The organism is Streptomyces sp. Root1304 (assembly GCF_001426405.1).
GTDB lineage: Bacteria > Actinomycetota > Actinomycetes > Streptomycetales > Streptomycetaceae > Streptomyces.
On the sequence record NZ_LMEP01000001.1, the window covers coordinates 1 to 114698 of the forward strand.

Annotated in this window: 99 protein-coding genes, 1 tRNA gene and 2 pseudogenes (1 of these 102 running past the window's edge); 32 read left to right on the forward strand and 70 right to left on the reverse strand. The window is 72.5% G+C overall.

All coding sequences use genetic code 11. The annotated features are described in order from the left end of the window. From ASD33_RS00005 to ASD33_RS00030, 6 genes are all read right to left on the reverse strand, one after another. Positions 1 to 1154: NF041680 family putative transposase (locus tag ASD33_RS00005; protein ID WP_056553647.1), on the reverse strand; the 1154-nt coding region annotated here is incomplete at its 3' end. 543 nt (positions 1155 to 1697) lie between these two features. Further along, positions 1698 to 2573: an IS5 family transposase gene (locus ASD33_RS00010; protein ID WP_056551355.1), complete on the reverse strand. Its 876-nt coding sequence runs from the start codon at positions 2571 to 2573 to the stop codon at positions 1698 to 1700. A 116-nt stretch (positions 2574 to 2689) separates the two neighbouring features. Beyond that, the gene (locus tag ASD33_RS00015) at positions 2690 to 3445 is read right to left on the reverse strand and encodes an AIM24 family protein (protein WP_056551357.1); all 756 of its coding nucleotides are present in this window, start codon (positions 3443 to 3445) and stop codon (positions 2690 to 2692) included. A 19-nt stretch (positions 3446 to 3464) separates the two neighbouring features. Continuing rightward, on the reverse strand, positions 3465 to 4145 hold the full coding sequence (locus ASD33_RS00020) for an AIM24 family protein (protein ID WP_056551359.1): 681 nt from the start codon (positions 4143 to 4145) through the stop codon (positions 3465 to 3467). A gap of 14 nt (positions 4146 to 4159) precedes the next feature. Further along, positions 4160 to 5791 (reverse strand): TerD family protein, encoded by a 1632-nt coding sequence (locus ASD33_RS00025; protein WP_056551361.1) that lies wholly within the window; start codon positions 5789 to 5791, stop codon positions 4160 to 4162. Positions 5792 to 5921: 130 nt separating this feature from the next. Next, a complete protein-coding gene (locus tag ASD33_RS00030; RefSeq protein ID WP_056551363.1) occupies positions 5922 to 6497 on the reverse strand; it encodes a M48 family metallopeptidase in 576 nt (191 codons plus the stop codon). Positions 6498 to 6728: 231 nt separating this feature from the next. Between ASD33_RS00030 and ASD33_RS00035 the strand changes: the two genes are divergently transcribed. Beyond that, positions 6729 to 7898, forward strand: a complete 1170-nt coding sequence (locus ASD33_RS00035) for a ThiF family adenylyltransferase (protein ID WP_056551365.1) — start codon at positions 6729 to 6731, stop codon at positions 7896 to 7898. Positions 7899 to 7939: 41 nt separating this feature from the next. Then, entirely contained in the window at positions 7940 to 9313 is a 1374-nt protein-coding gene (locus ASD33_RS00040) for an AarF/ABC1/UbiB kinase family protein (protein WP_056551367.1), read from the forward strand. A gap of 33 nt (positions 9314 to 9346) precedes the next feature. Here the strand turns inward: ASD33_RS00040 and ASD33_RS00045 are convergent, their stop codons facing one another. From ASD33_RS00045 to ASD33_RS00065, 5 genes are all read right to left on the reverse strand, one after another. After that, entirely contained in the window at positions 9347 to 9529 is a 183-nt protein-coding gene (locus ASD33_RS00045; protein WP_056551368.1) for a hypothetical protein, read from the reverse strand. A gap of 126 nt (positions 9530 to 9655) precedes the next feature. Beyond that, positions 9656 to 9979 (reverse strand): hypothetical protein, encoded by a 324-nt coding sequence (locus tag ASD33_RS00050; RefSeq protein WP_056551371.1) that lies wholly within the window; start codon positions 9977 to 9979, stop codon positions 9656 to 9658. Further along, positions 9976 to 10347 (reverse strand): WhiB family transcriptional regulator, encoded by a 372-nt coding sequence (locus ASD33_RS00055; RefSeq protein WP_056551373.1) that lies wholly within the window; start codon positions 10345 to 10347, stop codon positions 9976 to 9978. The genes ASD33_RS00050 and ASD33_RS00055 overlap by 4 nt, the downstream gene beginning before the upstream one ends. A gap of 172 nt (positions 10348 to 10519) precedes the next feature. Continuing rightward, the gene (locus tag ASD33_RS00060; RefSeq protein ID WP_107103599.1) at positions 10520 to 10876 is read right to left on the reverse strand and encodes a hypothetical protein; all 357 of its coding nucleotides are present in this window, start codon (positions 10874 to 10876) and stop codon (positions 10520 to 10522) included. A 173-nt stretch (positions 10877 to 11049) separates the two neighbouring features. Further along, positions 11050 to 13230, reverse strand: a complete 2181-nt coding sequence (locus ASD33_RS00065) for an ATP-dependent DNA helicase UvrD2 (protein ID WP_199863416.1) — start codon at positions 13228 to 13230, stop codon at positions 11050 to 11052. Positions 13231 to 13377: 147 nt separating this feature from the next. Here ASD33_RS00065 and ASD33_RS00070 point away from each other — a divergent pair, with 147 nt between their 5' ends. Further along, entirely contained in the window at positions 13378 to 13632 is a 255-nt protein-coding gene (locus tag ASD33_RS00070) for a mycoredoxin (protein ID WP_056553652.1), read from the forward strand. 89 nt (positions 13633 to 13721) lie between these two features. Here the strand turns inward: ASD33_RS00070 and nudC are convergent, their stop codons facing one another. From nudC to ASD33_RS00105, 7 genes are all read right to left on the reverse strand, one after another. Beyond that, on the reverse strand, positions 13722 to 14687 hold the full coding sequence (gene nudC / locus ASD33_RS00075; protein WP_199863417.1) for an NAD(+) diphosphatase: 966 nt from the start codon (positions 14685 to 14687) through the stop codon (positions 13722 to 13724). 35 nt (positions 14688 to 14722) lie between these two features. Further along, positions 14723 to 16141: a dipeptidase gene (locus tag ASD33_RS00080; RefSeq protein ID WP_056551377.1), complete on the reverse strand. Its 1419-nt coding sequence runs from the start codon at positions 16139 to 16141 to the stop codon at positions 14723 to 14725. 9 nt (positions 16142 to 16150) lie between these two features. Further along, positions 16151 to 19672, reverse strand: a complete 3522-nt coding sequence (locus tag ASD33_RS00085; RefSeq protein WP_056551379.1) for an ATP-dependent DNA helicase — start codon at positions 19670 to 19672, stop codon at positions 16151 to 16153. A 140-nt stretch (positions 19673 to 19812) separates the two neighbouring features. Continuing rightward, positions 19813 to 20622: a hypothetical protein gene (locus tag ASD33_RS00090; RefSeq protein ID WP_056551381.1), complete on the reverse strand. Its 810-nt coding sequence runs from the start codon at positions 20620 to 20622 to the stop codon at positions 19813 to 19815. A gap of 81 nt (positions 20623 to 20703) precedes the next feature. After that, positions 20704 to 21480: a hypothetical protein gene (locus tag ASD33_RS35660; protein ID WP_056551382.1), complete on the reverse strand. Its 777-nt coding sequence runs from the start codon at positions 21478 to 21480 to the stop codon at positions 20704 to 20706. Positions 21481 to 21620: 140 nt separating this feature from the next. Then, entirely contained in the window at positions 21621 to 25088 is a 3468-nt protein-coding gene (locus ASD33_RS00100) for an ATP-dependent DNA helicase (protein ID WP_056551384.1), read from the reverse strand. A 224-nt stretch (positions 25089 to 25312) separates the two neighbouring features. After that, on the reverse strand, positions 25313 to 25678 hold the full coding sequence (locus ASD33_RS00105) for an MGMT family protein (protein ID WP_056551386.1): 366 nt from the start codon (positions 25676 to 25678) through the stop codon (positions 25313 to 25315). 186 nt (positions 25679 to 25864) lie between these two features. Between ASD33_RS00105 and ASD33_RS00110 the strand changes: the two genes are divergently transcribed. The 3 genes from ASD33_RS00110 to ASD33_RS00120 all read left to right on the forward strand — a co-directional run bounded on the left by ASD33_RS00110 (position 25865) and on the right by ASD33_RS00120 (position 31790). After that, positions 25865 to 28501, forward strand: a complete 2637-nt coding sequence (locus ASD33_RS00110) for a lysylphosphatidylglycerol synthase transmembrane domain-containing protein (RefSeq protein WP_242426792.1) — start codon at positions 25865 to 25867, stop codon at positions 28499 to 28501. Positions 28502 to 28584: 83 nt separating this feature from the next. After that, positions 28585 to 30156: an alpha/beta hydrolase gene (locus ASD33_RS00115; protein ID WP_056551391.1), complete on the forward strand. Its 1572-nt coding sequence runs from the start codon at positions 28585 to 28587 to the stop codon at positions 30154 to 30156. 74 nt (positions 30157 to 30230) lie between these two features. Next, on the forward strand, positions 30231 to 31790 hold the full coding sequence (locus tag ASD33_RS00120; RefSeq protein ID WP_056551392.1) for an alpha/beta hydrolase: 1560 nt from the start codon (positions 30231 to 30233) through the stop codon (positions 31788 to 31790). A 65-nt stretch (positions 31791 to 31855) separates the two neighbouring features. Here the strand turns inward: ASD33_RS00120 and moeZ are convergent, their stop codons facing one another. The 7 genes from moeZ to ASD33_RS00155 all read right to left on the reverse strand — a co-directional run bounded on the left by moeZ (position 31856) and on the right by ASD33_RS00155 (position 40754). Next, positions 31856 to 33034 (reverse strand): adenylyltransferase/sulfurtransferase MoeZ, encoded by a 1179-nt coding sequence (moeZ, locus tag ASD33_RS00125; RefSeq protein ID WP_056551395.1) that lies wholly within the window; start codon positions 33032 to 33034, stop codon positions 31856 to 31858. Between the two features lie 63 nt (positions 33035 to 33097). Next, positions 33098 to 33835, reverse strand: a complete 738-nt coding sequence (locus ASD33_RS00130) for a spherulation-specific family 4 protein (RefSeq protein ID WP_056551397.1) — start codon at positions 33833 to 33835, stop codon at positions 33098 to 33100. Beyond that, on the reverse strand, positions 33823 to 34794 hold the full coding sequence (locus tag ASD33_RS00135) for an NAD-dependent epimerase/dehydratase family protein (protein ID WP_056551399.1): 972 nt from the start codon (positions 34792 to 34794) through the stop codon (positions 33823 to 33825). The genes ASD33_RS00130 and ASD33_RS00135 overlap by 13 nt, the downstream gene beginning before the upstream one ends. 141 nt (positions 34795 to 34935) lie before the next feature. Beyond that, entirely contained in the window at positions 34936 to 36426 is a 1491-nt protein-coding gene (locus ASD33_RS00140) for a hypothetical protein (RefSeq protein ID WP_199863418.1), read from the reverse strand. A 13-nt stretch (positions 36427 to 36439) separates the two neighbouring features. Then, positions 36440 to 38080, reverse strand: a complete 1641-nt coding sequence (locus ASD33_RS00145; RefSeq protein ID WP_056551402.1) for a glycosyltransferase — start codon at positions 38078 to 38080, stop codon at positions 36440 to 36442. Positions 38081 to 38307: 227 nt separating this feature from the next. Next, entirely contained in the window at positions 38308 to 39777 is a 1470-nt protein-coding gene (locus ASD33_RS00150) for a DUF3152 domain-containing protein (RefSeq protein ID WP_056551403.1), read from the reverse strand. Between the two features lie 8 nt (positions 39778 to 39785). Then, positions 39786 to 40754 carry an alpha/beta hydrolase gene (locus ASD33_RS00155; RefSeq protein ID WP_056551405.1) on the reverse strand — a complete coding sequence of 323 codons (969 nt, stop codon included), beginning with the start codon at positions 40752 to 40754 and terminating at the stop codon, positions 39786 to 39788. Positions 40755 to 40892: 138 nt separating this feature from the next. Here ASD33_RS00155 and ASD33_RS00160 point away from each other — a divergent pair, with 138 nt between their 5' ends. The 4 genes from ASD33_RS00160 (at position 40893) to ASD33_RS00175 (ending at position 42795) form a co-directional block, all read left to right on the forward strand. After that, positions 40893 to 41108, forward strand: a complete 216-nt coding sequence (locus ASD33_RS00160; protein WP_056551407.1) for a hypothetical protein — start codon at positions 40893 to 40895, stop codon at positions 41106 to 41108. 165 nt (positions 41109 to 41273) lie between these two features. Next, positions 41274 to 41933 (forward strand): TetR/AcrR family transcriptional regulator, encoded by a 660-nt coding sequence (locus ASD33_RS00165; RefSeq protein WP_056551409.1) that lies wholly within the window; start codon positions 41274 to 41276, stop codon positions 41931 to 41933. A gap of 140 nt (positions 41934 to 42073) precedes the next feature. Then, complete coding sequence (locus tag ASD33_RS00170) at positions 42074 to 42301, forward strand: DUF3107 domain-containing protein (RefSeq protein ID WP_030207540.1); 228 nt, start codon at positions 42074 to 42076, stop codon at positions 42299 to 42301. A 224-nt stretch (positions 42302 to 42525) separates the two neighbouring features. Beyond that, the gene (locus ASD33_RS00175; protein ID WP_056551411.1) at positions 42526 to 42795 is read left to right on the forward strand and encodes a hypothetical protein; all 270 of its coding nucleotides are present in this window, start codon (positions 42526 to 42528) and stop codon (positions 42793 to 42795) included. A gap of 95 nt (positions 42796 to 42890) precedes the next feature. Here the strand turns inward: ASD33_RS00175 and ASD33_RS00180 are convergent, their stop codons facing one another. After that, a complete protein-coding gene (locus ASD33_RS00180; protein WP_056551413.1) occupies positions 42891 to 43613 on the reverse strand; it encodes a ferritin-like fold-containing protein in 723 nt (240 codons plus the stop codon). Between the two features lie 486 nt (positions 43614 to 44099). Between ASD33_RS00180 and ASD33_RS00185 the strand changes: the two genes are divergently transcribed. Together ASD33_RS00185 and ASD33_RS00190 are read left to right on the forward strand one after the other, a co-directional pair. Then, positions 44100 to 46688, forward strand: a complete 2589-nt coding sequence (locus tag ASD33_RS00185) for a DEAD/DEAH box helicase (RefSeq protein WP_056551415.1) — start codon at positions 44100 to 44102, stop codon at positions 46686 to 46688. Positions 46689 to 46791: 103 nt separating this feature from the next. Continuing rightward, positions 46792 to 47706 (forward strand): alpha/beta hydrolase, encoded by a 915-nt coding sequence (locus ASD33_RS00190; RefSeq protein WP_056551417.1) that lies wholly within the window; start codon positions 46792 to 46794, stop codon positions 47704 to 47706. On the opposite strand, the gene ASD33_RS00195 is transcribed toward ASD33_RS00190, so the two are convergent. Continuing rightward, positions 47650 to 48579 carry an NYN domain-containing protein gene (locus ASD33_RS00195; protein ID WP_199863419.1) on the reverse strand — a complete coding sequence of 310 codons (930 nt, stop codon included), beginning with the start codon at positions 48577 to 48579 and terminating at the stop codon, positions 47650 to 47652. The genes ASD33_RS00190 and ASD33_RS00195 overlap by 57 nt on opposite strands. A 175-nt stretch (positions 48580 to 48754) precedes the next feature. Between ASD33_RS00195 and ASD33_RS34740 the strand changes: the two genes are divergently transcribed. Further along, positions 48755 to 48907, forward strand: a complete 153-nt coding sequence (locus ASD33_RS34740; protein ID WP_086024648.1) for a hypothetical protein — start codon at positions 48755 to 48757, stop codon at positions 48905 to 48907. Positions 48908 to 49008: 101 nt separating this feature from the next. On the opposite strand, the gene ASD33_RS00200 is transcribed toward ASD33_RS34740, so the two are convergent. The 3 genes from ASD33_RS00200 to ASD33_RS00210 all read right to left on the reverse strand — a co-directional run bounded on the left by ASD33_RS00200 (position 49009) and on the right by ASD33_RS00210 (position 51610). Next, on the reverse strand, positions 49009 to 49614 hold the full coding sequence (locus tag ASD33_RS00200) for a MarC family protein (protein WP_056551420.1): 606 nt from the start codon (positions 49612 to 49614) through the stop codon (positions 49009 to 49011). 330 nt (positions 49615 to 49944) lie between these two features. Further along, positions 49945 to 50808, reverse strand: coding sequence for a PHP domain-containing protein (locus ASD33_RS00205; RefSeq protein ID WP_056551423.1), 864 nt, complete (start codon positions 50806 to 50808; stop codon positions 49945 to 49947). A gap of 163 nt (positions 50809 to 50971) precedes the next feature. After that, positions 50972 to 51610 carry a DUF6758 family protein gene (locus ASD33_RS00210; protein WP_056551425.1) on the reverse strand — a complete coding sequence of 213 codons (639 nt, stop codon included), beginning with the start codon at positions 51608 to 51610 and terminating at the stop codon, positions 50972 to 50974. A gap of 211 nt (positions 51611 to 51821) precedes the next feature. Here ASD33_RS00210 and ASD33_RS00215 point away from each other — a divergent pair, with 211 nt between their 5' ends. Then, positions 51822 to 53063, forward strand: coding sequence for an MFS transporter (locus ASD33_RS00215; protein WP_056551427.1), 1242 nt, complete (start codon positions 51822 to 51824; stop codon positions 53061 to 53063). Between the two features lie 93 nt (positions 53064 to 53156). Here the strand turns inward: ASD33_RS00215 and ASD33_RS00220 are convergent, their stop codons facing one another. After that, a complete protein-coding gene (locus ASD33_RS00220) occupies positions 53157 to 53741 on the reverse strand; it encodes a suppressor of fused domain protein (protein WP_056551429.1) in 585 nt (194 codons plus the stop codon). Positions 53742 to 54162: 421 nt separating this feature from the next. On the opposite strand from ASD33_RS00220, the gene ASD33_RS00225 reads away from it, so the two are divergent. Both ASD33_RS00225 and ASD33_RS00230 read left to right on the forward strand, forming a co-directional pair. After that, positions 54163 to 55290 (forward strand): magnesium and cobalt transport protein CorA, encoded by a 1128-nt coding sequence (locus ASD33_RS00225; protein ID WP_056551431.1) that lies wholly within the window; start codon positions 54163 to 54165, stop codon positions 55288 to 55290. Between the two features lie 13 nt (positions 55291 to 55303). Then, the gene (locus tag ASD33_RS00230) at positions 55304 to 55807 is read left to right on the forward strand and encodes a hypothetical protein (RefSeq protein ID WP_056551433.1); all 504 of its coding nucleotides are present in this window, start codon (positions 55304 to 55306) and stop codon (positions 55805 to 55807) included. 22 nt (positions 55808 to 55829) lie between these two features. On the opposite strand, the gene ASD33_RS00235 is transcribed toward ASD33_RS00230, so the two are convergent. Next, positions 55830 to 56588 (reverse strand): hypothetical protein, encoded by a 759-nt coding sequence (locus ASD33_RS00235; protein ID WP_056551435.1) that lies wholly within the window; start codon positions 56586 to 56588, stop codon positions 55830 to 55832. A 276-nt stretch (positions 56589 to 56864) separates the two neighbouring features. Here ASD33_RS00235 and ASD33_RS00240 point away from each other — a divergent pair, with 276 nt between their 5' ends. Genes ASD33_RS00240 through ASD33_RS00250 form a run of 3 tightly spaced genes read left to right on the forward strand, consistent with a single transcriptional unit; the run spans position 56865 to position 59879 of the window. After that, complete coding sequence (locus tag ASD33_RS00240; protein WP_056551437.1) at positions 56865 to 58148, forward strand: CBS domain-containing protein; 1284 nt, start codon at positions 56865 to 56867, stop codon at positions 58146 to 58148. After that, positions 58138 to 58701, forward strand: coding sequence for a DUF1003 domain-containing protein (locus ASD33_RS00245; RefSeq protein WP_056551439.1), 564 nt, complete (start codon positions 58138 to 58140; stop codon positions 58699 to 58701). Before ASD33_RS00240 ends, ASD33_RS00245 begins: the two co-directional genes overlap by 11 nt. A 44-nt stretch (positions 58702 to 58745) precedes the next feature. Then, positions 58746 to 59879 carry an Mrp/NBP35 family ATP-binding protein gene (locus ASD33_RS00250; RefSeq protein ID WP_056551441.1) on the forward strand — a complete coding sequence of 378 codons (1134 nt, stop codon included), beginning with the start codon at positions 58746 to 58748 and terminating at the stop codon, positions 59877 to 59879. A 93-nt stretch (positions 59880 to 59972) separates the two neighbouring features. Here ASD33_RS00250 and ASD33_RS00255 read toward each other — a convergent pair whose 3' ends face one another. The 5 genes from ASD33_RS00255 to sigE form a co-directional block, all read right to left on the reverse strand. Then, a complete protein-coding gene (locus tag ASD33_RS00255; RefSeq protein ID WP_056551443.1) occupies positions 59973 to 60599 on the reverse strand; it encodes a hypothetical protein in 627 nt (208 codons plus the stop codon). 74 nt (positions 60600 to 60673) lie between these two features. After that, entirely contained in the window at positions 60674 to 61147 is a 474-nt protein-coding gene (locus tag ASD33_RS00260; protein ID WP_056551445.1) for a sec-independent translocase, read from the reverse strand. A 91-nt stretch (positions 61148 to 61238) separates the two neighbouring features. Next, complete coding sequence (locus tag ASD33_RS00265) at positions 61239 to 63083, reverse strand: trypsin-like peptidase domain-containing protein (RefSeq protein WP_056551447.1); 1845 nt, start codon at positions 63081 to 63083, stop codon at positions 61239 to 61241. 76 nt (positions 63084 to 63159) lie between these two features. Continuing rightward, positions 63160 to 64179 carry an anti-sigma factor gene (locus ASD33_RS00270; RefSeq protein WP_199863420.1) on the reverse strand — a complete coding sequence of 340 codons (1020 nt, stop codon included), beginning with the start codon at positions 64177 to 64179 and terminating at the stop codon, positions 63160 to 63162. Next, a complete protein-coding gene (sigE, locus tag ASD33_RS00275; RefSeq protein WP_079044462.1) occupies positions 64176 to 64934 on the reverse strand; it encodes an RNA polymerase sigma factor SigE in 759 nt (252 codons plus the stop codon). Before sigE ends, ASD33_RS00270 begins: the two co-directional genes overlap by 4 nt. A 142-nt stretch (positions 64935 to 65076) precedes the next feature. On the opposite strand from sigE, the gene ASD33_RS00280 reads away from it, so the two are divergent. Next, positions 65077 to 65742 (forward strand): O-methyltransferase, encoded by a 666-nt coding sequence (locus ASD33_RS00280; RefSeq protein ID WP_079044463.1) that lies wholly within the window; start codon positions 65077 to 65079, stop codon positions 65740 to 65742. Between the two features lie 198 nt (positions 65743 to 65940). On the opposite strand, the gene ASD33_RS33730 is transcribed toward ASD33_RS00280, so the two are convergent. After that, positions 65941 to 66108 (reverse strand): DUF3117 domain-containing protein, encoded by a 168-nt coding sequence (locus ASD33_RS33730; protein ID WP_009997451.1) that lies wholly within the window; start codon positions 66106 to 66108, stop codon positions 65941 to 65943. A gap of 312 nt (positions 66109 to 66420) precedes the next feature. Between ASD33_RS33730 and ASD33_RS00285 the strand changes: the two genes are divergently transcribed. Continuing rightward, on the forward strand, positions 66421 to 67224 hold the full coding sequence (locus ASD33_RS00285; RefSeq protein WP_056551454.1) for an enoyl-CoA hydratase-related protein: 804 nt from the start codon (positions 66421 to 66423) through the stop codon (positions 67222 to 67224). Positions 67225 to 67330: 106 nt separating this feature from the next. Here ASD33_RS00285 and ASD33_RS00290 read toward each other — a convergent pair whose 3' ends face one another. Together ASD33_RS00290 and ASD33_RS00295 are read right to left on the reverse strand one after the other, a co-directional pair. Then, positions 67331 to 67948: a DNA-3-methyladenine glycosylase I gene (locus ASD33_RS00290; RefSeq protein WP_056551456.1), complete on the reverse strand. Its 618-nt coding sequence runs from the start codon at positions 67946 to 67948 to the stop codon at positions 67331 to 67333. Then, complete coding sequence (locus tag ASD33_RS00295; protein WP_056551458.1) at positions 67945 to 68268, reverse strand: hypothetical protein; 324 nt, start codon at positions 68266 to 68268, stop codon at positions 67945 to 67947. Before ASD33_RS00295 ends, ASD33_RS00290 begins: the two co-directional genes overlap by 4 nt. Before the next feature lie 103 nt (positions 68269 to 68371). Here ASD33_RS00295 and folP point away from each other — a divergent pair, with 103 nt between their 5' ends. After that, complete coding sequence (folP, locus tag ASD33_RS00300; protein WP_056551460.1) at positions 68372 to 69232, forward strand: dihydropteroate synthase; 861 nt, start codon at positions 68372 to 68374, stop codon at positions 69230 to 69232. Between the two features lie 1001 nt (positions 69233 to 70233). Next, on the forward strand, positions 70234 to 72432 hold the full coding sequence (locus ASD33_RS00305) for a M9 family metallopeptidase (RefSeq protein ID WP_079044542.1): 2199 nt from the start codon (positions 70234 to 70236) through the stop codon (positions 72430 to 72432). Positions 72433 to 72519: 87 nt separating this feature from the next. On the opposite strand, the gene ASD33_RS00310 is transcribed toward ASD33_RS00305, so the two are convergent. Further along, complete coding sequence (locus ASD33_RS00310) at positions 72520 to 73269, reverse strand: TIGR00730 family Rossman fold protein (protein WP_056551464.1); 750 nt, start codon at positions 73267 to 73269, stop codon at positions 72520 to 72522. A 168-nt stretch (positions 73270 to 73437) separates the two neighbouring features. Then, positions 73438 to 74532, reverse strand: coding sequence for a succinyl-diaminopimelate desuccinylase (gene dapE, locus ASD33_RS00315; RefSeq protein ID WP_056551466.1), 1095 nt, complete (start codon positions 74530 to 74532; stop codon positions 73438 to 73440). A 29-nt stretch (positions 74533 to 74561) separates the two neighbouring features. On the opposite strand from dapE, the gene ASD33_RS00320 reads away from it, so the two are divergent. Both ASD33_RS00320 and ASD33_RS00325 read left to right on the forward strand, forming a co-directional pair. Then, positions 74562 to 75509 (forward strand): hypothetical protein, encoded by a 948-nt coding sequence (locus tag ASD33_RS00320; protein ID WP_056551468.1) that lies wholly within the window; start codon positions 74562 to 74564, stop codon positions 75507 to 75509. 446 nt (positions 75510 to 75955) lie between these two features. Beyond that, a complete protein-coding gene (locus tag ASD33_RS00325; protein WP_056551470.1) occupies positions 75956 to 76432 on the forward strand; it encodes a hypothetical protein in 477 nt (158 codons plus the stop codon). A gap of 122 nt (positions 76433 to 76554) precedes the next feature. Here ASD33_RS00325 and dapC read toward each other — a convergent pair whose 3' ends face one another. Together dapC and fdxA are read right to left on the reverse strand one after the other, a co-directional pair. Then, the gene (gene dapC / locus ASD33_RS00330) at positions 76555 to 77652 is read right to left on the reverse strand and encodes a succinyldiaminopimelate transaminase (protein WP_056551472.1); all 1098 of its coding nucleotides are present in this window, start codon (positions 77650 to 77652) and stop codon (positions 76555 to 76557) included. A gap of 107 nt (positions 77653 to 77759) precedes the next feature. Continuing rightward, complete coding sequence (gene fdxA, locus ASD33_RS00335) at positions 77760 to 78080, reverse strand: ferredoxin (protein WP_015035968.1); 321 nt, start codon at positions 78078 to 78080, stop codon at positions 77760 to 77762. A gap of 112 nt (positions 78081 to 78192) precedes the next feature. Between fdxA and ASD33_RS00340 the strand changes: the two genes are divergently transcribed. Then, positions 78193 to 79296, forward strand: coding sequence for a GNAT family N-acetyltransferase (locus ASD33_RS00340; protein ID WP_056551474.1), 1104 nt, complete (start codon positions 78193 to 78195; stop codon positions 79294 to 79296). After that, the gene (locus tag ASD33_RS00345; protein WP_242426793.1) at positions 79293 to 80354 is read left to right on the forward strand and encodes a transglutaminase-like domain-containing protein; all 1062 of its coding nucleotides are present in this window, start codon (positions 79293 to 79295) and stop codon (positions 80352 to 80354) included. Before ASD33_RS00340 ends, ASD33_RS00345 begins: the two co-directional genes overlap by 4 nt. A 20-nt stretch (positions 80355 to 80374) precedes the next feature. On the opposite strand, the gene ASD33_RS00350 is transcribed toward ASD33_RS00345, so the two are convergent. Beyond that, a tRNA-Asp gene (locus ASD33_RS00350) sits at positions 80375 to 80454 on the reverse strand. 139 nt (positions 80455 to 80593) lie between these two features. Here ASD33_RS00350 and ASD33_RS00355 point away from each other — a divergent pair. Next, entirely contained in the window at positions 80594 to 81178 is a 585-nt protein-coding gene (locus ASD33_RS00355) for an SMI1/KNR4 family protein (protein WP_056551476.1), read from the forward strand. A gap of 106 nt (positions 81179 to 81284) precedes the next feature. Here the strand turns inward: ASD33_RS00355 and ASD33_RS00360 are convergent, their stop codons facing one another. From ASD33_RS00360 to ASD33_RS00375, 4 genes are all read right to left on the reverse strand, one after another. Next, positions 81285 to 82799 (reverse strand): hypothetical protein, encoded by a 1515-nt coding sequence (locus tag ASD33_RS00360; RefSeq protein ID WP_079044543.1) that lies wholly within the window; start codon positions 82797 to 82799, stop codon positions 81285 to 81287. Positions 82800 to 83649: 850 nt separating this feature from the next. Next, entirely contained in the window at positions 83650 to 84030 is a 381-nt protein-coding gene (locus ASD33_RS00365; RefSeq protein WP_056551480.1) for a DUF6113 family protein, read from the reverse strand. Continuing rightward, positions 84027 to 84917 carry an N-acetyl-1-D-myo-inositol-2-amino-2-deoxy-alpha-D-glucopyranoside deacetylase gene (mshB, locus tag ASD33_RS00370; protein ID WP_056551482.1) on the reverse strand — a complete coding sequence of 297 codons (891 nt, stop codon included), beginning with the start codon at positions 84915 to 84917 and terminating at the stop codon, positions 84027 to 84029. The genes ASD33_RS00365 and mshB overlap by 4 nt, the downstream gene beginning before the upstream one ends. A 51-nt stretch (positions 84918 to 84968) precedes the next feature. Then, a complete protein-coding gene (locus ASD33_RS00375) occupies positions 84969 to 85163 on the reverse strand; it encodes a hypothetical protein (protein WP_015035959.1) in 195 nt (64 codons plus the stop codon). A gap of 182 nt (positions 85164 to 85345) precedes the next feature. Here ASD33_RS00375 and ASD33_RS00380 point away from each other — a divergent pair, with 182 nt between their 5' ends. Continuing rightward, a complete protein-coding gene (locus ASD33_RS00380) occupies positions 85346 to 87565 on the forward strand; it encodes a prolyl oligopeptidase family serine peptidase (protein WP_056551484.1) in 2220 nt (739 codons plus the stop codon). Position 87566: 1 nt separating this feature from the next. On the opposite strand, the gene ASD33_RS00385 is transcribed toward ASD33_RS00380, so the two are convergent. The 21 genes and pseudogenes from ASD33_RS00385 to ASD33_RS00480 form a co-directional block, all read right to left on the reverse strand. Continuing rightward, positions 87567 to 88511: a hypothetical protein gene (locus ASD33_RS00385; RefSeq protein WP_056553662.1), complete on the reverse strand. Its 945-nt coding sequence runs from the start codon at positions 88509 to 88511 to the stop codon at positions 87567 to 87569. A gap of 178 nt (positions 88512 to 88689) precedes the next feature. Then, complete coding sequence (locus ASD33_RS00390; protein ID WP_056551486.1) at positions 88690 to 89853, reverse strand: dipeptide ABC transporter ATP-binding protein; 1164 nt, start codon at positions 89851 to 89853, stop codon at positions 88690 to 88692. Continuing rightward, positions 89846 to 90829 (reverse strand): ABC transporter ATP-binding protein, encoded by a 984-nt coding sequence (locus ASD33_RS00395; protein ID WP_056551488.1) that lies wholly within the window; start codon positions 90827 to 90829, stop codon positions 89846 to 89848. The genes ASD33_RS00390 and ASD33_RS00395 overlap by 8 nt, the downstream gene beginning before the upstream one ends. A 6-nt stretch (positions 90830 to 90835) precedes the next feature. Beyond that, a complete protein-coding gene (locus ASD33_RS00400) occupies positions 90836 to 91834 on the reverse strand; it encodes an ABC transporter permease (RefSeq protein ID WP_056551489.1) in 999 nt (332 codons plus the stop codon). Then, the gene (locus tag ASD33_RS00405; RefSeq protein WP_056551491.1) at positions 91827 to 92750 is read right to left on the reverse strand and encodes an ABC transporter permease; all 924 of its coding nucleotides are present in this window, start codon (positions 92748 to 92750) and stop codon (positions 91827 to 91829) included. The genes ASD33_RS00400 and ASD33_RS00405 overlap by 8 nt, the downstream gene beginning before the upstream one ends. A 126-nt stretch (positions 92751 to 92876) precedes the next feature. After that, positions 92877 to 94505 carry an ABC transporter substrate-binding protein gene (locus ASD33_RS00410; protein WP_056551493.1) on the reverse strand — a complete coding sequence of 543 codons (1629 nt, stop codon included), beginning with the start codon at positions 94503 to 94505 and terminating at the stop codon, positions 92877 to 92879. Positions 94506 to 94614: 109 nt separating this feature from the next. Beyond that, the gene (locus tag ASD33_RS36685; protein WP_056551495.1) at positions 94615 to 95727 is read right to left on the reverse strand and encodes an XRE family transcriptional regulator; all 1113 of its coding nucleotides are present in this window, start codon (positions 95725 to 95727) and stop codon (positions 94615 to 94617) included. 140 nt (positions 95728 to 95867) lie between these two features. After that, positions 95868 to 96257: pseudogene (locus ASD33_RS36880) on the reverse strand (hypothetical protein); the annotation flags it as partial. Positions 96258 to 96359: 102 nt separating this feature from the next. Continuing rightward, positions 96360 to 96791 (reverse strand): annotated as a pseudogene (locus ASD33_RS36885) (peptidoglycan-binding domain-containing protein); the annotation flags it as partial. A gap of 23 nt (positions 96792 to 96814) precedes the next feature. Beyond that, complete coding sequence (locus ASD33_RS00425) at positions 96815 to 97819, reverse strand: peptidoglycan-binding protein (protein WP_056551496.1); 1005 nt, start codon at positions 97817 to 97819, stop codon at positions 96815 to 96817. A gap of 49 nt (positions 97820 to 97868) precedes the next feature. Continuing rightward, positions 97869 to 98942 carry an N-acetylmuramoyl-L-alanine amidase gene (locus tag ASD33_RS00430; protein WP_056551499.1) on the reverse strand — a complete coding sequence of 358 codons (1074 nt, stop codon included), beginning with the start codon at positions 98940 to 98942 and terminating at the stop codon, positions 97869 to 97871. A gap of 18 nt (positions 98943 to 98960) precedes the next feature. Next, positions 98961 to 99383 carry a DUF2690 domain-containing protein gene (locus tag ASD33_RS00435; protein WP_056551501.1) on the reverse strand — a complete coding sequence of 141 codons (423 nt, stop codon included), beginning with the start codon at positions 99381 to 99383 and terminating at the stop codon, positions 98961 to 98963. Between the two features lie 58 nt (positions 99384 to 99441). Beyond that, positions 99442 to 99858: a DUF2690 domain-containing protein gene (locus tag ASD33_RS00440; protein WP_242426794.1), complete on the reverse strand. Its 417-nt coding sequence runs from the start codon at positions 99856 to 99858 to the stop codon at positions 99442 to 99444. After that, positions 99855 to 100274 (reverse strand): DUF2690 domain-containing protein, encoded by a 420-nt coding sequence (locus ASD33_RS00445; RefSeq protein WP_056551506.1) that lies wholly within the window; start codon positions 100272 to 100274, stop codon positions 99855 to 99857. The genes ASD33_RS00440 and ASD33_RS00445 overlap by 4 nt, the downstream gene beginning before the upstream one ends. Before the next feature lie 421 nt (positions 100275 to 100695). After that, positions 100696 to 101781 carry a dipeptide ABC transporter ATP-binding protein gene (locus ASD33_RS00450; RefSeq protein WP_056551508.1) on the reverse strand — a complete coding sequence of 362 codons (1086 nt, stop codon included), beginning with the start codon at positions 101779 to 101781 and terminating at the stop codon, positions 100696 to 100698. Continuing rightward, entirely contained in the window at positions 101774 to 102832 is a 1059-nt protein-coding gene (locus ASD33_RS00455) for an ABC transporter ATP-binding protein (RefSeq protein WP_056551510.1), read from the reverse strand. Before ASD33_RS00455 ends, ASD33_RS00450 begins: the two co-directional genes overlap by 8 nt. 14 nt (positions 102833 to 102846) lie before the next feature. Beyond that, positions 102847 to 103800, reverse strand: coding sequence for an ABC transporter permease (locus ASD33_RS00460; protein ID WP_056551512.1), 954 nt, complete (start codon positions 103798 to 103800; stop codon positions 102847 to 102849). Beyond that, on the reverse strand, positions 103793 to 104725 hold the full coding sequence (locus tag ASD33_RS00465; protein ID WP_056551514.1) for an ABC transporter permease: 933 nt from the start codon (positions 104723 to 104725) through the stop codon (positions 103793 to 103795). Before ASD33_RS00465 ends, ASD33_RS00460 begins: the two co-directional genes overlap by 8 nt. Before the next feature lie 180 nt (positions 104726 to 104905). After that, a complete protein-coding gene (locus tag ASD33_RS00470) occupies positions 104906 to 106546 on the reverse strand; it encodes an ABC transporter substrate-binding protein (RefSeq protein ID WP_056551516.1) in 1641 nt (546 codons plus the stop codon). Positions 106547 to 107031: 485 nt separating this feature from the next. After that, positions 107032 to 108933, reverse strand: coding sequence for a translational GTPase TypA (gene typA / locus ASD33_RS00475; RefSeq protein ID WP_056551518.1), 1902 nt, complete (start codon positions 108931 to 108933; stop codon positions 107032 to 107034). Positions 108934 to 109222: 289 nt separating this feature from the next. Further along, positions 109223 to 111640 (reverse strand): ABC transporter family substrate-binding protein, encoded by a 2418-nt coding sequence (locus ASD33_RS00480; protein ID WP_056551520.1) that lies wholly within the window; start codon positions 111638 to 111640, stop codon positions 109223 to 109225. Positions 111641 to 111840: 200 nt separating this feature from the next. Here ASD33_RS00480 and ASD33_RS00485 point away from each other — a divergent pair, with 200 nt between their 5' ends. The 3 genes in view from ASD33_RS00485 to ASD33_RS00495 are tightly spaced (at most 41 nt apart) and all read left to right on the forward strand, a layout consistent with a single transcriptional unit that may run on beyond the window. Next, positions 111841 to 112065 carry a hypothetical protein gene (locus ASD33_RS00485; protein WP_056551523.1) on the forward strand — a complete coding sequence of 75 codons (225 nt, stop codon included), beginning with the start codon at positions 111841 to 111843 and terminating at the stop codon, positions 112063 to 112065. A gap of 41 nt (positions 112066 to 112106) precedes the next feature. Then, positions 112107 to 112928 carry a hypothetical protein gene (locus ASD33_RS00490; RefSeq protein ID WP_056551525.1) on the forward strand — a complete coding sequence of 274 codons (822 nt, stop codon included), beginning with the start codon at positions 112107 to 112109 and terminating at the stop codon, positions 112926 to 112928. A 1-nt stretch (position 112929) separates the two neighbouring features. After that, on the forward strand, positions 112930 to 114698 hold the 5' portion of the coding sequence (locus tag ASD33_RS00495) for a fumarate reductase/succinate dehydrogenase flavoprotein subunit (protein ID WP_056551527.1). It continues 199 nt past the right edge of the window; only the first 1769 of its 1968 coding nucleotides appear in the window; the start codon lies at positions 112930 to 112932; its stop codon lies beyond the right edge, outside the window.

The window sequence follows — 114698 nt, forward strand, 5'->3', positions numbered from 1 at the left end:
GCGAGGATCAGCCAGGTCCAACGGTCGGCCGCCTCGGGGGTGCGGATCTTCGGGCGGGTCCAGCCGAGGGTCTGCTTGAACAGGCGGAAGGTGTGCTCGATGTCGAAGCGCCGCAGGTATGCCTGCCAGAGCCGGTCGGTATCCGCTGCGGTGGCGTCGGTGCCTGACCACCACAGCCAGACCGGCTTCGGGGTGGCTCCGCTGGGCAGGTGCTCGATGTCCAGGCGAATCACGGGCCCCTCGACGATGGGGAGGGTGCCGTCGGCCGCGGCCCAGGACGAGCGGTGGGTGAGCTTGGGGTGGAGCCGGTCCCAGGACCGGGCCAGGGCGGTGCCGTAGAGGCGGGTGTCGGTGACGGTGCGGGTGTCCGGGGTGCCCCAGGTGTCGGGCTGTCCGAAGACGAACTCGCCGCCGTGCCGGGGCGGCCGGCCCCTGGTGTGAGGCTCCCGCGGCGGGGCCGGCCTGCGCAGGACGCGGTCCGACCGCATCCGGGCCAGGACCTGCACCGGCAGATCCCTCAGAATGTGGGCCAGGCGGGGTGCGTCGTATCCGGCGTCCGCGATGACGAGGACATCAGGGTCACCCGCCTGCCACTGACCTGCGGCGATCAGCCGCTCGACCAGGTCGCGCAGCTGCCGGGCGGTGACAGTGGCGGTGTCGTCCCCGGGCGCCAGACGCARSGCGTCCAGCGGCGCGGCCCACGAACTGCGGCCCGGCTCCAGCGCGCAGACGATCGAGTAGGGCCAGCCGGGAACGGGAATGTGCTGGTCCTTGCCCCGGCCGTAGGTGTGACACAGGATCCGCTGCGGTGAGGTGTGAGCGTCCGGCCKSAGCCAGCAGGTGACGTCGACGGCCAGGACCAGCCGGCCGTCCGCCGACCGGGGCAGCGGCACCGAGGCCAGGGCCCGCCGCAGCCGGTCCGTGTCGATCCTTCCACGTGCGACCGCCGCGTAGAGCCCTCCATGCCCGCGGCGGTGTTCTCCCACCAGCGACAGCTCGACCAGCGATCTCACCGGCCCGTCTCCGCACAGAACCGCGTCCGCCAGCTCGAACAGAGCATCCGAACGAGCGGTCAGACAGGAGTAGAACTCGCCCCGGAAGCGTGACAGTTCCGCCAACGRCTCTCGCCGGGCATCGTGATGCAGCAGACTCATCCCCACGGCCTTCGCGCTGAACGTGTGTGTTCCTTGGTCGGAGCACATGTTCAGACGAAGGCCGCTTCTACGTCCGGCGGATACCNGCAGCAGACTCATCCCCACGGCCTTCGCGCTGAACGTGTGTGTTCCTTGGTCGGAGCACATGTTCAGACGAAGGCCGCTTCTACGTCCGGCGGATACCACACCGAGTGATCAAGTACGACGCACCGTTCGACAGCGCACGTTAAAGATCAAGCTAGGCCGTGTATCGAAAGCCTCGGATCTTGTCGCAGTCCGACGATGCATTCGGGGAACGCGCACTTGGGAGTCCACCTCGCCCTGCGGCAACCGCGCAACCTTCTGGGCCGTAGCGGAGTCTGAAGGGGAAATACGGTCATCGAAAGAGGGATGCTGGTGGACGAGGTCCTGGTGAAGGCGGTGAAGTGGGCTGCTCGCGGTGTGGCACTCGCTCTCGACTACCTCAACCTACGCGCTGGCTTCGAGCAGTTCCGACGAGACGTTCGAAAGAGCCGTCGCTAGTGTCCAGCGCGGAGAACCTGGTCAGAGCCACTCGTTGAGGGCTGCGACCAACACTGTGGCTTCGTAGCGGACGGCGAGTTTGTCGTACCTGGTAGCGACGGCACGGTGGCGCTTGAGCCGGTTGATCCCGCACTCGACCGCGTGCCGCTGCTTGTAGTCGTCTCTGTCGAACTTCGGCGGCCGGCCGCCCCGCGACCCGCGTTTGAGGCGGTTGCGGGCCCGGTCCGCAGGAACCGGAATCGTGGCCTTGATCCCGCGTCTGCGCAGGTAGGACCGGTTGCTGCGGGAGTCGTACGCCTTGTCCGCGCGGACACGATCCGGGCGGACGCGTGGCCGGCCCGGGCCGAGGCGGGGCACGCGAACCTTGTCCAGTACGGGCTCGAACTGCGGCGAGTCACCGCGCTGTCCCGCCGTCACCACGATCGACAATGGCTTCTGGCCCTGCTCGACGGCCAGGTGGAGCTTGGTGGTGAACCCGCCGCGCGACCTTCCCAGGCCATGGTCACGGGGCTCGGTGAAGATGCCACCGGGTGGTTCCTTCTGCAGGTCGCCCTGCCTGCGGGCCCCGGCCGCGTGCTGATGGGCGCGGCACACCGTGGAGTCGACGCTCAGGTCCCAGACGATCGCACCTTTCACATCGGCCAGGGACTGGAGCCGGGTGAGGATCCGGTGCCAGGTCCCGTTTCGCTGCCAGCGGCGGAACAGGTCATAGACCCGGCCCCACGGCCCGTACTCGACGGGCACATCCCGCCACGGAACACCGGTCCGGACCCGGAACCGTATGCCGTCGATCAGCCGCCGCCGAGACCAGACGGGCGGCCGCCCCGCCCTAGCCCCTTTCGGCAACAACGGCTTCAGCACTGCCCACTGCTCGTCCGTGAGATCTCCCCGCCCCATGAACCGTGATCATCAACGCCCCAAGATCACTTTCGATACACGGCCTAGTCGCAGGGCGTGCACCGTGGGCATGGCTGAGGGGGCGGTCGCCGTGGCGGCCGCCCCCTCACGCGCGCTCAGTTCCAGGCGTTGTTCTGGTTCTGGCCGTGCGCGCCGTGCTGTCCCGCGCCGTACTGGGCGGCGATGCCCTGGCCGATGGCCGCGTGCTGCGGCGGCATGACCTCGCTGGGCTGGACGAGCGCGAAGCCCTGGCCGAGGAAGCTCAGCTCCCAGCCCTCGCCCGTGTTGCCGCGGCGGCGGCGGACGCTGGAGTTGGTCGTCTGGGCCTGCATCTGGACGCGCAGCCCGGTGGACCAGGCGACGATGGCGTCCGCGTCGACGTTGACGTACTTGTCGGGCGTGACGTGCATCATCAGCGGCTGCCCGGAGGTCATCAGGGCGACCTTGCCGCGGCCGGAGACGTTGAGCTGGTACTTGCCGGAGCCGGAGACGCCGTACTGGCTGTCGACGGCGATGACCTCGGTGTGGAGGGTCGAGTCGAGCGCCAGTACGTAGGAGCTGTCGACGGTCAGGCCCTCCTGCTCGACCTCCACGATGTGGACGTACTGGGCGAGGTTGGCGAAGTAGACCGTGCCCTGGCCTGAGCAGCGCATCAGGTCCAGGCCCTCACCGGTGCGGGCGCGGGCCCGCCGCTGGTTCGGGGTCTGGTACTCGCCGTCGAAGTCGACGAGTCCCTGATAGGCGACCATGGCGCCCTTGCGGGCGAGGATGTCGTCCTGCCCGGTGAGGCTGACCCGCAGGAGCTGCGGGTTCTGGATGACGTACCGCTCCTGGCTCTGCTGCTCGGCGTGGTTGAAAAGCGGGCTCTGCATGATGTGTTCTCGCTCTCCCTCAGCCCCGGGCCCGCAGGCGGTCGGTGCTGTCCTCGCTCGGCTGGACGACGACGATGCCCTGGCCGGAGAAGGCCATCTGGTACGCCTCGCCGCTGCCCCGCCCGATGAGCGAGGAGGCCTTGAAGCTGCGCTTGCCCTTGACCTTGAGCGACGGCGACCAGGCGACGAGCGCGTCGGGGTCGACGTACGTCTCGTCCTCGCCGCGGCCGCAGTCGACGACGATCGGTGTGCCGCGCGAGGTCAGCGCGACCCAGCCGGTACCGGCGATCTCCACGTTGAACAGGCCCTGGCCGGCGAACTTGGCGAGGCCCTTGACCCGCTCGACGCCCCACTGGAGGTGGGCGTCGAAGGCGAGGAGGTTGGTGCCGTTGACCGAGAGGGAGTCGTTCTGGAGGTTGATCACGACCACGTCGGCGCCGTAGTCGGCGAGGTAGAGCAGTCCGTCGCCGGTGCACTTCATGACCGGCGCGCCCTCGCCGGTGACCCACTGCTGGGCCACCTGGCGGACGGCGGGCGGGTTGGGCTCGTAGGTGATGAAGCCCTCGTAGGCGACCATCGAGCCGGCCCGGGCGTAGAGGTCCTGGCCGGATGCCATGGCCACCTTGAGCATGGTGCGGCCGTGGTTCTCCATCCGGGCCGCGACGGGGGTCGGGGCGTAGCCCGCGAGTTGCTGGTTCATGACTTCGGGCTCCCTCAGACCTCGTAGGGCTGGACGACGATGAAGTTGCCGGGGGCGCCCCGGAACTGGAGGTTCACAGTCTCTCCGCTGTGGCCGGGGTAGGCGTTGCGGCGGAGCCTCACCTGGCTGGAGAGGATGACCTGGGACGCGGACGACCAGGCGACGACGGCGTTGCAGTCGGCGAAGGTGGTCGGCGTGACGGGCAGCACCACGGGGATGCCGCGGGTCTTGACGACGACGGTGCCGGTGCCGTGGAACTGCATGGTGAACAGGGCGCCGCCGGGGATGCCGTGGCCCTCGATGCGGCGCACCTCGTACTGGAGGGTCTCGTCGAACGCGAGGACGTTCTCGGCGGAGACGCAGATGCCGTCGCCCTGGAGCTCGATCGGGTGCAGATGGGCGCCCTCCTCCGCGAGGAAGACCTGTCCGCGGCCGCTGCAGCGCATCAGCTGCATCTCCTGCCCGGTGGCGTTGCCGACGATCCGGCCGGCGAAGCCCGCGCCCTTGTACCCGAAGTCGACCTTGCCCTGGTACATGACCATCGAGCCCTGCCGGGCGAGGACGGGTACGCCGCCCATGGCGAGGTCGACCCGCATGAGCTGCTGGTTCTGCGGGGTCCAGCGGGCGCCGGTGGCGGTCTCCTTGTACGGGGCGAGCGCGGCGGCGAGCCCCGCGCCTCCCGCCGGGACACCCTGCGGGACGCCGGGCTGCTGCCCGTACGCCGGAGGCTGCTGCCCGTACGGGGCGGGCGCGGCCTGCCCGTACGGGGGCTGGCCCTGCGGCGGGTACGGGCCGGGGGCCTGACCCGGGACCTGCCCGGGGAACTGGCCCGGGACCTGACCGTACTGCGGCGGCTGCTGCCCGTAGGGGGTGGGGGCCGGAGCGGGCGGCGGGACCGGCCCGGGGGCCAGCGGTGCCACCATCGTGGGCGCGGTGTGGACCGGCTGCACGGGCGCGGGCGGCGCCGGCGGCACGGGGGCGTGCGGTGCCTGCGGTGCGCCGAAGGCGGGCGCGGGCGCCGGGGCCGGGGGCGCGCCGAAGGCCGGCGGGGCCGCCGACTGCGGCGGCGGGGCGAAGCCCGGGGCCGGGGCCTGCTGCTGCGGGGCGGCGGGCTCCTCCTCGGCGACCTCGCCGCCGAAGTTGCGCAGGAGCGCGTCGAGACCGCCGTCGAAGCCCTGGCCGACGGCGGCGAAGCGCCACACGTCCTTGAGGTAGAAGTCGCCCAGCATCACCGCGCGCTCGGTGGAGAACTCGGCGCCGGTGAAGGCGTACCGCGCGACCTCCTCGCCGCCGGCGACGATCCGCAGGTGGCCGGGGCCGACCTGGGACATCTGGCCGGCGCCGTCGATGGTCGCGGTGAACGACAGCTTGTGGATGTTCGCGGGGATGCGGTCGAGAGTGACGCGGAAGGACTCGGTGTCGCCGGACTGGGCGCCCAGCAGCTGTACGGACTCCTCGGGTGTCTTCGGCTGGTTGAAGAAGACGAAGTAGCGGTCGTCGGAGAGCCGCTCCTCGGCGTCGAGACCGAAACAACTGATGTCGAAGGTCAGTCCGGGAGCCGCGATCTGCACACCCACGTACAGATCCGTCCCTGCGGTCAGATCACTGATCTTGGCCTTGTGGCCGCGTTGGAATTCCCTGGCCATGCGTAACGACCGTCCCCCATCCCGAATGGCGAATGCTCGCGCAAGGCTAACCGCTGTATGCGACATTGAGACAGGCCAGGTCGTTTTCGGTACGGAATCGGGAAATCCACTCCCGCGCGTGCCTGCGGCGTCACTCCTCGCGAGCGGCGGGCAGGTGCGGCAGCCGTTCGGCGGCCACCACGCCCTCCAGGTAGCCGCGCGCCCGCTCGGTGCGGGGGTACCCGTCCAGGAGCCGCCAGAACCTCGGGCCGTGCCCGGGGACCAGCAGGTGGGCCAGCTCGTGCAGGAGGACGTAGTCGACGACGTACTCGGGCATGCCCTGGAGCCGGTGGGAGAGGCGGATGCTGCCCTCGGAGGGGGTGCAGGAGCCCCAGCGGGTGTTCTGGTTGGTGACCCAGCGCACGGAGGTGGGGCGGGCCCGGCCCTCGAAGTACTGCTCCGAGAGGTGCAGTGACCGCTCGGTCAGCTCGCGGTCCCCGAGGACGCTCCGGCTCTCCTGGGCGGCCAGTTTGTCCAGCATGACCCCGACCCAGCGGCGCTCCTCCGCCTCGGACATCCGGGCCGGGATGAGCACCACGGTCCGGTCGCCCTCGCGATAGGCGGAGACGGTTCTGCTCCGCCGTGGGCTTCTGCGGACCTCGACCGCACTCGTCCCGGCACCGCGGTGCGGCTGGTCGGTCACGCTGCGCTGTGGGTCGGCGGGCACGGCCCCGACGTTACCCGCTGTCAGCGGGGGAAGTCCCGCCTCCGGAGTGGTTTCGGGAACGATCCGACCCGACCGCGCACCATTTGAATGACTATTCCCCTCGCCTGTGGACAACTTTCGGCGCCCGTCACGACGACGGGGCATTCTCACCGAGGCGGCGAAAGAGCCGTTGTCGATCATGCGTCTTTCGATCATGAATGCGCGGTACGGGACGAGGACGGGGGCGGGCGAATGCATCCGATGGTGAAACCGGCGCTGCGGCGGGCCTGGCGGGGGCTGCGCTGCGTCCAGTTCGGGGTCACCCCCGCGCACGCGGTGGTGCTCGACCCCGTCGACCCGGGGACGGGGTCGGTACTGGGACTCCTGGACGGCACCCGGGGCGTGGACCTGCTGCGGGCCGAGGCCCGGGCGCGCGGCCTGCCGGAGGGACACCTCGACGCGCTCCTCGGCCGGCTGGAGTCGGCCGGGCTGCTGGCCGACGCGGCGACCGGGCGGCCCGGCAGGCCGGGTCCGGCGGCCGGGGCGCGGGACTCCGCCCTCGATCCGCTCCGGGCCGACCTGGCCTCCCTGTCGGTGGTCCACCCCGAGCCGGACCGGGCGGCGCGCACGCTGGCGGCCCGGCGGGCGCTGCGCGTCCAGGTCCGGGGCGCCGGGCGGGTGGGCACGATGGTCGCGGCCCTGCTGTCGGCGGCCGGCGTGGGCACGGTCGAGGTGCTGGACTCGGGCCGGGTCGAGCCCTGGGAGACGTCCCCGGGCGGACTTCCGCCGGAGTCCGTGGGCGAGCGGCGGGCGACGGCGGCGCGGCGCCTCGTCGGCAGCTGGCGGAGGGGCCGGGGCGCGGCGGTGCGGCCGGGCGCGGCGGCGGCCGGCCGGGGACCGGGTGAACGGGGCGGTGGGACCGGACTCTCACTCGTCGTGGTGACACCGAGGGACGGTCTCGGGGCGTACGTCCCCGACCCCCTCCCGGCCGGCGGGTGGGTCGCCACCGGCACCCCCCATCTGTACGCGGGGGTCCTGGAGGCGACGGGAACGGTCGGGCCGCTCGTCCTGCCCGGCGGCACGGCCTGCGCGCGCTGTCTCCAGGAGGCGCGGACGGACGGGGAGCCGGTCTGGCCCCGGCTGCTCGCCCAGTGGCGCTCGGGCGCGCCGCATCCCCTGCCCGCCTGTGACCTGGGGCTCGCGACGGCGGTGGCGGGGCTGGCCGCCGCGCACGCGCTGGTGTTCCTGGACGGCGATCTCCCGGCGAGCACCGGTACGCGCTGGGAGGCGTCGCTGCCGCTGTTGGAGTGGCGGGCGGAGCGGCTGAGACCCCATCCGGCCTGCCCCTGCGGGGCGGCGCGCGCGGGAGAGGGGGAGCGTGCCTCGGCAGCCGGAGGCGCGCAGGACACAATGGCGGGGTAACGGCCCTGCGCGGCACGGCAGTCTGGGTTTTGGAGGGGCGTATGTCTGATCTTCCCCGGAAGGCGGTCACTCGGACCGCCAAGTTGGCCGCGTTGCCCCTGGGCTTCGCGGGCCGGGCCACCTGGGGCCTGGGCAAGCGGATCGGTGGGAGATCGGCCGAGCTCGTCGCCCGCGAGCTCCAGCAGCGCACGGCCGAGCAGTTGTTCAAGGTCCTCGGCGAGCTGAAGGGAGGGGCGATGAAGTTCGGGCAGGCGCTGTCCGTCTTCGAGTCCGCCCTTCCCGAGGAGGTGGCCGGGCCGTACCGGGCGGCGCTGACGAAGCTTCAGGACGCGGCGCCGCCGATGCCGACGCGGACGGTCCACGCGGTCCTGGAGGAGCGGCTGGGCGCGGAGTGGCGGGAGTTGTTCCTGGAGTTCGAGGACAAGCCCGCGGCGGCCGCCTCGATCGGCCAGGTCCACCGGGCGGTGTGGCACGACGGGCGCGAGGTCGCGGTCAAGGTGCAGTACCCGGGCGCCGGGGAGGCGCTGCTCTCGGACCTGACGCAGCTGAGCCGTTTCGCCCGGCTGCTCGGTCCGCTGATCCCGGGCATGGACATCAAGCCGCTGATCGCGGAGATGCGGGACCGGGTCTCCGAGGAGCTGGACTACGGCCTGGAGGCGGCGGCGCAGCAGCGGCACGCGGAGGAGTTCGCGGACGATCCCGATGTGCGGGTGCCGGCGGTGGTGCACCGGACGGACCAGGTGCTCGTGACCGAGTGGATGGACGGCATCCCGCTGGCGGAGGTGATCGCGGACGGCACACAGGAGCAGCGGGACCGGGCGGGTCAGCTCCTGGCGAGGTTCCTCTTCTCGGGTCCGGCGCGCACGGGGCTGCTGCACGCCGATCCGCACCCGGGGAACTTCCGGCTGCTGCCCGGTGCCGACGAGGACGAGGGGCCGGAGGGCTGGCGGCTCGGGGTCCTCGACTTCGGGACGGTGGACCGGCTGCCGGGCGGGCTGCCGGAGACGATCGGGACCTGTCTGCGGATGGCGCTCGCCGGTGACGCCGAGGGTGTCTACGGGGCGCTGCGCGCGGAGGGCTTCGTCAAGGAGTCGGTCGCGCTCGACCCGGACGCGGTCCTGGAGTACCTGCTGCCGATCATCGAACCGGCGGAGGCGGAGTCCTTCGTCTTCACCCGCGGCTGGATGCGGACCCAGGCGGCGCGGATCGCGGACCCCCGCTCCCCCGCCCACCAGCTGGGCAAGCAGCTCAACCTGCCGCCCGCGTATCTGCTGATACACCGGGTGACGCTGAGCACGATCGGGGTGCTGTGCCAGCTCAACGCCTCGGTACGGCTGCGGGACGAGCTGACGGAGTGGCTGCCGGGCTTCGCGGAAGCGGCTGTCGAGGAGGAGGACGGGGAGGAGACGGCTTAGGCCGGCCCCCGGGGGCCGGTGGCGGGGCCGTCCTCACCACCAGGAGGAGTCGAGGCGGCCCTCGATCGAGCGGATGTTGGCGCGGGCGCACTCCTCGCAGAAGTAGCTGCGCCGGCCGTTCTCCACCGAACAGGTCCAGGTCAGCGGCAGGGTCTCGGAGGTCCTGCCGCAGCGCGCGCAGGCGAAGGGGCCCTCGGGGGTACGGGGGTCGTTCACCCTTGTGACGATAACCCGACAAGGCCCGGGCGACCCGACAACGCACCGCGGGGGCCGGTCCGTTCGGACCGGCCCCCGCGGGGGCGCCCCTGGGGGCGCGGGATATCGAGGAGTCCGGGTACGGACTCAGTGCATGACGGCCATGGCGAGCGCGCGGCGGGCGCGGAGCGAGACACGCTCGGCGCGGCGCTGCATGCGCCGGGCGGCGACCAGGCGCACGGCCTGGCGTTCCGCGTCGGCCTCACGGTGTCGCTCGTGCATATGAGCACGGGCCAGGGCTTCTGGGGCGAGTTGCATTTCACGGGTCCTGTTCTGACGCGCGACGGGCGCGGCGGAGGGGGAGAAGACTGAGGTCGCGAAGCCGGCGGGTTCGCTGGTGGAAGAGGTCATCGGGGCCTGCTTCTGGGGATCGTGCGTGAGGGGGCGGTCGATGGTTCCGGTGGCGCTCATGCCGCGACGACCGGGTTCTTGCGCGGACGGCCACGGGGCCGCTTGCGGGCGACGACGACGCCCTGGACGAAGAGCTCGCCACCCCAGACGCCCCACGGCTCGCGACGCTCCTTGGCGCCGGCGAGGCAGGCGGCCACGAGCGGGCAGGTCTGGCAGAGGGACTTCGCGTACTCGACGTCGGCCGGGGACTCCGCGAAGAAGACCTCCGGGTCGTAGGCGCGACAGGGAACGGGCACGCCGAGGTTCTCGATGGCGTCGTCGAGCGCGGTGAGCGCGGTGAGGGGGATCAAAGCGGGGTCCTCCGTGAGGCCGGGCAGGGGGAGCGAGTCGGAAGGCGGTACGGACGGGGCGTGCGCTTCGAGTTGCACGGTGGTTTTTCCTCGTCTGGTCGTTTCCGGCCTGTTGACCGGGTTTTCGGCTGGTACCGGGTGGTGCTGTCCCGAGGCGCCTTCGTGTCCTGTCCCCGTTCGGGGACAAACAGAAGGGCCGCGGATCCCGGGTGGGGTTCCGCGGCCCTGAAGGCGCCGGTCTGATCATGGATCAGACTGGATCACTCCAGGGTTCGAGCCCACGGAAGGCCCACATCATGTGGTGGTGCGTCGTCGTCTGCTGCTTGCCGGCACCGGTCGCCGCAAAGCCATAGACCGTGGCCTTGCCTGCTGCTACTGCTTCCAGTGCCTTGGTCGGTCGCTCATTGCGCAGCTTCCGGGCAGCAGCCTCACCGAGACCGGAAATGCCGGAGACGGGCAGACCGGAGACGGGCAGACCGGTGCCAAGGAGCGCAGCGGCGGAGAAGCCGAGCGTGCAGGCGGAGGCGGCCGAGCGATCGGTCATTTTGGCGGTGCTGACGAAGCTGACGGTGCTGGCGGTGCTGGTCTGAATCGTGTTGCTGATCACGTGGAATCGCCTCCTCTCGGCGTCTCGGAGGGCTCGGGTGCGAGCCGGACCCTCATGTTTATTTGGACAAGTACAGCACGAAGACAGGGCTTCGAAGAAGCCGCTGTTGTCGTGGTTAAGAACCTATGGGGCTTGACGGGGCAGGCGCAAACTATTTTTCCGACGAGTTTTCCTCAGTCCTCGTCGTCTCCTGCCCCACTGTCCTCACCTGCGCAGATGGCCAGGACATCGGCGCCGAAGCGGTCCAGCTTGCGGGCGCCGACGCCGGAGATCATGGAGAGCTCCCCGCCGGTGGTGGGGATCCGCTCGGCGATGGCCATCAGCGTCTTGTCGGTGAACACGCAATAGCCCGGCTGGCCGAGTTCCCTGGCCTGTTCCGTGCGCCACTCGCGGAGCCGCTCGTAGAGGCCCTCGTCCATGTCCGAGGGGCAGTCCTCGCAGCGCATCAGCTTCATGGCGCCCGCCTCGGTGAGGGTCGTCCCGCAGACCCGGCACAGGGCGGGGCCGCGCGGCTTGCGCCGGCCGGCCGTGCCGGAGCCCCGCCCGAAGGAGCCGGCCCCGCCGGAGGCGACGGTGCCGAGGGACCCGGAGCCGGGCCGCAGCCCCTTGAGGAAGCGGCTGGGCCGCCGGGAGGCCCGGCCGCCCGGGGAGCGCGCGAGCGCCCAGGAGAGCGTGAGGTGGAGCCGGGCGCGGGTGACGCCGACGTACAGCAGGCGCCGCTCCTCCTCGACCTGCTCGTCGGTCTTGGCGTAGGTGATCGGCAGCATGCCCTCGGTGAGGCCGACCAGGAAGACGGCGTCCCATTCGAGGCCCTTGGCGGCGTGCAGCGAGGCGAGGGTGACGCCCTGGACGGTCGGGGCGTGCTGGGCGGCGGCCCGCTCGTCGAGCTCGGCGACCAGGTCGGAGAGGGTGGCGCCCCGCTTGGCGCGGGCGAAGTCCTCGGCGAGCCGGACGAGAGCGGCGAGGGACTCCCAGCGGTCGCGGACGGCGCCGGAGCCCGCGGGCGGCCTCGTCGACCATCCCTTGGTGGAGAGGACCGCCCTGACCTGCGCGGGGAGGTCCTCGGCGTCGTCGAGGAGGGAGTCGTTGCCACCGGCGCGGGCGGCGCCGCGCAGGGCGATGCCCGCCTCCCGTACCTCCTGGCGCTCGAAGAAGCGCTCGGCGCCGCGCAGCTGGTAGGGGACCCCGGCGTCGGCGAGGGCCTGCTCGTAGACCTCGGACTGGGCGTTGATCCGGTAGAGGACGGCGATCTCGCCGGCCGGGACGCCGGCGGCGATGAGGTCGCGGATGCGGCGGGCGGTGCCCTCGGCCTCGGTCGGCTCGTCGGCGTACTCCGTGTAGACCGGCTCGGGGCCCGGGTCGCGCTGGGAGATCAGCTCCAGGCGGTGGTCGGCGGCCCGGCCGCGGGCCTGGCTCAGCAGCCCGTTGGCGAGGTGGACGACCTGCGGGGTGGAGCGGTAGTCGCGGACGAGCTTGACCATGGTGGCGCCCGGGTGGCGGGTGCGGAAGTTCAGCAGGTGGTCGGGGGTGGCGCCGGTGAACGAGTAGATGGTCTGGCTGGCGTCGCCGACGACACAGAGGTTGTCGCGGTCGCCGAGCCACAGGTCGAGCAGCCGCTGCTGGAGCGGGGAGACGTCCTGGTACTCGTCCACCACGAAGTGCTGGTACTGGCTGCGGATCTGGTCGGCGATGTCGTGCCGGTCCTGGAGGATGCCGACGGTGAGCAGCAGCACGTCCTCGAAGTCGATCACCGAGCGGTCGCGCTTCAGCTGCTCGTACATGGCGTAGATCTGGCTGATCTCGGCCGGGTCGCGGGGGGCGTCCCTGAGGGACTTGGCGACGACGGCCGGGTAGTCGGCGGGGACGGTCTGGGTGACCTTGGCCCACTCGATCTCGCCGGTGACGTCCCTGAGCTCGTTCCGGTCGAGCCGGACCCGGCAGCGGGCGGCCGCGTCGGCGACCAGCTGGATCTTCCGCTCCAGGAGCCGGGGCAGATCGCCGCCGACGGCTTTCGGCCAGAAGAACTGGAGCTGGCGGAGGGCCGCAGCGTGGAACGTACGGGCCTGGACGCCGCCCGCACCGAGCTGCCGGAGCCGGCCGCGCATCTCGCCCGCGGCGCGGTTGGTGAACGTGACGGCCAGCACGCTGGCGGGCTGGAGTCTTCCCGACCGGACCCCGTAGGCGATGCGGTGGGTGATCGCCCGCGTCTTGCCCGTGCCGGCTCCCGCCAGCACGCACACCGGGCCGGTCAGGGCCAGGGCGACCTCGCGCTGCTCGGGGTCGAGCCCGTCGAGCACCGCGTCGGCCGTCTCCGGGACCTGAGGGAAGAGAGTGGAGTGCGTTGCTGCTGTCACCCCCCAATGCTGCCAGGTCGGACGGACTCGTCGCGGAGGCTTGTCCACAGGGGGGCGTCGCCGGTCATACGAATTCCGGGAATGGGACGGAAGGAGCGTACGTTCTCCTTCTCGGCACCCGTCAGCGAAGAAGAGGAGCGCCTGGCCATGCAGGGCACTGTGACGATGTACAGCACCACGTGGTGCGGCTACTGCCGTCGGCTGAAGAGCCAGATGGACCGCGAGGGCATCGCGTACACCGAGATCAACATCGAGCAGGACCCCGAGTCGGCGGCCTTCGTCGAGAAGGCCAACGGCGGCAACCAGACCGTTCCCACCCTGCTGGTGGTGGCCCCCACGGGTACCGAGTCGGTCATGACCAACCCGTCGCTGGCCCAGGTCAAGCAGGCGCTGACCGCCTGAGCCCCGCGAGCGGTACGACGAAGCCCCCGGCCGGGTACGGCCGGGGGCTTCGTCACATCGGAACCGATGCCGGTGCCGGTACCCGTCGATCAGACCACGTCGCCCGGCTTGGGGAGCGGCTTGCCGTACCAGCGCTCGATCAGGCGGGAGGCGATCGAGATGCCGTACGGGGGCAGCACCTCGCCCGATTCGAAGGCGGCGGCCAGGTCCTCGCGGGAGAACCAGCGGGCCTCGTGTATCTCCTCGCCGTCCACGTCGATCTCCGAGGACGTGGCCCGGGCGAAGAAGCCCAGCATCAGGCTGGACGGGAACGGCCAGGGCTGGCTGGCGATGTACTCGACCTCGCCGACCGTGACACCGGCCTCCTCGAAGACCTCGCGGGCGACCGACTGCTCTATGGACTCCCCCGGCTCGACGAAGCCCGCGAGGGTCGAGAAGCGGCCCTCCGGCCAGTGCACCTGGCGGCCGAGCAGCGCCCGGTCCTCGTCGTCGGTGACCAGCATGATCACCGCCGGGTCGGTCCGCGGGTAGTGCTCTGCGCCGCAGGCCTGGCAGCGGCGGATGTGGCCGGCCGCGGCGATGACCGTGCGCTCGCCGCAGCGCGAGCAGAAGCGGTGGAGGCGCTGCCAGTTCTCCAGGGCCACCGCGTGGACCATCAGGCCCGCGTCGCGGTCGGAGAGCAGCAGGCCGGCCTCGCGGAGCCCGGCGGGCCGCGCGGACTGGTCCATGCGGCCGGGCAGCGAGTCCTTCTGGAGCGCGAAGTAGGAGACGCCGTCGGCGTCCGTGCCGAGGAAGTAGCGGTGGGTCTCGGTGACCGGCGCCTCGAACGCCGGGGTCATGACGAGTTCGGTGCTGCCGTCCGGCAGGTCGTCGATCAGCACCTGCCCGGCGGAGACCACGAAGACCCGGGTGGTGGGGTGGCTCCAGGCGGCCGCGAGCCACGCCTCGTCGAGGCGGTGGTGCGCGGCGCGGTCGACGCCGCTCGGGGCGGTGAGCGGGATCGGGCGGTCCGCCGCGTGGTTCGGGCTGCTCGGCGCGTTCTTCAGGGTGCTCACAGGTGCTTCCAACTCCCCCGGATCGGTGTGTGGGTTCAGCGCTCGGCGACGAGGAGGGCGGCGGGCAGGTCGCCCCACAGGTGCGCGGTCGTCTCGACGCCCTTCATGAGGAGATCGAGTTCGATCTTCTCGTTGGGGGCGTGCCAGCCGTCGGACGGGACGGAGATGCCGAGGAAGAGCACGGGCGCCCCCAGGACGTCCTGGAGGTCGGCGGCCGGTCCCGAGCCGCCCTCGCGGGTGTAGCGGACCTTGGCGCCGTCGAAGGCCCGGCTCATGGCCCCGGCGACCGCCTTGAGCGCGGGGTGGCCGAGGGGGGTGAGGCAGGGGCGGGTCGGGGCGCCGAAGACGATCTCGTACCGGATGCCGGCGGGGACGAGGGCGGCGAGCCAGTCCCGTACGGCCAGTTCGATCTTGGCCGGGTCCTGGCCGGCGACCAGCCGGAAGGACAGCTTGAGCTGGGCGGAGGCGGGGACGATCGTCTTGCCGCCGGGGCCCTGGTAGCCGCCGCCGATGCCGTTGACCTCGGCGGTGGGGCGGGCCCAGACGCGCTCCAGGGTGGAGAAGCCGGCCTCGCCGAGGGTGCCGTGCGACTTCGCCGTGCGCAGCCAGGCCTCCTCGTCGAAGGGCAGCTCGGCGACGAGGGCGCGCTCGGCCTCGGTGAGTTCGGTCACGCCCTCGTAGAAGCCTGGGATCGCGACGTGCTCGTCGGCGTCGTGGAGGGCGGCGACGATCCGGCCGGCGACGGTGGCCGGGTTCGGCACGGCGCCGCCGAAGGACCCGGAGTGGATGTCCTGGTCGGGGCCGTACAGCTCGATCTCGCAGTCGGCGACCCCGCGCATGCCGGTGCACACGGTGGGAGTGGTCTCGGACCACATGCCGGTGTCGGAGACGATCACGGCGTCGGCGGCGAGCCGCCCGGCGCGGGTCTCGACGAGCTCGCGGAAGTGCGGGGAGCCGGACTCCTCCTCGCCCTCGACGATCAGCTTGAGGTGGACGGCGGGCGCGGTGCGGCCGGTGGCGGCGAGGTGGGCGCGGACGCCGAGGGTGTGGAAGAACACCTGGCCCTTGTCGTCGGCCGCCCCGCGCGCGTACATCCGGCCGTCGACGACCGTCGGCTCGAACGGGTCCGTGTGCCAGCCGTCCTCGCGGGCCGCGGGCTGCACGTCGTGGTGCCCGTAGACGAGGACGGTCGGGGCGTCCGGGTCGTCGGAGGGCCACTCGGCGAAGACGGCGGGAGCGCCGTCGGTCTCCCAGACCTCGACGGTGGGGAAGCCGGTCTCCGTCAGCTTGGCGGCGAGCCACTCGGCACTGCGCCGTACGTCCCCGGCCCGGTCCGGCTGCGCGGAGACGGAGGGGATGCGCAGCCACTCGGCGAGGTCGCCGAGAAAGGCGGCACGGTGCTGCTCGATGTACGTGCGTACGGCGTGGACGGCGCTGTCCGGGGTCTCGCTCATGCCCCGAGCCTATCCGGCGTCCCGGGGTGCCCCTCCCAGCAGGAGGGCCTCCAGCTCGGTGCGGCCGGGCAGCCGGGCGGGACGGGCCACCTCACCCGTTCGGACGTACACGAAGGCGGCGGCGACCTCCTCGGGCGGGAGGCCGTGCTGCTCGGCCCAGGCGAGCCGGTAGAGGGCGAGCTGGAGGGGGTCGGCGGTGCGGTGCCTGCTGGTCTTCCAGTCGACGATCTCGTACGCCCCGGAGTCCGGGTCCCGGTAGACGGCGTCGATCCGGCCCCGGACGACCCGGCCGCCGAGCGAGAGGTGTACGGGGACCTCGACGCGGTACGGGGTGCGGTGGGCGTACGGGGTGCGGGCGAAGGCCTCCTTGAGTTCGTCGAGGTCCCGCTCGTCGAGGATCTCCGGCTCCCCCGCGAAGTCCTCGCCGCCGGGCAGCTCCTCGGGGCCGAGGAACGGCAGCGGCAGCTCCTCGAACCGGGACTCCACCCAGGCGTGGAAGCGGGTGCCCCGGCGGGCGGCCGGCTGCGGCGCCTGGGGCATGGGCCGGGCCAGCTCCTGGGCGAAGCCGTCGGGGTCGGCGGCGAGCCGCAGGACCTGGGAGGCGGAGAGGTACGCGGGGAGCAGGACGTCCCGGGTGGTGGCGCGGGCGCGGCGGAGCTCGGTGGTGAGGGCGGTGAGGTCGCGGTCCCAGGAGGCGACGGTGCGGGCGTCCTCGGGGGTGAGTCCGCCGTGCGGCTCCGGGTGGGGGATCCCGGGGTCCCCGGGCGCCGGGTCCGCGGGCGCCGGGTCCCTGGGTGCCTCCCTGGGTGCCGGGTCCCTGGGTGCCGGTACGGCGTCCGCGTGGGTGTCCTCGGGGAGGGCCTCCTCGTCCCAGAGGGGTTCCTCCTCCTCGGGCCAGGGGTCCTCGGGGTGCGGGTCGGTCGGGTGCGGGTCGGCCGGGTGCGGGTGCGCCGGGTGCGGGGCCCGGGAGTGCCCGGTCTCCCGGTTCCCGGGCTCGGCGTGCGCGCCCTCGGGTCCGGGTGCCGTGCCGAGGGACCACAGTGCCGCCTTGACCTCCTCCGCCGCCCTCCTCCGGAACGCCAGCGCGTCCGCGTCCAGCGGCAGGGGCCAGGCCCGGTCCGCGTCGTCCTCCGCAAGCGTCGGGTTCTTCGCGTCCGGTGCGGGTTCCGCCGCCCACTCCTCGATGTCGCCGTGGCCCGCCGCGCAGTGCTCGTACAGGGCCTGGAGGAAGTCCGAGGGCCCCCGGGGCTTCTTCTGCGAGGGGCCCCACCAGTGGGCGGAGCCCAGCAGCAGGGAGCGGGGGCGGGTGAAGGTGACGTACCCGAGGCGCAGTTCCTCGGTGTGCTGGTGGTCCTTCATGTCGTTCTTGAAGGCCGAGAGGGACTTGGCCTCCCAGGTGTCGATGCGGGGCAGGGTGGGCGCGTCGCCGCGCAGGGCGTGCGGGAGGACCTGCGGCTGGGAGGTCCAGGACTCGCGGGCGCGGGCGCTGGGGAACTGCCCGGTGACCAGGCCGGGGACGGCGACGACGTCCCACTCCAGGCCCTTGGACTTGTGGGCGGTGAGGACCTTGACGGTGTTCTCGCCGCCGGGGAGGGCGTTGTCGAGGCCCTTCTCGTACTGGACGGCCGTCCGCAGGAAGCCGAGGAAGGCGAGCAGGCTCGCCTCGCCGTCGAGGGAGGCGAAGCCGGCGGCGATGTCGAGGAAGTGCCCGAGGGTCTCGCGGCGGCGGGCGGCCAGCGCGTGCGGGGACGCGGACAGCTCGACCTCCAGGCCGGTCGCGGAGAGCACCCGGTGCAGGACGTCCATGAGGGGGTCGGCGAGCGAGCCGCGCAGGGAGCGCAGTTCGGCGGCGAGGCGGGCGAAGCGGACCCGGGCCTCGGCGGAGAACGCCAGGCCGTCGTCGGCGGCGCCGCCGGAGTCGAGGAAGGTGTCGAGCGCGTCGGCGAGGGAGACGACCTCGGCCGGGTCGACGCCCTCGACGGCGGCGGCGAGCCGCTGCTCGGGGTCCGGAGCGTCGCCGCCACGGTGGACCAGGAGGCGGGCCCGGCGGCCGAGGAGGGCCAGGTCGCGGGGGCCGATGCGCCAGCGGGGGCCGGTGAGGAGGCGGACCAGGGCGGCGTTGGCGCCGGGGTCCTGGAGGACCTCGCAGACGGCGACGAGGTCGGCGATCTCGGGCAGGTGGAGGAGGCCGGAGAGGCCGACGACCTCGACGGGCACGTCCCGGGCGACGAGGGCCGCGTGGAGGGCGGGGAAGTCGGTGGCGGTGCGGCACAGGACGGCGATCTCGCCGGGCTCGCGGCCGGTGCGGACGAGGTGGGCGAGGGAGTCGGCGAGCCAGTCGATCTCCTCGGCGTGGGTGGGGAGGAGGGCGATGCGGACGCTGCCGTCCTCCTCGGCGCCGGGCGCGGGCCGCAGCGCCTCCACGCCCGCGTGCATGGCGCGCAGGGGGGTGGCGAGCCGGTTGGCGAGGTCGAGGAGACGGCCGCCGCTGCGCCGGTTCTCGGAGAGCGAGTAGCGCGCGGCGGGGCTGCCGTCCGCGTGCGGGAAGTGCTCGGGGAAGTCGTCGAGGTTGGCGACGGAGGCGCCGCGCCAGCCGTAGATGGCCTGGCAGGGGTCGCCGACGGCGGTCACGGCGTGGCCGGTGGCCGGGCCGTCGGCGCTCCGGCCGAAGAGGCCGGAGAGCAGCAGCCGCTGGGCGACGGAGGTGTCCTGGTACTCGTCGAGGAGGACGACCCGGAACTCCTGGCGGAGGATCTCGCCGACCTCGGGCCGGGTGGTGGCCAGCTCGGCGGATCGGGCGATCTGGTCGCCGAAGTCGAGCAGGTCGCGGGAGCGTTTGGCGGCGCGGTAGCGGACGACGAGGTCGAGGAGTTCGCGGCGGGCGGCGGCGGCCTCGGGGATCTTGCGCAGCTCGGCGTTGCTGAGCCGGGCGTCGGCGAGGGCGTCGAGCAGCCCGGAGTCGTACGCCCGGAGCGTCTCCGGCGCTACGAGGTGTTCGGCCAGCTCCGCGTCGAGGGCGAGGAGGTCGGTGACGAGCGTCGGGAACGAGCGGGTGAGGGCCGGGTACGGGCCGGGGGCCTCGCGCAGGACGCGCGCGGCGAGCTGGTAGCGGGTGGCGTCGGCGAGGAGCCGTGAGGTGGGTTCCAGGCCGATGCGGAGGCCGTGGTCGGTGAGGAGCTGGCCGGCGAACGCGTGGTACGTCGAGATGCGGGGCTCGCCGGCGGGTTCGTCGGGGTCGATGACGTCGGGGTCGGTGACCCCGGCGCGGACGAGGGCGGTGCGGACGCGCTCCGCGAGTTCACCGGCGGCCTTGTTGGTGAAGGTGAGGCCGAGGACCTGCTCGGGGGCGACCTGGCCCGTGCCGACCAGCCACACCACGCGGGCGGCCATCACCGTCGTCTTGCCGGAGCCGGCTCCGGCCACGACGACGTGCGGGGCGAGCGGCGCGGTGATGCAGGCCGTCTGCTCCGGGGTGAAGGGGATGCCGAGCAGCTGCTTGAGCTGCTCGGGGTCGGTGATGCGTGCGGTCACCCCAAAGAGGCTAACGGGACCGACCGACATTCCGGGCCGGTACGGCTCCGACCTGCGGAATCACGCGGTACGGGTCGGGGGCACGCGGTACGGGTCGAGGGCACGCGGAGTCGCGCGGGGTCGCGCCGTACGGGACGGGGTCAGGCGGGCTGCCCCTGGTCCAGCTTCGACAGGTCCACGGTCTCCGAGGCGGGCGGGATCTCCACCTTGACGGGCTTGTCGTAGTCGGAGAGCACCAGGGCGCCGGGCTCGTCGCCGCCCTTCTTGACCATCTTCAGGATGTACGGCTTGCCCTCCTGGGAGACGGACACGCTGGTGGTCTCCCCGTCGGCCTTCTTCTTGACCAGGGTCGCGACGGGGGTGCCGTCGACCTCGGCGTCCGGGCCCCTGGTGAGGCCGCGGCGCTCGCCCTTGTCCTTGTCGAGGTCGGAGAGGAGGGCCTTCAGGTCGCAGACTCCGCCGAGGTCGGCGCTGCCCGCCTGCCCCGGGCCGATCTTCAGCCAGCGGCCCTTGACCAGCTCGATCGTGGCGTCGATCTGCGCGGGGGGCATGCCCTGGGAGGTCATGGAGGCGCGCCAGAAGGCCTCGTCGCCCTTCAGATAGGTGATTCCGCCGACCTTGCGGAGTTCGGCGGTGCCGCCCTTGATCTTCATCACGCCGGTGCACTCGTCGTGGTCGTTGACGGCGAAGTCGATGGCGAGCGGCCGGCCGTCCGCGGTGAGCCTGCCGGTCATGCGGAGGGAGGTCGCGGACCGCGTGGCGGCGACCGCCTTGTCCCCGATCTCGTCGGCGGTGAGTCCGGAGAACGGATCGGGTGACGGGGTCGTCAGCGCCGGCGCGGCGGCCGGGGCACCGGCCGTCGCCGCCCAGGCCGCCGCGGGTGCGGGACCCGCCACGACGGCGACGGCGCAGACGACGGCCGCGGCACGGAGCTTTCGGTGGGACGCCATGCGAGCCTCCTCGCGGTTTCCCCGAGCCCTGTCCACCAGGGTCGCCCCGCACGCGCGTGGCCGCTACTCCACCCGGGTGGGTCAGGAGCCGCCGAGCTTGGCCAGCTCCGCCATGTCGACGATCTGGTCGGCCGGGGGCGCGGCGACCGTGAGGGGCTTGTCGAACTCGCTGAACGTGACGGTGCCGGGCTCCTTGCCGCCGGCGCCGACGACACGGAGGACGTACGGCTTGCCCTCCTTGGCGACGTAGAAGGTGGTGGTCTCGGCGCCCTTCTTCTTGGTGAGGGTGACGGCGGCGGTGCCGTCGACGTCGGCGTCCTCGCCCCGGGTCAGCCCCGTGCGGTCGCCCTTGTTCTCCTCGTCCATCTCCTTGATCATGGTCTTGAGGTCGCAGAGCGAGCCGAGGTCGTTGTCGTCACCCTCGGACGGCATCTTCATCCAGCGGCCCTTGAGGAGCGCGGACATGGCGCCGGCCTCGTCGGCCGAGGCGCCCTCCTCGCCGCTGGAGGAGCGCCAGAAGGCGTCGTCGCCCTTCATGTACGTGAAGCCGCCGGTCCGCAGGATCTCGGCCTTGCCCTCGCCGCCCGCGCCCGAGGACATGCTGCCCTTGCAGGAGCCCTTGCTGTCGAGGGTGAAGTCGGTGGTCATGTCCTGGCCGTCGGTCTTGCCGGTGCCGTTCATGCGCAGGGACGTCGCCGTCTTGGTGGTCGCGACGGCCTTCTCGGCGATGGCATCGGCGGTGAGCCCGGCGAAGGGGTCGGCGGCGGCCTTGTCCTTGTCCTGGGAACAGCCCGTGACGCCGGCGACCAGGGCCACACAGATCGTCGCCGTCGCCCAGAGCTTCCTGTTGGCCCTCATGCCTGTACTCCTCACAGCGGTCCTTCACAACGTGTCTTCACGCCGTCCTCACGGGACGCCGCGAGAAGAGTGACCTGCGAGGAAGTGCGAAGGATGTACGGAGCGGGTACGTGATGCTCCGCACAGCGGGCGCACAGGCGTCAGTCGACGACGTGACGCCCCTCGGGGCGGGCGCTGCACGAGGCGCGGAACGAGCAGGTCGTGCAGTGCTGGCCGGTGGTGGGCGTGAACCGCTCGTCGAGGACCCGGCCGGCGGCGGTGGCGAGCAGTTCGCCGACCCACTCCCCGGTGAGGGCCTCCTGCGCCTGGACCTTCGGCAGGGCGTCGCCGCCCTCCTTCTTCGCGGCGCCCTGGCGGAGCTGGACGAGTTCGGCGCCGCCGGGTTCCGGCCGCCGGCCGTCGAAGACCTCGTCGAGGGCGCCCTCGCGGACGGCGAGCTGGTAGACGGCGAGCTGCGGGTGGTGGTCGACCTCGTCGCGGGTCGGCGCGGACTTGCCGGTCTTGAAGTCGACGACGTACGCGCGGCCCTCCGCGTCGGTCTCGACGCGGTCCATGGAGCCGCGGATGCGGACCTCGTACTCCCCCGCCGCGAGCGTCACGTCGAAGTCCTGCTCCGAGGCGGCCGGGGTGCGTCCGCCCCGGTCCATGACGTGCCAGCTCAGGAAGCGTTCCAGGGCCACGCGCGCGTGGGCCTTCTCCTGGGCCGACTTCCAGGGGGCGTCGAAGGCGAGGGCGTCCCAGACGGAGTCCAGGCGGGCCATGAGGACGTCGAGGTCGGCCGGGGTGCGGCCGGAGGCCACCTCGTCGGCGAGGACGTGGACGACGTTGCCGAAGCCCTGGGCGGCGGTGGCGGGGGCCGCCGCCTTGACCTCGCGGCCCAGGAACCACTGGAGGGAGCAGGTGGTGACCAGGTTCTCCAGGGAGCTGGGCGACAGGGCGACGGGCCGGTCGCGGTCGCGCAGCGGCGCCGCGCCCCGGGTCGGCTCGAAGAGGCCCCACCAGCGGTCCGGGTGGGCGGCGGGGACCAGGGGCTGGCCGTCCTCGTCGGTCAGCGCGGCCAGTTCCGCGAGCCGGTGGGCGGCGGCCTCGCGGAGCGCGGGCGTGGCCGCCGGGTCGACGGTGGTGGCGCGCAGCTCGGCGACCAGGGCGGAGACGGCGAGGGGGCGGCGGGGGCGGCCGGGGACGTCCTTCGGCTCGGCGCCGAACTCGGTGAGGAAGCGGGACGGCTGGTCGCCGTCCTCGGCTGCGGCCTTCACCGCGGTGACGACGAGCCGGTCACGCGCGCGCGTGGTGGCCACGTAGAAGAGCCGTCGTTCCTCGGCGAGGAGGGCGCCGGGGGTGAGGGGTTCGGCGAGGCCGTCGCGGCCGATGCGGTCGGCCTCCAGGAGGGAGCCGCGGCGGCGCAGGTCGGGCCAGAGTCCCTCCTGGACCCCGGCGACGACGACGAAGCTCCACTCCAGGCCCTTGGAGCGGTGGGCGGTCATGAGGCGGACGGCGTCCGGGCGGGTGTGCCGGCGGGTGAGGGTGTCGGCGGCGATGTCCTGGGCGTCGAGTTCCTCGAGGAAGTTGAGGACGCCCCGGCCGCCGACGCGTTCCTCGGCGCGGGCGGCGGTCTCGAAGAGGGCGCAGACGGCGTCGAGGTCACGGTCGGCGTTGCGCCCGGCGGGCCCGCCGCGGAGGGCGGCGCGCTCCAGGCGGCCGGGCCAGGGGGTGCCGCTCCAGAGCACCCAGAGGGCCTCCTCGGCGGTGCCGCCGTCGGCGAGCAGGGTGCGGGTGTCCCGGAGCAGGTCGCCGAGCCGCTTCGCACCGCGCGCGTACGCGGGGTCGTGCGCGACCAGCCGCTCGGGCTCGGCGAGGGCGCGGGCGAGGAGTACGTCGGAGGGCGGCGGGACCTTGTTGCCCGCGTCGCGCTCCTCGTCGCGGAGGGCGCGGCCCAGACGGCGGAGGTCGGCGGGGTCGACGCCGGCGAGGGGGGAGGCGAGGAGTTCGAGGGCGGTTTCGACGGGGAGCCAGGGGGCGTCGGGTGCGGGCCGGCTCGTCGCGGGCCCTGCGTCCTGCTGCTCGGCGTCCTGCCGCTCGGCGTCTTGTGCCGGCGCGTCCTGTGCCTGCGCCGCGTCCTGCCGCCCGGCCTCCTGCGCCTCCGCGTCCGGCGCCTCCGCGTCCTGGACGGGTGCCGCGCCGTCGTGGGTCGTGCCCACCCGTTCCGCCCCTGCGGATCGCCTGCCCCCCACCGCTGCCACCGCCCGCAGCGCCAGCAGCAGGGGCGCCACCGCCGGTTCGTGGCGCAACGGTGTGTCCGCCGCGTCCGTCTCCACCGGGACGCCCGCCGAGGTGAGGGCGCGGCGGAGCGACGGGAGGGCGGCGGCGGCGCGGGTGAGGACGGCCATGTCCTGCCAGGGGACGCCGTCCTCCAGGTGGGCGCGGCGCAGCAGGTCGGCGATGTTCTCGGCCTCCGCCGAGGCCGTGGGGTAGGTGTACGCCTCCGCCCGGCCGCCGTCCCGCGTCGCCGTGAGGTCCCGGTGGGCGCGGACCCGGTCGGCGGGGAGCCGGGGCATCGGCATCCGCCGGGCGAGCTCCCGGGTCGCCCCGAGGAGTCCGGCGCCCGAGCGGCGGGCGGTGCGCAGCACGCGGACGTCGGCGCCGCCGAAGGCCTCGGGGAAGTCGAGGATGCCGTTCACGTCGGCGCCCCGGAAGGCGTAGATCGACTGGTCGGGGTCGCCCAGGGCGACGACCGTGCTCCGGCCGCGGCCCGCGAGCGCGTGCAGCAGCCGGACCTGCGCCGGGTCGGTGTCCTGGTACTCGTCGACGTACACCGCGTCGTACCCGGGCAGGGTCGCCTCCCCGGCGAGCAGGACCGCCCGGTGGACCAGCTCCGTGTAGTCGAGGACGCCCTGGAGGTCGAGGACGTCGAGGTACTCCGCGAGGAAGCCCGCCGCCGCCTTCCAGTCGGGGCGGCCGACCCGGTCCGCGAAGCGGGCGAGGGCGTCCGGTTCGAGGCCCAGCTCGCGGGAGCGGGCGAGGACCGCCCGGACCTCGTCGGCAAAGCCCCGGGTGGTGAGGCAGGCGCGCAGTTCGTCGGGCCAGCGGATGCTGCCGAGGCCCTCCTTCTCCAGGTCGACGTGGCCGGCGAGCAGCTCGCGCACGGCGAGGTCCTGCTCGGGTCCGGAGAGCAGCCGGAGGGGTTCGGCGAAGAGTTCGGCGTCCTGGTGGGCGCGGACGAGGGCGTAGCAGTACGAGTGGAAGGTGGTGGCCTGCGGCGGGCGTCGGCCGCCGAGCCGGGCGGCCATGCGGTCGCGGAGCTCGACGGCGGCCTTGCGGCTGAAGGTGAGGACGAGGAGGCGCTCGGGGTCGGCGCCGCGCTCCATGCGGGCGGCGACGGCCTCGACCAGCGTCGTCGTCTTGCCGGTGCCGGGTCCGGCGAGGACGAGAAGTGGTCCGCCCGCGTGGTCAACCACTTCCCGTTGCGCTGCGTCCAGCTGAGGGGGATCCATCGGGGCCGGCGTGGTACGCACCAGTCGGTACGCGCCCGGGGTCCGCTGCCGTCCCGGACCCGGGTACGGCTGTCCCTGGTGCGGCGGCGTACGCCGGGTGGTCGAGGAGGTACTCACGTGGGTCGCCGGTCCTGGTGGGAGTGGTGGTGCGGGTGAGGCGGGCGTCGGCCGCGGCCGGCCGGCGGGCCCGGGGGCCCTCCGTCGCTCCGGGAGACGCGAACGTCGACGTTACGCGAAACGGCCCGCCGCCGAGCCGTACTCCGCGCCCCTCCGCCGCACGCCCGGGACCGTCCCGGCGGCGGGCGCGCGCCGCCCGCCAGGTGCTCCCCCGGCGGAGGTGCTCAGGTGTGAGATCCGTCCCAGCGGGCCCGCCGCATGTCGATCCTCGGTACGTGCCCCTCGGCGGCCGGGCCCGCCTCCCGCAGCGGGGTGCCCTCCTCGCGGTAGTGGCCGAGGGCCCGCAGCTCGTGCCCGGGGAGCAGGGTGCCGTCCGCGCGGACCACCCGCCACCAGGGCGCCGTCCCGCCGTACAGGGCCATGACCCGGCCCACTTGGCGGGGTCCGCCCTCGCCCAGCCATTCGGCGACGTCCCCGTAGGTCATCACCCGGCCGGGAGGGATGCCGTCGGCGACGTCGAGCACCCGTTCCGCGTACTCCGGCAGTTCTCCGGTCTCCCCCACGGGCTCCTCCATGCTCATCCGCCCCATCCTGCCTCACCCCACCGACATGGCCCTGATGCCTCCGCGCGGCGGCTCTTCGTGCCACCATCGTCCGGGCGGTGACTGGTGATACGAGATCAAGAGCGACACGTACGAGAACGAGAACAAGAACACGAGCAGGAACAACAGCGAGAACGAGAACGACACGACGCACATGCAGAGACGGACATGGTGATGGCCCCGGACACCCAGCCCCCCGAGGAGGGCAAGGCCGACGTGCCCGAGCGGGTCTCCGGCGACGAGCCGCTGCTCGCCGCCCGTGTCCACCGGCCCTCCGACCTGATGCGGCTGCTCGCCGGCCTGCTCGCGATCGGGCTCGTCATCGCCGTCGCCGCGTTCGCCCACGCGACGACCTCGGGCCTGGAGGAGGACATCAACAAGGGTGCGGTCGGCGCACCCGACGTCTTCGTCAAGATCGCCGGTCTCGTCTCCTCCATCGCCGTCCTGCTGGTCCCGGTCGCCTTCGCCATCGAGCGGCTGATCAAACGGGACGGGCTGCGGATCGCGGACGGCGTCCTCGCCGCCGTCCTCGCGCACGGCGTCACCCTCGCCACCGACCTCTGGGTCGCCCAGGCCGCGCCCGGCACCATCCAGGACGCGCTGACCCAGCCGCAGTCCGGCGGCGGGCTCACCGACCCGGTGCACAACTACCTGGCCCCGGTGATCGCGTACATGACCGCCGTCGGCATGGCCCGCAGGCCCCGCTGGCGGGTGTCGCTGTGGGCGGTGCTGCTGCTCGACGCGTTCACGATGCTGGTGGCCGGCTACACCACGGCGCTCTCGATCATCCTGACCGTGCTGATCGGCTGGACGGTGGCGTACGGCACGCTCTACGCGGTCGGCTCCCCCAACGTCCGGCCGACCGGCCAGACCCTTCTCGCCGGTCTGCGCCGGGTCGGCTTCAAACCGGTGACCGCGCTGCGCGCCGAGGGCGTCCCGGACTCCGCGGACAGCGGTGACCGGGGCCGCCGGTACATCGTGACCCTGGAGGACGGGCCGCCCCTCGACGTCACCGTCGTCGACCGGGAGCAGCAGGCGCACGGCTTCTTCTACCGGGTGTGGCGGCGGATCACCCTCCGTACGATCACCACCCGCCGCTCGATCGTCTCGCTGCGGCAGGCCCTGGAGCAGGAGGCGCTCCTCGCGTACGCGGCCATCGCCGCCGGGGCGAACGCGCCGAAGCTGATCGCCACCTCCGAGCTCGGCCCGGACGCCGTGATGCTCGTCTACGAGCACATCGGCGGCCGCAGTCTGGACTCGCTCGACGACTCCGAGATCACCGACGAGCTGGTCCGCAGCGCCTTCCGGCAGGTGCGGGCGCTGCAGTCGCGCCGTATCGCCCACCGCAGGCTGACCGGCGACGCGATCCTGGTGGATCGTTCCGGCAGGGTGATCCTCACCGATCTGCGGGGCGGCGAGATCGCGGCCGGCGACCTGATCCTGCGGATGGACGTCGCCCAGCTGCTCACCACCCTCGGCCTGCGGGTCGGGGCCGAGCGGGCGGTCGCCGCCGCCGTCGAGGTCCTGGGCCCCGACACCGTCGCCGACTGTCTGCCGCTGCTCCAGCCGATCGCGCTGAGCCGCTCCACGCGCGCGACGCTGCGGAAGCAGGCCAGGGAGCGGTCGGCACGCGAGCGCGAGGCCGTGCTCGCCGCCTCGGAGGCGGCCAAGCACGAGCGGGAGCTCACGAAGGCGGCGGCACACGGCGGTCCCGAGACCGTGCAGACGGAGACGAAGGCCGAGAAGAAGGCGGACAAGAAGGCCGAGAAGCGGGCGCTCGACACGGCCCTCGACGAGGCCCGCGAGGAGGACCTGCTCTCCCAGATCCGGCAGCAGGTGCTGCTGATCCGCCCGCAGGCGCCGGTGGAGCCGGTCCGTCTGGAGCGGATCAAGCCGCGGACCCTGGTCAGTCTGATCGCGGGCGCGGTCGCCGCGTACTTCCTGCTGTCACAGATCGCCCGTACGCCGCTGTCGACGGTCAGCCAGGCGGACTGGCGGTGGGTGGCGACCGCCGTGGTGTTCTCGGCGCTCAGCTATGTGGCGGCGGCGATGAGCCTGCTGGGCTTCGTGCCGGAGCGGGTGGGGTTCTGGCGGACGGTGGTGGCGCAGGTCGCCGGCTCGTTCGTGAAGATCGTCGCCCCGGCGGCCGTCGGCGGCGTCGCCCTGAACACCCGCTTCCTCCAGCGCGCGGGCGTGCGCCCGGGGCTCGCGGTGGCGAGCGTCGGCGCCTCGCAGCTCTTCGGACTCGGGGCGCACATCCTGCTGCTGCTGTCCTTCGGCTATCTGACGGGTACGGAGAAGTCGCAGTCCTTCACCCCGTCGAGGACGGTCATCGCGGGCCTGCTCACGGTCGCGGTCCTGGTCCTGGTCGCGACGGCGATCCCGTTCATGCGGAAGTTCGTCTCGACCCGGCTGCGGTCCCTGTTCGCCGGGGTCGTGCCGCGCATGCTGGACGTGCTCCAGCGGCCGATGAAGCTGGTCACCGGCATCGGCGGCATGCTGCTCCTGACCGCCGCGTTCGTGTTCTGCCTCGACGCCTCGATCCGGGCGTTCGGGCACGGGACCGCGACGGTCAGCTACGCGAGCGTGGCCGTCGTCTTCCTCGCGGGCAACGCGCTCGGCTCGGCGGCGCCGACGCCGGGCGGTGTCGGCGCGGTCGAGGGCGCGCTCACCCTCGGTCTGGTGGCGGTGGGGCTGCCCATCGAGGTCGCGACCCCGGCGGTGCTCCTGTACCGCCTGCTCACGCTCTGGGTCCCGGTGCTGCCGGGCTGGATCTGCTTCAACTGGCTGACGAAACGCGGAGCGCTGTAGACCGCGAAGCGCCGCAGGCCGCCCGCCACCCGCATGGACCTCCGTCCCGCGCGGGTGCGCGGGCGGCGGCACACCATGGGCCTATGCCGATCTCCGCCGCCCAGCGCGCCGCCCTCTTCACCGCCACCACCGTGCTGCTCGCCGCCGGGTGCTCGGACGGGGGAGACGACGCGGCGGACGTGCCGGCCCCGAGCGGCTCGGGCATGTCGGCGCTGACGGCGCAGAAGCTGTCCTGGGCCCCCTGCCCGGCTCCGTCGGCCGCCGAGGGGGGCGGGCCCGCGCCCTCCCCGCTGCCCGGCGGCGCGATCTGGGAGTGCTCCTTCCTGCAGGCGCCGCTGGACTGGTCGGTGCCGGAGGGCGAGACGATCGAGCTGGCCCTCATCCGGGCCCGGGCCCGCGACAAGGAGCGCCGGATCGGTTCGCTCGTCTTCAACTTCGGCGGCCCCGGCGGCTCCGGCATCACCGGTCTGCCCGGCTTCGCCACCGACTACGAGACCCTGCGCGGCCGCTACGACCTGGTGTCCTTCGACCCGCGCGGGGTGGGCCGCAGCGACCCGGTGGAGTGCGCGAGCGACAAGGAGCTCGACGCCTACTACGCCCTGGACTTCACGCCCGACGACGAGGCGGAGGAGCGGACGCTGTCGGACGCGCAGAAGAAGTACGCGACCGGCTGCGAGCGGGACGCCGGACCGGCCCTGCCGCACGTCGGCACGGAGAACGCCGCCCGGGACGTGGACCTGATGCGCCAGGTCCTCGGCGACGAGAAGCTCCACTACTTCGGCATCTCGTACGGCACCGAACTCGGCGGCGTCTACGCCCACCTGTTCCCGAAGAACGTCGGCCGGGCCGTCTTCGACGCCGTCGTCGACCCGGACGCCGGGGTCGAGGACGGCGCGCTCGGCCAGGCGAAGGGCTTCCAGCTCGCCCTGGACAACTTCGCCCGCGACTGCGTCGACCGGGGCGACGAGTGCACCCTGCCCGGTTCGACCGTCGCCGAGGTCGAGACCTTCGTGACGGACCTCCTCGCGTCCCTCGACAAGAAGCCGATCCCCGGCATCGGGGACCGGAAGCTGACCCAGACGCAGGCCACCAACGGCATCGCGCAGTCCCTGTACTCCAAGGAGTACTGGACCTATCTGGAACAGGGCCTCGACGCGGCGGACGGCGGCGACGGGGCGCTGCTGCTCTCGCTCTCGGACGCGATGAACGGACGCGGCGAGAACGGCTCGTACAGCAACATCCAGGCCGCCAACGCCGCCATCAACTGCGTGGACTTCAAGGAGCGCTACACCCTCGGCCAGGCGAAGGAGCGGCTCGGCCGGTTCCGCGAGGCTTCCCCCGTCTTCGGCGACTTCATGGGCTGGGCGCTGGCCAGTTGCGCGCAGTGGCCGGTGCCGGGGCTCTGGGAGCACCCGGACGTCTCCGCCCCGGGCTCGGCTCCGATCCTGGTCGTCGGCAACACCGGTGACCCGGCCACCCCGTACGAGGGCGCCCGCTCGATGGTGGAGGCGCTCGGCCAGGGCGTCGGCGTGGAGCTGACATACGAGGGCGAGGGCCACGGCGCCTACAACAGCGGCAACGCGTGCGTGAAGAAGGCCGTGGACGCCTACCTCCTGGACGGCAAGGTCCCCGCCTCGGGAAGCGTCTGCAAGTAGCCCCGCCCCGGGCGCCCGGCCCCGTCGGTGGGACCGCCTAGGATGACCGCCTTGCCGGGATCCTGGGGGAACACATGTCCGTACGGATACGCATGACGGTTCTGGCCGTGGCGGGGGTACTGCTCGCGGGCTGCACCAGCACGAGCGGCGGGGCCCCCGGTCCCGCCTCCACCGCGCCGACGGCCACCGGCGCCGGACCGTCGGCCACCGCAGCCGCTCCACCGCCCGCCTTCCCCGCGCTCCCCGGCGCCCTCACCGGCCAGCGCCTCGACTGGCAGCGCTGCCGTGCCGCGGAGGGCGGACAGCGGCCCGGCGCCGAGTGGCGCTGCGCCACGGTGACGGTGCCGCGCGACTACCGGAAGCCGGAGGGCGCCACCCTGCCCGTCGCGCTGATCCGCAAGCGGGCCACCGACGAACGCGGCCGCATCGGCTCGCTGCTCTTCAACTTCGGCGGCCCCGGCGCCTCCGGGGTCGACATCCTGCCGAGGGCGGCCGAGGAGTACGGGTCCCTGAACGCGCGCTACGACCTGGTCGGCTTCGACCCGCGCGGCGTGAGCCGCAGTGCGGGCGTGGTCTGCCGGACGGACGCCGAACAGGCCGCCGCCGAGGCCACCGTCGACCTCACCCCCGACTCGGGCGCCGAGGAGGCCGCGTTCCTGAAGGACAACACCGGCTTCGCCGCCGGCTGCGCCGAGCGCTCCGCCGCGCTCCTCGCGCACACCACGACCAGCGCCACCGCCCGGGACCTGGACCTGGTCCGGCAGGTCCTCGGGGACGAGAAGCTCCACTACTTCGGCATCTCGTACGGCACCCAGCTCGGCGGCACGTACGCCCACCTCTTCCCGGGGAACGTGGGCCGGCTCGTCCTCGACGCCGTCGTCGACCCGACCGCCGACACGTTCGGGCACGCCCGCCACCAGACGGTCGGCTTCCAGCGGGCCCTGGACAACTACCTGAAGAGCACCGGCGAGGACCCGAAGGCCGGGACCGAGCGGATCGCACGCCTGCTCCGGAAGCTGGACCGCGCCCCGCTGACGGTCGGAGAGCGCCGGCTCACCGAGAGCCTCGCGCTCACGGGCATCGCGGTGACCCTGTACGGGAAGGCCAACTGGCCCCTCCTGACCCAGGGCCTCAAGGAGGCCGAGGCCGGTCGCGGCGGCGCCCTGCTCGCGCTCGCCGACGCCTACAACGACCGTGACGCGAGCGGCCACTACTCCACCCAGTCGCACTCCCAGCGGGCGATCTCCTGCGCCGACTCCAGCACCCGGCCGACCGCCGCGCAGGCGAAGGCGCTGCTGTCCGAATTCCGCCGCCTCTCCCCCGTGTTCGGCGCGTTCCTCGCCTGGGACACGGCCGGCTGGTGCGCCGGATGGCCGGTCGAGGGCGAGCGGGCGACCCCGGAGGCGAGCGCCCCGGGCGCGGCCCCGGTCCTGGTCGTGGGGACGACGGGCGACCCGGCGACCCCGTACGAGGGCGCGGAGCGGATGGCGAAGGAACTCGGGGACGGCGTCGGCGTCCTGGTCACCAACCGGGGTGAGGGGCACGGCGCCTACGGCACCTCGCGGTGCGTGACGGAGAAGATCGACGCGTACTTCCTGAAGGGCACGGTCCCGAAGTACGGCACGACCTGCTGACCGCGCGCGCTCGACGAAGGGCCCGGACCTCCCCGCGGGGAGGTCCGGGCCCTTCGTCGAGTCGTCTAGTAGACCGGCTTCTCGGGCTCGATCTGGTGGACCCAGCCGATCACGCCGCCGCCGACGTGCACCGCGTCCGCGAAGCCCGCGGACTTGAGCACGGCGAGGACTTCCGCACTGCGGACACCCGTCTTGCAGTGCAGGACGATCCGCTTGTCCTGCGGGAGGTCCTGGAGGGCGGCGCCCATCAGGAACTCGTTCTTCGGGATCAGACGCGCGCCCGGGATCGAGACGATCTCGTACTCGTTCGGCTCGCGGACGTCGATGATGTCGATGTTCTCGCCCTCGTCGATCCACTCCTTGAGCTGCTTCGGAGTGATCGTGGAGCCGAGCGCCGCCTCCTGGGCCTCCTCGGACACGACGCCGCAGAAGGCCTCGTAGTCGATGAGCTCGGTGACGGTCGGGTTCTCGCCGCAGACCGCGCAGTTCGGGTCCTTGCGGACCTTGACCTGGCGGTACTGCATCTCCAGGGCGTCGTAGATCATCAGGCGGCCGACCAGCGGGTCGCCCACGCCGGCCAGGACCTTGATGGCCTCGGTGACCTGGATGGATCCGATGGACGCGCACAGCACGCCCAGGACGCCGCCCTCGGCGCAGGACGGGACCATGCCCGGCGGCGGGGGCTCCGGGTAGAGGCAGCGGTAGCAGGGACCGTACTCGGACCAGAACACGGACGCCTGGCCGTCGAAGCGGTAGATCGAACCCCAGACGTACGGCTTGTTCAGCAGCACGCAGGCGTCGTTCACCAGGTAGCGCGTGGCGAAGTTGTCCGTGCCGTCGACGATCAGGTCGTACTGGCTGAAGATGTCCATCACGTTCTCGGCCTCGAGCCGCTCTTCGTGGAGGATCACGTTCACGTACGGGTTGATGCCGAGCACGCTGTCGCGCGCCGAGGCGGCCTTGGACCGGCCGATGTCGGCCTGGCTGTGGATGATCTGGCGCTGGAGGTTCGACTCGTCGACCTCGTCGAACTCCACGATGCCGAGCGTGCCCACGCCGGCGGCGGCCAGGTACATCAGCGCCGGCGAGCCGAGGCCGCCGGCGCCGACGCACAGCACCTTCGCGTTCTTCAGCCGCTTCTGCCCGTCCATCCCGACGTCCGGGATGATCAGGTGGCGGGAGTACCTGCGGACCTCGTCTACGGTGAGCTCGGCAGCCGGCTCGACCAGGGGTGGCAGCGACACGGGGACTCCGGTTGTCGGTATGTCAGTACGGTTGTTCTCCCCGTAACACTGCCACGCCTCTTCTCATTCCGAGACACCCGGTCCGATCCGCGAGACGATTTCGTCCCAGTAGCCGGGCAGCGAGTGAAATGCGGCGGTCTGTCCCGGGACCCCTGTCCGGTCGGTGAAGAAGATCGTCCCGGCCCCCTGCCAGCGGGCGATCCGCAGCGCCTCCTCCAGGTGGGTGCGCGGGATGCCGTGGACGAGGTGGACGAACTTCGCCTCCGTGTACTCGGCCGTCCACTCGGCCACCTGCGACCAGCGGTAGTCCGCCCACGGTCCCGAGAAGGTCACCAGCTGGTCGGCGGTCTCGGCGTACCCCGGGTGGGGGTGGGTGCCGTGGCCGAGGACGAGGTGCGCCTCGCCGCCGAGGACCGCCTCCAGGGTCGCGGTGACCCGCCGCACCCCGGCCAGGTCGGCCCGGTCGGCGGGGCAGCGGTCGAGGTAGAAGCCGTCCACCCGGTACCAGTCGAGGAAGCGGTGGGCGTCCGAGACCAGCTCGCCGAACGGCCGGGAGCCGTAGGCGGCGTCCAGGTGCCCGAGGACCCGGACCCCGGCGTTGCGGAGCCGGCCCGCCGCCTCCAGACAGTGCGGGTCCGGGCGGCTGCCGGGCCCGTCCGCCACGTTGAGCACCGCCCAGTGCAGCGGGGTCCCCGGGCGGGTCAGCTCGCCCCACTCGACGGGGGCGAGCAGCGGGTGGGCGTAGCCGGGCACGCCCACCCCGAGCGCCTGGACGGCTCCGGTCGCCGTCAGATGCGACACGCCGCCTCCATCCAGATGTCGGCGAGCGACTCCTCCAGGTTGATCCGGGGCCGCCAGCCGAGCCGGTCGCGGGCGGTGCGCACGTCGGCCTGCTGCCAGGGTCCGCAGCCGTCGGGGTACGGGTAGGGCGCCGAGGCCAGCTGGTCGGCGATGGTCCCCTCGGTGCGGGGGGCGCCGATCATCGGGCGCTGCGGCATGCCGTGCGGGGCGTCCAGTTCGTGCAGGTTGCCGGAGTAGCCGGCGACGCGGGCGAGGACGGCGGCGGCGTCGCGGAGGCGGACCGCGCGGCCGGTGCCGATGTTGACGACGCCCTGCGCGGCGGAGAGCGAGGCGGCGTGCACGGCCCGCGCCACGTCCCGGACGTCGACGAAGTCCCGCTGGACCCCGAGTCCGCTGAGCTTCAGCTCGCCGTCCCCGGCCTGCATGGCCCGGCGCATGGCCTCGGCGAGACGGCCGAGCGGCGAACCGGCGGGCGTGCCCGGTCCCACGGGCGAGAACACCCGGAGGACCACGGCGTCGAGCCCGGAGCCGAGGACGAGTTCGGTCGCCGCCAGCTTCGACACCCCGTACGGGCCGCCGGGGCGGGGCACGGCGTCCTCGGCGGTGGAGGAGCCGGGCTGGCTGGGCCCGTACTCCGAGGCGCAGCCGACCTGGACGAGCCGGGCGCCGCAGCCGCTGCGGCGCAGGGCCTCGCAGACGGTGGCGACGGCGACGGTGTTGTGCCGGGTCAGCTCGCGGGCGCCGCCTCGGGTGGCGCCCGCGCAGTTGACGACGACCCCGGGGTGGACGGCGTCGAGGAAGCGGGTCAGCGCGCCCGGGCTGCCGGAGGCGAGGTCGAACCGCACGTCGGCGTCGTCGCCCCGGCCGAGCGCGGTGAGGTGCACGGCCGGGTCGGCGAGCAGGCGGTCGGCGACGAAGCGGCCGATGAAGCCGTTGGCTCCGAGCAGTAGCACCCTCATCGCGCGGCCCCTTCGTGCCGACCGGCCGGTCCTTGGGATCGAGGGGTCATGGTCTTCGGTCTCCTTGCGGGGTGATGAGAGGGGTGACGGGGCGCGCCCGCGGCGTCGGCTCCGCGGGTGCGCGGGGTCTTCATGGAGCTTTCACGGGGTGGCGTGGGCGGAGGCCCGGACGAGGGCGCCGGTCGCGTGGGCCAGCAGGCCGAGCGCGGCGGCGCCGCAGACGAGGGTGGGTACGGCCCCGGGGCCCCAGGTGTCGACGAGGGTGCGCACCGGGGCGGCGAGCGCGTCGAAGCCGGGGACGGGGACGCGGGAGGCGAGGACGCTCGCGAGGGCGAGCGCCTCGGCGGCGCAGGCGGCGGCGAGGGCGGCGGTGGCCGTCTCGGGGAAGCCGTGGACGGTGAGGAGCCGGGCGAACAGCAGGAGCGCGCCGAGGGCCAGGGCCCCGGAGCTGAACCCGGTGAGTTCGAGGAGGCCGGTGAGGGCGAGGAGCTGGAGGGTGACGGTGGCGAGGAGCGCCGGGCGGACGCCGGCGGCGAAGTCGGCGAGGCCCCGGCTGTCGGCGATCCGGCGGCGGGCCCGGTTCGCGAAGAGGCGGGCGCACCAGGCGACGGGGGCGACGGCGAGCGCGAGGCCGAGGAGCGGTCCGGTGGTCAGGTCCCAGGGTCCGTCGGGGCCGCCGCTGAGCACCTGGCCGAGGAGTCCGTCGCCGCCGACCGCGTACGCGAGGAGCCAGAGGGTCCAGAGCCGGGCGGCGGGCACGCTCCTGCCTTCGGGGACCCGGAGCGGGCCGCGCCGGACGGCGAACAGCAGGGCCCCGGCCAGGAGGACGGCGCCGCTCGCGCCGACGGCGGCCCGCACGGGGCCGTGGGTGAGGGCGAGCCCGATGCCGGTGAGCGCGGCGGCGGCGCCGGGCGTGAGGACGGCGAGCACCCAGGCGTCGGTGTCCCGCTCGGGCGGCGCGGGGGCCGGGGCCGGTTCGTCACCCCGGGGCACGCGCGCGTAGAGCTCCTCGGCGAGCGAGAACACGTCCCGGTGCCGGAAGCGGGCGGCGGTGCGGTCGGTGAATCCCTGCGCTTCGAGTCCGGCGGCGATCTCCAGCGGGTCGACGGCCCGCGCGCAGAGCTCCCGGTGGCGGTGCATGAGCACTTTGACGGGGTCGGCGTGGCCGCGCCGGGGGCGGGGTGCGGCGGTCGTGCGGGCGGCGGGACCGGCCGTGCCGGGGGCCGCGACCGGCGGGGCCGACGCGGTGGGCGCGCTCGCGCCGGCGGACGTACGGGCGGGGGGGCGCGCCGGGTCGGTGTCGTCCGGCGCGGTGTCGTCCGGCGTGCTGCCCGGCCTCGCGCTGCCCTCCGGCGCCGAGTCCTCCGGCTCCGTGTCGTCCCATCCGGGGTCCCCCGGCTTCGGGGGGATCTCGGCGGCCTCCCCCTGGGCCGGGCCTATCCCGGAGGAGGGTCTGCCGAGGGGGTCGGCGGGGTCCGGCCGGCCGGCGCCGTCCACCGGTTCGGCCGGGTCGTCCGGGCCGCGGAGGTCGAGCGTCCCGCCGGTGGGCGGGGTGAGGGCGGGGGCGCCGAGGAGGGCCTCGGAGCGGGCGTCCCAGGCTCCGGGGCTCGTCGGGGCGGCGGAGCCGCGCATGGGGGTGCCTCCTTCAGGCATCGGGGGCTCCCGTCCCGGCGATCACGGTCTGGTTCGCCCAGCTGCCCCGTACATGGGCCTCGGCGGGGTGGGCGAAGGGCACGCCGTCCCCGGGGCGGTGGCGCACCGGCGCGTGGGAGAGGAGCTCCAGGTAGATGCCGCGGAACGCGGCGAGGTTCTGTTCGACGGTGAAGAGTTCGAGGGCGCGGGCGCGGGCGGCGGCGCCGAGCCGGTAGCGGCGCTCGGGGTCGCGGAGCAGCGCGAGACAGGCGTCGGCGAGCGCCCGGGGGTTGCGCGGGGGGACGACGAGACCGGTGCCGCCGATGATCTCGACGACGGCGCCGACATCGGTCGAGACGGTGGCGCGCGCGCAGAACATCGCCTCGACGAGGGTGGCGGGGAAGCCCTCGACGACGCTGGACAGGACGACGACCGCGCCGGAGGCGTAGGTGTCCTCCAGGGTGGGCGCCTCGGGGCCGCCGAGTTCCTCGAAGGTGACCGGGTTCTCGCCGACGGCGTGCGCCCCGGCGGCCTCGTCGGGGAAGAGCTGGGCGGCGAGGCCCTTGCAATGGGTGAGGTACGCGCCCGCGCCGGGCTCCCGTACGGGCACGGCGACGATCCGCAGCCGGGCGTCGGGCTGCCGCGAGCGGATCTCCGCGAAGGCGTGCAGCAGGGCGATGAGGTCCTTGGCGGGTTCGACGCGGCCGACCCAGACGAGGGTGGCCGGGTCTCCGCTCTCCTCGTCCTCGCCGACCTCGGCGAAGCGGTCCGCCGCCATGCCGGGGTGGACGGCGCGGATGCGGGTCCGGTCGGCGCCGCACTTCTCCTGCCAGCGGCGGGTGTGCGCGTTGCCGGGGGTGAGGAGCGCGGCCTGCCCGTAGACCTCGGCGGCGAGCCGGCCGTGGAGGGCGGCGAGCAGGGTGCGCAGCGGGGCGGAGCGGTCGGCACCGGCGGCGGAGAGGTAGTGGGAGCGGAGCGGTGCGCCGTACTCGGTGACGAGCAGCGGGGTGCCGAAGAAGCGTTTGGCCAGGAGGCCGGGGAGTGCGGTGGTGCCGCCGGCGGTGGCGTGGCAGAGGTCGGCCGCGCCGAGGGCGTCCTCCTCGTACCAGTCGAGGGAGAGCGGGCGCAGGGTGCGCTCGACGTGCTCGACGAAGGCGAGGTGGTCGCGGAGCCCGGCGGCGGCCGCGCCCCGGCTCGCGCCGGGTGCGCGGCAGGCGGCTTCGAGGGCGCGGACGGCGTCGTCGGAGCGGAGCGCGCCGGGGAGTCCGCCGCGCTCGCGGGCGAGATCGGCCAGCGCGTGGAGGCCGGCGGCGAAGGCCTCGTGGTCCTCGGCGCAGAGCCCGGCCGTCAGCGCGTGGAAGGCCTCGGTGAAGCGGTGGCGGTCGCGGCGGCCGTAGGCGCGGCGGGCGGCGCGGGCGCCGAAGGCGGTCCGTTCGAGGAGGTTCCCGGCGGCCGGGGCCGCGTCGGAGGCCCCCAGGTCGACGGTGCGGACGACGCGGGAGTTCGGCGGGAGCGGCGCCGCGGTGCCGGAGCCGCCGAGGGAGTACAGGTCGAACTGGTGCTGCCCGAGCCCGCGTACGAGCCGCTCGCACCAGCGTCCGGATTCACCGGTGGCGTACGGGTACCCACCCTCGGTGAGCAGTCCGATCCGCACGAGTGCACCCCCGTTCTCCCTTGACGGCGGCCACCGTTGGTCCGGTGACTCGCAGCGGGAAGAACGTAAGCGGAGAAACCGGTGGTGCGACGGACGGTTGTCCGTCGCACCACCGGAAGGGGTGAATGCACGTAACTTTCCCGCCCCCGTCGCGTTCTGTCGCGCTAGGCGTCAGATCCGTCACGGAGAGTCAGGCCGGGGCCAGCCCCTGGCGGAGCGCCCGGCGCTCAACCCGTCGGGTACACCCAGGGGTTGGGGCGGCACTTGATCCCGCCGATGTTCAGCGACTTCGTCTGCTGCTGCATCACCGGGGCGAGCGCGCCGGGGGTGCTGCAGCGCACGTGGCCGTGCCCGAGCCGGTGGCCGACCTCGTGGTTGATGAGCATCTGCCGGTAGGCGTACATCGCCTTGGGGCCGAAGGTCTCCGAACCCTGCGCCCAGCGGAAGGCGTTGATCATCACGCGCTCGGTGGAGGCGGAGTCGCAGGACACGTTGTCGACGGTCGTGTCGAGGCCGGACTTCGCGCACCAGGCGCCCGTCGTGCCGGGGCTGGCCAGCGTGATCACGAACCGGGCCTCGCCGCTGGAGACCCGCTCGAAGGTCATCGCCCCCTGCCCGGCCCAGCTGCGCGGGTCGTTCAGGGTCTTGTGCACGGCGTCGGCGAAGAGCGCGGGGTCGAGTCCGATCCCCTTCTCGACGTCGATCCGGTAGCGGATCAACTGCCCCTTCCCGGGCGCCTTCTGGAAGCCCGGCACGGTCGCGAAGTCGCCGGAGCCCTTCAGCTTCGGGTCGATCGGGAACTGCCGGGTCATCAGCTGCTCATAGGTGGGCGGCTCGGCAGTGACCGCCGGGGCAGGGGCCTTCGGGGTGGCCCGCTCGTCGGAACGGGAGGCGGAGGCGTCGTCGGCGGCCCGCTCGGCCGGCTGCTCGGCGGCGTGCACGGTGACCGGGGCGTCCTCCCGGCCGGTCACCTGCCCGGCGACGACGACGGCGAGGACGGTGGCGACGGCGGCCGCCGCGACGCCGGTGAGGGTGCGGCCGAGGCCGCCCCGGACGACCGGGGCCCCGGTCTCCTCGGGCACCGGCGCGGGCGCGTCCTCACGTCGGGGTCCGGGGACGAACGGCGCCCGGGCGGCGTCCTGTTCGTGCTCCTCGGTACGGGGCGAGCCGTGCCGGGCCCGGTACGGCCGGGGCTGCGGCGCGGAGCCCTCGTCGTGCTGCGGGTGGCCGCCCCGTACGGGGGTCCGGTAGGCGGGGACGCCGTGCGCGGGGGTACCGGGCGTTCCGTGCGCGGGGGTGTCGAAGACCGAGGGGGTGTACCCGGAGGCGCCGTAGGAGGGGGTGCCGCGCGGCGGGGTCACGGGGGCCGGCGCGGCCTGCGCCGGATTGCGGTGCGCGGGTCCGCCGCGCCCGGTGCCGTGCGCGGGCGTGCCCTGCGCCGGAGTGCCGTACGCGGGGTTCCCGTAGGCCGGATTCCCGTACGCGGGGCCCCCGTACCCCGGCGGTGTCCCCTGTCCCTGCGGCCGTCCCTGCACGGTCTGGCCCTCGCCGGGCGCCCTGCGTCGGCGGCCCGTGCCCTGGGCGCGCTCGGCGGGCGCTCCCGGCGGCTTTGCCGCCCCCGTCGTCCGTCCGGGGGCCGTCTGCTGACCGGTGTCGGCCACCGGGGGCGCGGAGCCCTTGCGACTATGTCGTCCCACGCCCCGGATCAGCTCCCGCCGTTGTCGGCGATCAGGTCCCGGACGGCCTGGGCGACCGTCTCGGGGTACTCCATCATCGCCACGTGCCCCGCCTCGGGGAGGGTCAGCAGGCGCGAGCCGCGGAAGGCGGCGGCCGCCTTGCGGGCCATCCGGTACGAGACGAGCTGGTCGCGCCCGCCGTAGACGAGCAGCGTGGGGGCGAGGACGCGTTCGGCCTGCCGCCACAGTCCGTGCTGCCCGCCGAGCGTGTACGCGTCGACGATGCCGCGCGAGGAGCGTGCCATGGCGTCCCAGAAGTAGGGAAGCTCCAGGCGCCGTTCCATCTCCTCGACGGCGTGCAGGAGGCCCTCGTCGGTGACCCGGCCGGGGTCTCCGTAACAGAGGGAGAGGACGCCCCGGACGCGCTGCTCGGCCGTCCAGTCCTTGCTGAGCTTCGCGAAGGCCGAGGCCACGCCGGGCACCGCGAGCAGGACCGTGGGCCAGGCGGTGCGCTGGGCGCGCAGCTCGGGCAGGGCCGGGGAGATCAGGGTGAGGGTGCGGACCAGGTCGGGCCGGGCCGCGGCGACCCGGGTGGCGACGGCGCCGCCCAGCGAGTTGCCGAGGAGGTGCACCGGCCCGCGGCCCGCGGAGTCCAGGAGGCGGATGACGGCGCGGGCGTGCCCGGTGACCGAGTAGTTGCCGTCGTCGGGCGGCGGGGAGTCGCCGAAGCCGGGGAGGTCGACGGCCTCGCCGTCGACGAGGTCCGCGAGCAGCGGCATCAGGGCGGACCAGTTCTGCGAGGAACCGCCGAGGCCGTGGACGTACAGCGCGGGCGGCAGGCCGGGCTCGGCGCCGGGCCGGGCGCGCACCGTGAGGGTGAGTCCGGGCAGCGACACGGAGCGGAGCTCCTCGCCGTCGGCGACCCGTACGGCGCGGGTGGTGCGCGACGCGGGTGGCGCGGCGGCGGTCCGGGTTTCCGGCAGCTCGGTCGACGACATGGCCGCAATATTACGAGACGATCACGCGGCGCCGTGTGTGGGTGCCGTCACAGGTGCGTGTGCGGCGGGGCGCGGGTGCTCCTAGGCTCGAAGAGAGGCCCTGCGGAGAGGACCGCGACCCCATGCCGGAGGAATCGCATGACTGTCGATCCGACCGACCCGGACACATTCGCCGAGGAAGAGGACACCGTGCTGGAGCAGGAGATCCCGGAGGCCGACGCGGCGGAGCAGCACACGGACCTGCAGCAGCGCGAGGACGAGCAGGTCACCCACGTCGAGCGCGACTCGGCGAACGAGGCCGACTCCTCCGAGCAGACCCGTGTCGTCGCCCTGGACGAGGACGACTACCGCTGAGCCGGGACGACTCCCGCTGATTTGTTCGGTTTAATATTGAATCGACTGTCGACCCGGGCGTCCGGTCCGTGAAATTCTGCGTTCGCACCGCGCACAGCCGGGTTACCCAAAAGTACGATGGCGGCGCGTGCGACAGCGCGCATGGATCGATTCTTGGGAGGCCGCGTGAGCGCCATCGAGCAGACAGAGGCAGCACGCCCTCGGGGCACGCGCCTGCCGCGACGTGCCCGACGGAACCAGCTCCTCGGCGCTGCCCAGGAGGTGTTCGTCGCCCAGGGGTACCACTCGGCCGCGATGGACGACATCGCCGAGCGCGCGGGCGTCAGCAAGCCGGTGCTCTACCAGCACTTCCCCGGGAAGCTGGAGCTCTACCTCGCCCTGCTCGACCAGCACTGCGAGTCCCTCCTCCTCTCGGTGCGGACGGCCCTGGCCTCCACCACCGACAACAAGCTGAGGGTCGCGGCCACGATGGACGCGTACTTCGCCTACGTCGAGGACGAGGGCGGCGCCTTCCGGCTCGTCTTCGAGTCCGACCTCACCAACGAACCGGCCGTACGCGAGCGCGTGGACCGGGTGAGCCTCCAGTGCGCCGAGGCGATCTCGGACGTCATCGCCGAGGACACCGGCCTGTCCAAGGACGAGTCGATGCTGCTCGCCGTCGCCCTCGGCGGCGTCTCCCAGGTCGTCGCGCGCTACTGGCTGTCGAGCGGGTCCGCCATCCCGCGCGACAAGGCGGTCGGTCTGCTGACCTCGCTCGCCTGGCGCGGCATCGCGGGTTTCCCGCTGCACGCGGTGGAGGGCCAGCTCAGCGCCGAGGGCCACTGACGGCCGGAGGCACCTCCGGTCCCGCGCGTGTTCGCTCCTGGCGTGTGTGAGTGAACCGTGCGCGTCCCCTCACCGGGCTAATGTGTGCAGCGTACGGCGCGGGTATTCGCGCAACGCTGACCGTTCGGAGGGACATAGCCGTGGAGGTCAAGATCGGCGTGCAGCACGCACCCCGGGAGATCGTTCTGGAGAGCGGGCAGTCCGCCGAGGAGGTGGAGCGCGCCGTCGCCGACGCGCTGGCCGGCAAGGCGCAGCTGCTCAGCCTCTCGGACGAGAAGGGCCGCAAGATCCTCATCCCGGCCGAGAAGATCGCGTACGTGGAGCTCGGCGAGCCCGCCGTGCGCCGCGTGGGCTTCGGCGCGCTCTGAGCCCAGGATCTACGGGAAGGGCCCGGTGGACCGTCACGGTCCACCGGGCCTTTCGCATGCCGGGCGGCCGGGCCCTCCCGTCGGCGCGGCGCGGCGCGGCCGGCGCCGTTCATATGCCCGTATGGCCACGTCAGGGCGTACGGAAGGATTGCGCTCCGGGCGCCGGGGGTAGGAGGGATCTCGACCGCACCACCCGCCCCGCACCCCTCGCGAGGTGATCCGCAGTGTTCCTGGAAGTCCTCGGTTCCGCCCTGCTCGGTTTCGCCCTGGCCTGGGCCGCCGCGCACCGGCTGCCCGACCGTCTCCCCGTCCGGGTGATCGTTCTCGTCACCGGCACGCTGGGCGGTGTGTTCGGCGCGCTCGTCACCCACGGAGCCCTGGGCCCCGGCCACTTCCTCGCCACCCTGATCGGCGCGGTGGCGGTGGCGGCCGTCCTGCTCTCCCTGCTGGTCAGGCCGGCGTCCCGCCGTCTGCGCCGATCAGCCGCGATGTGAACGGCCCCGCCACCCGCTCCGCACGGAGAACCCCCGTACGGATGCCGTGACCCCGGCCTCCGTACGACAGATACGACAGATACGACAGAGAAGAACTAGGCGGCCAGGCCCAGCGCCGCCATGCGCTTGGTGTGCGCCTCGGTGATCCGGGAGAACATCCGGCCGACCTCCGCGAGGTCGAAGCCGTCCGCCACCCCGCCGACCAGCATCGTCGAGAGCGCGTCGCGCTCGGCGACCACGCGCTGGGCCTGCGAGAGCGCCTCGCCCATCAGCCGGCGGGCCCACAGCGCGAGCCGGCCGCCGACGCGCGGATCGGCGTCGATCGCGGCGCGGACCTTCTCCACGGCGAAGTTGCCGTGGCCCGTGTCGTCGAGCACGGACAGCACGAGCCCGCGCGTGTCGGAGTCGAGGCGGGCCGCGACCTCCCGGTAGAAGTCACTGGCGATCGAGTCGCCGACGTAGGCCTTGACCAGGCCCTCCAGCCAGTCCGAGGGCGCGGTCAGCCGGTGGAAGTCGTCGAGCGCCTTGGCGAAGGGCTCCATGGCCGCGGTCGGCTCGGCGTCCACCTCGGCGAGGCGGCCCCGCAGCCGCTCGAAGTGGTGGAACTCGGCGGAGGCCATCTTCGCCAGCTCCGCCTTGTCGCCGAGGGTCGGCGCCAGCTTGGCGTCCTCGGCGAGCCGCTCGAAGGCCGCGAGCTCTCCGTAGGCGAGGGCGCCGAGGAGGTCGATCACGGCGGCGCGGTACTGCGGCTCCTCGGCTGCCGTCGCCCAGTCCTTGGCGGCGATCCCGGTGGGTGTGGCGTTGTCAGGCGTCTCCATGGAGCGCACAATAGCCCGCTCGCGCACCAGGGGAAGGCGCTGGTCAGTCAGTGTGACCGTGCCCTCATCACCATTTCTCCCAACACACATGCGCGATTCCGGGGTACAGTGGTAAGGCGCCTGCTGAGTATGCGGACATGCTTTCGCACGTTCGGACGTATTCGGTGGGCCGACTCATGAATGAGGATGCCCGGTCGGTGGCCCGATCGGCTCCGGCCCGACAGCCCTTCCGGCGGACCCGCGGAAGGGTCACCCTCAGCGGTACGACGCTCGAGCGACGGCAGTGGTCCCGCGCCGCCCGGCAGAGATCCCCCAGGATCCGGCCGGCAGTTCCTGGCACGGTACGACCCCCTTCGTTCGCCTCGCGCCGCGTCTCACAGAAGAGGCAGCACCCTGACTACGACTTTCCGAGAACTCGGAATCCTCCCCGAGACGGCCGAGGCCCTTGAGGCCGTCGGCATCGTCACCCCCTTCCCCATCCAGGAGATGACCCTTCCGGTCGCCCTCACCGGCACCGACGTCATCGGCCAGGCCAAGACCGGCACGGGCAAGACCCTCGGTTTCGGCCTCCCCATCCTGGAGCGCGTCACCGTCCCCATGGACGTCGAGATGGGCCGGGCCACGCCCGAGCAGCTCACCGACGCCCCGCAGGCGCTCGTCGTCGTCCCCACCCGCGAGCTGTGCCAGCAGGTCACCAACGACCTGCTCACCGCCGGCAAGGTGCGCAACGTCCGCGTGCTCGCCATCTACGGCGGCCGCGCCTACGAGCCGCAGGTCGAGGCCCTGAAGAAGGGCGTCGACGTCGTCGTCGGCACCCCCGGCCGTCTGCTCGACCTGGCCGGCCAGCGCAAGCTCGACCTGTCTCACGTCAAGGTCCTCGTCCTCGACGAGGCCGACGAGATGCTCGACCTGGGCTTCCTGCCCGACGTCGAGAAGATCATGAACATGCTTCCGGCGAAGCGTCAGACCATGCTGTTCTCGGCCACCATGCCGGGCGCGGTCATCGGCCTGGCCCGCCGTTACATGTCGCAGCCGACGCACATCCGCGCCACCTCGCCCGACGGCGAGGGCGTGACCGTCGCCAACATCAAGCAGCACGTCTACCGCGCGCACAACATGGACAAGCCGGAGATGGTCTCCCGCATCCTGCAGGCCAACGGCCGCGGGCTCGCGATGATCTTCTGCCGCACCAAGCGCACGGCGGCCGACATCGCCGAGCAGCTGGAGCGCCGCGGCTTCGCCTCCGGCGCGGTCCACGGCGACCTCGGCCAGGGCGCCCGCGAGCAGGCGCTGCGCGCCTTCCGCAACGGCAAGGTCGACGTGCTCGTCTGCACCGACGTCGCCGCCCGCGGCATCGACGTCGAGGGCGTCACCCACGTCATCAACTACCAGTCGCCCGAGGACGAGAAGACCTTCCTCCACCGCGTCGGCCGCACCGGCCGCGCCGGTGCGAAGGGCACCGCGGTCACGCTGGTCGACTGGGACGACATCCCGCGCTGGCAGCTCATCAACAAGGCGCTCGGCCTGGACTTCCACGACCCGGTCGAGACCTACTCGAGCTCCCCGCACCTCTTCGAGGAGCTGGACATCCCGGCGGGCACCAAGGGCATCCTGCCCCGCGCCGAGCGGACCCGCGCGGGTCTGGGCGCGGAGGAGCTGGAGGACCTGGGCGAGCCCGGCGGACGCCGCGCGCGCGGCCCGAAGTCCGACAGCAGGCCGGAGCGGACCGAGGAGCGCCCCGAGCGCACCCGGACCCCGCGCCAGCGCCGTCGCACCCGTGGCGGCAGCGAGTCCGACGCCCCGGTGTCGGCGGCCCCGGCCGCCGAGACGGTGCCGGTGACGGTGCCCGCGCCGGTCACGGAGGAGGCGCAGGCCGAGTCCGGTCCGCGCACCCCGCGCCGCCGCCGTCGCACCCGTGTCAGCGCCCCGGGCGCCGCGCCGGTGACGCAGCGGCAGTCGGCTCCGGTGGCCCAGGCCGCCGAGCCGGTCGCCGCTCCGGTCGCCCAGGCCGTGGTGGAGGCCGCTCCGGCGCCCGCCGCCGAGGCCCCGGCCGCCGAGCCGAAGAGCCCCCGCCGCCGCGGCCGTACGGCCTCGCGTCCGGAGGCCGTGCGCTCCGCCCCCGTCGCCCAGGCCCCCGCGGCCCAGGAGCCGGCCCCGGCGCCGCGCCGTCGTCGTCCCCGGATCCGTCCGGTCGAGGACACCGTGTCGTTCCAGACCGTCGAGACCGCCGCGGCCGCCCTGCGCGCCGCCCCGGTCGCCCCGGTCGTCGAGGCCGCGCCCGCCCCGGCCGTCGTCGAGGAGGAGCCGAAGAAGGCCCCCCGTCGCCGTACGGCCAAGAAGGCCACCACGACCACCGCGGCCGTCGCCCCGGCCGCCACCGTCGTCGCCGAGCCGGTCGTCGAGGCCGTCGTCGCCGCCCCGGTGGTGTCCGAGCCCGTCGCGCCCGTCGTCGAGACCCCGGCGGCCCCGGCCACGGCCGAGGTTCCCGCGCCGCGTCGTCGCCGTGTGGTGCGCAAGGCGGCCGGTTCGCCGGTCACCTCCACCCCGGTCGTCGAGCCGGTCGTGGAGCCCGCGCCCGCCCCGGTCGTCGAGGAGGAGCCGAAGAAGCCCGCGCGGCGCCGCGTGGTCCGCAAGGCCGCCGGTTCGCCGGCCTCCTCCGCCCCGGCCGAGACCGTCATCGTGACGGCCCCGGTGGCCGAGGCCGCCCCGGTGGTGGAGGCCGCTCCGGCCGCCGCCGTCGAGGCCGCGCCCGCCCCGGCCGTCGTCGAGGAGGAGCCGAAGAAGGCCCCCCGTCGCCGTACGGCCAAGAAGGCCGCCGTCGTCGAGCCGGTCGCCGAGGCCGTCGAGGCCCCCGCCGCCGAGGAGGCCCCGAAGGCTCCCCGTCGCCGGGCCGCCAAGAAGACCGCGGTGGCCGCCGAGGCGCCCGACGCGTCCGAGCCGAAGGCGCCGGCCCGTCGCCGTACGACGAAGAAGGCCGCGGCCGTCGCCGAGCCGGCCGCCGAGGCCCCGGCCGAGGCGCCGAAGGCCCCGCGCCGTCGCACCACGAAGAAGGCGGCGGCCCAGCCCGAGAGCTGAGCCCGTCCGTCCCGACGCCGCGGCCCGGCCCCTCCCCGGGGGCCGGGCCGCGGCGTCGTCCGCCGACCGCCCCGGTACTCGCCCCTCCGGTTACAGTCCAGACATGAGCAAGCCCCGGTCCCTCGTCCTGCCTCCCCGCACCCGCGCCCACCGGCTGGTGACCGCGCGCGGCGACTTCGCCGTGCTCGACACGGCACCGGCGGGCGAGCGGCGCGGCACGGTGCTGCTGCTGCCCGGGTACACCGGCAGCAAGGAGGACTTCCTCGGCCTGCTCGGGCCGCTGAGCGAGGCCGGGTACCGGGCCGTCGCCGTGGACGGGCGGGGCCAGTACGAGACCCCGGGCCCGCGCGGCCGGGCCTCGTACCGGCGCCGGGCCCTCGCGCTCGACGCCGTGGCACAGGCCGCCGCCCTCGGCGGGGGTCCCGTCCATCTGCTCGGCCATTCCTTCGGCGGCCTGGTGGCCCGCGCGGCGGCCTCGCTCGCCCCGCGCGCCTTCCGTTCGCTGACGCTGCTGTCCTCGGGCCCCGGCCGGGTGGCCCGGCCCCAGCGCGTCCGGGTGCGGGTGCTGCGCGCCGCGCTCGCGCTGCTCCCCAAGGAGCGCGTCTGGCAGGCGATGTGCTGGCTGGACAGCCGGGGCGAGGAGCCGGACACCGACGACGCCCCGCAGCTCGCGGGCTTTCTGCGGCGCCGCTGGATGCGCACCCGCATCGCCCAACTGGCGGGCGCGGGACGGCTGTTGCTCAGCCACCGGGACGGTACGGCGGAGCTGACCGCACTACGGATGCCGCTGCACCTGGCGTACGGGGCGGACGAGATGGTCTGGTCGACGGCGGACCTGGCGGCGACGGCGGCCCGCACCGGCGCGCACCACACGGTGGTGGCGGGCGCCGGTCACTCCCCCAACGTGTCGCACCCGGGCGAGCTGGCCGGCCGGCTCACGGACTTCTGGGAGCGGCCTGCCTCAGAACTGCGCCTTGAGGTGCTGCCAGAAGCCGTCCCGCAGGGCACGCCGGAGTGAGGCGTGGCCGCGCAGGGAGCGGCTGAGCAGGCGTTCCGCCTCGACGAGCAGGTCCTGGTCGACGGGTCCCGGCAGATAGGGCGCGCTGGGCAGGAGTTCGGCGAGCCGGTCCCTGCCGCGCTCGCCGAGCCAGGTCGCCGCGATCTGGGCGCCGATGAAGCGCACCTCCTCGCGGGAGGGCGGCGGCTCGCCCTCGTTCTCGTACGTGGTGACCGGGCGGCGGGTGATGTACGGGCGGCAGAAGTCCAGCTCGAAGGTGCGCTGGCTGTCGACCTCCCAGAGCAGGGCCTCGGCCTGGTTGCGCCCCTCGGCGGCCTCGATGCCCCAGAGGTGGACGCGGGCGCCGTAGCCCTGCGCGGCCTCGACGGCCGAGACGAGGTCCTCGTCGCCGCCGACGAGCGCGGCGTCGCTGATGGCCCGGTGGCGGGCGAGGGACTCCAGGTCCGTGCGGATCAGGGAGTCGACGCCCTTCTGCTGGTTGTTGGCGTTGAGGTTGCCGAGGCGGACCTTGACGTCGGGGAGTTCGGCGATGGCCTGCTGCTCGGGCGTGTGGATACGGCGTCTGGCGCCGTCGTACCAGTAGACGCGGAGCAGTCTGCTGTCCGCGAAGATCGTCCGGGCCTTGTCGATGAGCGCCTCGATGAGGCCCTCGGCGTCGAGGTCGAAGGAGCGCCGGTCCTCGGTGCCCGCCACAAGCAACCCGGCCGCAGCATGGACGTAACCCGCGTCGACGAAGATGGCGTGGGTGGAGGGGGTCTTGGCGACCTCGGCCAGCATCCGCTGGAGGAGCTCATTGGTGCGCTCCAGGCGGGCGTCCAGCGCGCGGAGGCGGGTGTCGGTCTCGGTCACCTGAGTGGTGTCTGCGTCGTTCATACGGGGCTCATTGTCCGCCGCGCGGGGCCCGGCCGCCACACCCTCCTACCCGCCGGTAGTTAGCAATCCGAAAATTTTCCTTAGCGTAAGGAATGTTTGCAGGGTGCACATCGTTGGACCCCTATGTAACGCAGTTCTCCATCAGGAGGATCAACTCAGACGAAGGGAGAAGCCTGTGCGCTTCGAAATCCTGCGACTCGACGACATCGACGGCACGCCCGTCGACCGGACCGTCGTGGACGCCGCCTCCGTCAACCGGATCGTGCAGCAGGCCGCCTCGATCGGCCAGCGCATCTGGATCCGCCCCGCCGAGACCTCGGCCTCGTAACAGGTCGGGTCCACACCACGCACCGCGCCCCCGCACGGACTTCGCAAGAGCGGAATCCGTACGGGGGCGCAGTGGTGTCCGGGGCTCCCCCGGGCGCCGGGTCAGGCGTTCTGGATGACCTGGGTGACGCCGTTGATGATCTGCTGCACCGCGATGGCGGAGAGCATCATGCCGGCGAGCCGGGTCACCAGGACCACGCCGCCGTCCTTGATGACGCGGATGATCAGCAGCGAGTACCGCATGGTCAGCCAGAGCACGACGTGCATGGCCGCGATGGCGGCCCAGACGGAGACCTGCGAGGCGACGCTGTCGGCGTTCTGCACGGCGAGGATGACCGAGACGATCGCGCCGGGCCCGGCGAGCAGCGGCATGCCGAGCGGGACGAGGGCGACGTTCACGTCCTTGGTCTGCTTGGGCTCGTCGGTCTTGCCGGTGAGCAGGTCGAGCGCGATGAGGAGCAGCAGCAGACCGCCCGCGATCATCAGCGCGGGGACGGAGACGTGCAGGTAGTCGAGGATCTGCTGCCCGAGCAGACCGAAGACGGTGATGACGCCGAACGCCACCGCGACGGCCTGCCAGGCCATCCGGCGCTGCACCTTGGCCGGGCGGCCGGAGGTGAGGGCGAGGAAGATCGGCGTGATCCCGGGGGGATCCATGATCACGAAGAGGGTCAGGAAGAGCGAGCCGAAGACGGCGACGTCGAACACGGTGGGGTGCCTTGCGGGAGATACGAACGGTGGGGTGTGCCCGACCGGGCGGAATGTGGGATTCCGGCGACAGGACAGGAGGAACACCACCCCGCGCACGGCACGGAGCCGTACGGGGGCGGGTCGGAAGCGATGGAGGCCTCGGGAAGGCGGGGCGCGGGCCCGCGCCGGCGGACCGGCCGCGGAACGGCGACCGGCCGACGGACCGGGAGAGGCTCCCGGAAGCGACCCCGGAGGGGCCCGGGACACGCCCCCCCTGGAATCAGGAGGCCGGGGCAGGAGGCCGGAGCCAGGAGACCCGGGCCCGGAGCCAGGAGGCCGGGGCAGGCCCTAGGCGGCGGGTCCTCCCGCGCCGGGGACCGGGAAGGCCCCCGCGGCACGGCGGGTGATCTCGCCGTAGATCTCGGGGTCGGTCGTGTATTCGCCGAGGCGGCAGGTCTTGCGGCTGCCGTGGTAGTCGCTGGAGCCCGTGGCCAGCAGCCCGAGCTCCTTCGCGAGCCCGCGCAGCCGTGCCCGCGTCGCCTCGTCGTGGTCCATGTGGTCGACCTCGATGCCGTCGAGCCCGGCCTCGGCGAGCCGGGCTATCGAGGCCTCGGGCAGCACCTGGCCGCGCTTGACGGCGAGCGGGTGCGCGAAGACGGTGACGCCGCCGGCCGCCTTGACGAGGCGGATCGCCTCGACCGGGTCCAGCTCGTGCTTCCCGACGTACGCCCGGCCGCCGTCGGCGAGCCAGTCGGGCGTGAACGCCCCCGACACGTCCGGTACGACCCCGAGCTCGACGAGCGCCTCGGCGACGTGCGGGCGGCCCACGGAGCCGTCGCCGGCGATCCGGGCGACCTGCTCCCAGGTGACGGGCACGCCCAGTTCCTGGAGCTTGCCGACCATGGCACGCGCGCGCGGGACGCGGTCGTCGCGGACGAGCTCGCGCTCGGCGAGCAGCGCCGGCTCCTCGGGGTCGAAGAGGTACGCGAGCATGTGCAGGCCGATCCCGTCGACCCGGCAGGACAGCTCGGCGCCGGTGACGAGGGTGAGGCCCTCGGGGAGCGCGGCGATGGCCTCGGCGTGACCGCGGGTGGTGTCGTGGTCGGTCAGGGCGACGATGTCGAGTCCGGCGGCGGCCGCGTTCCGTACGAGTTCGGCCGGGGAGTCCGTACCGTCGGAGGCCGTGGAGTGGGTGTGCAGATCGATGCGCACGACGCGGGACTCCGGGGACTCGGCACGGACGAGGGACGCTCCAGCATAACGGGCGAATCGAACACGCCGGTACGGAACGTCACCACCGGCCACCGCGGCGGCGCCCCGGCCTCTGGACCCACGAACCCCGCGGGGCGGCGGTCCCGTGGCCCGTACGCCCGCTCTAGCTCAGCAGCCTCGGCGTCAGCGCGCCGCACGGGAGCAGTTCGACCTCGGCGCCCGCGTCGCGCAGGTCCGTCAGGACCAGCTCGTCGTACATGAGCAGACCCGACTGCTCGGGCCAGACGATGGCCCACAGCCACAGCCCGCGCGCCTCCCCCGCGAAGACCGCGCGGTCCTGCGGGGTGCCGCTCACGTGCCACAGCGGGGTCGGGCGGCCGGCGGCGAGGACCTTCGTCTGCGGGGGTTTCTCGATCGCCATGCCCGCGCCGGGGTCGGGGCCGTCGATCCCGGCGTACCGGGCGCCGAGGCCGACACCCAGCTCCTCGGCGACCAGGAGCAGCTCGCCGATGCCGCCCAGCGGCCCGGGTCCCGAGCAGGCGACGGCCGTCGCGCGTCCGCCGCTGCGGTCGTCACCGGCGTACGCGACGCCCGTGAAGAGCCAGCCGACGGGCAGGGGCCACGGCATCCACACCGGCACCTGGGACCGGTGCACGACGACACCGAGAGCCTCGACGCTGGGTGGGATGACGGGCTGGAGCGGGTGCACCGAGCCGTGCACGTCACACTGCCAGGAGTCGGCGAAGAGTCCGGGCGCCCTGACCCGGCCACCGCACTTCGGACAACTGGGTTCGCCCCTCATAGGGCTCAACGGTCCTACCCCCGGAGCCCCGCGTCAAGGACGATCACGGACGATCACCCGTCCGGCCCGTGGCGTTCACCCCGAGCCCACTCCCGGCCCACCCCCGGCCCACTCCCGGCCCACCTGCAGATATACATGTAGCTTGCATTTATTAGGCGGGCTAACTTATTGTGTGCATATTCCAACCATCTCGGCACGGAGGAGCGGCATCATGCAGAGAGCAGAAGAGGACGGCACCCCGCCCGCGGCCGGGGTGAGCATCCTGCGCCAGCCGCCCGCCGTCTGGGCCACCGCCGGCGCCTCCGTCGTCGCCTTCATGGGCATCGGACTCGTCGACCCGATCCTCCCGTCGATCGCCCAGGGGCTGGACGCGACCCCGAGCCAGGTCTCGCTGCTCTTCACCTCGTACTTCCTCATCACCGCCGTCGCGATGCTGGTGACCGGCTTCGTCTCCAGCCGCATCGGCGGCCGCCGCACCCTGCTCGCCGGACTCGCGCTGGTCGTCGTCTTCGCCGCCCTCGCCGGCACCTCCGACTCCGTCGGCCAGCTCGTCGGCTTCCGGGCCGGCTGGGGCCTCGGCAACGCCCTCTTCGTCTCGACCTCGCTCGCCGTGATCGTCGGCGCCGCGGCCGGCGGCAGCGCGGCGGCGATCCTGCTCTACGAGTCGGCGCTCGGCCTCGGCATGGCCTGCGGGCCGCTGCTCGGCGCCGTCCTCGGCAACGCGAGCTGGCGCTACCCCTTCTTCGGCACGGCCGCCCTGATGGCGATCGGCTTCCTCTGCATCACGGTCTTCCTGAAGGAACAGCCGAAGCCGGCCCGCAAGGTCTCCCTGCTCGACCCGATCCGGGCGCTGGGCCACGGCGGGCTCGCCTCTGCCGCGGCGGCCGCGTTCTGCTACAACTACGCGTTCTTCACCGTGCTCGCCTTCACGCCGTTCGTACTGAACATGACGCCGTACAAGTCCGGCGCGGTGTTCTTCGCCTGGGGCGTGCTGCTCGCCGTCTTCTCGGTCCTGGTGGCGCCCCGGCTCCAGCGGCGCTTCGGCTCGCTGACGGTGCTCGCCGGCTCGCTGGTACTGCTCGCCGTCGACGTCGTGGTCCTCGGCTACGGCAGCCACACCACGGCGATCGTCTGCACGGTCCTGTCGGGCGCGTTCATCGGCGTCAACAACACCGTCTTCACCGAGCTGGCCCTCGGCGTCTCGGACGCCCCGCGCCCGGTCGCGAGCGCGGGCTACAACTTCGTCCGGTGGTTCGCCGCGGCGGCCGCCCCGTACTTCGCCCCGAAGATCGAGGAGTGGAGCGACGTCCACATGCCGTTCGTGGTGGCGGGCGTGGCCGCGGTGCTCGGCGCCGTCATCGTCCGGGTCCGGCGCACGGCCCTCACCCTCGAAGCCGAGGAACTGGCCCCGAAGCACGCCACGGAGGACGGCGTCGGAGTCTTCGCCAACTGACGGAGCGCCGGGGCGGGGCGGGCCGGGGCCGGGCCCCCGCCCCGGTCGGCCGGTCGGCCCGGCGACCGGTCAGCCCGGCGACCGGTCAGCCCGTCAGTCCAGATCCACGGACCTGCGCAGCGGATCGCGCAGGTCCGTCCCCCGTGCCAGCCAGCGTTCCTCCAGGGCCTGGGCCCCGTGCACCCGCTTCCAGGCGGCCTCGTTCGAGGTCATCGGCAGGAGCGGCAGGAAGCGCACCGGGTCCATCGGCTCGTCCAGGTCGAGGTCCTCGACCAGACCGCCGGACTCGGCGACGAGCACCGAGCTGAAGCCGGCGCCCGGCCAGAGCGGATCGCCCACGTCGAGCGAGGCGCCCGGAGCGACGATCACCCCCTCGACCTGCGGGGTGGCGGCGAGGACCGCGAGCGGCCGCAGCACCTTGTCGGTGTCGGCGAGCCCGCCCCGTACGGTCAGGACCAGCTCCGCACGCGGACCCTTGACCGGGTCGGCGAGCGCGGCGGTCGGATCGGCCATCGGCTGTGCGGACATGCCGAGGGTCGCGTACCGCACGAGATCGCCGTCGACGAAGCGCAGCACCTCGATCCGGTCCGTGCCGAGGAACGTGACCGCGGCGCGCGCGTCCGGTTCTCCGAGGGCCGTCCGCAACCGGGCCTCGACCAGAGCAAGAACTTCTCCCATGGGTTGAGCATAAAGCGCGTATGGAACGGGCAAAGGAAGGGATTGACCCTCTGTCGGCTGATAGTCTTGGCCGCTGGTCGGGAGTCCCGAACTCCCGACTACTCGTCACACGTCATCCCTCACGAGGGACCGGCCGGAGGAGGTGGGGCTGCGATGGACCGAAGTCGATCGGGCAGTACCAACCGCTCTTCCGACCCGCACCCGAGCCCGGTGCGTACGTCTCTCCGGTGATTCCAGGTCCGCACGGATCTCCCTCTCCGGCATCTCGCACGACGGAAGAGCATTTCGCCTTTGCCTGTCAGTAGCGAACGCCGTCACCGCGACCCCTCGGTGCCGCCCGCTGTGTGGACGACGTAGCTCCACGTCCCCATTCCGGGCTGTGCCGTGCTCGCCGACGGCCTCTCCGTGAAGGAGCATGCCCATGTCGATGATCCGTGACCTGCGCGCCGCCGTCCGCCCGAGCCTGCTGCACCCGCTGCGCAAGACCCCGACCGCGTACACCTCGTACGACCCCACCCGCGACCACTCGGCCTCCAGTGCCGTGGTCGACTGCGCCGTCTACCGCGACGGCCGCCGCATCGACGACCGCGAGTGCCTGACGCCGCGCGGCGCGATGAGCCAGGTGCGGGAGAGCGGCGGCTTCGCCTGGATCGGCCTGCACGAGCCGACCGAGGCCGAATTCGCCGGTATCGCCGCCGAGTTCGGGCTGCACCCGCTCGCCGTCGAGGACGCCGTCCACGCCCACCAGCGGCCCAAGCTGGAGCGGTACGACGACACCCTCTTCACCGTCTTCAAGACCATCCACTACGTCGAGCACGCCGAACTCACCGCGACCAGCGAGGTCGTCGAGACCGGCGAGGTCATGTGCTTCACCGGCCCCGACTTCGTCATCACCGTCCGGCACGGCGGCCAGGGCTCCCTGCGCAACCTCCGGCACCGCCTCCAGGGCGAGCCGGAACTGCTCGCCAAAGGGCCCTCGGCCGTGCTGCACGCCCTCTCCGACCACGTCGTCGACGGCTACATCGCGGTCGCCGACGCGGTCGAACTCGACATCGACCAGCTGGAGATCGACGTCTTCTCGCCGGCCGCGAAGGGCTCCACGCGCGGTACGGACACCGGCCGGATCTACCAGCTGAAGCGCGAGGTGCTGGAGTTCAAGCGGGCCGTCACGCCGCTCATGCGCCCGATGCAGCTGCTCAGCGAGCGGCCGATGCGGCTGGTCGACCCCGACATCCAGAAGTACTTCCGGGACGTCGCCGACCACCTCGCCCGGGTCCAGGAGCAGGTCGTCGGCTTCGACGAACTGCTCAACTCGATCCTCCAGGCCAACCTGGCGCAGGCGACCGTCGCGCAGAACGAGGACATGCGCAAGATCACCTCGTGGGCGGCGATCGTCGCCGTCCCCACGGCGGTCTGCGGCGTGTACGGCATGAACTTCGACCACATGCCGGAACTGCACTGGAAGTACGGCTACCCGATGGTGCTGACCGGCATCATCGCGGTCTGCTTCACCATCCACCGCACCCTCAAGCGCAACGGCTGGCTCTAGGTACTCTTCGGCCATGACCGACACGCTCACCGGCGCCCTCGTCGAGGAGGCCACCAAGAAGTCCGGCCTCGTCTGGGTGCGCGGCACCGGACCCGCCCGCGCGCTCTGGCACGTCTGGCACGACGGGGCAGCCCTCGTCGTCGGCGACGGCCCCGGCGAGCAGCCGCTGCCGGGGCTGACGGACGGCGGGACGGCCGAGGTCACCGTCCGCAGCAAGGACAAGGGCGGCCGGCTCGTCGCCTGGACCGCCGCCGTCCGCGCACTCGCCCCCGGTACGGACGAGTGGGACGCGGCGGTCGCCGAGCTGAAGGGCAAGCGGCTCAACGCGCCCGACGGCGAGGCCATGACCGGCCGCTGGGCGCGCGAATGCCGGGTGCTGCGCCTCGAACCGCGCGCCTCGACCACGGAACTGCCGGACGGCTCGCTGGCCGCCGTACCGCTGCCGACGGAGGCCACGACCCGCGAACCGGTACCGGCCGGACTCCCGAAGCTGCTGGTCAAGCGCCGCAGGCGCTGATCGCGACGGCCTGCCGGACCGCTCAGGTCCGGGGCAGCTGCTTGCCGTAGTCGAGGGTCTCCTCCGTCGACGGCGCGGCGAGCGGGAAGTCCTTGTTCCACTCGGAGAGCACCACGACGCCCGCGCCCCCGCCCCGCGCGAACCTCAGCGGGTACGGGGAGCCCTCCAGGGCCACGTCCAGGGTGCCGCCCTCACCGTCCTGCCCGCCCTTCACCTTGACCGTGCGGACCCCGCCGATCTGGTCCCGGTCGCCCTTGACCATGTCGCCGTGCAGACCGATCAGCCCGTCGAGGAGCAGGTCCATGTCGGTGAAGCCGCGCAGCTGCTTGTACGAGGGGTCGCCCTGCGGCACCTTCACGTACTTGTCGTCGAGCTTGTCCGCGGCCTCGGCGTCCGCCTTCGTCGGCGTGTCGCCGCCCTTGTCGTCGTGCGCCCAGAAGTCCGCGTCGGCCTTCAGATAGAGCGCGTCGCCGACCCGCAGCAGCTCGAAGGTGCTGTTCTTCGTCACCACGGAGCCGCTGGCGCCGTCCTGCTTGAGGCGCATGTTCAGCTTGAACGTGTCGCCCTTGCTGACCAGGGTGCCGGAGAGCCGTACCGCCTTCGCCGCGTCCGCCACGGAGCGCGCCTTGCCCTCGATCTCGGGCGCGGAGAGCTTCCCGACCCCGTTGGTCCCCTCGTCCGGGTCCGCGGCACAGGCCGTGATCCCCACGCTCAGACCGGCGCAGAGCGCCAGGGGCACGACGGCCCTGCGGATACGCGATGACGGGGCACGAACGGCCATCAGCGCTACCTCTCATGTCGTGGGGGACACGGGCCGCGGCCGTACCGGATCACGGGATGCCGGGGCGGCGGCCGTCTGAACTGCGTGGTCCGCCGGGCGGCGGGCCGTCGGCGTGCCGGTGGGGACGGCAGACCGCAGCGTACCCGGGCCGGGCGGCGGGCCCTGCGGCAGCCGTACGGAGGCGCTGCCGGGGCGGGCCGGAACACCACGGGCTAGCCTGAACCCGGCAAAGCTCGGCAATGACTCGAATCGTGCGGCACCGAGGAGGCGCGTGGCATGGCGGCAGGCGCCCCCCGGATCTTCGTCTCCCATCTCGCGGGAGTCCCCGTCTTCGACCCCGTCGGCGACCAGGTCGGCCGGGTCAGCGACCTGGTGGCCATGCTGCGGGTCGGCCGCAGACCGCCCCGGCTCCTCGGCATGGTCGTGGAGGTGCTGAGCCGCCGACGGGTCTTCGTCCCGATGACCCGGATCACGGGCGTCCAGTCCGGCCAGGTCATCACCACCGGCGTCGTCAACATGCGCCGCTTCGAACGGCGTCCCACCGAGCGGCTGGTCCTCGGCGAACTCCTCGACCGGCGCGTCCGGCTGGTGGGGCCCGGCGGGGAGGAGGGCGAGGAGGTCACCGTCCTCGACGTCGCCATCCAGCAGCTGCCCGCCCGCCGCGACTGGGAGATCGACAAGGTCTTCGTGCGCAAGGGCAAGGGCGGGGTGCTGAGCCGCAAGGGCGAGACGCTGACCGTCGAGTGGTCGGCGGTCACCGGCTTCTCCCTGGAGGAGCACGGGCAGGGCGCCGAGAGCCTGGTCGCCACCTTCGAGAAGCTGCGCCCCGCCGACGTCGCCAACGCGCTGCACCACCTCTCCCCCAAGCGGCGCGCCGAGGTCGCCGCGGCCCTCGACGACGACCGGCTCGCCGACGTCCTGGAGGAGCTGCCGGAGGACGACCAGATCGAGATCATCGGCAAGCTGAAGGAGGAGCGGGCGGCCGACGTCCTGGAGGCGATGGACCCGGACGACGCGGCCGACCTGCTGTCCGAGCTGCCCGAGGAGGACCAGGAGCGGCTGCTGACCCTGATGCAGCCGGACGACGCGGCCGACGTACGCCGCCTCCTGGCGTACGAGGAGCGCACGGCGGGCGGTCTGATGACGACCGAGCCGATCGTGCTGCGGCCGGACGCCACGGTCGCGGACGCGCTGGCCCGGGTGCGGCAGCAGGACCTGTCGCCGGCGCTCGCCGCGCAGGTGTACGTGTGCCGGCCGCCGGACGAGACACCGACCGGCAAGTACCTGGGCACGGTGCACTTCCAGCGGCTGCTGCGCGATCCGCCGTTCACGCTGGTCAGCTCGCTGGTGGACAGCGATCTGCCGCCGCTCGGCCCGGACACCCCGCTGCCCGCCGTGACCAGCTACCTCGCCGCGTACAACATGGTCGCGGCGCCGGTGGTCGACGAGAGCGGTTCGCTGCTCGGCGCGGTGACCGTCGACGACGTGCTCGACCATCTGCTGCCGGAGGACTGGCGGGAGACCGAGTTCCACGAGGAGGGGGCGGAGCATGGCGGCTGAGCGCACGCAGGAGCGGGACCGGGAGCGCGAGCGGACGGGTCCCCGCATCCGGCTCGACCTGCCGCGCGAGCGGCGGGCCCGGTTCCTCCCGGAGTACGACCCCGAGGCCTTCGGCCGGCTCTCGGAGCGGATCGCCCGCTTCCTGGGGACGGGCCGGTTCCTGGTCTGGATGACGCTGACGATCATCGTCTGGGTCCTGTGGAACATCTTCGCCCCGGGGTCCCTGAAGTTCGACGAGTACCCGTTCATCTTCCTGACCCTGGCGCTGTCCCTCCAGGCCTCGTACGCGGCGCCGCTGATCCTGCTCGCGCAGAACCGGCAGGACGACCGCGACCGGGTCAATCTCGAACAGGACCGGAAGCAGAACGAGCGGTCGATCGCGGACACCGAGTACCTGACGCGGGAGATCGCGGCGCTGCGGATGGGCCTCGGTGAGGTGGCCACCCGCGACTGGATCCGGTCGGAGCTCCAGGACCTGATCAGGGAGCTGGAGGAGCGCCGCGATCTATTCCCGTACGGCGACTCCCGCGGAAGTGACGTACCCGACCGTTGACAGGCCTTTCATGGGCCGGTGGTCGGCGCCGTACCATCATCGGTATGGCTACGGAAGACGCGGTGCTCGAAGCGCTGGCGACGGTGAACGACCCTGAGATCAACAAGCCGATCACTGAGCTCGGCATGGTCAAGTCGGTGGAGATCGAACCGGACGGCAAGGTCGCCGTCACGGTCTACCTGACGGTCTCCGGCTGCCCGATGCGCGAGACCATCACGCAGCGCGTGACCGAGGCCGTCTCTCGGGTCGAGGGCGTCACCGCCGTCGACGTCTCGCTGGACGTGATGAGCGACGAACAGCGGAAGGAGCTGGCGGCGGCGCTGCGCGGGACGAGCGCGGAGCGCGAGGTGCCGTTCGCGAAGCCCGGCTCGCTGACCCGGGTGTACGCGGTGGCCTCCGGCAAGGGCGGTGTCGGCAAGTCGTCCGTCACCGTGAACCTGGCCGCGGCGATGGCCGCGGACGGTCTGAAGGTCGGTGTCGTCGACGCCGACATCTACGGCCACAGCGTGCCGCGGATGCTGGGCGCGGACGGGCGTCCGACCCAGGTCGAGAACATGATCATGCCGCCGTCGGCGAACGGCGTGAAGGTCATCTCCATCGGCATGTTCACCCCGGGCAACGCCCCGGTCGTGTGGCGCGGCCCGATGCTGCACCGCGCGCTCCAGCAGTTCCTCGCGGACGTGTACTGGGGCGACCTGGACGTCCTCCTGCTCGACCTGCCCCCGGGCACCGGCGACATCGCGATCTCGGTCGCGCAGCTCGTCCCGAACGCGGAGATCCTGGTCGTCACGACCCCGCAGCAGGCGGCGGCCGAGGTCGCCGAGCGGGCCGGCTCGATCGCCGTCCAGACCCACCAGAAGATCGTCGGCGTCGTGGAGAACATGGCGGGCCTGCCGTGTCCGCACTGCGACGAGATGGTCGACGTGTTCGGTACCGGCGGCGGCCAGCGGGTCGCGGACGGCCTGACGCGGACCACCGGCGCGACGGTCCCGGTCCTGGGCTCGATCCCGATCGACGTACGGCTCCGCGAGGGCGGCGACGAGGGCAAGCCCGTCGTCCTGTCCGACCCGGACTCCCCGGCGGGTGCGGCCCTCCGCGCCATCGCCGGCAAGCTCGGCGGCCGTCAGCGCGGCCTCTCCGGCATGAGCCTGGGCATCACGCCGCGCAACAAGTTCTGAGACCGGCCCGTTCCGGCAGAGGGGCGCCCCTTTCGGGGGCGCCCTTCGTCATGCCGTCAGGCGTACGCTCACGCCGTCAGGCGTCTCATGCCGTCAGGCGTACGCGTCGAGGTCCTTGATCTGCGAGAACCCGAGCCCGTAGGCGCTCATCCCCCGCCCGTACGCCCCGATGTGGACGCCGTCGGCGGACCCGGCGAGGACCCAGCCGAACTCGGACTCCCGGTAGTGGAACGGCACCGGGACCCCGTCCACCGGCAGCGACAGCGTCGACCACTCCGCTCCTTCGAGGTCGTCGGCGAGCTCGAAGGCCGTCTCGGTCTGCTGGTCCAGCCAGTTGTCGCGCGTCGCGTGGTCGAGCGAGGCCGGCCAGGTGTGGACGAGCAGCCCGCTGCCGGCCAGCCAGGCGGCCGAGGAGACGGTGGTGGCGTCGAGGACGCCGGTGCCGTCGCCGGTCCGCCGGACCGGGCTCGCCGCGACCGTGACCACGACCGCGAACCGCTCCTTCTCCGCGGCGCTCGCGTCCGACTTTATGGACGGCGTGTCGCCGTGCCCGGTCGATCCGTGCTGCACGCTGCCGTCCGCCGCCGTGCCGACCTGCATCAGCCAGCGGGGCCCGGTGAACGCCTCGTCGAGGCCGTACCAGGCGAACGGCGCGCGCAGATAGCCCTCGGCGGTCCGCCGGGCCGTCGGTACGCCCTCCACCCGACTCGTGGTCTCCATCAAGGCCGCCTCCTCGTTCCGTCAACAGAGGGAGGATAGCCACCGGGACGCGTCGGGTCGGTGACAGCCCGTCGTCAGGTCGCGTCGGAGTCGTACGGCGGACGCTCGGGAGCGTCCGGCTTGTCCTGCTTCTTGAGGAGGTCCGGGGTGCCGTTGGCGCTGGTGACGGCACCCGCGGAGCCGTTGACCGGGGTGCCGTTGACGGCGGACGGCTGCGGCTCGCGGCCGTGGACCGCGTCGGCGACCTCGTTCATCTCCTTCTTGAGGTCGAAGCTGCCGCGCAGCTCCTTGAGTTCCTTGAGGTCCTCGTTCTGCTCCAGCTGCTTGCGGAGGAACGTCTTGGGGTTGAGGTCCTCGAACTCGAAGTCCTTGAAGTCCGGTCCCAGCTCGCTGCGGATGTCCTCCTTCGCGCTGTCCGAGAAGTCACGTACCTTCCGGATGAAACGCGAGACGTCCTGGATCACCTTCGGGAGCTTGTCCGGCCCGAAGACGAGCACGGCGAGGACCACGAGCGTCACCAGCTCGAGTGCGCCTATGTCGCTGAACACCTTGTAGCTCCTTCACGCCGGTCCAGGGCCCGGTCCACGGTACCCGCCGAAACTGCCGCGCGGGTACCTTCCGGTGGCCGTCACATGGCACTCAGGTGCCCTGCGAGGAGCCGAGGGTCAACGTCTTTGTCAGCTCTTTGCCGTTGCGGGTCAGGGTGAGCGCCAGCTTGTCGCCGGGGCGGTGGGCGCGGATCTTCACGATCAGCTCCTCGCCGTTGTGCACGCGCTGGCCGTCGACCTTGGTGATGACGTCCCCGGGCCGCAGCCCCGCCTGGGCGGCCGGGCCGCCGGGCGTGACGGAGGCGGAGCCGTCCTTGCCCTTCTCGCCGACGCGGGCGCCGTCGCCGTTGAACTGCATGTCGAGGCTCACACCGATGACGGGGTGGCTGGCCTTGCCGGTGTTGATGAGTTCCTCGGCGACGCGCTTGCCCTGGTTGATCGGTATCGCGAAGCCGAGGCCGATGGAGCCGGGCTGGCTTGCACCGGCGCCCTCGCCCTCCCCGGAGCCGCCGGCGGCGCGGATCGCGCTGTTGATGCCGACCACCCGGGCCTTGGAGTCGAGCAGCGGGCCGCCGGAGTTGCCCGGGTTGATGGGCGCGTCGGTCTGGAGGGCGTCGACATAGCTGATGTCGGTGCCGTCGCCCTTCTCGCCGCCCGCGGTGATCGGCCGCTCCTTGGCGCTGATGATGCCGGAGGTGACCGTGTTGGAGAGGTCGAAGGGGGCGCCGATGGCGACGACGGGGTCGCCGACGCGGACGTTGTCGGAGTTGCCGAGCGGCAGCGGCTTGAGGCCGGAGACCCCGGTGACCTGGACGACGGCCAGGTCGTAGCCGGTGTCCTTGCCGATGAGCTTGGCGCGGGCGCTCTCGCCGCTGGAGAAGGTCACCGTGATGTCCTCGGAGGACGCGGCGCCGTCGACGACGTGGTTGTTGGTGAGGATGTGGCCCTTGGTGTCGAGGACGAAGCCGGTGCCCGTGCCGGAGGAGCCGTTGCCCTTGACGTGCAGGGTGACGACCCCGGGCAGCGCGCTGGCCGCGATCCCGGCCACGCTGTCGGGGGCCCGGCCGGTGTCCTCGGCGTCGGCCTGCGGGAGTTCGACGGTGGTGATCCCGCCGTTCCGCTCGACGTACGCGCCGATCCCGCCGCCGATGACACCGGTGACGAGCGCGAACACCAGCGCCCCGGCGACCGCGAGCCCCTTGCGGGACTTCTTGGCGGGCGCGGGCGGGAGCACGGCCCCGCCGCCGCCCCAGGGGTCGTACTGCATCCAGGGAGCGCCACCGGCGGGCGGGTGGGCCTGAGGGGGGCCCTGCGGGTGGGTGTGCGGCGCCGGGTGGGGCTGCGGGTGCGCGGGGGGTACGTGGGCCTGCTGCGGCGGTACGGGCGCCGGCGGGCGCTGTACGGGCGGGGCGGGCGCCCACGGCCCCGGCTCGCCGTAGGGCGGCGTCCGGTACTCGTCGGGCGCGTGCAGCGGCTGCGGGGCGCCCTGCGCGGGTGCCTCGGCCGACGGCGCATCGGCCGACGGGGTCTCGGGTGCCGGGACGGTGTCGGTGAGGGCGGGGGCCGCGGGAGCCCCGGCCGCCGGGGCGACCGTGCCGGCGAGCGCGGCCATGTCGGCGGGCGCGGCGGGCTCGCCCTTGGTCAGCAGCACGGTCGGCTCGGGGGCCGACGCGACGGTCGGTGCCACGACGGTGGGCGCCTCCGGTCCGTCGGTCGGGGAGTCCGGTCCGGCGGCGGGGGCCGACGAGTCCGTCACGTCCGTGCCGTCCGGCTCCCCGGCCTGCGGCTGGGGTGCGGGCAGCGGAAAGTCGCCGTCGCCGTCAGTGGTGCCGGCCCGCGGGCCGGTGACGTCGTCGGCCGGAGGCGGCGAGGGTATCCGCGCCGCCTCCGGTGCGCTCGAAGGCCGGCTCCACCAGTTCGGCTTCCCGTTGTTCATGCTCTCCCCGCAACCGCTGGCCCGTCCGCGCCCCTGGGTCGGGCGCCGGTGTCCCTGGATTCAACCAGGTCGCGGGTCAGCGGTGGGAGCCGAGCGGTGCGGTCGTCGGACTCGCCGCCGGACTCGGCCCGGGGGCGAAGGCCAGCTGGAGGGCCGGACCCGTCGGCCGGATGAACGGCGACAGGGCGAGGAACGACTGCGGGACCGTGTTCCGCAGGCGTACGGCCGTCAGCGGTGTCGCGGGGGAACGCACCGCGTCCAGCGGTACCGCACCGGCCGGAACCGTGCCCGTGGGAACGGTGCCCAAGGGGACCATGCCTGCCGGAACCGTGCCTGCAGGGACCGTGCCCTGACCGGCCATCGCCACCGGCCCGTGCGGCACTCCCGCGGGCGCCGTCGAGAACGGCGGGGCCCCCGGGACCGTCTGTCCGGTCTCGACCGACTGCGCGCCGGAGCGGTCGCCGGAGCGCGTGCCCCGGGAGACGGCCGTGCCCGTGCCGGGACCACCGGCGGTGGCCCGGAGCGGGGTGACCGCGCTGCCCGTGCCCTGGCCGCCGCGCGCGCTCGCGCTCACCGAGGCCTCCAGCGGCAGGGTGCCGCCGAGGGCGATGGCCGCGAAGGAGACGGCGCTGGCCGCCGCGAAGGCGAACCGGCGCCCGCGCCCGGAGCCGCCGGACCCCCGGTCGCCGACCTCGTGGATGCGGAAGCCGGTGTGCGGGGCGTGCGGGGTGACGACCGCGGCGGTGGCGAAGCCGTCGGACTTCACTCCGCGGGCGCCGAGGAGTTCTTCGAGGGGTCCTCTCGGGACCCCGGGGCCGCCGGGGCTTCCGGGTCCTCCCGGTTCGCCAGGACCCCCGGGCAACCCCTGGAGTCGCGCGAGGAAGCCCTCGGAGGGCGGCGGGGGCGCCGCGGAGGCGAAGACGCTCTTGACGGTGCGCTGTGCGTCGGCCTCCGCCTTGCAGCGGGCACAGGTCGCCAGGTGGGCGAGGACCCGCTCGCGGGCGTCGTGGCCGAGTTCGCCGTCGACGAGCGCGGCCAGCCGGTCCCCGAGGTGGTGTTCCGCGGGGGTCGGCGACGAGGAACGCGATCCGCTCACGCTGTCCCTGCCTCCCATCCGACGGAGGCCAGGGCACGCTCCGCCCGGGCCTCGGGCGAGCGGTGCTTGAGCGCCTTGCGCAGGTGGGAGCGGCCGCGGTGGATCCGGCTGCGGACGGTGCCGAGCTTCACGCCGAGGGTCGCGGCGATCTCCTCGTACGACAGTCCTTCGATGTCGCAGAGGACGACCGCGGCGCGGAACTCGGGCGCGAGGGTGTCGAGCGCCTGCTGCACGTCGGCGTCGAAGTGGGTGTCGTTGAACACCTGCTGCGGCGACGGCTCGCGGCTGGGCAGCCGTTCGGCGGCGTCGTCGGCGAGCGCGTCGAAGCGGATGCGCTGCTTGCGGCGGACCATGTCGAGGAAGAGGTTGGTGGTGATGCGGTGCAGCCAGCCCTCGAAGGTGCCCGGCGTGTACGTCGACAGCGAGCGGAAGACGCGGACGAAGACCTCCTGCGTCAGGTCCTCGGCGTCGTGCTGGTTGCCGGTGAGGCGGTACGCGAGGCGGTAGACCCGGCCACTGTGCGTGCTGACGATCTCCTCCCAGGTGGGAGGGGTCCACGCCTGCGATTCCGCATCCGATGCGAAGGTCGCGGTGGTGGGAGCGGAGTCGGTGGAGCGGAAACGGTCAGCTGTGTCGGTCACGGATTTCGGCTCACCCGCCGACCTGAGAAGACGCCGAAGCACTCCTCCCCGATCCACAGGCGCAGCCGCACCTCCCCTGTCGGCTCTGGTGGTGTCCAGTGGAGCCCCTACCATAGCCACCTCGCCCGTTAGCTCCGGATAAGAATCTTTACGCGAATTTGGGACCGGCTCGACCGGCCTCCTCCTGTCGCGTCCTTCCCCTGGTGAACGCCCGGTCCCATCTGCGGGTTCCCGCTCACAGCGGATACAGTCACCGTTGCGTCAACTACGGGGACAGGAGAGGGCCATTACCGCCAACCGGCAGACGAGCTGGTCGTTCGCCGACGCCTTTGTCGCCGAGGACGATGCTCTGCGCTGGGCCCGGGAGCGGGCCAGGGAGGCAGGGCTGCCCTCGGTGTCCCCGGGCACCGGTGGCGCGCTGCGCCTGCTCGCCGCGACGGCGGACGCCAAGGCGGTGGCGGAGATCGGAACCGGCACGGGCGTGTCGGGCATCTATCTGCTGCTGGGGATGCGGCCGGACGGCGTGCTGACCACGGTGGACCTCCAGCCGGAGCGGCAGCAGCTCGCCAAGACGGCGTTCCGCGCGGCGGGCTTCGCCGGGAACCGGGCCCGTTTCATCCCCGGCCGCGCCCTGGACGTACTGCCGCGGCTCGCGGACGGCGGCTACGACCTCGTGTTCTGCGACGGCGACCGGCTTGAGTACCTGGACTACCTCGCTGAATCGTTGCGCCTGCTGCGACCGGGGGGCCTGGTCTGCTTCGAGGGCGTCTTCGCGGACGGCCGCACGGTCGACTCCGCGGCCCAGCCGCCCGAGGTCCAGCGGGTCCGCGAACTGCTGCGCGCGGTGCGCGAGAGCCAGGAACTCGTCCCCTCCCTGCTGCCGGTAGGCGACGGCCTGCTCTGCGCGGTCCGCCGGGGCTGAGAGGCCCGCGGGAGCCGCGTGGCGACGCCCGCGCGTACCCGCCCGCCCGCCCGGACCACCCGCACCCGCACCCGCACCCGCACCATCCCCACCCCATCCCCATCCCGCTCCCTCCCCTGCCCCCTCCCGGACACACCACTGCCCCGGTACGGGCAGGCCGTACCGGGGCAGTGGTTCAGGATGTCGAGGAGTGTCGGGTCAGCCGACGACCTTCTTCAGGGCGTCGCCCAGCGCCTCGGCCTCGTCCGGGGTCAGCTCGACGACAAGCCGACCGCCGCCTTCGAGCGGAACGCGCATGACGATGCCCCGCCCCTCCTTGGTCACCTCGAGCGGGCCGTCACCCGTCCGCGGCTTCATGGCCGCCATGCTTGTTCCCCTTCCTGAAACCAGCTCTTTGTCAGCCGGGCAGCTCCATGATGTGGAGCACGCGTCACCGGCTTCGAACACATTGCTTCCAGGTCATTATCCCGCATGGCAGGACCCGATGACCAACATCGATTGGCATCGCTTCCGCAACGCGCTTCCGCAAAACCCCACATTTCGGCGGTCCGCCTGCGATACTTCGCCGCTCGGCGTCCACCGGGAGCCTCCAAATCTTTGACGCACCTCACATGGGCGGTGCGGGTGATGTCCGCCATGCTGGGCTGGTCAACCACGCGAAGAGGCGAAGGGATCACGATGGCCGACACGGTTCTGTACGAGGTGAGCGACGGACTCGCCACCATCACGCTCAACCGCCCCGAGGCCATGAACGCCATGAACGTGGCGACCAAGGTGGCTCTCCGGGACGCGGTGGAGACCGCCGCGACGGACCCCGCCGTACGGGCGGTGCTGCTCACCGCGGCCGGCGACCGGGCGTTCTGCGTCGGCCAGGACCTGAAGGAGCACATCGGGCTGCTCATGGCGGACCAGGAGTCCGGCACGAGCGAGACCATGAACACGGTCCGCGACCACTACAACCCGATCACGACGGCCCTCGCGGGCATGCCGAAGCCGGTGGTGGCGGGCGTGAACGGGGTCGCGGCGGGGGCCGGTTTCGGCTTCGCGCTCGCGGCGGACTTCCGGGTGGTCGCGGACACGGCCTCGTTCAACACCGCGTTCGCGGGCGTCGCGCTGACCGCGGACTCGGGCGTGTCCTGGACGCTGCCCCGGCTGATCGGCGCGAGCCGGGCGTCCGACCTGCTGCTCTTCCCGCGCACGATCGGCGCGCAGGAGGCGTACGACCTGGGCATCGCGAACCGCCTGGTGCCGGCCGCGGACCTGGCCGCCGAGGCGGAGAAGGTGGCCCGGAAGCTGGCGGCGGGCCCGACGGTGGCGTACGCGGCCCTGAAGGAGTCCCTCGCCTACGGCGCCGGCCACTCGCTCACGGAGGCACTGGAGAAGGAGGAGGAACTCCAGACCCGGGCGGGCGCCTCGGAGGACCACACGATCGCGGTCCGCGCCTTCGTGGCCAAGGAGAAGCCGAAGTACCTGGGCCGCTAGCGAACGCGTCCTGCCCGGCGGGAGGCATACCTCGCCCGGCGGCCGACGTGTCTCGGCCGTCGGGCGACGTGCCCCGCCCCGCGGGAGGGGTGCCGTCCGGTCGCCGTCAGCGGTCGGCCGCCCGGGTGGCCGTCACCGTGCGGCCGCCCCGGGCCACGCAGTCCGCCACGTGGTCGTCGACGAGGCCGCAGGCCTGCATCAGGGCGTAGGCCGTGGTGGGGCCGATGAAGCGGAGGCCGCGCTTCTTGAGTGCCTTCGAGAGGGCCGTGGACTCGTCGGTGACCGCCGGCACGTCGGAGACCGTGCGCGGGGCGGTGCGGGCCGCCGGATCGGGGGCGTACGACCAGATCAGGGTGTCGAGTTCGCCCGGGGACCAGCCGGCGAGCAGTTTCGCGTTGGCGAGGGTCGCGTCGATCTTGGCGCGGTTGCGGATGATGCCCTCGTCCAGGAGGAGCCGTTCGCGGTCCGCGTCCCCGAACCCGGCGACCGAGGCGATCCGGAAGCCCTCGAAGGCGGTGCGGAAGCCCTCGCGGCGGCGCAGGATCGTGATCCACGACAGGCCCGACTGGAAGGCCTCCAGGCAGAGTCGTTCGAAGAGCGCGTCGTCGCCGTGGACCGGGCGGCCCCATTCCTCGTCGTGGTACGCCACGTAGTCCTCGGTCGACAGGCCCCAGGGGCAGCGCAGCCGCCCGTCCGGGCCCGGGACCGCCCCGCCGGCCGTCATGCCCCCTCGCCGTCCGCGTCACCGGTGGCCGCGCCCGCGAGCGCCTCCTCCAGCTCGGCGATCCGGGCGTCCCGCTCGGCCAGTTCGGCGCCGAGACGGACCAGGACGTCGTCGACGTCCGCCATCCGGTAGCCGCGGAGCCCGACGGGGAGGCGGAGCGCCTCTACGTCCGCACGGTCGACCTGGCGGGTGGCCGGGAGGGGGTCGACGAGCTGCTCGGGCGCCACCTCGGGCAGCACCTCGCCGTCGCCGCCGCCGACCACGGCCAGGGTCACCGCGGCCACGACCACGACCATCGTGATGAGCAGAAACCAGAACACCTGCGCGCCTCTCCCCTGAGTGGAAATCGTCCCGTGCCGATCGTGCCACGTGCCACCGACGGCTAGGGTCGCAGGCGAACGGACACGAGGGAGGACAAAAGGGATGCTGCGCTTGGGACGGCGTGAATTCGGGCCGCACGAGCCGGTGATCATGGCGATCGTGAACCGGACCCCGGACTCCTTCTACGACCAGGGCGCGACCTTCCGCGACGAGCCGGCGCTCGCCCGGGTCGAGCAGGCGGTGGCCGAGGGCGCGGCGATCATCGACATCGGCGGGGTGAAGGCGGGCCCCGGCGAGGAGGTGACGGCCGAGGAGGAGGCGCGGCGCACGGTCGGTTTCGTCGCCGAGGTACGCCGGCGGCACCCCGACGTCGTGATCAGCGTGGACACCTGGCGGGCGGACGTCGGCGCGGCGGTCTGCGAGGCCGGGGCGGACGTCCTCAACGACGCGTGGGGCGGGGTGGACCCCGGGCTCGCGGAGGTGGCCGCGAAGTACGGCGCGGGGCTGGTGTGCACGCACGCGGGCGGCGCCGAGCCGCGGACCCGGCCGCACCGGGTCGCGTACGAGGACGTGATGGCGGACATCCTGCGCGTGACGGTGGGGCTCGCGGAGCGCGCCGCCTCGCTGGGGGTGCGCCGGGACGCGATCATGATCGACCCGGGCCATGACTTCGGGAAGAACACCCGGCACAGCCTGGAGGCGACGCGGCGGCTCGGGGAGATGGCGGAGACGGGGTGGCCGGTGCTGGTGTCCCTGTCGAACAAGGACTTCGTCGGGGAGACGCTGGACCGGCCGGTGAAGGAACGCGTCCTCGGCACGCTCGCCACGACGGCCGTCTCGGCGTGGCTGGGCGCGCGGGTCTACCGGGTGCACGAGGTGGCGGAGACGAAGCAGGTCCTCGACATGGTGGCCTCCATCGCGGGCCACCGCCCACCGACGGTGGCCCGCCGGGGGCTGGCGTAGCCGACGGGTGGGGTGGCGAGGGGCCGTTCTCCTGTAGCGACCCGGGGCGGGCCCGGCGTACGTCTCCCGCAGCCGTTCGGGGCGGGCGTCTCCCGTGCCGATCGGGCCCGGCGTGCGCCTCCCGCAGCCGTTCGGGGCGGGCGCTGCAAGCCTGACAGGGCGCGCCGGCGCCCCAAGCGCGGGCCCGGCACAGCCGCCTGGCCGTCGCCCGGCGCCGGCCAGGCGTACGACCCCCGCGGTCACCCGAGGTGCGCGGCACAGCCGAGCCGAGCCCAGCCACAGCCCGCCCGTCATTGGCCGGGACAGTCCCCGGCGCACACCCCCCGACGCCGCCCGGGACGGGCGGGCACAGTCGCGCCGCGAGCCGGGCACAGCCCACCCGCCGCCGGGGGCTGGCGTAGCCGCCACAGGCCCGGCATACCCCCCGGCACAGCCGCCCCGCCATGCCCGGCGCAAGGACACACGACTCCCGTAGCCGCCCGACGCGGGCGAGCGCAGCCGCGCCGCCGTCGCCTGGGGCGGGCGAACGTCTCCCGTAACGACCGGCGCGGGCGAGCGCAGCCTCGCCGCAGCCCCGCGCGACCCACCCGCCCCCGTTCCCGCCCCGTCCACTCCCCCGTAAGCCGTCCCCACCCTCCCGTTGCCCGCGCTCAATTCCCGACTCGCCCCCGTCGCCTTCCGGTTGGGCCGCACCCGGTCCCATCTGCGAGGGGGCGCGTGCGGCGTTTTCGTGGCTCGTTCCCCGTGGCGCGTCCGGGTCCTGTGGGTTCTGTCGCACCTCTTCCCTCGGCCATGTGACGTGTGAAATTGTACCTCCGCTCCCCCCGCTTTGACGGAGCGCTGTCAATCGATCCCCCACTGTGCCCGGCCGTGCCACCCACACGACCGCACAAGGCCTGGAGGCCTAGTTGAAATCCGCCCGGATAACCGGACTGCCGTACCGCGTACGGCTCCTGACCGCCACCGTGACGTCCTGTCTGGCCCTCGGACTGCTCGCCCCGATGAGCCAGGCCGCCACCCCCACCCCGGCCCCCGCCGCGCCGCGCGCCACGCAGGCCGCGCCGCAGCCCGCACCCGACCCCTCCCCGGAGACCCGCGAGGCCGACCGGGCGATCGGGTCGGTCCCCGCCGCCCTGCGCACCCCCTTCGTGCCGGCGACCAGCCCCGCCGCCACGGCCAAGCTCTCCGCCTCACGCGCCCTGACCGCCGCCGCCTGCAACGTCAGCGACTTCACCAGCCGCACCGGCAGCGCCCTGGTCGAGCAGATCAAGGCCTCGGACGCGAACTGCGTCAACGAGCTGTTCAACATCACCGGCGGTGACGCCAACGGCGCCTTCCGCGAGGCCCAGATGGTGACCGTCGCCAACGCGCTGCGCGACAACGCCGTCGCGTACCCCGGCGACAACACCACCTCGACCTACCAGCTGGTGCTGTTCCTCCGCGCCGGCTACTACGTCCAGTGGTACCACCCGAACGACGTCGGCACCTACGGCCCGAACCTGCAGGCCGCGATCCGCGGCGCGCTCGACGGCTTCTTCGCCAACAGCCACTCGCGCGACGTCACCGCCGCCAACGCGGGCACCCTCGGCGAGACCGTCACCCTGATCGACAGCGCCCAGGAGAACGTCCGCTACCTCCCGGTCGTCAAGCGGCTCCTCGACGGCTACGACGCGACCACGTACAACGCCGTCGCGGGCATGCCGGGCGCCGTCAACAACGTCTTCACCGTGCTCTTCCGCGGCCACCAGACGAACGGCTTCCTCGCCGCCGTCCAGGCCGACCCGAGCATCCTCGACAGCATCCACGGCTTCGTCTCCCGCAACACCGCGCTCTTCGGCGGGAACTTCGCCTACCTGCCGTACAACGGCACCCGCGAGCTCGGCCGCTTCCTCCAGTACCCGGTCCTGCAGCCCAAGCTCAAGCCGCTGCTGAAGCAGCTCGCGGACCAGAGCGCCCCGAGCGGCCGCCTCGCCTACCTGTGGGCCGCCGTCGCCGAGATGGTCGAGGCGTACGACTCCGCGCACGCCGCCGACTACGGCACCGCCGACTCCGTCGCCCGGCTGCGCGCCGGCATCCTCACCACCAGCCACACGTGCAGCCCCTCCATCAAGGTGCTGGCCCAGCAGGTGACCGCCGAGAACCTGGCCTCCGCCTGCGACAGCCTGATGAAGCAGGACGCGTACTTCCACGCCGTGGCCCGTGACCGGGGCGCCGTCGCCGACGACCTCAACACCACCATCGAGGTCGTCGTCTTCGACACCAGCTTCGACTACCAGGTGTTCGCCGCCGCCATCTACGGCATCGACACCAACAACGGTGGCATGTACCTGGAGGGCAACCCCGCCGTCGCGGGCAACCAGCCCCGGTTCCTCGCCTACGAGGACACCCGGGTGCGCCCCGACTTCCAGGTGTGGAACCTGAACCACGAGTACACCCACTACCTCGACGGCCGCTTCAACATGTACGGCGACTTCACCGCCGGCGTGTCCACCCCGACCATCTGGTGGATCGAGGGCTTCGCCGAGTACGTCTCCTACTCCTACCGGAAGCTGCCCTACGACGGGGCGATCTCCGCGGCCGGGCGCCACACCTATGCGCTGAGCACCCTCTTCGACACCACCTACGAGAACACCAACACCGAGCGCACCTACCGCTGGGGCTACCTCGCCGTCCGCTACATGATGGAGAAGCACCGCTCCGACCTGGACGCCGTGCTCGCCAAGTACCGCGCGGGTGACTGGAACGGCGCCCGCACGATCCTGAAGAACACCATCGGCAACCGTTACGACGCCGACTTCGACGCCTGGCTGACCAGCTGCGCCGCCGGTGCCTGCGCCACCGTCCCGGACCCGGGCCCCGGCTCGTCCCTCCCGGAGTGCTCCGGCGCCGACGTCCGCCAGCTCGGCCAGAACTGCTCCCGCACCAACGAGTCCGCGACCACGGGCAACTACGCGTACCACTACCTGTACCTGCCGGCCGGCGTCCAGCAGCTGAAGATCACCACCACCGGTGCCAACGGCGACGCCGACCTGTACTACAACGCGTCCAGCTGGGCCACCACGGGCAGCTACACCAGCCGCTCCGTCCAGGCCGGCAGCGCCGAGACCCTGACCGTGAACAACCCGCCCGCCGGCTACGTCTACATCAGCCTGCACGCCAAGGAGGGCTTCACGGGGGCCGGCGTCACGGTCGAGTACTGACCGAAGAGCACCGACCACCCCGGACCGTGAAAGGCCGCCCCGTCCCCGTGTCGCACGGGGCGGGGCGGCCCGCGTTCCGGACACCGCCTAGCGGCCGACCTCCTTGGTCACCAGCCTGACCGCCTCCTCCACGTCGTCCGTGACGTGGAACAGCAGCAGGTCGCGCTCGGAGGCCTTGCCGCCCGCGACGACCGAGTCGCGCAGCCAGTCGACGAGACCCTTCCAGTACTCCGTGCCGAAGAGGACGATCGGGAAGCGGGTGACCTTCCGCGTCTGCACCAGGGTCAGCGCCTCGAACAGCTCGTCCAGAGTGCCGAGGCCGCCGGGCAGGACGACGAAGCCCTGCGCGTACTTCACGAACATCGTCTTGCGGACGAAGAAGTAGCGGAAGTTCACACCGATGTCGACGTGCGGGTTGAGTCCCTGCTCGAAGGGCAGCTCGATGCCGAGGCCGACCGAGACGCCCTTGGCCTCCCTGGCCCCCTTGTTGGCCGCCTCCATGGCGCCCGGGCCGCCGCCCGTGATGACCGCGAAGCCGGCCTCGACGAGCGCCCGCCCGATCCGTACGCCCGCCTCGTACTCCGGCGAGTCCGCCTTCGTCCGGGCCGAGCCGAAGACACTGATCGCGCTCGGCAGTTCGGCGAGCGCTCCGAAGCCCTCGACGAACTCGGACTGGATGCGCATGACCCGCCAGGGATCGGTGTGCACCCACTCCGAGTCGCCCTCGGTGTCGAGCAGCCGCTGGTCCGTCGTGCCCGGCTGGACCTGGTCCCGCCGCCTGAGCACCGGACCGAGTCGCTGTTCCTCGGGCTTCGCCATTCCCTCGGGAATGCCCATGGCCTGCTCCCTCCGCCGATCGGCGGCCCGTCTGTCGGCCGCCATCTGATCTTCTGGTCCGGTCAGCGTAGGCCGACAGAGGTGACGAAACGCGAAATTACGGAAGTCGGGACGAGGGAAGTCGGGCCGTCGGGCGTTCCGGGGCCGGACGCCCGGGTGTTCCGGACGTCAGGCGGTCAGCCAGTCCCGGAGCCGCGCCTCGCAGTGGTGGATCCGGTCGACGGGGACGTGCTCGTCCCGCTTGTGCGCGTAGATCGGGTCGCCGGGGCCGTAGTTGACGGCCGGCACGCCCAGCGCGCTGAAGCGGGAGACGTCGGTCCAGCCGAACTTGGGCTGGGCGCTGCCGCCGACCGCCTTCATGAAGGCCTCGGCCGCCGGGTGCGAGAGACCGGGCAGGGCGCCGGGGCTCTCGTCGTCCACGACCAGCTCGGAGATGTCGCAGTCGGCGAAGACCTCGCGGACGTGCGCCAGGGCCTCCGCCGGGGAGCGGTCCGGGGCGTACCGGTAGTTCACCGTGACCGTGCAGGCGTCGGGGATGACGTTCGTGGCGACGCCGCCCTGGATCGCCACGGCGTTGAGCCCCTCGTGGTACTCCAGGCCGTCGATGACCGGCTTGCGCGGCTCGTACGAGGCGAGGCGGGCGAGGATCGGGGCGGCGGTGTGGATGGCGTTGGAGCCCATCCAGGAGCGCGCGGAGTGGGCGCGCTCGCCGGCGGTGTGCAGGATGACCCGCAGGGTGCCCTGGCAGCCGCCCTCGACCTGGGCGTCGGAGGGCTCCAGGAGGACGGCGAAGTCGCCTTCCAGCCAGTCGGGGTGCGCGGCGGCGATCTTCCCGAGGCCGTTGAGGTCGGCGGCGACCTCCTCGTTGTCGTAGAAGACGAAGGTGAGGTCCCGGTTGGGCTCGGGGACGGTGGCGGCGATCCGCAGCTGGACGGCGACCCCGGACTTCATGTCGGAGGTGCCGCAGCCCCAGAGGATGCCGTCCTCGTCGAGCCGCGAGGGCACGTTGTCGGCGATCGGCACGGTGTCGATGTGGCCGGCGAGGACGACCCGCTCGCCGCGGCCGAGGCGCGTGCGGGCGACGACGTTGTTGCCGTAGCGGTCGACCGTGAGGTGCGGCAGGGCGCGCAGGGCCTGCTCGATGGCGTCCGCGAGGGGCTGCTCGGTCCCGCTGACGGACGGGAAGTCGACGAGGGCCGCGGTGAGCGCGGCACCGTCCTGCGAGAGGTCGAGCCGGGCGTCGAGCGGAGTGATGTCAGCCATGTGCCGACCCTAACCCGCCCTCCAGTACGGTGGGCCCCGTGTCCGAGCCCACCCGCCCCGCCCGTCGCGGCCGCCTCGCCCGTTCAGCGGCTGCTTTCGTCGCGCTCCTCGGCCTCGCCTCCTACGTGGCCTTCCACCAGGTGACGGGGAGCAAAGGCACGCCCCGGTGCAGTGTGGGCACCGGGGACAACCGGTACGAGTTCACCCCGGAACAGGCGTCGAACGCGGCGACGATCGCGGCCGTCGGCACCACCCGGGGGCTGCCGGAGCGGGCGGTCACCATCGCCCTCGCGACGGCGCTCCAGGAGTCGGCGCTGCGGAACATCGAGCACGGCGACCGGGACTCGCTCGGCCTGTTCCAGCAGCGGCCCTCGATGGGCTGGGGGACGCCGGAGCAGATCATGGACCCGGTGTACGCGTCGGGGAAGTTCTACGCGGGCCTGGAGAAGGTCCCGGGCTACTCGCGGCTGCCGCTGACGGTGGCGGCGCAGAAGGTGCAGAAGAGCGGGTTCCCGCAGGCGTACGCGAAGCACGAGCCGGACGCCACCCTCCTCGCGGCGGCGCTGACCGGCCGCTCCCCGGCGGCCCTGTCCTGTACGACGAGCGAGGCGGAGGGGCTGCCGGGCGATCCGGAGCTGGTCCGTGACGAGCTGGTGCGCGCCTTCGGCGAGCAGGCGGCGCCGAAGGCGGTGACGGGCGGCCCGACCGCCGGCCGCTCGGCTTCGGAGCCCTCGGCCCTCGTGGTGCCGGTGCGCGCGGCCCGGGGCTCGGGCGCGGCCCCCGGCGCCGGGGCGGACGAGCGGCGCGGCTGGGAGCTGGCGCAGTGGGCGGTGGCGCGGGCGGAGACGCTGCGCATCGCGGAGGTCACCTTCGGGGACCGGGTGTGGCGCGCGGGCGAGTCCTCGGGCGGCTGGTCGAAGGCCTCGGGCGCGCAGGCGACGGACGGGTCGACGGTCAGGATGCGACTCGCGGAGTAGGGCGGCTGCGGGGGTTCCGTAGCGGTAGGGGTCGCGGGCCGGGTCTCCGGGCTGAGGACCGCTGAAGGCTTTCGCCCTCGCGGGGTTTCCGTACCGACCAGGGGCTCGTCCCCGTCCCCACGGCCGCTCGTCCGTGCGACCGGGGCCGATCACCCGTACGGCGCTTCACCCTCGCGTGTCATGCGGCCGGTCCGCGCCCGGAGGAATTCACCACGCCTTCGAGCCTCTTCATCCCCCACGCGCCCCACCCGCCCCATCCCCTTGCGCCGCAAGGGAAGTGACGGTTCGGCAGGCGTCCGCGCAATGACACGTTCGCCCGTTTTCCTCCCCACCCGACAATACGACGCATTGCCAACTCTTTACCTTCGGCCGCCGCAACCTCCCCCGCCCCAGGGCCGGTTGTCACTGCGTCCGCACAACACCCCGCACCTCGTCGAAGGAGCACCATGTCCCTCCCCCTGACCCGTCGGATCGCCCGCGCCGCCCTCATCCTCGCGGCCGGAGCAGCCCCCGTGGTCGGTGCGGCCGGCTCCGCGAGCGCCCTGGACCACAGCCTCGCGCCGACCGGTGCCCTGGGCGGCCTCACCGCCCTGGACGCCGCCGGCGCCGGCACCGCCGTCGACTCCGCCTCGCAGACCGCCACCGGCGTCGTCGGCGCCACCGGCAGCAAGGCCGTCGGCACGGCCGTCCCCGCCGCCGGCAAGACCGTGGGCGCGGCGGGCAGGACCGCCACCCCGGCCGCCCAGAAGGTCGCCGGCGACACGGCCGGCAGCGCGGGCGAGGTCGTCGGCAAGACCGCCGGCGCGGCCGCCGAGAGCGCCGAGGGCCCGACCGGCGGCGCCCTGGGCGGCGGCCTCGGCAACCTGCCCACCGGCCAGGCGCTCGGCTCCGCGCCCCTGGGCGCCCTGCCGATCGGCGGCTGACCCCGCGGGAACGCACGAGGGCCCGGGGAGCACCTGCTCCCCGGGCCCTCTTCCGTGCCTGCCCGGCCGAGGCGGCCTCGGCCGGGACGCATTCGGCCGGGCCGTGCCCGACCGGAGCGCGCTCAGCCGAGGCGCTTGACCGCCGCCTCGACCCGCTCGTCCGTCGCCGTGAACGCGACCCGCACGAACCGCTCGCCCGCCTCACCGTAGAAGTCGCCCGGAGCCACCAGGACGCCCTTCTCCGCCAGGTACGCCACGGTCTCCCAGCACGGCTCGTCCCGGGTCGCCCACAGGTACAGGCTCGCCTCGCTGTGCTCGATGCGGAAGCCGTGCGCCTCCAGGGCCGCCCGCAGCGCCGCCCGCCGGGCCGCGTACCGCTCGCGCTGCTCGGCCACGTGCGCGTCGTCGCCGAGCGCCGCGACCGTCGCCGCCTGCACGGGCGCCGCGGTCATCATGCCGCCGTGCTTGCGGATCTGGAGCAGCTCGCCGAGCACGGCCGCGTCGCCCGCGACGAACGCGGCGCGGTAGCCGGCCAGGTTGGAGCGCTTGGAGAGCGAGTGGACGGCGACGATGCCCTCGTACGAGCCGCCGCAGACGTCCGGGTGCAGGACGGAGACCGGGGCGGCCTCCCAGCCCAGCTCCAGGTAGCACTCGTCGGAGAAGATCAGGATCCCGTGCTCGCGCGCCCAGGCCACGATCCGGGTCAGCTCGTCCTTGCCGAGGACCTTGCCGGTCGGGTTGGACGGGGAGTTGAGCCAGAGCAGCTTGACCGCGGCGGGGTCGAGGTCGGTGACCGGGTCGTCGTAGACGACGGGCTCCGCGCCGCAGAGCCGCGCCCCGACCTCGTACGTCGGGTACGCGAGCCGCGGGTAGGCGACCCGGTCTCCCGCGCCGAGCCCCAGCTGCGTCGGCAGCCACGCCACCAGCTCCTTGGAGCCCACCACCGGCAGCACGTTCTCGTGGACGAAGCCCACCGCGCCCAGGCGCCGCTCGCACCAGCCGGTGAGCGCGTCGCGCAGCTCCTTCGTCCCCCACACCGTGGGATAGCCCGGCGAGTCCGCCGCCGCGACCAGGGCCTCCTGGATCAGCGCGGGGACCGGGTCGACGGGCGTGCCGACCGACAGGTCCACGATGCCGTCGGGGTGCGCCAGGGCCGTCTTCTTGTACGGCTCCAGCTTGTCCCACGGGAAGACGGGCAGGCGCGAAGAGACTGCGCTCACGGGTTGGCTCTCACTTCCTGTACGTGCGCGGGGAGGCGTCGGAAAACGCCTCGGCCCCGTACGGCGCGCGGCGCCGTACGGGACCGGATACGACCTGGTGCGGTCGATCAGCCGTTCTGCGGCGGCAGGGCGGCGATGAAGGGGTGGTCGCGCTCGATCTCGCCGAGCTTGGAGGCACCACCGGGCGAACCGAGCTCGTCGAAGAACTCGACGTTCGCCTTGTAGTAGTCCTTCCACTCCTCCGGGGTGTCGTCCTCGTAGAAGATCGCCTCGACCGGGCAGACCGGCTCACAGGCCCCGCAGTCGACGCATTCGTCCGGGTGGATGTACAAGGACCGCTTGCCCTCGTAGATGCAGTCGACGGGGCACTCCTCGATGCACGCCTTGTCCTTCACGTCGACACAAGGCTGCGCGATGACGTAGGTCACGCTGTCGTTCCTCCTCGATAGGGCTGGTCTGCGCGGGAGCGCGGCGTCGTCGATGCCCGCCCCTAGTATCTCCGTTCTTGGGGGCGATCCGAACAGGAGGGGCGGAGAAGCTGTGGAATTCACCGGCGGAGGGCGCCTTGAAGTCCGAATCACCGGCGCTGACGTGGGAAAACGTGTCTCCGTTCGGTACGTGACGGAGTCGCCCTCGGCGGGCGGAAGGTTCACCGACGCGGTCGGAGTTCTCACATCATGGGACAACTCTGTGCTGCTGATCACACGAAAGAGCGGCGAGGGCGTCCGGATCGCGGAATCCGCGCTCGTCGCCGGGAAGGTCGTCCCGGCCGCGCCGGCCCGTCGGCGGGGCCCCTCGGCCACCTTCCGCGAGCTGGCGCTGGCCACCGCGCACGCGTGGCAGCCGGTCGAGAGCGAGCCGCTCGGCGAGTGGACCCTGCGGGCCGCGTTCCATGAGCTGCCGCCCGAAGGGCGTCCTGGTGGGGCGGTGGCCGGGCGACGGGTGGGATTCACCCGCCGTGCCAACTCCGCGCTACCGCTCGGTGATCCGGGGATGCCGACGGCTGACGCCCTGAGCCGCGTACGCGCCTGGTACGAGGCCAGGAAGCTCCCCCCGTACGTCCAGGCCGCCACGGGCGCCGAGGGCACCCAGGAGCTGCTCTGCGCGGCGCTCGACCGGCACGGGTGGCGGCGCGAGGTCTCCGCCGAGGTGCGGATCGCGGCGCTGGCCCCGATCGGCGACCTCGACGCCGACGTCTCCGCCGTACGCCTCTCCCGCACCGTCGACGAGGCGTGGCTGCGCCGCTACCAGCGCTCCGGCGAACCGAGCCCGGCGGTACGGTCGGTGCTCTCCTCCGGCCCGAGTGTGTGGTTCGCCTCCGTGGCGGGCACGGGAGGGGTGAGGAGCGAGGTGACGGGCGAGGTGTCGGACGGCGTGCCGGGCGGGGTTCCCGCGGCGATCGGGCGGTGTGTCGTCGACGGACGCTGGGCCGGTTTCATGGCCGTCGAGGTCGACCCGGAGCAGCGGCGCCGGGGCCTGGCGACCGCCGTCATGACGGCACTCGCCCGGAAGGCCCTCGACGAGGGCGCGTCGGCGGCCTGGCTCCAGGTGGAGTCGGACAACGACGGCGCGCGGGCGCTGTACGACGGCATGGGCTTCGCGCCCCACCACCACTACCACCACTACCGATGGGCGGAGGCGTGACGGAGGACGTACCACCGGGCGAGGGGACGGGGGGCGGGGCCGAGAGCGGACCGGGGGACGGAGAGGGAGCGGGCACGGGCGCGGCTGCGGGCGACGGAGCGGCCGGTGGGCCCGGGGGCAGGTCGGACGACACCTCGGGCGACGGAACGGCCGGTGGGCCCGGGGGCAGGTCGGACGACAGAACGGCCGGTGGTCCTCGGGCCGGGTCGGACGACGGGCCGGGCCACAGCTCCGCCAAAGTCCCCGACTGGCGGCGGGAGTTCGCCGAGGAGGCGCGGTCCGAGCGGCCCGACCTCGCCCGGCTCTGCCTGCTGATCGGGGCCGTGGCGGACCCCACCGTCACCCGGCACACCCTGGACGAGGCCGAGATCGAACTCGACCGCCTCGCCGGGCTCGTCCCGTACGCCACCCGCGTCACCGGCGACTGGGCCGGCTCGCTCGCCGGGCTGCTCGGTCACCGCGAGGGCTTCGTCGGCGTGCCCGCCGACTACCAGCGCCTGGAGTCCTCCCTGCTGCACGAGGTGCTCCGGCGCCGCCGGGGCCTGCCGATCCTGCTCTCCGTCGTCTGGATGGAGGTCGCGCGGCGGGCCGGCGCCCCCGTGTACGGGCTCGGGCTGCCCGGCCACTTCGTCGTCGGCTTCGGCGACCCGGCCGACCTGAACCTCGCCGACCCCTTCGCGGGCGGCCGTGCCATGACGGGAACGGACGCCGAGCTCCTGGTGACGAGCGCGACGGGCGAGGCGCTCGACCGCTCCATGCTCCGGCCCGCCGAACCCGGTGCGATCGTGCTCCGGGTCCTCAACAACATCCGCGCCTGGGCGGCCCCGCGCCCGGAACGCTCCGACGTGGCGCTGTGGGCGGTGGAGCTCTCCCTGCTGCTCCCCTCGCACCCGGCACGGCTCCGCTACGAGCGCGCCGAGCTGCTGGTCCAGCGCGGCGAGTTCCTCACGGGGGCGGCGGAGATGGAGGCGTACGCGCAGATCATGGACGCGGTCGACCCGGACTCCGCGACGACGATCCGCCGTCGGGCGCAGGCGGCGCGGGCACGCCTGAACTGAGCGGCCGGGGAGAAGAGGAATGGGGGCGGGGCGACCGGATTCGAACCGGCGTCCTCCGAGATGACATCGCGGCGCATTACCTCTGTGCTACGACCCCGCCCTTGCGGATCATGTTAGTCGGCGGGCGAGCGGGCACGCGAGGGGTTTTCGGCCGTCCTCGCGAGGCGCGGACAGGGCCGCCGCGGGCCGGGCGGGCGTCGCCCCTCCGGGCTGGTCCGGGACTGCCGTAGGGTCGTCGGATGGCCGACTGGGACGCGGGTGCGGTGCGTGCCCGGATACGGGAGATGGCGGCGCTGGACCCCGCGTGGACGCGGTCGGGGGCGCGCACCCATCGGTACGAGCTGACGCCCGCCCTGCCCGACGCGGAGATCACCGCCTTCGAGCAGGCGCACGGCATCCGGCTTCCCGCGGACTACCGCGCGTTCGTCGCGGAGGTCGGCAACGGTCCCGCCGGTCCCGCGCACGGCCTGATGCCGCTGACCACCCCCCGCCCCGAGGCCTGCGGGGACGACCCCTGGGCCGTGGACGGCGAGTGGGAGGAGGACCGGCTGCCGGGACGGCTCGCCACGCCGTTCGCCCTCTCCGAGCCGCTGCCCGGCGCCATCGGCGTCCTCGCGGCCGAGGAGTTGGTCCCGGGCACGCTCATGCTGGCCGAGGAGGGGTGCGGCATGTACGTCCGGCTGGTCCTGACGGGTCCCCGGGCGGGCGAGGTCTGGTGGCTCGACCCCGACTGGGGCGGCTTCGTCCCCGCGCACCCCGACTTCCGCACCTGGTACACCGGCTGGCTGCACGACGCGCGCCCCGGGAGGGGCGGCTCCCGGTAGGAGAGCGGTCCCACGCGCACCGCACCCACCCGGCCCGTGCCCGGAACGCCGGAACCCCCGTCCGACGTCGTCGGGCGGGGGTTCCGGCGTTCGGCTGGTGGGCCTGTCAGCCCTCGCCGCTCAGGTCGATCGTCTTGGTGCGCTCCGCCTTCGTCTTGCCCATGAGGGCGTCCCGCATCACGAAGGCCACGTCGTCGGCGGACACCTGGTGCTTGGTGCCGTCGCCCTTGGTGATCATGATGCCGTCGAAGGCCCCGTCGAGCAGCCGCTCGATGGCCTTCTTGTCGTAGACCTCGACCAGCCGGCCGTCGATGGCCTTCATCGAGAGGATCTGCGGCAGCGACCGCGCCGGGCCGAAGTCGATCTTCCGGCCGCCCGCCTTGATCGTGATCAGGCCCGACATCGCCGGCTGGGCGAACTCCTTCATCGCCCGGTCCAGCTCGGCCTTGGTGATGCTCGGCTGCCGTGTCGTGACCGGCAGATCGACCAGCTTGTTCCGGCCGGTCTCCACCTGGGCGCGGAAGGCGTCCCGCACCGAGATCATCGAGCGCTGGATGTCCAGGCCCTTGCCCGGCTTGCCCTCGACCGGCGTCACCTTGTTCGGGGCGAACAGGATCGTCGCCTCGGTCCCCGACGCCGACGTGCCCGCCAGGTCCCGCAGGGCGACCGCGAGCTTCTCCTCGTCGACCGGGAAGACCGGCTTCGCGACCCGCTCGCCGCCGAACAGCGAACCGATCACCGAGACCGGGTTGTAGTCACTGCCCGCCGCGGCCCGCACGGTCTCCTGGCTGTCGAGTGCCAGGCCCGCCTTGTCGGGGGCCAGCTGGACCTTGGTGCCGCCGATGCCGAGCTGGAGCGGCGCGTGGGCGCGCTTACCCAGGGCGGCGTCCAGCTTGTTGACGGCCTCCTCCTTCGTACCGCCGCCGATGTCCACGCCGAGGACCGTGGTCCCCTTGGGCACGTCGGAGTGGTTGAGGAGCAGTCCCGCGCCGTACGCGATGCCGGCGAGGCCCACGACTCCGGCCGCGGCCAGGACCAGCTTCGAGCGGCCCTTCTTCGCCGGGGCGCGGCTCGCCGCCGGGGCGGGGCGCGGCGCGGGGGCCGGGGCGGGGGCCGCCTGGTCCTCGATGCGCGGGGTGAGGTTCGGGCGGGCCGCCTTCGGCGGGACGACCGGGATGCCGCTGGTGAGCGTGTCCCCCGAGACGTGACCGTTGCCGCCGCCCTGCGGGCCCGGACCGGAGTGCGGCGCCGGTGCCTGCGGGGTGAGGATCGCGGTGTCGTCGGACATGCGCGGGGCGCCGCCGGGGCCGCCGTGGCCCCCGGGAGCTCCCGGACCTCCGGGGAAGGGCGAGCCCTGACCCGGTCCCTGACCCTGACGGGGACCATGACCCGGACCCTGACGGGGTCCCTGGCCCTGACCCTGGCCCTGGAACGCGCCCGCCCCCGGGCCGCCCAGCGACGCGGTGCCCATGGCCGGGCCCGTCGTGGGGCCCGTCGGTGCCGCGGCAGGACCCGGGTACGCGGGCGTGCCGCCCGCCGGGGTGCCGTCGTACATCGGGGTCCCGGCGGCGGGAGTCCCGTCGTACATGGGGGTGCCGCCCGCAGGGGTCCCGTCGTACATCGGGGTTCCGCCGGCCGGCGTGCCCGTGTACATCGGGGTCCCGGCCGCCGGTGTCCCGCTGTCGTACAGCGGGTTGCCCGCGCCCTGCTGGGCGGAGGTCACCGGGCGGCTCGACGGGGTGTTGCCGACCGTGGGGACGCCGGAGGTCGCGGAGCCCGCGAAGCCCGTGCCCTGGGTGTCGGGCCCGAGCGGGGCCGGCGAGGGCTTCGGGGCCTGCGGCGGCGCGGGCGCGGCAGCGGGGGCGGGGGCCTGGGGCGTCGCCTTGCGGGGCGCGAACCAGTCGCTGGTCTCCTTGGCCTTGGGGGCCTCCTCCGCCTGCGGCGGCTCGGGGGCCACCACCGGCTCGGGCTCCGGCTCCGGTACCGCTACCGGTTCCGCGACGGGAGCGGGCTCCGGTGCGGACGCCTCGTTGACCGTCTTGCGGACCACGACCGGCGGGATCGGACGCGAACCCGGGATGTTGATCCGGATACGGGTCGTCAGCGTCGTCTCGGTCTTGGGCTCCTCCGGCGGCGCGGGCGCGGCGGCGGTCTCCTCCGGCCCGTCCTGCGAGGGGTGGAGCGACGGATACTGGCGGGATCCGTACGGCGGTGTACCCGAGGGGTACGCGGCTCCACCGCGCCCCTGGGCGCCGGAGGACGAACTGTCAGTCTCTCGACCAGTTTCACGACTCAAAGCAGGATCTCCCGGTTGGCTCCACCGCCCGCTCTTGCTGATGCTCGTGTAACCCGGGCGGTTCGGCGGCGCGCACCACCATACTGGCCGCCGCCGACACATACCCGACCGCTGGGTGACGTACGACGGTCAATCCGGCCGAAGTCAGGGCGTCCCGGGTCTCAAGTCGTCCTGCTCACGGGGTCGGTCGCGGCAGCCGGGACAGAGTGGCGCAGATCACAGCGAGCGCCATGCCGCCGAAGAGGAAGAGCAGCTCGCCGGCGCCGCCGCCGAACACCCCGTCGCCCTCGGGCCGTCCGAAGCTGAGCAGGACGACGGCGACGAGCCAGCCGGCCCCGCCGGCGACGACGCCGACCTGGGTGCCGGTGGCGCGCAGCCCTCCGTAGAAGAGGGCGGCGGTGGCGAGGAGGCCGAGGAGCAAGCCGCCGGGGAACCAGGCGGCTTGGACGAGGGCGCCCGCCGTGCCGACCAGGACGCCGAGGACGGCCAGGGCCGCGTACCAGATGAATCGGACGGCGCGGGAGGCCGGGAGGGCCGGAGTCGTGGGGGTGCTCATGCGGTCACTCCCGCGAAGAGGTCGGTCTCGCGGGTGCCGGCGGGGGCGCCGGGGGTGCCCTGGACGAGTTCGTAGTACTCGGTGGTGAAGATCGGCTGGCCCAGGTCGTTGGAGAGGGCGAAGAACGGACCGTCGACCGCGACTTGGGTGGCGTGCGCGGCCATCGCCGCGCTCTTGCGGGCGGTGTGCTCGGGGCCCGCGTCGATCTCGGTGGTGATCCGGTCCTCGTCGACCACTCCGGGGACGTCGTCGATCGCGGCGACGGCGGGGAAGACGGAGCCCTCGGCGCGCAGCCGGGCGAATCCGGCCTCGGCTACCGGGCGCGGGACGCGGTTCCAGTAGATCTTGGCGATCGTGTGCGCCGGCCCGAGCTCGGGGCGGTAGGCGGGGTCGGCGGCCAGTTCGGCGGCGCGGGTGGCGACGCGGTGGGCCTGGATGTGGTCCGGGTGGCCGTAGCCGCCGTCGGGGTCGTAGGTGACCAGGACCTGGGGGCGGGTCTCCCGGATCACCTCGACGAGGTACGGGGCGGCGGTGTCGACGGCCGTGTTCCAGAACGCGTTGTCCCGCGCGTTCTGCTCGGCGCCCATCATCCCGGAGTCGCGGAAGCGGCCGGGGCCGCCGAGGAAGCGGTGGTCGGTGACGCCCAGCTCGGCCATCGCGGCGGCGAGTTCGCCGACGCGGTGCGGGCCGAGCCGGTCCTCCCGGTCCGGGGCCAGGTGGGCGAGTCCGGGCGGGATGACCTCGCCCTCCTCGCCGAGGGTGCAGGTGACGAGGGTGACGAGGGCACCCTCGGCCGCGTACCTGGCCATGGTGGCGCCGTTGTTGATCGACTCGTCGTCCGGGTGCGCGTGCACGAGCAGCAGACGGCGGGCGGGGAGATCGGACATGTCCCCAGCCTACGAGGTCCGGCCGGAAGAGGGGTCAGGACGTGGGGGTGCTCAGAACTTGAGGCCGCCGATCATGCCCGCCACGTTCGTGGTGAGGGTGCTGATGGACGGGGCGATGGACGAGCTCGCCAGATAGAAACCCAGGAGCGCGCAGACCGCCGCGTGTCCAGCCTTCAACCCGGATTTCCGGATCAGAAGGAAGACGACGATCGCCAGCAGCACCACCACGGAGATCGAGAGTGCCACGGCGGTTCACCTCCACACTTCTTCGGTCGGATATTCGAGCGGTTCGGGCAGCGAGCATGTGCCAACGGGGTACGTACGCGAGGTACATACCCACCTAGCGCTACGGATCATAACTATCCGTGCCATCGCATCGATCGGCGGACGGAGGCACGAGGGGGGCGCACAGCGCTAGTTTCAGCCGTATGACCATGTCTCCCCAGCAGTCGGCCACACCCTCGGCCGGGCTCTCCTTCCCCCGTCAGCACGCCCGGACCCAGCGGTTCACCCTGGGTGTTCCGCGGGCGTTCTCCGTCTCGCCCGACGGGGAGCGCGTGGTGTTCGTCAGATCCGGTTCGGGCACCGAACGTTCCCACCGGCTCTGGGTCCTCGACCTCCCCCGCGACGGGGGCGCGCCCTCCGAGCGGGTGGCGGCCGACCCGGCGGTGCTGCTCGCGGGCGCGGAGGAGGAGCTGTCGCCGCAGGAGCGGGCGCGCCGGGAGCGGAGCCGGGAGGGCTCGGCCGGTGTGGTGGGGTACGCGGTCGACGGGGCGGTGGAGCTGGCGGCGTTCGCCCTGTCGGGGCGGCTGTTCGCGGCGGAGCTGCGGGCCGGGACGGCGCGGGAGCTGCCGGTGCCGGGGCCGGTGATCGACCCCCGTCCCTCGCCGGACGGGCGGTGGGTGGCGTACGTGACGGAGGGCGCGCTGCGGGTGGTGGGCGCGGACGGTTCGGACGACCGTGCCCTGGCCGTTCCCGAGGACGAGCACGTCTCCTACGGATTGGCCGAATTCATCGCCTCGGAGGAGATGACCCGGGACCGGGGTTTCTGGTGGTCGCCCGCCTCGGACCGGCTGCTGGTCGCGCGGGCCGACGACCGGGCGGTGCGGCGCTGGTGGATCGCGGACCCGGCGCACCCGGAGCGGGAGCCGCAGCCGGTGGCCTACCCGGCGGCGGGGACGGCCAACGCGGACGTCCGGCTGTTCGTGACGGGGCTCGACGGGGCCCGCACCGAGGTGCGGTGGGACCGGGAGCGGTATCCGTACCTGGCGCGGGTGCACTGGTCGGCGGCCGGGGCGCCGCTGCTGCTCGTCCAGGCGCGGGACCAGCGGGAGCAGTTGTTCCTGGCGGTGGACCCGGAGTCCGGGGAGACGAGGACAGTACGGGAGGAGCGGGACCCGGTGTGGCTGGAGCTGCTGCCGGGGGTGCCGGTGTGGGCGCCGGACGGGCGGCTCGTACGGCTGGTGGACCGGGCAGCCGATGACGCGGCCGGCGAGGACGGGGCCGGTGCGCGGGTCCTCGTCGTCGGGGACGAGGTGCTCACCGGTGCCGCCCTGCACGTCCGTGCCGTGCTCGACGTGGGCGAGGACGACGTCCTGGTGTCCGCGTCGGCCGGTGCGGCGGCGGCCGCGCCGGAGACCGGCGAGGTCCATGTGTACCGGGTGACCGGCCGGGGCGCCGAGCGGATCTCCGAGGGCGTCGGGGTGCACGGTGCGGTGCGCTCGGGGGCGGTGACCGTCCTGGTGTCGGCGCGCCCGGAGTCGCCGGGGAGCGTGGCGCGGGTGCTGCGCGACGGCGAACAGGTCGCGGTGGTGGCCTCGTACGCTCAGCGGCCGGTGATCACCGCCCGGGTGCGGCTCACGGAGTCCGGCGTACGGCGGATCCCGTGCGCGGTGCTGCTGCCCTCGGGGTACGCGGAGGGGGACGGTCCGCTGCCGGTCCTGATGGATCCGTACGGCGGTCCGCACGGGCCGCGCGTGCTCGCCGCGCACAACCCGCATCTGACGTCCCAGTGGTTCGCCGACCAGGGTTTCGCGGTGGTCGTGGCGGACGGGCGGGGCACTCCGGGGCGTTCGCCCGCCTGGGAGAAGTCGATCGCGCGGGACCTCTCGCCGACGCTCGACGACCAGGTGGAGGCGCTCCAGGGGCTCGCCGGCCGGTTCCCGCTGGACCTGGAGCGGGTCGCGATCCGGGGCTGGTCGTACGGCGGGTACCTGGCGGCGCGGGCGGTGCTGCGGCGGCCCGACGTGTTCCACGCGGCCGTCGTCGGGGCGCCGGTGACGGACTGGCGGCTGTACGACACCCACTACACCGAGCGGTACCTCGGCACCCCGCAGGACGACCCCGAGGTGTACGCGGCCCAGTCGCTGGTCACGGACGACGGGCTCTCGGCGCCGGAGGTGCCGGTGCGGCCGATGATGATCGTGCACGGTCTCGCGGACGACAACGTGGTGGTCGCGCACGCGCTGCGGTTCTCCTCCGCGCTGCTCGCGGCGGGCCGGCCGCACGAGGTGCTGCCGCTGTCCGGGGTCACCCACATGACCCCGCAGGAGCAGGTCGCGGAGAACCTGCTGCTGCTCCAGGTGGACTTCCTGAAGCGGTCCCTGGGGCTGGAGCGGGGCGCGGGGGCGGAGCCGGAGCGGGGCTGAGTCACCAGCCGGGCGGCGGCGGGTAGGGCGGGGCCGGGGGCGGCATCCCGGCCGGCGGGTAGGGGGCGGGCGCGGCGGCGGGGGCGGGGGCGCCGCGCCCGGCGAGCAGGGCGAGGACGGCGATTCCGGCGAGCAGTCCGAAACAGGTGGTGAGGAGGCTCAGCCGGTCCGTGGTGGAGAGGCCGCCGAAGTCGCCGATCACTTCGTAGCGGGTGGCGCGCGCGACCCCGGCGAGGCCGCCGGCCGCGAGGAACACCCCGGCGAGCAGTCCGAAGGCGCGGGTGTGGCGGGCGCGGGCGAAGGCGGAGCCGGCGGCGGTTCCGTAGAGGGCGACGAGGACCAGCGACAGCCAGGCGGGCGGGGGCGCGAGGGCCGCCTTGATGACGGTCCGTCCGCCGGTGAACCGGTCGACGGTGATGTCCAGGTCCATCGCGGTGGCCCAGTACAGCTCCCACAGGACCGTGACGAGCGCGGCGACGGCGAGGAGGACCCCGGCGGCGACGGCGGGACCGGTACGGGGGCTGCTGGGCCGCGGTTCGTACGGGGCGGCGCCCGAGCGGCGGCCCGCGGCGGCGGTGACGAGGAGGCCGACGGCGAGGGCCAGCGAGAGGAGCGCGGTGACGAGGGCTCCGCTGCCGGGCGCCCAGAGTCCGGGCAGGCGCAGGGCGAGGGTGACGGCGCCGGCCGCGGCGAGCGCGGAGGCCGCGTGGCGCGAGCGGAGCGCGGCGACGACGGTGGCGACGGAGACGGCGAGGAGCACCGGGTCGGTCAGGGAGGTGGCGGACTGCCCGCGGAGGAGGAAGTGAGGGTCCCCCGCCCAGTACCACCCGAGGTCGGAGGGCGAACCGAGCCCGGCGAGGTCCTTGAGGATCCACACGGCGCTGAGGAGGGCGAGCGCGGCGCAGAGCGCGGCGCCCGTGAGACGTGCCGGTCGTGTCACAGTCACGGTCCCGATACTCACGGTCGCCACCCGCCGAAACAAGCGATTCCGCGGAACCCGGTGGGACGGCCGGCCGGCCGGGCTCGTGTCGAGTCCCGGCCGGCCCACGGCACCCGCACGGCCGTACGTCCCGCAGTCTGGCGTGTCCGTATATCGGATCCGATGCGGGCCGGTTGCCCGCGTGTTACGGCGTACCGGGTTCCGTGCCGCCGTTCCCGGGGGCCTCGGGGGTCTCCGGGGTTTCCGGGGTCTCGGGGGACTTGAGGATGTCCGGGGGCTTCGGGGTCTCCGGCGGCTTCAGGACCTTCGGCGCCTCGCCGTTCTCCGGCGGGACCACCGTCTTCTCCTCCGCGAAGTGGCAGGCCGAGTCGTGCTTCGCCGGGGTGTCGGTGAGGCGGAAGACGGCCGGGACCGCGAGGAGCGGGACCTCCAGGGTGCAGCGTTCCTGGGCCTTCCAGCAGCGGGTGCGGAAGCGGCAGCCGGAGGGGATGTTGGCCGGCGAGGGCACGTCGCCGGTGAGGATGATCCGCTCGCGGTGGGCGCGCGCCTCGGGGTCGGGGACCGGGACCGCGGAGAGCAGCGCCTGGGTGTAGGGGTGGGTGGGGTGGTCGTAGATCTGGGCGTCGCTGCCGATCTCGACGATCCGGCCGAGGTACATGACGCCGACGCGGTCCGAGATGTGGCGCACGATCGACAGGTCGTGGGCGATGAAGACGTACGAGAGGGAGAACTCGGACTGGAGGCTGTCGAGGAGGTTGATGACCTGCGCCTGGACGGAGACGTCGAGGGCGGAGACCGGCTCGTCCGCGACGATGATCTCGGGCTGGAGGGCGAGGCCGCGGGCGATGCCGATGCGCTGGCGCTGGCCGCCGGAGAACTGGTGCGGATACCGGTTGATGTACTCGGGGTTGAGGCCGACGACGTCCAGGAGGTCCTGGACCTTGCGGCGGCGGTCGCCCTTGGGGGCGACCTCGGGGTGGATCTCGTACGGCTCGCCGATGATGTCGCCGACGGTCATGCGGGGGTTGAGCGAGGTGTACGGGTCCTGGAAGACCATCTGGATGTTGCGGCGGACGGCCTTCAGCGCGCGCGGGGAGAGCTTGCTGATGTCCTCGCCCTTGTAGCGGATCTCGCCCGACGTGGGCCGTTCCAGGTTGACCAGCATCTTCGCGACGGTCGACTTGCCGCAGCCGGATTCGCCGACGATGCCGAGGGTCTCGCCGGCGGCGAGCTCGAAGTCGACCCCGTCGACGGCCCTGACGGCGCCGACCTGCTTCTTGAACAGGATGCCCTGGGTGAGCGGGTAGTGCTTGTGGAGTTCCCGGACTTCGAGAATCGCCTCAGCCATGGAGGCACTCCTTCCAGAAGTGGCAGGCGCTGGAGCGCGGCACCGGGGACTCGGTCACGTCGTACAGCGGGGGGATGTCGGTCCGGCAGACGTCCTGGGCCATGGGGCAGCGCGGGTTGAAGGCGCAGCCGGGCGGGATGGCGAGCAGGTTGGGCGGGAGGCCCTTGATCGCGTAGAGCTCCTGGCCCTTCTGGTCCAGGCGCGGGATCGAGTCGAGCAGGCCCCGGGTGTAGGGGTGGGCGGGGGCCTTGTAGATCTCGTGGACGGGGGCCTGTTCGACGATCCGGCCCGCGTACATGACGGCGATCTTGTCGGCGACGTCGGCGACGACGCCGAGGTCGTGGGTGATGAGGATGAGGCCCATGTTGAGTTCGCGCTGGAGCTCGGCGAGGAGGTCCATGACCTGGGCCTGGACGGTGACGTCGAGGGCGGTGGTGGGCTCGTCGGCGATGATCAGTTCGGGTTCGAGGGCGAGCGCCATCGCGATCATGATGCGCTGGCGCATGCCGCCGGAGAACTGGTGGGGGTACTGGCCGACGCGTTCCTTGGCGGCGGGGATGCGGACCCGGTCCATCAGCTCGACGGCCTTGGCCTTGGAGTCCTTGCGCGACATGCCCTTGTGGACCTGGAACATCTCGCCGAGCTGGTCGCCGACGCTGAGGACCGGGTTGAGGGAGGACAGCGCGTCCTGGAAGATCATCGCCATCTTGGCGCCGCGGACCTTGCGCCGTTCCTCCTCCTTGAGCTTCAGGAGGTCCTGGCCCTGGAAGAGGATCTCGCCGCCGCTGATCTTCCCCGGCGGGATGTCGAGGATGCCCATGACGGCCTGGGCGGTGACGGACTTGCCGGAGCCGGACTCGCCGAGGACGGCGAGGGTCTCCCCCGCGTCGACGGAGTAGTTGACGCCGTTGACCGCCTTGGCCACCCCGTCCCGGGTGTGGAACTCCACGTGCAGGTCGCGCACTTCGAGCAGCATGGGTCCCTACCTCAGCTTCGGGTCGAGGGCGTCGCGCACCGCGTCGCCGAGCATGATGAACGCGAGCACGGTGACGGCGAGCGCGCCGGCCGGCCAGAGCAGCATGTGGGGCGCGTTGCGGATGTACTGCGACGCCGAGGAGATGTCGATGCCCCAGGAGACGGTCGGCGGCTTCAGTCCGACGCCGAGGTACGACAGGGTCGCTTCGAGCGCGATGTACGTACCGAGGGCGATGGTGGCGACGACGATCACCGGGGCGACGGCGTTGGGCGTGATGTGCCGGAGCAGCATCCGGGAGTTGGAGGCGCCGAGGGCGCGGGCCGCCTGCACGTAGTCGTTCTGTTTCGCGGTGATGACCGAGCCGCGCGCGATGCGGGAGAGCTGCGGCCAGCCGAGCAGCACCATGAAGCCGATGACGGGCCAGACGGTGGCGCTGGTCACCACGGACAGCAGGACCAGGCCGCCGAGGACGACGGGGATGGCGAAGAAGACGTCGGTGATCCTGGAGAGGACGCCGTCCCAGGCGCCGCCGAAGAACCCGGCGAGTCCGCCGAGGATGCTGCCGAGGACGGCGACTCCGAGGGTGGCGAGGACGCCGACGGTCACGGAGGTCCGGGCGCCGTAGACGGTGCGGGTGTAGACGTCGCAGCCCTGGCCGTTGAAGCCGAAGGGGTGGCCGGGCTGGGAGCCTTCCTGGGCCTTGGACAGGTCGCAGTCGAGGGGGTCCCCCGAGGCGATCAGCGAGGGCCAGATGGAGATGACGACCAGGAAGAGGATGACGAGTCCGGAGACGATGAAGACCGGGTTGCGGCGCAGGTCGTGCCAGGCGTCGGACCAGAGGGAGCGGGGCTTCTTGTCGGCGCCGGTGCCCTCGGGGCCACCGGGCGTCTTCTCCAGGGTCTCGGCTTCCTGGGTGCCGAGGTCGGCGGCACCGCCGGCTCCGGTGGAGGCGATGGCGCGCCCTTCTTCTCCGTACGACTCAAGGGGCTCAAGCGGCTCAGGCATAGCGGATCCTCGGGTCAAGGACGGCGTAGAGGAGGTCGACCAGGAGGTTGGCCAGCAGGAACACCAGGACGAGGATGGTCACGAAGCCGACGACGGTCTGGGTGCTCTGGCGGACGATGCCGTTGTAGAGCTGGAGGCCGACCCCGTGGATGTTGAAGATCCGTTCGGTGACGATCGCTCCGCCCATGAGGGCGCCGATGTCGGCTCCGATGAAGGTCACCACGGGGATGAGGCTGTTGCGCAGCAGGTGGCGGCTGATGACCCGGCGGCGGGGCAGGCCCTTGGCCACGGCGGTACGGACGTAGTCGGCGCGCTTGTTCTCGGCGATCGAGGTCCGGGTGAGCCGGGTGACGTAGGCGAGCGAGACGGAGGCGAGCACCAGGCCGGGGACGATCAGCTCGTTCCAGTTCGCCTCCGGTGAGACGGCCGGTTCGATCCAGCCCCATTTGACGCCCAGGAGGAGCTGGACGAGCAGGCCGGTGACGAAGGTCGGGACGGAGAGGACGACCAGGGTCAGCAGCAGGACGGTGCTGTCGACGGGGCGGCCGCGCTTGAGGCCGGTGACGACGCCGAGGCTGATGCCGATGACGATCTCGAAGAGGATCGCGACGACGGTGAGCCGGAAGGTCACGGGGAAGGCGTCGGCCATCAGTTCGGTGACGGGCTGGCCGTTGAAGGCGGTGCCGAAGTCCCCGGTGAACACGTTGCCCATGTAGGTCAGGTATTGCTGCCAGACGGGCTTGTCGAGGCCGAACTCCTTCTTCAGCTGGGCGGCGGTCGCCGGATCGCAGGCACGGTCGCCGCAGAGTCCGGCGACAGGGTCGCCCATCACGTTCACCATCAGGAAGATCAACAGCGTGGCGCCGAAGAAGACCGGGATCATCTGCAGCAGTCGCCGGATCACATAACGACCCATGGGGGGCTCCGGGGGTTGGCTCCGGGTAGGGGTTCGCTCCGGGAGGGGCGCGAGCGAGGAAGGCGTACGGCCCGGCGGCGCGGGGGTTCCGCGGGCCGGGCCGTTCGCAGCCGACCTGTTACGGCGTCACTTGACCTTGATCTGGTCGTAGACCGGGACGCTGAAGGGGTTCAGGGACACGTTGGTCACGCGGTCCGAGTAGCCGGCGCTGCCGTTCTGGTACCAGAGCGGGATGGCTCCCATGTCGTCGCGGAGGACGCCCTCGGCCTGCTGGAAGAGACCGACGGCCTTCGCCGTGTCGGGCTCGGCGTTGGCCTGGTTGATCAGCTTGTCGAACTCGGGGTCGGTGTACTTGCCGTCGTTGGACGAGGCGTTGGTGTAGTACAGCGGCTGCAGGAAGTTCTGGATGAGCGGGTAGTCCATCTGCCAGCCGGCCCGGAACGGTCCCTGCATCTTCGACTGGGTGACCTGGTTGCGGTAGTCGGCGAAGGTGCCGACCGGGTTGCCGACGCAGGCCTTGTTGTCGCCGAGGGCCCGGTTGATGGAGTTGCAGACCGCGTCCACCCACTCCTTGTGGGAGCCGGTGTCGGCGTTGTACGAGATCTTCATCGTGCCGCCGGGGATGCCGCCGCCCTCGGCGACGAGCTTCTTGGCCTGGGCCGCGTCGTACTTGCAGAAGTCGCCGCAGACGTCCTTGAAGCCGCCCTCCTCGCCGAGCACCGGGGAGGTCCAGTCGACGGCCGGGGTGCGGGTCTTCTGGAAGATCGTCTCGGTGATCTGGGCGCGGTCGATCGCCATGGACAGGCCCTGGCGGAGCTTCTCCTGGCCGGGCTTGTTCCAGTTCGGGTCGTAGAACGGGAAGGAGAGGGTCTGGATGATGCCGGCCGGGACGTTGATGTACCGGTCGCCGAGGTCGGCGGAGACGTTCTTGAGCTGCGAGGCGGGGATGTCGTCGACGAGGTCGAGGTTGCCGGCCGTCAGGTCGGTGTAGGCGGTGTTGTTGTCGGTGTAGACCTTGAGGTTCACACCGCCGTTCTGGGCCTTGTCGGTGCCGGGGTAGGCGTCCCAGCGCTTGAGGGACATCTGCGAGCCCTTGGAGTACGAGTCGACCGTGTACGGGCCGTTGCCGATGGGCTTCGACAGCCAGCCGGCGTGGTCGTCGTAGAAGGCCTGGGGAAGCGGCGAGAAGGCCGCGTAGCCCAGGGTGACGGGCCAGGTGGAGAACTTCTGGGTGAGCTTGACCGTGAAGGTCTGCGGGCCCGTGATCTTGAGGCCGGACATGGTCTCGGCCGTCGGTTCGCCCTTGTCGGGGTGGACCTTGTCGTAGCCCTCGATCTGCCCGAAGAAGTACGCGTTCTTCTGGTTGTTCTTCAGGTGGGCGGCGTAGTTCCAGGCGTCGACGAAGGACTTGGCCGTGACCTTCTCGCCGTTGGAGAAGGTCCAGCCGTCCTTGACCGTGATGGCGAAGTTCGTCGAGTCGGTGGTGTCGATCTTCTCGGCGAGCATGTCCTTGGCCTCGCCGGTCTTCGGGTCGTACTGCTTGAGACCCCGGAAGATCATGGACAGCACCTTGCCGCCCTGCACCTCGTTGGTGTTGGCGGGCTCCAGGGGGTTCTGCGGATCGCCCCACGAGGAACTCACGATGCCGTCGGCACCTCCGCCGCCGCCGCTGTCGTCGCCGCCACCGCAGGCCGTCGCCGCGAGGGCGACGGCGGTGGCCAGAGCGGCCCACTTGGCGTGCGTGGCTCCGCGCATGGAGTGCCTCCCGTGATTCTTGCTGAGACTTATGCCCCCATATCACCCCAAGCCTGACGGGGCCGCATCTCGGCGGCAGCTGTCCGGGGGGCCGCGTCCCGACGGTCCGTCACGGCTGCACGGCACCGACCGGCGAGCACTCCTGCTCGTGGAAGCGCGGGATCTTCCCGCAGACCGTCACCTCCTGCCAGGGGCGGTCGGCCGCGACGGCGAGCATCCGGGTGTAGGTGTCGCGCTCGACCCTGATCTCCGCGCTCAGCTCGTGGCCGCCCTTGTCCTTGATCGTGACGGAGTCGCCGATGGTCCCGCCCTCGATGCGGCCCCACACGGCCTGGCAGGCGGCGCTGTAGCGCAGCTCGATCTGGAGCCCGCGCAGCCAGGTCTGCCGCACGGTGGTGGCGTCCCACTGGCAGTCCATGGCCTGCGGCTCCCGGCGCAGGCAGGTGTCACTCGTACAGCCGACCACGATGGTCCCGGCGGCCGGGACGCTCTGCTTCCCGTCGGTGCTGGTGGACGCCGAGGGGTGGGCGGCGGTCCCGGCCGGGTCGTTCCCGGGGGCCAGGGCGATGACGCTGATCACGGCGCCGAGGAGCGCCCCGAGCGTCACGTAGCCGAGGGCGCGCGCGGCGGGGAGCCAGCCGGCGGCGCGGCGGCGCCAGGGGGCGGGCTCCGCCGGGGCGGCCGCCCGCTTCGCCGCCCGGTCCGCCTTCCGGGCCGCCCAGCGGGAGGGCGACGCCCGGGTGCTGTCCCGGGCGGTGGGTACGGGGGCCGGGGCGGCGGCCTTGGCCGTGGTGGCGGTCGTGGTGCCGGCCGTCGAATCCGCGGCGGCGGGTGCGGCGCCCTGTGCCGCCTTCTGCGCGGGCCCGGTCGCCTGCGCGCGTCCGGGCGGCTGCGGGCCGGTCGTCTGCGCGCCGGTGGTCTGCGCGGCTGCCTGGCCGGAGGCGAGGGCCGCGGCGCGTTCGTTCGCGAGGACCTCGTCGAGGAGCGCGAGCAGCGGCTCCTTCTCCTCCCCCGCCGCCTCGGCGAGCTGCTCGACCGCGACCCTGCTCGGCACCTGCTTGCCGTTGAGGAACCGCTCCCAGGAAGAGCGGCTGTAGTGGGTCCGGTCGGCCAGCCTGCCGTAGCTGAGCCCGGATCTCTCCTTCATGGCGCGCATCCGGGCGGCCAGCCGGTCGTGGGCCCCGCCCGACGCCCCGGGGCCGTATCCCCCCTCATTGAACACGCGAACTCTCCCCGTTCTGCTGATCGAACAGCTGCATGAACGGGGAGAGTATCGCGCCGGTACGACATATCAGGAGTGACTTGATCGGCGCGGCGCACGGCCGGATCGGTCACCCCGCCGGCCGCCGGCCGGCCGGTGGATCAGTTGAGGAAGGTCACGTCCCAGTGGCTGCCCTCGTTGGCGTAGACGTTGCCCGAGGGAGCCGTGTAGAGGGAGGCGCCGTCACCGCGCTTGCCGGAGTACGGGAAGGTGCCCGTCACGTAGTTGGTGAGGCAGCTGGTCATCGCGAAGTCCAGCTTGTAGCCGTTCCAGTGGCTGTACGTGCCGCTCGCGTGGCCCGTCTCCGTACCGCCCGTGATGTTCAGCGCGCAGCCGCTCGCCCCGCGCAGGGCGACGGCGCCGTCGGCGGAGGCCTGGCGCAGTCCGTCGAAGGACGTGCAGGCGGAGCTGTTGCGGTCGGAGCAGCCGCCGGAGGAGCTCCAGGTGATGCCGGCCGCGGAGAACTTGGCGGCCGCCTGGGAGTGGGTCAGCAGGCCGCTGCTGCCGCCGCTGCCGCCGGAGGAGCCGGTGACCAGGGCGCGCCAGGTGTCCGGGCCGACGATGCCGTCCGCGTCGAGCCCGTGCGAGGACTGGAAGGCGCGGACCTTGGAGTCGGTGCCGTCGCCGAACGCGCCGTCGACGGCGAGCCCCGCCCCGTACCGGTTGAGCTGCGTCTGGGCGGCCCTCACACCGGAGTTGTTGTCGCCCTTGCGGACGGTGACGATCAGCCGGGACCAGGTGTCCGCACCGACGACGCCGTCGGCGGACAGGCCGCTGGCGCTCTGGAAGCTGCGGACCTTGCCCTCGGTGCCGTCGCCGAACGCGCCGTCGGCGGCGGTGGCGTATCCGCGGGCGGTCAGCAGGTGCTGGACGGTGGTCACCTGGACGCCGGAGCTGCCGTTCTTGACCAGCGGCCAGTCGGCGGCGAAGGCGGGGGCGGCCTGGAGCACTCCGGCCACCAGGGCGGTGACGAGGGCGGCCAGCAGGGCCGCCGCGAGCCCGGGGATCCTTCTCGCGAGTGTCATCGGTGATTCCTCGAACTCTCTCGTCAGCACTGGTAGTTCGCGTCCGGGTGCACCGGCTCGCAGTAGCGGATGTGGAGGTGGTTGTCGTGGTTGGGGTACTGCACGGTCAGCCCCTCCGCGATCAGCTGCGGGTCGTTGAAGAAGATGAGCTTCACGTGGCCGGGCGCGGCCGCGCGCAGGGCCTTGACGAGCTCACGGGTGGCGCCCCGGTCGTAGGCGGCGGACTCCCAGGTGATGCGGGAGCCGGAGCACTGCGCCGAGTCGGTGCGCACGGGCCAGAAGTCGACGTCCATGCCCACCTGGTGGGTGGCGTGGCCGTAGATGGAGCCGCCGTGCTCGAAGGCGATGTCGCCGACGGGGAGCTTGCCCCGGCCGAGGGCGGCGAAGGTGCGGGCGCCGGCCTCCAGCTGGCCGATGGTGGCCGCGGTGCCCCAGTCGGCGGAGGCGTTGCCGTCCGGGTTCTGGTTGCAGAGGGTGCCGGCGTTGTAGTCGGCGTACTCGTAGTGCCAGAGCAGGTTGTTCCAGGTGTCCGGGCCGACGACGCCGTCCGCGCCGAGGCCGGCGTGGCTCTGGAAGGTGCGGACCGCCGACGCGGTGCCGGGACCGAAGGCGCCGTCGACCGAGAGGCCCGCGCCGCGCTTGGCGTTCAGCAGGTACTGGACGGCCTTGACGGCCTCGCCCTGGCTGCCCTCCCGGACGGTCACGGTCAGCGCCCGCCAGGTGTTGGGTCCGACGATGCCGTCGGAGCCGAGGCCGTGGGAGGACTGGAAGGAGCGGACGGCGGTGTCGGTGCCGGCACCGAAGACGCCGTCGGCGGTGAGCTGCGCGCCCTGCCCGTTGAGCAGGTACTGCAGGGCGGCGACGTCCGAGCCCCGGTTGCCCTTGCTCTGGGTGGGGACGAACGCGCCCGAGAAGGCGTGCGCGGGGGTGCCCAGGCCGATGAGCACGAGCAGCGCGGCGAGGGCGGCGAGGGCCGCGAGGGGGGCCGCCCCGAGGACGGGGCGGAGCGACCGGGTGGTCGACGACATGGCGGGGTGCTTCTCCTTGTGGGGTGGAGGGTGGGGCGGGGCGTGACGGTCAGGCGAGGAGGCGGCTGAAGGTGCGCGCGTCCGCCAGGCCGTCGGCGGGCAGCCCGGCGCCGTTCTGGAAGGAGGTGACCGAGGCCTGGGTGCCGGGCCCGAAGGCGCCGTCCGCGTCGGTCGGGATGCCCTTGGCGGTGAGCAGCAGCTGTACGGCCTTGACGGCCTCGCCGGAGTCGCCCTGCCGTACGGGCACGACGAGTTGGTGCCAGGTCTGGTTGCCGGCGTATCCGTCGGAGGTCGCGGTCATGAGCGTCTGGAAGTCCCGTACGGCCTTCTCGGTGGCCGGGCCGAAGCTGCCGTCCGGGGTGATCGTGGCGCCGCGCCGGACGAGCAGGTGCTGCAGCGCGCGGACCCGGTCGCCGCTGTCGCCGTTGTGCAGCAGCGGCCACACGGGCGCCGTCGGGTCCCCGCCGATGCGGGCGGCCACGGCCTGCCGCAGCTGCGGGAGCATCGCGTACAGGCGGTCGCCGGGGCACTGGGTGGCGTTGAAGTCCCGGTGTCCGTAGATCTGGTAGGCGCGCAGCCCGTACTGGCGGCAGATGTGCGCGCACAGGTCGACCAGCGTCGCGTACTGCTCGCTCCGCGGGTCGACGGTGGTGTAGGTGCCCTCGTTCTCGATGCCGATGGCGACCGTGTTCTGTCCGACGCAGTGCGCCGACTCCACGATCTGGGTGCCGCCCTGGAGCGTGGCCAGGCTGTTGTGCCGGCCCTCCATGACGTACGCGCCCCGGGAGACGGTGAAGTGCTGGCCCGTGTCGCTCCACTGGCGGTCGTCCATCGCCCAGTTCTGCATGGAGCGGGCGAGCTGGAACGCCTGGGACTGCGAGTAGTCGGTCACGTTGGCCGTGGCCGTGTGGTGCACGATGATCTTCTGCGGCGGGGTCGGGAGGACCCGCAGGGGGCCGCTCGCCGGGCGGGCGCCCCACGCGGTGGTGTCGGCGATGACCGGCACGCCCGCGGCGTGTGCCCGGCCGGGCGCCCAGAGGGGCAGGACGGCCGCGGCGCCGAGCGCGAGCCCGCCGGTGAGGAAGGCGCGGCGCTGGGGGTTCGATGCGGTTTCCGGGGTCATGAGGGTGTGGTCCTCCGCTCAGTAACTGCCGGTGCAGTGGGTCTGGAGGGTCTCCAGGGCGCGCGTCTCGCACGCCTTGGCGTAGATGTCCTTGTCGTTGACCATGGCGGTGTAGACGGTTCCGTAACCGCCGTAGTAGGCGCTCCGGGACACGCCCTGGGAGTTGTGGACGCTGATCACGGTGTCGGCGGACGCGCCGGAGGTCTTGCGGGCCCAGGCGGCGCGGCAGGTCGGGCTGTAGCGCAGTTCCACGCCCCAGTCGGCGGTCAGCACCGTGCGGGCGTCGTTCTGGCAGATCGTGGTGGCCGGGTCGAGGCCCTCGCAGGAGGAGGCGTAGCAGGAGGTGGCCGCCGAGGCCGGGGCGGAGGCGAAGAGCAGACCGGAGGCGCTGAGCGCGAGGGCCGAACCGGCCGTCGCGAGCTTGCGGGTGAGCGGGTTCACTGGAGGAACTCCTTCTGCGGGGCCGGAGTCGACGGCGTGGCCGACGCGACCGGCGGGGCTAGTACCACGACGAGCACTGCGTCCCGAATCCCATGACGTAGCCGCAGGACCGGGCGATGATCCCCTTGTCGTCGATCATCGCGGTCCACACGGTGCCGCTTCCGGTGTGGTAAGCGGCCTGGCTCAGACCGGTGTTGCTCTCCACCCAGATCGTCATCGCGGTGTCACCGCTCTTGCGCGCCCAGGCGGCCCGGCAGGTCGGGCTGTAGCGAAGTTCGACGCCGGAGGCGGTGGTGCCGACGGTGCGGGCGTCGTTCTGGCAGACGGTCGTGCTCGGGTCCTTGCCGGTGCAGTCGGGCCCGTAGCAGGACGTCGCGGCGGAGGCCGGGGAGGAGGCGAGGAGGAGGCCGGAGGCGGCGAGGGCGAGGGCCGAGGCGGCCGTCGCGAGCGTGCGGGTGAGCACGGGACGGGTCACCACCACAGGGTCGAGGAGGCCATGGTGTAGTCCGAACGACGGTCACAGGCGTACGCCATGATGTCCTTGTCGTCGACCATCCGGGTCCAGACGGTCCCGCCCGAGCCGCCGGGCTGCACGCTCTGCATCTCACGGCGCTCGTTCTCGACCTGGTAGTAGTGCCCCGCGACCGCGTTCTGCTTGCGGGCCCAGGTGGCACGACAGGTGGGGCTGTAGCGGAGCTCGACGCCGGTCTCGCTGGTGAGGACGGTCCTCGCGTCGTTCTGGCAGATCGAGGTCGCCGGGTCGACCCCGTAGCAGCTGGTCGAGTAGCAGGACGTCGCGGCCGAGGCCGGCGAGGAGGCGAGCAGGAGGCTGGACCCCGCCATCACGAGGGCCGAACCGACGGTGGCGAACTTGCGGGTGAGTATGTTCACGGCGATCTCTCTGTCCTGAAGCGGCGGGCGGCGGCGGCCCGGCGGGCCACGCCCCTCGTGGTCGAGGCGGGCGGCCCGGCGGGCTGCGGCTCGGCACACGCTGCCAGTCCCGCAGGCCGTCCCGGCCGTCCCGGCGGACCGCGTCCGTCCCGCGGGAGGGGGCGGCGGGCGGGCCGGACACGACGGCCGAGGCAGGGACACGGACCGGGGGTGACGTCCCGTCGGGCGCACGGGACGGCGCGGGGACGCGGGACGGGAACGGGACGGCGGTACGGGTGTCCCGCGGGACGTCCCGAGGGGGCGAAGGCAGGGCGCGGGGGCAGGGCGCGGGGCCCTTTCGCGCGACCGCCGCCGGACATGCGAAAGGCCCCCGGCACCCTTGCGGGTGGCGGGGGCCTTCCAGGCCTTGCGTGTCGGTGCGTCAGTGCACCGGGACGACCTGCTTCTCCTCGGCGAAGTGGCACGCCGAGAGGTGCGCGGCCGGGGTCTCCTGACCCTGGAAGCGCTCCGGGATCGCGAGCAGCGGCGTCTCCTGCGAGCAGCGCTCCTGCGCCTTCCAGCAGCGGGTGCGGAAGCTGCAGCCCGACGGCGGGTTCGCCGGCGAGGGGACGTCACCGGTGAGGATGATCCGCTCGCGGTGCGCGCGGGCCTCCGGGTCCGGCACCGGCACCGCGGACAGCAGCGCCTGGGTGTACGGGTGCGTCGGGTGCTCGTAGATCTGCTCGTCCGTACCGATCTCGGCCATCTTGCCGAGGTACATGACGCCGACGCGGTCCGAGATGTGCCGGACGATCGACAGGTCGTGCGCGATGAAGAGGTAGGAGAGGTTGAACTCCTCCTGCAGCTTCCCCATCAGGTTGATGACCTGCGCCTGGACGGAGACGTCCAGGGCCGACACCGGCTCGTCGCAGATGATGATCTCCGGGTTGAGCGCGAGGCCTCGGGCGATGCCGATGCGCTGGCGCTGACCGCCGGAGAACTGGTGCGGGTACCGGTTGATGTACTCCGGGTTCAGACCGACGACGTCGAGCAGCTCCTGCACCTTGCGGCGCCGGTCGCCCTTCGGGGCCACCTCGGGGTGGATGTCGAAGGTCTCGCCGATGATGTCGCCGACCGTCATACGCGGGTTGAGCGAGGTGTACGGGTCCTGGAACACCATCTGGATGTTGCGCCGGACGGCCTTCAGGGCGCGCCCGGACAGCTTGGTGATGTCCTGGCCCTTGTAGAAGACCTCGCCCGCGGTGGCGCGCTCCAGGTTCATCAGGAGCTTGGCGACGGTGGACTTGCCACAGCCGGACTCGCCCACGATGCCGAGGGTCTCGCCCTGGTAGAGGTCGAAGGAGACCCCGTCCACGGCCTTGACCGCGCCGACCTGCTTCTTGAACAGGATGCCCTGCGTCAGCGGGAAGTGCTTCTTCAGGCCGCGCACCTGGAGGATCGGCTCGCCGCGGCCCGCGGGGGCCTCGACGGCGGCCACGGCCTCGTCGTTCTTGCTGAGGTCAGCCATGGATCGTCTCCTTCCAGAAGTGGCAGGCGCTCTTACGGCCCGGGAGGTCCGCGCCGTCCTGCTCGGTGACCGGCACGAGGGCCGGGATCTCCGTGCGGCAGAGGTCGTCGGCCTTGGGGCAGCGCGGGTTGAAGGCGCAGCCGGAGGGCACCTTGAGCAGGTTGGGCGGCAGGCCCTTGATCGCGTAGAGCTCCTGGCCCTTCTGGTCCAGGCGCGGGATCGACTCCAGGAGTCCCTTGGTGTAGGGGTGGGCCGGCCGCTTGTACAGCTCGTGCACGGGGGCCTGCTCGACGATCCGGCCCGCGTACATCACGGCGATCTTGTCCGCGACGTCGGCGACGACGCCGAGGTCGTGGGTGATCAGGATCAGACCCATGTTGTACTCGCGCTGGAGCTCCGCGAGGAGGTCCATGACCTGGGCCTGCACGGTCACGTCGAGAGCCGTGGTGGGCTCGTCGGCGATGATCAGGTCCGGCTCCAGGGCGAGCGCCATGGCGATCATGATGCGCTGGCGCATACCGCCGGAGAACTGGTGGGGGTAGTCGGTGACCCGCGCCTTGGCGGCGGGGATCTTGACCTTGTCCATCAGCTCGATGGCCTTGACCTTGGCGTCCTTCTTGGACATGCCGTGGTGCACCCGGAACATCTCGCCGAGCTGGTAGCCGACGCTGAGGACCGGGTTGAGGGAGGACAGCGCGTCCTGGAAGATCATGGCGATCTTCCGGCCGCGGATCTTCCGCCGCTCCTCCTCGGACATCTTCAGCATGTCCTCGCCGCGGAACAGGATCTCGCCCTGCGGGATCTTGCCCGGAGGCATGTCGAGGATGCCCATGATGGCCTGGGCGGTGACGGACTTGCCGGAGCCGGACTCGCCGAGGACGGCGAGGGTCTCGCCGGCGTCCACCGAGTAGTTGACTCCGTTGACCGCCTTGGCCACACCGTCACGGGTGTGGAACTCCACGTGCAGGTCGCGGACTTCGAGCAGCGGACCGGTGTGGTCGGATCCGTCGCGGGGCGCGGGGACGGCCGCGGTCTTGTCGATGATGCTCATCTTTTACGCCCTCCTCAGCGCAGCTTGGGGTCGAGGGCGTTGCGGACGGCTTCGCCGAGCATGATGAACGCCAGAACGGTGAGGCTCAGCATGATCGAGGGCCAGAGCAGGACGTGCGGGGCCACTCGGATCTGGGCGACACCGGCGGAGATGTCGACACCCCACGAGACGGTCGGGGCGGCGAGGCCCAGGCCGAGGAACGACAGGGTGGCCTCGGCCGAGATGTAACCGCCGAGCGCGATGGTCGCGACGACGATGACGGGTGCCATGGCGTTCGGCAGGATGTGCCGGAAGAGGATCCGGGTCGTGCTGGCGCCGAGGGCCTTGGCCGCGTGGACGTAGTCGGCCTGCTTGACCGTGATCACGGCACCGCGCATGACGCGGGTGATCTGGGTCCAGCCGAGGAACGCGAGGGCGAAGACGACGACCCAGACGGTCCGCTCGACGAAGGCCTGGAGGACGACCATCGCGCCGAGCAGGAACGGGATGCCGAAGAAGACGTCGGTGATCCGGGAGAGGATCGCGTCGACGATGCCGCCGAAGTAACCCGAGATCATGCCCATGATGCCGCCGATGACGGTGACGATCGCGGTGACCGCGACGCCGACGATGATCGAGGCGCGGGTGCCGTAGATGAGGCGGGCGTAGACGGAGCGGCCCTGCTGGTCGTAGCCCAGCCACTCGGGCGAACCGACGTTGCCCAGCTCCGGCTTGCTCAGGAAGTGGTGCACCAGGTCACCGGCGGTCGGGGACGCGCTGGTGAAGAGGCTCGGCCACACCGAGATCAGCAGCAGCAGCGTGATGAGCGCCGAGGAGATGATGAAGTACGGGTTGCGGCGCAGGTCGGCCCAGGCGTCGCCCCAGAGGCTACGGGCCTTCTCCTGCGTCGGAGCCGGGGCCGAGTCCACGGAGGGCGGGGCGATGGCGTCCTCGACGGCCGCGGCAGCGGTCTTGGTCACGTCAGGCATACCGGATCCTCGGGTCCAGGACCGCGTACAGCAGGTCGATGAGCAGGCTGGTGACGAGGTAGACGATCACCAGGATGGTGACGAGGCCCACCAGGGTCGTACCTTCACGCCGGGAGATCGACTCGGCGATGACGCCGCCGATGCCCTTGATGTTGAAGATCGCCTCGGTGACGACCGCGCCGCCCATGAGGGCGCCGATGTCGGTGCCGAGGAAGGTGACCACGGGGATCATCGAGTTGCGCATCAGGTGGACGCCGATGACACGGCGGCGCGGGAGGCCCTTGGCAACGGCCGTGCGCATGTAGTCGGCGCGCAGGTTCTCCGCCATGGACGTACGCGTGAGCCGCGCCACATAGGCGAGGGAGAGACCGCCGAGCACAATGGCCGGAGCGATCATCTCGCTGAGCTGTGGCTCGGTGCTGACGTTCGGATCGATCCAGCCCAGGTTGAAGGCGAACACCATCTTGATGATGTAGCCGAGAACGAAGACCGGGATCGAGATGATCAGCAGGGTGAAGATCAGGATCACGTTGTCGGCCAGGCGGCCGGCGCGCAGACCGCCGATGACACCCAGGCCGATGCCGAAGATCAGCTCGATGGCGAACGCGAGCGCCGCCAGCTGGAGCGTGATGGGGAACGCGTCGCCGAGCACCTCGGTGACCGGGCGTCCGTTACGGATCTGGGTACCGAAGTCCTGGTGCCAGATCATGTCCCACATATATGTGACGTACTGCAGCCAAGCCGGCCGATCGAGACCCAGCTCGTGGCGCTTCGCGGCGAGTGTCGCCGGGTCGGCGCCCTTGTCGCCGAACATCGCCAGCACGGGGTCACCGGGCAGGCTGCGCACCATGAGAAAGATCAGCAGGGTCGTCCCGAGGAAAACCGGGATCATCTGGAGCAGTCGTCGTGCGACATAACGCCCCATCATGCCTCCGTTGAGATGTGACAGCGGCAACCGACGGGCCCTCCCTCGACAGCCCTACCCGTTTCCGGGCACGGCTATGTCGTGGAAGGGCCCCCCAGCCACTGCGTAAGGCACCGAGACGGGACTGACGATCTGTCGATCCGTCAGTCCCGTGACGGCGTGCGGACTACGCTTGGGTGATTACTTCTTGACCTCGACGCCGGTCAGGATCGGGTCGCCGTCCTGGCCGTACGCCACGCCCGAAACCTTCTCGGAGAAGCCCGCGTTGACCTTGTAGTACCAGAGCGGGATGGACGGCATGTAGTTGATCAGGTCCTTCTCGATGGCCTGGTACGCCTTGACGGACTCGTCCAGCGTCGCCGCGGAGTCGGCCTTGGCGATCTTGGCGTCGAGCTCCTTGTTCGAGAAGTCACCCTGGTTGCCGCCCGCACCCGTACGGAACAGGTCCGAGATGAAGTTGGCGTTCACCGGGTAGTCGAGCACCCAGCCGGAGCGGTAGAGCGACTTGACCTGCTTCGTCTTACGAGCGGTCAGGTCGGCCTGGAAGTCCGGCTTGCCGTCGCCGACGCACTGGACGCCGGTGGACTGCTGGATGGAGTTGCAGACAGCGTCCACCCACTCCTTGTGTCCGCCGTCGGCGTTGTACTGGATGGAGATCTTGTTGTTCGGGACGCCGCCGCCGGCCTTGATCAGGTCCTTGGCCTTCGCGGGGTCGAACTTGGTGACGCCGGCGCCACCGTCCTCCTGGAAGCCCAGGACGCCCTTCGCGACCCAGCCGGTCGCGGGCTCACGCGTGCCGTTCAGCACCGTCTTGGTGATGGTGGCACGGTCGATCGCCATCGAAAGACCCTGGATGACGCGCGGGTCGATCTGCTTCGGCTTCTTCCACTGGTCGGAGTAGAAGGCGACGGCGATGGTCTGGATCGCGGAGTACGGCTGGTCCACGGCGCGGTCGCCGAGGTCCTGGCGGTAGACCGGGAGGTCCTTCGGCGCGATCTGACGCAGGACGTCGACGTTGCCCGACTTCAGGTCCTCGTACGCGGCCTCGAGGGTGGTGTAGTTCTTGAAGACCACACCGCCGTTCTTCGCCTTGTTCGGGCCCTTGTAGCCGTCGAAGCGCGTGACCTCGATCTTCTTCTTGTGGTCCCAGCTCTTGAACTTGTAGGGACCGTTGCCGACCGGCTTCTGGCCGCCGGCGACCGGGTCCTTGTAGAAGGACTCGGGGAGCGGCGCGAAGACGATGTAGGCCAGCTTGTGCGCGAAGTACGGAACGGCCTTCGAGAGCTCGATCTTGAAGGTGTTCTCGTCGACGACCGACAGACCCTCGAGCTTGTCGGCGGTCTGCTTGGCGCCCTCGGCGTCCGGGTGGACCTTGTCGTAGCCCTTGATGTCCGCGAACCAGGACGCGAGGCCCTGGGCGTTCTTCAGGCTGGCGTTCCAGTTCCACGCGTCCACGAAGGACTTGGAGGTCACCGGGGTGCCGTCGTGGAAGGTCCAGCCCGGCTTGAGCTTGACGGTCCAGGTCTTCGAGTCCGTCGTGGTGACCGACTCGGCGTTGATCATGGCCAGGGAGCCATCAGCCTTGTAGTCGACCAGGGTCGAGAACAGGCCCGACATCACGGCGGAGCCGTTGGACTCCATCGTGTCGCCGGTGAGCAGGGGCTTCTCAGGCTCGCCCAGCTCGATGGAGAAGATTCCGTTCGGGTCAACAGCGCCCTTGGCGTCACTGCCGCCGTCGCTCTTACCCCCGCCACAGGCGGTCGCAGCAAGGGCGACGATGATCGCGCCCGTTACCCACTTGGCGCTCTTGGCACCGCGCATGGGTTCCTCCTCATGAGTCCACTTTGTCACTACAAGAGGGGCACTCCGAGTTTCGCCGACACCCCTGACGGCTGTGCACTCAAGTACCCCGAGTGTGCTCGTGAGTCGGCACTCCCCACAGTGCGTGACCCATTGACCCGAGCTCAATGGAGCCAACTATTAAGTACGTCCGGGCTGTAAACCACACTTAAGTGGTCTCGTTTTGACAACATCACCCCACCCCCGGATACCGAAATCCGGACAAACTGAGCACAGACAGACACCCCCGAAACGGACCGTTAACACACGTACCGGAGAGCGATGGCCGCTATGCGGACACTCGGCCTCTGAAATGGAGTTGACGGAAGTTGACGAAAAGCCCGGACCCCCACAGTGCTGTGGGGGTCCGGGCTCAGGTGCTGACGTGCCGTCAGCCAAGAGCGGCGTAGATCACACAGGACCGTGATCTACCCCGCCGCCACCGGCCGCATGCGGCCGGACTCGGCTCAGTTGTTCTTGGCGCGGGAGGTCGCGCGGCCGCGGGCGTTCTGGTCCAGGATGACCTTGCGGATGCGCACGGCCTCCGGGGTGACCTCGACGCACTCGTCGTCGCGGCAGAACTCCAGGGACTGCTCCAGGGACAGCTTGCGGGGCGGGACGATCGCCTCGAAGGAGTCGGCGGAGGAGGAGCGCATGTTGGTGAGCTTCTTCTCCTTGGTGATGTTCACGTCCATGTCGTCGGAGCGCGAGTTCTCGCCGACGATCATGCCCTCGTACACCTCGGTGCCGGGGTCGGTGAACAGGACACCGCGCTCCTGGAGGTTCGTCATCGCGAAGGCGGTGACGGCGCCGGCGCGGTCGGCGACCAGCGAACCGTTGTTACGGGTCGTCAGCGTGCCGAACCACGGCTCGTGGCCCTCGTGGATCGAGTGGGCGATGCCCGTACCGCGGGTGTTGGTGAGGAACTCCGTACGGAAGCCGATGAGGCCGCGCGACGGGACGACGAACTCCATGCGGACCCAGCCGGAGCCGTGGTTCGACATGTTGTCCATGCGGCCCTTGCGGACGCCCATGAGCTGCGTGACCGCGCCCATGTGCTCCTCGGGGACGTCGACCGTGAGGCGCTCGACGGGCTCGTGCGTCTTGCCGTCGACCTCCTTGGTGACGACCTGCGGCTTGCCGATGGTCAGCTCGAAGCCCTCGCGGCGCATCTGCTCGACCAGGATGGCGAGCGCGAGCTCACCACGGCCCTGGACCTCCCAGGCGTCCGGGCGCTCGGTGTCGAGCACGCGGAGGGAGACGTTACCGATGAGCTCGCGGTCGAGGCGGTCCTTGACCTGGCGGGCGGTGACCTTGCGCTGCTTGACCGCGGACTTGGCGTCCGCGCCCTTGCCCGTGCCACCGCGGCCGACGAGCGGCGAGGTGTTGGTGCCGATGGTCATGGAGATGGCCGGCTGGTCGACCGTGATCAGCGGCAGCGCGATCGGGTTCTCCGGGTCGGCCAGGGTCTCGCCGATCATGATGTCCGGGATACCGGCGACGGCGCAGATGTCACCGGGGCCGGCGACCTCGGCCGGCTTGCGGGTGAGCGCCTCGGTCATCATCAGCTCGGTGATGCGGACGTTGGCGATGGTGCCGTCCGTCTTGATCCACGCGACCGTCTGGCCCTTGCGCAGCTCGCCCTGCTCGACGCGGAGGAGCGCGATGCGGCCGAGGAAGTTGTCGGCGTCCAGGTTGGTGACGTGGGCCTGGAGCGGCGCGTCCTCGTCGTACGACGGGGCCGGGACGTGCTCCAGGATGGTGGAGAAGAACGGCTCCAGGTTGTCGCTGTCCGCGGGGACCGTGCCGTTCTCCGGCTTGGTCAGCGAGGCGATGCCGTCACGGCCGCAGGCGTAGACGATCGGGAACTCGATCTGGTCCTCGTCCGCGTCGAGGTCCAGGAACAGGTCGTAGGTCTCGTTGACGACCTCGTCGATCCGGGAGTCCGGGCGGTCCGTCTTGTTGATGCAGAGGATGACGGGCAGGCGCTGCTGGAGGGCCTTGCGGAGCACGAAGCGGGTCTGCGGGAGCGGACCCTCGGAGGCGTCCACGAGGAGGACGACCGCGTCCACCATCGACAGACCGCGCTCGACCTCGCCACCGAAGTCGGCGTGGCCGGGGGTGTCGATGATGTTGATCGTGATCGGGGCCCCGCCGTCCTTGGGGTGATACTTCACCGCCGTGTTCTTGGCGAGGATCGTGATGCCCTTCTCACGCTCCAGGTCGTTCGAGTCCATCATGCGGTCGTCGAGCTGCTGGTGGGCGGCGAAGGCACCGGCCTGCTTGAGCATGGCGTCGACGATGGTCGTCTTGCCATGGTCGACGTGGGCGACGATGGCGACGTTACGGATGTCGTGGCGCGTGGGCATGGGTGCTTGCGCTTCTCTCGGATCGTGGGATGCGGCGTCAGTTCCTCGTACGCCCGCCGGGCGGACGCGCCACGGCTATGTCCTATGGTACGGGGCTGCCGCGCAAGGGGCTTCCCCGGTCAAGATCCGAGAGGGGCTGTGCGGTGCTGCGAGGGTGTGGGGGGCTTCGTGCGACCGGGTCAAGGGGCCGACGCGATCCTGCCCGCCGGGATCACCGGCGGGCAAGGATTTTGAGCTGGTTCTGAGGTTGTGACCTGTGGTTTCAGAGGTTTCAGTGCTTTGAGTGCTTTCAGGGGGTGCGCTCGGCGCCCTTGGCGGATTCGGGCTTCTTGAAGCCGATGTCCTGGTAGCGCGGGACGCCGAGACCCCAGGCTCCGGCGTTCACCAGATCGGCCCGGGCGGCGACCAGCTGGGGGCGCTGGTAGAGGGGGATGGAGCCGGCGGCGGCCCAGATCCGGGCGTCGGCCTGGCGCACCAGGTCACGGGCCTCCTCCTCGTCGAGGGTCCCCGCGGCCTGGTCGAAGAGCTGGTCGATGCGGTCGGTGCCGACCCGCGAGTAGTTCTGCTCGACCAGCAGGGAGCCGTCCGAGGCGGGCTCGGGCTTGGCGAAGATCGGCCGGGCGTCGGTCGCGGGGAAGGCCGAGGCGGGCCAGGAGTAGAGGGCCAGGTCGTAGTCGCCGGAGGCCACGTGGTCCTTGAAGAAGCTGTCGTCGGAGACCTTGGTGACCTCGGTGCGGATGCCGACCGCGTCGAGCATCCGGACGATCCGGTCGCCGACCGCGCGCAACGACTCGGAGCCGGGGCCCGAGGGCAGGACGAAGCGGAGGCTGAGCGCCTTGCCGTCCTTGCCGAGGGCCTGGGTGGCCTCGGGCGCGGTGACGGGGGCGGCGGTGCCGCGCGGGGCGTAGGCCCCGGCGACGCCCTTGTCGGTCCTGGCGACCGTCTGGGCGGCGTGGGCGCCGGCGCCCGTACCGGTGTCGAGCGCCTCGGCGCGGGCGAGGAGCGCCGCGCTCTGGCGGGCGGCGGCGGGGGCCGGGGCGAGGATGTTCGTACCGTTCTCGGGGCCGTTCGCGCCGATGGCGGCGGTCCGGCGGTCGCCCGGCTTGTCGTCGCCGACGATGTAGAGGCCCTCGTCGGAGGCGGTGTCGCTCCCCTTCTTCTTGGCGTCGGTGGAGCCCGCGTCCTTGGCGCCGTCCTCCTTCTCGCCCTTCCCCTTCTTCTCCCCCTTCTCCCCCTTCTCCTTCGCGGCCTTCTCCTTCTCCGCCTCGCTGCCCGCCTTGGTGCCGGCGCCCGCCGGCTTCCTGGCGGCGCCGCCGGGGACCCAGCCCGCGTCGGCGAGGAGGGCCCTCGCCTCCTTGGTGTCCTGGCCGCCGAGCGCGTCGCTGCCGTCCGCGTACGCGGCCTGGCCGGCGAGGGCCAGATGGCTGCCGGGGGGCTGGGCCGGGAGGCCGAGCGGCTTGAGCACGGACTCGGCGAGTTCCTGGCGGTTGATGGCGCGGGCCACCGCCCTGCGCACCCGCTCGTCGGCGAGGGGGCCGGACTCGCCGTTCAGCGAGAGCTGGGTGTAGGCGGGTTCGAGCGACTTGCGGACCACGTACTTCGCGAGGGTGTCCTGCGCGCTCGCGTAGGTGGCGAGGGCCTGCTGGTTCTTCTTGCGGGCGGCCTGGACCTCCTCCGCCTTCTCCTCGTCGGAGCCGTGGGCGAGGGCCCAGGACTTCAGCGCCTTGGAGGGCGTGGTCCCCGAGCCGGGGCCGTGGGCGAGGGCGGCCTGGGCGCCGTTGCGGCCGGCCCGGGCGTCGCGGAGGGCGAGGGAGATCCGTTCGGCGGTGGACCGGTCGATCTCGGCCAGGTCGAGGGTGCCCGCCGCGAGGGCCTCCGCGCGGTCGGCGCGGGGGACGGCCTTGAGGACGAGGCTGTCGAGCTTGGCGGGCTGTCCCCACCAGCGGGGGTTGCGGGTGAGGGTGACGTCGCCGCCCTTGCGGTCGATCGCCTTCAGCAGGAACGGTCCCGCGGTGGCCTTGAGGGTGGTGCGGGCCCCGTCGTTGAAGGCGTTCGGGGAACCCATCACCTGCTTCGGGTAGAGCGGGGTGAAGAGGGACTGCCAGTCGGCGTACGGCTTGGAGAAGGTGACCCGCACCTCCAGGTCGTTCTTGCCGCGCTCGATCTTCTCGATCCGCTCGTAGCCGGAGTTCCGGGCGGTCCAGTACGCCGTGTCCCGGCCGCTCAGGGCCCGCCACTGGGCCACGAAGTCGGGGGCGCCGATCTCGCGTCCGTCGCTCCACACGGCCTGCTGGTTGAGCTTGTAGAGGACGACCTGCTTGGGCTCCGTCTCGACGACCTGCGCGGACTCCAGGTAGTCGGGGTTCCGCTGCGCCCTGCCGCGCTCGTCGAGCGTGTAGAGGGAGGGGAGCACGGCCCCGGCGATCCGGGTGGTGGTGCCGTCGGCGTCGGCCTGGAAGGTGTTGAGGGTCGTGGGCAGCGCGTCGACGGCCCAGCGGACGGTGCCTCCGTCGGCGACCTTGCCGCGGGCGGCGGGCGCGTTGTCCTGGGCCGCGGCCGGGCCTGAGTCGCCCTCGTCGCCGGAGCTGCATCCGGCGAGCACGGTGACGGCGAGGACGGCACTGGTGAGGGTGGCGACGGAGCGGAGCGTGCGGGAGCGGGGGCTCCTGGAGCATGTCCTCCCGCGAGGGGCGCCGATCTGGGACATGACTTGTACCCCTTCGTCCAGATTTATTCCATTTGGAGATGATCACACCTATTGCTCATACACTGAAAAGGACGGAACAGATCCGGCCACGGCGACACGGCGGCACGTCCGGAAAACCCCACTCGTGCGGCCCAACCGCCCCTGCGCACGACTTCCCAAGCGGGATGTGACGCGCGACACTCACGAAGGTGAGGGCAACCATGTCCGTCCAGGACGAGCTGGCGGCCGTCAAGCGCCGCTTGCAGGACCTTGAACACACGGTCGAAGAGCTGGAACACCGCGTCGGAACGGAGCGGGGCGCACCCGCGCCGGCCTCCGGCCGCGCCGAGAGCATGGTGACGATCCCCGACGCCCCGTACGACGCCGGGAAGTGGACCGACGTCGACGACGAGGGCCTGGGAGCACGCGACCACCACGCGCCCTAGAGCCCGTGGAGCCGTAGAGCCGTAGAGCCGAGGAGGCCCTGTTGGCCACAGGTACGGAACCGCCCGGGTCCGCGACGGGCGTGCGCTCCCCGGGGCGCGCCGCCATCGCCGCCCGCCATCTGCGCACCGACCGCTGGTGGCTGGCCCCGGCCGCCACCGCCGTGGGACTGCTCGCCTTCGTCGTGTACTCGACCTGGCGGGCCTTCGCCAACGCCGACTACTACGCCGCCCCCTACGTCTCCCCGTTCTACTCGCCCTGTCTGGCGGAGAACTGCGTGCCCATGCGGGGCGGGCCGAACTGGGAGCTCTTCGGCAGCTGGTGGGGGCTCTCCCCCGCCCTGCTGATCCTGGTCTTCCCGCTGGGCTTCCGGCTCACCTGCTACTACTACCGGAAGGCGTACTACCGGGGGTTCTGGGCCGCTCCCCCGGCCTGCGCGGTCGCCGAGCCGCACCGCGCGTACACCGGTGAGACCCGCCTCCCGCTCATCCTGCAGAACCTCCACCGGTACTTCTTCTACGCGGCGCTGCCGGTGGCCGGAATCCTCACGTACGACACCGTCCTCACCTTCCGGGACACCGACTACGCCTGGGGCCACGCCGGTCTCGGGACGGTCCTCTTCCTGGTCAACATCACGCTCATCTGGGCGTACACCCTGTCCTGCCACTCCTGCCGGCACATCGTCGGCGGACGGCTGAAGCACTTCTCGAAGCACCCCGTCCGCTACCGGCTGTGGACCTGGGTGGGCCGGCTGAACGCCCGCCACATGCTCCTCGCCTGGGCCTCCCTCGTCAGCGTCGCGCTCTGCGACCTGTACGTGTACCTGCTCGCCACCGGCACCTTCGACGACCCGAGGTTCTTCTGAGATGACTCACGTCGAGCGACAGCAGTGGGACGTGGTCGTGGTCGGCGCGGGCGGCGCCGGGCTGCGGGCCGCGATCGAGGCGCGCCGCGCGGGCGCCAGGACCGCCGTGATCTGCAAGTCCCTCTTCGGCAAGGCGCACACCGTGATGGCCGAGGGCGGCATCGCCGCCTCCATGGCCAACGTCCACCCGCAGGACGACTGGCGGACCCACTTCCGCGACACCATGCGCGGCGGGAAGTTCCTCAACCAGTGGCGGATGGCCGAGCTGCACGCCCAGGAGGCCCCCGAGCGGGTCTGGGAGCTGGAGACCTGGGGCGCGCTCTTCGACCGCACCCCGGACGGCCGGATCTCCCAGCGGAACTTCGGCGGTCACGAGTACCCGAGGCTCGCGCACGTCGGCGACCGCACCGGGCTCGAACTGCTCCGCACCCTCCAGCAGAAGGCGGTCGGGCTCCAGCAGGAGGACCACCGCGAGACCGGCGACCACGAGGCCCGGCTGAAGGTCTTCCAGGAGTTCACCGTCACCCGGGTCCTGAAGGACGGTGACGGGAGGGTCTCCGGAGTCTTCTGCTACGAGCGGGAGAGCGGACGCTTCCTCGTCCTGGAGGCGCCCGCCGTCGTCCTCGCGACCGGCGGCATCGGCAAGTCCTTCAAGGTGACCTCCAACTCCTGGGAGTACACCGGCGACGGGCACGCGCTGGCCCTGCTCGCCGGGGCGCCCCTGGTGAACATGGAGTTCGTGCAGTTCCACCCGACGGGCATGGTCTGGCCGCCGTCGGTGAAGGGCATCCTCGTCACCGAGTCCGTACGCGGGGACGGCGGCGTGCTGCGGAACTCCGAGGGCCGGCGCTTCATGTTCGACTACGTCCCCGACGTCTTCAAGGAGAAGTACGCGGAGACGGAGGAGGAGGGCGACCGCTGGTACGAGGACCCCGACCGCAACCGGCGCCCGCCCGAGCTGCTGCCCCGCGACGAGGTGGCGCGGGCCATCAACGCCGAGGTGAAGGAGGGGCGCGGCTCCCCGCACGGCGGAGTGTTCCTGGACGTGTCGACCCGGATGCCGGCCGAGACGATCCGGCGGCGGCTGCCGTCGATGTACCACCAGTTCAAGGAGCTGGCCGATGTCGACATCACGGCGGAGGCGATGGAGGTCGGGCCGACCTGCCACTACGTGATGGGCGGGGTCGCGGTCGACTCGGAGACGGCCTCGGCGGTCGGCGTGCCCGGGCTCTTCGCGGCCGGTGAGGTGGCCGGCGGGATGCACGGCTCCAACCGCCTCGGCGGGAACTCCCTCTCCGACCTGCTGGTCTTCGGGCGCCGGGCGGGTCTCCACGCGGCGCAGTACGCCTTCTCGGGGGCGGGCGGCGGGGTCGTGGCCGCCGATGTGGAGGCGGCGGCGGCCGAGGCACTGGCCCCGTTCGCCGGCCCGGAGCAGGGGGCGGCGCCTGGGGACGCGGCCGGGTCGGGGGCGGGGTCCGGGTCGGGGTCCGGGTCGGGGTCGGGGTCGGGGTCGGCGGAGAATCCGTACACCCTCCACCAGGAGCTCCAGCAGACGATGAACGACCTCGTCGGGATCATCCGGCGGGCGGGCGAGATGACCGAGGCGCTGGAGCGGATCGCCGCGCTGCGGGCCCGCGCCCGCCGGATCTCCGTCGAGGGCCACCGGCAGTTCAACCCCGGCTGGCACCTCGCCCTCGACCTGCGGAACATGCTGCTCGTCGGCGAGTGCGTGGCCCGCGCCGCCCTGGAGCGCACCGAGTCCCGGGGTGG

Bases quoted from the DNA above. Each gene is read 5' to 3' on its own strand.
- ASD33_RS00010 (WP_056551355.1), bottom strand. From the start codon at position 2,573: ATGGGGCGGGGAGATCTCACGGACGAGCAGTGGGCAGTGCTGAAGCCG.
- ASD33_RS00015 (WP_056551357.1), bottom strand. From the start codon at position 3,445: ATGCAGAGCCCGCTTTTCAACCACGCCGAGCAGCAGAGCCAGGAGCGG.
- ASD33_RS00020 (WP_056551359.1), bottom strand. From the start codon at position 4,145: ATGAACCAGCAACTCGCGGGCTACGCCCCGACCCCCGTCGCGGCCCGG.
- ASD33_RS00025 (WP_056551361.1), bottom strand. From the start codon at position 5,791: ATGGCCAGGGAATTCCAACGCGGCCACAAGGCCAAGATCAGTGATCTG.
- ASD33_RS00035 (WP_056551365.1), top strand. From the start codon at position 6,729: ATGCATCCGATGGTGAAACCGGCGCTGCGGCGGGCCTGGCGGGGGCTG.
- ASD33_RS00040 (WP_056551367.1), top strand. From the start codon at position 7,940: ATGTCTGATCTTCCCCGGAAGGCGGTCACTCGGACCGCCAAGTTGGCC.
- ASD33_RS00050 (WP_056551371.1), bottom strand. From the start codon at position 9,979: ATGAGCGCCACCGGAACCATCGACCGCCCCCTCACGCACGATCCCCAG.
- ASD33_RS00070 (WP_056553652.1), top strand. From the start codon at position 13,378: ATGCAGGGCACTGTGACGATGTACAGCACCACGTGGTGCGGCTACTGC.
- ASD33_RS00080 (WP_056551377.1), bottom strand. From the start codon at position 16,141: ATGAGCGAGACCCCGGACAGCGCCGTCCACGCCGTACGCACGTACATC.
- ASD33_RS00090 (WP_056551381.1), bottom strand. From the start codon at position 20,622: ATGGCGTCCCACCGAAAGCTCCGTGCCGCGGCCGTCGTCTGCGCCGTC.
- ASD33_RS35660 (WP_056551382.1), bottom strand. From the start codon at position 21,480: ATGAGGGCCAACAGGAAGCTCTGGGCGACGGCGACGATCTGTGTGGCC.
- ASD33_RS00105 (WP_056551386.1), bottom strand. From the start codon at position 25,678: ATGGGGCGGATGAGCATGGAGGAGCCCGTGGGGGAGACCGGAGAACTG.
- ASD33_RS00110 (WP_242426792.1), top strand. From the start codon at position 25,865: ATGGCCCCGGACACCCAGCCCCCCGAGGAGGGCAAGGCCGACGTGCCC.
- ASD33_RS00115 (WP_056551391.1), top strand. From the start codon at position 28,585: ATGCCGATCTCCGCCGCCCAGCGCGCCGCCCTCTTCACCGCCACCACC.
- ASD33_RS00120 (WP_056551392.1), top strand. From the start codon at position 30,231: ATGTCCGTACGGATACGCATGACGGTTCTGGCCGTGGCGGGGGTACTG.
- ASD33_RS00135 (WP_056551399.1), bottom strand. From the start codon at position 34,794: ATGAGGGTGCTACTGCTCGGAGCCAACGGCTTCATCGGCCGCTTCGTC.
- ASD33_RS00140 (WP_199863418.1), bottom strand. From the start codon at position 36,426: ATGCGCGGCTCCGCCGCCCCGACGAGCCCCGGAGCCTGGGACGCCCGC.
- ASD33_RS00155 (WP_056551405.1), bottom strand. From the start codon at position 40,754: ATGTCGTCGACCGAGCTGCCGGAAACCCGGACCGCCGCCGCGCCACCC.
- ASD33_RS00160 (WP_056551407.1), top strand. From the start codon at position 40,893: ATGACTGTCGATCCGACCGACCCGGACACATTCGCCGAGGAAGAGGAC.
- ASD33_RS00180 (WP_056551413.1), bottom strand. From the start codon at position 43,613: ATGGAGACGCCTGACAACGCCACACCCACCGGGATCGCCGCCAAGGAC.
- ASD33_RS00185 (WP_056551415.1), top strand. From the start codon at position 44,100: ATGACCCTTCCGGTCGCCCTCACCGGCACCGACGTCATCGGCCAGGCC.
- ASD33_RS00190 (WP_056551417.1), top strand. From the start codon at position 46,792: ATGAGCAAGCCCCGGTCCCTCGTCCTGCCTCCCCGCACCCGCGCCCAC.
- ASD33_RS00195 (WP_199863419.1), bottom strand. From the start codon at position 48,579: ATGAACGACGCAGACACCACTCAGGTGACCGAGACCGACACCCGCCTC.
- ASD33_RS00210 (WP_056551425.1), bottom strand. From the start codon at position 51,610: ATGAGGGGCGAACCCAGTTGTCCGAAGTGCGGTGGCCGGGTCAGGGCG.
- ASD33_RS00215 (WP_056551427.1), top strand. From the start codon at position 51,822: ATGCAGAGAGCAGAAGAGGACGGCACCCCGCCCGCGGCCGGGGTGAGC.
- ASD33_RS00220 (WP_056551429.1), bottom strand. From the start codon at position 53,741: ATGGGAGAAGTTCTTGCTCTGGTCGAGGCCCGGTTGCGGACGGCCCTC.
- ASD33_RS00225 (WP_056551431.1), top strand. From the start codon at position 54,163: ATGTCGATGATCCGTGACCTGCGCGCCGCCGTCCGCCCGAGCCTGCTG.
- ASD33_RS00230 (WP_056551433.1), top strand. From the start codon at position 55,304: ATGACCGACACGCTCACCGGCGCCCTCGTCGAGGAGGCCACCAAGAAG.
- ASD33_RS00235 (WP_056551435.1), bottom strand. From the start codon at position 56,588: ATGGCCGTTCGTGCCCCGTCATCGCGTATCCGCAGGGCCGTCGTGCCC.
- ASD33_RS00240 (WP_056551437.1), top strand. From the start codon at position 56,865: ATGGCGGCAGGCGCCCCCCGGATCTTCGTCTCCCATCTCGCGGGAGTC.
- ASD33_RS00245 (WP_056551439.1), top strand. From the start codon at position 58,138: ATGGCGGCTGAGCGCACGCAGGAGCGGGACCGGGAGCGCGAGCGGACG.
- ASD33_RS00250 (WP_056551441.1), top strand. From the start codon at position 58,746: ATGGCTACGGAAGACGCGGTGCTCGAAGCGCTGGCGACGGTGAACGAC.
- ASD33_RS00255 (WP_056551443.1), bottom strand. From the start codon at position 60,599: ATGGAGACCACGAGTCGGGTGGAGGGCGTACCGACGGCCCGGCGGACC.
- ASD33_RS00265 (WP_056551447.1), bottom strand. From the start codon at position 63,083: ATGAACAACGGGAAGCCGAACTGGTGGAGCCGGCCTTCGAGCGCACCG.
- sigE (WP_079044462.1), bottom strand. From the start codon at position 64,934: ATGGTAGGGGCTCCACTGGACACCACCAGAGCCGACAGGGGAGGTGCG.
- ASD33_RS33730 (WP_009997451.1), bottom strand. From the start codon at position 66,108: ATGGCGGCCATGAAGCCGCGGACGGGTGACGGCCCGCTCGAGGTGACC.
- ASD33_RS00285 (WP_056551454.1), top strand. From the start codon at position 66,421: ATGGCCGACACGGTTCTGTACGAGGTGAGCGACGGACTCGCCACCATC.
- ASD33_RS00290 (WP_056551456.1), bottom strand. From the start codon at position 67,948: ATGACGGCCGGCGGGGCGGTCCCGGGCCCGGACGGGCGGCTGCGCTGC.
- folP (WP_056551460.1), top strand. From the start codon at position 68,372: ATGCTGCGCTTGGGACGGCGTGAATTCGGGCCGCACGAGCCGGTGATC.
- ASD33_RS00305 (WP_079044542.1), top strand. From the start codon at position 70,234: ATGAGCCAGGCCGCCACCCCCACCCCGGCCCCCGCCGCGCCGCGCGCC.
- ASD33_RS00310 (WP_056551464.1), bottom strand. From the start codon at position 73,269: ATGGGCATTCCCGAGGGAATGGCGAAGCCCGAGGAACAGCGACTCGGT.
- dapE (WP_056551466.1), bottom strand. From the start codon at position 74,532: ATGGCTGACATCACTCCGCTCGACGCCCGGCTCGACCTCTCGCAGGAC.
- ASD33_RS00325 (WP_056551470.1), top strand. From the start codon at position 75,956: ATGTCCCTCCCCCTGACCCGTCGGATCGCCCGCGCCGCCCTCATCCTC.
- ASD33_RS00355 (WP_056551476.1), top strand. From the start codon at position 80,594: ATGGCCGACTGGGACGCGGGTGCGGTGCGTGCCCGGATACGGGAGATG.
- ASD33_RS00360 (WP_079044543.1), bottom strand. From the start codon at position 82,799: ATGTACGACGGGACCCCTGCGGGCGGCACCCCCATGTACGACGGGACT.
- ASD33_RS00365 (WP_056551480.1), bottom strand. From the start codon at position 84,030: ATGAGCACCCCCACGACTCCGGCCCTCCCGGCCTCCCGCGCCGTCCGA.
- mshB (WP_056551482.1), bottom strand. From the start codon at position 84,917: ATGTCCGATCTCCCCGCCCGCCGTCTGCTGCTCGTGCACGCGCACCCG.
- ASD33_RS00380 (WP_056551484.1), top strand. From the start codon at position 85,346: ATGACCATGTCTCCCCAGCAGTCGGCCACACCCTCGGCCGGGCTCTCC.
- ASD33_RS00390 (WP_056551486.1), bottom strand. From the start codon at position 89,853: ATGGCTGAGGCGATTCTCGAAGTCCGGGAACTCCACAAGCACTACCCG.
- ASD33_RS00395 (WP_056551488.1), bottom strand. From the start codon at position 90,829: ATGCTGCTCGAAGTGCGCGACCTGCACGTGGAGTTCCACACCCGGGAC.
- ASD33_RS00400 (WP_056551489.1), bottom strand. From the start codon at position 91,834: ATGCCTGAGCCGCTTGAGCCCCTTGAGTCGTACGGAGAAGAAGGGCGC.
- ASD33_RS00405 (WP_056551491.1), bottom strand. From the start codon at position 92,750: ATGGGTCGTTATGTGATCCGGCGACTGCTGCAGATGATCCCGGTCTTC.
- ASD33_RS00410 (WP_056551493.1), bottom strand. From the start codon at position 94,505: ATGCGCGGAGCCACGCACGCCAAGTGGGCCGCTCTGGCCACCGCCGTC.
- ASD33_RS00425 (WP_056551496.1), bottom strand. From the start codon at position 97,819: ATGTCGTCGACCACCCGGTCGCTCCGCCCCGTCCTCGGGGCGGCCCCC.
- ASD33_RS00430 (WP_056551499.1), bottom strand. From the start codon at position 98,942: ATGACCCCGGAAACCGCATCGAACCCCCAGCGCCGCGCCTTCCTCACC.
- ASD33_RS00450 (WP_056551508.1), bottom strand. From the start codon at position 101,781: ATGGCTGACCTCAGCAAGAACGACGAGGCCGTGGCCGCCGTCGAGGCC.
- ASD33_RS00455 (WP_056551510.1), bottom strand. From the start codon at position 102,832: ATGAGCATCATCGACAAGACCGCGGCCGTCCCCGCGCCCCGCGACGGA.
- ASD33_RS00460 (WP_056551512.1), bottom strand. From the start codon at position 103,800: ATGCCTGACGTGACCAAGACCGCTGCCGCGGCCGTCGAGGACGCCATC.
- ASD33_RS00465 (WP_056551514.1), bottom strand. From the start codon at position 104,725: ATGGGGCGTTATGTCGCACGACGACTGCTCCAGATGATCCCGGTTTTC.
- ASD33_RS00470 (WP_056551516.1), bottom strand. From the start codon at position 106,546: ATGCGCGGTGCCAAGAGCGCCAAGTGGGTAACGGGCGCGATCATCGTC.
- typA (WP_056551518.1), bottom strand. From the start codon at position 108,933: ATGCCCACGCGCCACGACATCCGTAACGTCGCCATCGTCGCCCACGTC.
- ASD33_RS00480 (WP_056551520.1), bottom strand. From the start codon at position 111,640: ATGTCCCAGATCGGCGCCCCTCGCGGGAGGACATGCTCCAGGAGCCCC.
- ASD33_RS00485 (WP_056551523.1), top strand. From the start codon at position 111,841: ATGTCCGTCCAGGACGAGCTGGCGGCCGTCAAGCGCCGCTTGCAGGAC.